Origin of the sequence: Hornefia butyriciproducens (assembly GCF_009695915.1) — a bacterium.
GTDB lineage: Bacteria > Bacillota > Clostridia > Peptostreptococcales > Anaerovoracaceae > Aminicella > Aminicella butyriciproducens.
In genome coordinates this window covers 346,029-461,371 of record NZ_VUMZ01000001.1, presented here as the reverse complement: position 1 = coordinate 461,371, position 115,343 = coordinate 346,029, and the positions used below count along the sequence as shown (strand labels likewise).

Below are 115,343 nucleotides of genomic sequence, written 5' to 3'. Positions count from 1 at the left end.
CTATATGTTCATGCCCGTCAACATGAAGCACGCCATTGAAGAGGCGATGGACCTTTACAGCAGGGGACATGATCCCCAGATGATCGATATCATCATGGACAAAGCCTGCTACAGGGACATGCTCCGTGCGGCCGAGGAGAGTGGTGAGGAATTTCTGATCGGCATTGTGAAACTGCAGATCGACCTCCTGAACCTCAAGGCGTTCGTGCGGCTCAGAGAAATCGGCAAGGCGTGGTCCTTTTTTCAGACGGTTTATTTGGACGGCGGAAATATCCAGGAACAGTTCTATATTCAGAGCTGGGAGGAACCCTATTCCCAGGTGGCGGACAAGCTGATTCCCTATGGTCTGAAGGATATGATGGCCGAGGGAGGCCGGATGATCAAAGAAGAAGGGGACTTTACTTTGTTCGAGAAAATGCTGGAAGACGCGCTGATGGAATACAACAAGAAAGCCAAATATCTTTCCTTCGGCATTGTCCCTATCGCCGGCTACTGGTTGGCAAAGGAGGTCGAGATCGACAATCTGAGGATCGTCCTGACGGGGATTCTGGTCGGTGCATCGCCGGAGGAGACAGGTGAAAGATTGAGGGAACCGTATGTATAAAATCGGAGTCATCGGCGACAGGGATTCTGTGCTTGGATTCAAAGCAGTCGGTCTGGACGTGTTTCCGACCGAAAAGGCAGAGGAGGCGAAAGCGGCTCTGCGGAAATGGGCAGAAGGCGAATACGCCATCATTTACATCACAGAAGGCCTTGCCGTACAGTTGGAAAAAGAAATTGATAAATACAAGGATTCAAGGCTGCCTGCCATCATACCGATCCCCAATAAGGACGGCCCGTCCGGTACAGGACTGAACAACGTCCGTAAATCGGTGGAACGCGCAGTCGGCGCAGACATACTATTCGGAGGTGATAGATAATGAGTCAGGGAACAATCGTTAAAGTATCGGGGCCACTGGTAGTAGCGTCTGGTATGGAAGATGCGGATATGTACGACGTGGTCCGCGTAGGTGACCTTGGACTGATCGGAGAGATCATTGAGATGAGAGGCGATATGGCCTCCATTCAGGTATATGAAGAAACGGCGGGAATCGGACCGGGAGCACCTGTGGTTTCAACAGGAGCGCAGCTTTCTGTCGAACTGGGGCCCGGACTGATCGAGAGCATTTACGACGGCATCCAGCGCCCGCTGGAGGTCATGTTCGAGCAGCAAGGGGCAAACATTCAGCGAGGCATCCAGGTTCCCGCGCTGAACCGGGAAAAGAAATGGGATTTTGTGCCTGTCGCAAAGGCCGGCGACCGCGTCGGACCGGGGGACATCATCGGAACCGTTAAGGAAACCGTTATCGTGGAACAAAAGATCATGGTTCCATGGGGAGTAAGCGGTACTGTGGAGTCTGTCGAAGGCGGAGCATTTACCGTCGATGAGACAGTCTGCAGAATTAAAAAAGATGACGGAAGCATCGAAGAACTCAGCCTGATGCAGAAGTGGCCTGTGCGCCGGGGCAGACCGTACAAAGAGAAGATGGTGCCGGACATGCCGCTGGTAACAGGGCAGCGGGTCATCGATACGCTGTTCCCCATCGCCAAGGGCGGTGTCGCCGCGGTCCCCGGACCGTTCGGCTCCGGAAAAACCGTAGTGCAGCATCAGCTGGCGAAATGGGCGGACGCGGACATCGTCGTCTATATCGGCTGCGGTGAGCGCGGAAACGAGATGACTGATGTACTGATGGAATTCCCTGAACTGAAGGACCCGAGGAGCGGCGAATCATTGATGAAGAGAACCGTGCTGATCGCGAATACGTCCGATATGCCGGTAGCCGCCCGTGAGGCATCTATTTACACGGGAATTACCATCGCGGAATATTTCCGCGACATGGGATATTCGGTGGCGCTTATGGCGGATTCCACATCCCGCTGGGCGGAGGCTCTGCGAGAAATGTCCGGTCGTCTTGAGGAAATGCCGGGTGAAGAGGGATATCCTGCTTATCTGGCGTCTCGTCTGGCGCAGTTTTATGAAAGAGCGGGACGCGTGGTCGCTCTCGGCAGCGACGGACGGATCGGAGCGCTTTCCGCGATTGGAGCGGTATCTCCTCCGGGCGGCGATATCTCGGAGCCTGTTTCCCAGGCGACACTGCGTATCGTCAAGGTGTTCTGGTCTCTGGATGCGGGGCTGGCCCACGCCAGACATTTCCCGGCGATCAACTGGCTGTCCAGTTATTCGCTTTATGTGGACCGTCTGACGCCGTGGTTTGAGGAAAATGTTGCAAAAGATTTCCCGGCTCTTCGGAACCAGGCTATCCGTCTGCTTCAGGAGGAAGCGGAACTGAACGAAATCGTGCAGCTGGTCGGAGTGGACGCGCTGTCCTTCGAGGATCGTGTCAAACTGGAGGCCTGCAAGTCCATTCGTGAGGACTACCTCCACCAGAACGCGTTCCACGATGTGGACACATATTCCTCGATGAACAAGCAGTATAAACTGCTGAAGCTGATTCTGGGATACTATGATCAGTCGGTGGACGCTGTTTCCAAAGGAGCGCCGTTTAACCAGCTGGCCGCTGTCCCGGTCAGAGAGACCATCGGCAGATTCAAGTATATTGAGGAGAAGGACATCGATTCGTCCTACGAGGAGATCTTGACCGAGATGAAGAAGGAAATCACTGATATAGTAAATAAGGGGGCGGAAGACGATGATTAAGGAATACAGAACGATATCTGAAGTTGCCGGACCTCTGATGATGGTACAGGACGTGGAAGGCGTCACCTATGACGAACTGGGAGAGATCATTCTGCCCAATGGAGAACGCCGGCTCTGCAAGGTGCTGGAAATTAACGGCGGGGACGCTACAGTTCAGTTGTTCGAAAGCTCTGCGGGAATCAACCTGAAAGAGAGTGCTGTAAAGTTCCTGGGGCACGGAACACAGCTGTCCGTTTCACCGGAGATGCTGGGCCGTGTATTCGATGGAATGGGGCGTCCCAAGGACGGCGGACCGGAGATTATCGCAGAGAAACAGATGGATATTAACGGACTTCCGATGAATCCGGCAGCCAGAGATTACCCTGCGGAGTTCATTCAGACCGGCGTATCTGCCATCGATGGCCTGAACACGCTGGTCCGGGGACAGAAACTTCCGATTTTCTCGGGAAGCGGACTTCCCCATGCGGATCTGGCTGCACAGATTGCCCGTCAGGCAAAGGTCCTCGGTGACGATGCCGGAAACTTCGCTGTAGTCTTTGCGGCGATCGGAATCACTTATGAGGAGGCGGACTTTTTCGCCTCCGACTTCCGAAGAACAGGAGCGATCGACAGAACTGTCATGTTCATGAATCTGGCCAACGACCCGGCGGTAGAGCGTATCGCCACGCCGCGTATGGCGCTGACTGCGGCCGAATACCTGGCTTTCGATCTGAACATGCATGTGCTGGTCATTCTGACGGATATCACCAATTACGCTGAGGCACTCCGTGAGGTATCTGCCGCCCGCAAGGAGGTTCCGGGCAGACGCGGCTACCCGGGCTATCTGTACACCGACCTCGCGACGATGTACGAGAGAGCCGGACGGAAAAAAGGTTATCCCGGCTCCATTACAATGATCCCGATTCTGACGATGCCGGAGGATGATATCACCCATCCGATTCCGGATTTGACCGGATATATCACAGAGGGACAGATCATTCTGTCCCGTGAGCTGGACAGGAAGGGAATCAAGCCGCCTATCGACGTTCTGCCGTCGCTGTCCCGTCTGAAGGACAAGGGAATCGGCGTCGGGAAAACCCGAGAGGATCATGCGGATACAATGAACCAGCTGTTCGCCGCCTATTCAAAGGGCAAGGAAAGTTTGGAACTGATGTCCATTCTGGGCGAAGCGGCTCTGACGGACGTCGACCTGATGTATGCGAAGTTCAGCGAGGAATTCGAGAAACGCTATGTGTCCCAGGGATACGATACAGACCGAAGCATTGAGGATACGCTGAATCTCGGATGGGAACTCCTGAGGCTTCTGCCGAAGGGCGAACTGAAACGTATCAAGGATGAACTGATCGAGAAATACCTGAAGGAGAACGAGGGAACGGAAACGAAGGAGTAAGCGATGGAACGAATGAATGTCAATCCTACAAGGATGATGCTGACTTCGTTGAAAAAGCGCCTGAAGACAGCCGTCCGCGGCCACAAGCTTCTGAAGGACAAGCGGGACGAGCTGATGAAGGAATTTCTGGATCTCGCCCGTGAAAACGGGCGTCTCCGGGAGGATGTGGAGAAGCGCCTTGGGAATGTTTACAAAAACTTCACGGTGGCGAGCTCCATCATGAGTCAGGAGGTTATGGAAGAATCTCTGATGTTCCCGAAACAGGGCGTTGAGCTTCAGGTCAGCAGCAGAAACATCATGAGTGTGGATGTGCCGGTCTTCGATTTCAGAACCACGGCGGAGGATCCTGCCGACATCTTCCCTTATGGATTCGCCAGGACCTCAGGAGAACTGGACAATGCGATTTCCGAGCTGTCGGATATTTTTCCGATGCTTCTGGACCTCGCGGCCAAGGAGAAAGAGACGGCTCTGCTTGCGGCTGAGCTGGAAAAGACGCGTCGACGCGTGAATGCGCTGGAATACGTCATGATTCCCCGACTCCAGGTCACGATTAAATATATCCAGATGAAGCTGGACGAAAACGAACGAGGCAACCAGACAAGACTGATGAAGGTCAAGGATATGATGCTGGAGGAAGCCATCGCCGAGAAAAAGGCGAAGGACGAAGCCGCCATCGAGCGCATGGTGGAATCTTGCCAGTAGCGGCCGGCAGCGGAGCTCTTCGGCAGCAGAAATACGGTCCTCAGCTACGAAGCCGTGAACCGGCGGAGCCTCACGGGCGGTTACGCCGGGGCAGGTTCACGAGCGGTGATGCCGGCGCGAAACCTTATATAAACCGCGACGCCGGGGCCAAGCCGCACATACACTGAGATACGAAATGAGGAAAACCACCTGTTGAACGGGTGGTTTTCATGCTATAATAAAAACCATGGATAAAGGACAAAAAATCAGATTGCAGATAAACGATATGACTACAGACGGAAGCGGAATCGGACACAGTGAAGACGGCCTGACCGTCTTTGTGAAAGGAGCGCTTCCGGGTGATACAGTGCAGGCGGAGATCTTCCGGGTGAAGAAACGTTATGCCCTCGCCCGGCTACTCAGTATTGACGAACCGTCGGAAGACAGGACAGAAGGCTTTTGTTCCCTGGACTCCCGCTGCGGAGGATGCCCCATGGGCAGACTTACCTATGACGCGCAGCTGAGGCTGAAGGAGCGGCACGTACGGGACGCGCTGACCCGCATCGCGGGGCTGAGGGATCCTCTGATCCGGACGGCTCTGGAGGCGGAGTCCCCCTGGCGCTACCGGAACAAAGCGTCGATGGCGGTCTCAACCGGCGGGATTATCACGCGGAAGGGCGGGATTGTTGAAAATCTCGGAGAACCGGCGGTTGGCTTTTACCGCGGAAAAAGCCGTGAGGTGACGGACTGTCCCGACTGCGCCCTGCAGACGGAACCGGTTGCCTCGGCGGCGGAAGCGCTGCGGGAGTTCATGCGGCAGGATCACATTACCGGCTACGATCCCCGCTGGGAAAAGGGCCTTATGCGGCATATGGTCGTCCGTACGGCGTTCGGCACCGGCGAGGTCATGGTGATTCTGGTGATCAACGGCAAGGGGATTCCCCACGCCGCCAAGCTTGTGGCGATGCTGGACGAGGCCGTCGAAGAGCCCTTCAGCCTTGAGAGCGTTATTCTGAACATCAATAAAGGAAAGCCCGGCGAAATTTTCGGTGACAAAACCGAGGTTCTTGCGGGTCGCCCGACTATTAATGAAGAACTCGGCGGTATGCGGTATGAAATTTCTCCGCTGTCATTCTACCAGGTAAATCCTGCACAGATGGTGAAACTTTACAATAAGGCGGCAGAGTATGCGGCTCTGACCGGCGGCGAGACGATTCTGGATCTGTACTGCGGAGCCGGGACCATCGGCCAGTGGCTTTTGAATGAGCTACGGAAGCGTGACGAGGAGGCTTTCGCGGGCACAAAGGTCATCGGTATTGAATCACAGAGAAGTGCCGTTCTGGACGCTAACCGTAATGCGGTAATCAATGGGATCGTAAATGCACGATATGTATGCGGAAAGGCGGAATCTGTGCTTCCCAGGCTGATGGGGAACAGCGGCGATACGGCTGATTTCGCAGCTTCGGCTCCGGTCGATGAGGATCTTCGCGTTACAAAGGCAGATGTCGTGATTCTGGATCCTCCCCGCGCCGGCTGCGATGAACGCCTTCTGGATGCCGTGACTGCGGCAGAGCCCTCCCGAATAGTCTACATATCCTGTGATCCGGCCACACTGGCCCGGGATGTGAAATACCTGAACGGGAAGGGCTACCGGTTCATAGAAGCGACCCCCGCAGATCTTTTCTGCTGGACCGGACACGTGGAGACGGTCTGTTTGATGTCAAAGGTTAAGTGAAAAAGGGCGTATAAGCCTTGATTTCAAGGGATTCCCGGGTTTCGGTCCGGAAGTCAATTCGGTGATAAGTTTTGTCATAGAGGTAAGTAAATCCTGCGCATTTTATGATACTGTATCAAAGCAGATGCTTGAGAGGATAGAAAAAATACCGACAATTCGGTTTTTGCGATACAGGGATATATCGCCATCGTTAAAGAAGGCGATCTCTGATATTGCTGCAGAATTCGCTTCTTTGCATGAGGATCTTAAGTCACCTAAAATGTGGATTCGGTCTCATTTGCTATCAAAAACCGGACTTGAACGGTGGGAAAGAACAGCAGAACTTGTGGGTGAATGCAGATATGTTGTTCCGGACCCAGAATGGAGAGAAAACTGGGAGAAGAAAAACGTGGCTCCACTCTGCACAAGACTTGAAGCAGAATTGATAGCAAAGGAATTCATATTCAATAATACTGGAATAGACCTAAGTGAAATAGATCCAAAGGATGGAAAGCTAAAGTACTATTGCTTTCGTTATGCAAAAAATGGATGTTTCAAGCTACGTTTCGGGGAATGGGGTGAACTGAATCATCCATATAATGATATCGGAACGGTTGTTGTTTATATGCTGACGAAAGAGGCTGAAATGATAAGCCCGGACAATGGAGATCAATAATGATAGGAGTCAAGAATCAGCTTCTGGACATTTGTACTGAAATGTTAGAGGAAATATCAAATACAGAGAGTGACCCTCATTTTGGCACACCACCAAGTGTCTTTTATATTGATTTTGCTTATGGAAACAAGCGTACAGTGGGTTTTTATATATCTGATCCGCTCGAAACATATAAATACGAAAATGGGGTTTTAGAGATAGTAAAAGTTGGGACAAAAAACAGAATTTCTCCTGTCAGCGGGATGTATTTTCCGGAAGGACGTGGGGCAGTCGGCATTTATAGTAATTATGAATATGCTTTTGTAAGCTTCCAAGTCGGACCACGTTATGGTCGGGGATTTCGTTACAGAATAATAGATGAGGGCGAAAGCAAAAGACTCGGTGAGCAGGAGTTGATATGGGTGTCGTGAATACGGGAAAAAGCTATAAAGAAGAACTGAAAAGAAACAAACGAATAGTGAATGATATCAAGGGCATTGTAGTACGTTCATCACATTATTCATTTCCAGACGGACCGGAAACACATTGTATCTATGAAATACAAATATCGGGGGAAGGAAAATACGAAGAGAGTGATGAGATGGGCAAGATACAGATGGAAAAACCCTTCAGTGTTCCAACAGAAGAAGTTGAAAAATTATGCCTGAAAATAGTAGATATTATGCATCGCTTTGATCGGGTGGATTTTTTCTATGACGATTGTTCCGGAGAAATCGAACTGCTATTTTCTGGAGGAGGGGTAATCCTTCCTCGTGGCATGGCATTCAAAAGAAGATATGTTGATGATGCCTGGACAAATAGTCAGGATGGATGACTATTATTGGTATTGTGATGGGGTCACAGACTTTATTACAGATTCGGTAGAAATAGCCGAGAAAGAAATACTTCGTGAGTTAGGAGATAAGTATATTGAGGCACCAATCGTAGATGTTTTTTATCACGTTTCTCTCGCTGATGGAAGGGAAGGAGAGATTGTTGATATTACAGCGGATGGTGATTATATAGTTCGAATCGAGGATGATGGTATAGAAGAGTGTATCTCGATTCAAGATATTAAAGAAGCGCACGATTGCGAATAGTGGTTAACAGATGGATATTAGAACGATCAGTGATGACTTTTTTACAATTGGAAATATTGCTGTCCTGCTACGGAAGACAGGAAACGATGTATATGACTTCGATTTCAGGAACAACTTTGAATGCAGATCCGTTGTTTCAGAAGTAGAGGCTCCTGTTTTATTGCATATAGGCGCGGTTGAGGATTACGCCGGAGTGGAAGCGACACTCGAGGACATGGGAATGAAGCTGCTCGTGCACGAGGGAGAACATCTGCGTTGCAGCACAATTGAAGAATGGTACCCGTCGCTGAAGGATAAAACACCGTTCACAAAGATATATGATGAGCTGCCTCAAGTGGAAGAACTCCTGATTGATTTCTCATTCCCTGTCTTTATTAAAGGCAATAGGCAGACAAATCGCCATAAAAAGTCACAGTGCATCATCGAGAACATTGATCAGTATAACGCTTTGAGAAAGGAATGGGAACGCGACAGCATACTGTCCTGGCAGAAGGTAGCTGTGCGTGAATATGTTCCACTGCAGGTGATCGATGCGGATTCGTATCCGGATATGGTTCCTATCAGTTATGAATTCCGGTTCTTCTACTTTGAAGGCAAATGTATGGCGTACGGTCCTTACTGGTATATGGGTCATCAATACTCTTTACCGGAAAGCGAACTACAGGAAGTTCTCAAATTGACTGACTGGGCTGCACAAAGACTTGCTGTGTCCTTCCCGGCTATTGATGTTGCCAAAACTGCATCCGGTGAATGGATCATTATTGAAGTTAATGATGCGCAGGAAAGCGGTTTCGTGGGTGCTAATCCACTGGTGCTCTGGAACAATACGATTGAGGCTATGCAGGAACGAACCTGGATCCCGGTGGAAGACTTCTTCGAGGAAGGAACCGTAATTATGGCAGGAGATCCACTCCCGGAAGTCTCATTAGAGGAAATGTGGGATGTGGCTAATAATCTGAAAGGCACTCAGGAATTAGTCGATGCGTTTGCCGGAGCATTCAATAAGTTCTGGTGGGTTGAAGATGATGTGTACGATTTCGAAGAAGGTACAGAGGAATATGAGAATGCCTGTGCAATCACAGACGCGTGGGCGGAATTAATGGATTCTCTGGAAGAACGGCTGATTCAAATTGCTAAAGCCGAAGGACTCATGAGTGAAGACGAGGAACACCCGCATTCAATAGTGGCTCTGTCACCAATCATGGAAAAGTACGGCTATCGTGATGGCCGCGGTTGGTGGGTCAAGGCTGACAATAGGTGAGAATATGATCATGACATATGGCTGGATGGTATATGCACAAAACCATCCTGACTTTAAGAAGGAAATTGAGGAAGCGATAGAATCAGGAGAAGAGCGCGAGTTAACTTTCAGACAAATCCACAGAATACGATTTGAACCGGAACGGCAGTCTGTTGTTGTCACACCTTTTTCTGATCACAGTGATTGGTGCGTCAAAATCATACCAAAGCGTATTACTTACAGAGCCGTTCTGCAGGCAATCAATGGAGACTGGGATTTTTCAGAAGCTGATATTTCGGATGTGGATTAATAGTAGAGGTGAGCATTATGATGAGACCACCAGAGCCACTTTGGGATGAGTCTCAAGCGTTGGCAGAAGAATACTTTTCACAGTTTTCAGAAGAAGAAATGCAACGCGAGATGAGTGAAGAAGAGGAACAGGAGTTTCACGAGGATTTTGAACACTGGATGTATGAACATGCATCCGAGGAGCTGAGGCTTTATTGGGATTATCGATCCTGGGTCGGTGACGAGGGACAGTTATGTGATGGAAAAGGGAATATCCTACTCAGGGATCCAGAGAATTCATGGAGTTGGATTCAAGACTGGGATGTGAATGAAGACGGCTATTGCATGTTCAAAGGAACGCAGGAACTGATACTTAATACAGACGGTTCTCCGATAAAGGATCCGGTTCTTGATAAGAGAGTAGAGGAAATGTATTAGAAAAAAGTCCGGATCAGGTGATTGATATGAGGATTAGCTCTTACTGGAAAGAGTATAAAAAGATAGAGGCAGAGTACCGGGCAAAGAACTGCGAGGTGCCGGCTTCAGTAAAGGCAGATTACAAAGCCCAAGAGTATCTTGACTCTCTTTGGCGGCTTCTGAATAAGTGTGCGGATGGGAATGCAGTTTCCAATGCAACATGGGAGTATTTATCCAAGATTCAATTCGAAGAGAGAGATCCTGACATATCCACAGAAATGGAAGGTCAGGTCGATGCTGCTATAGAAGAACTGGCTGTTTTATTTGCCGATTTGAGAGAAGAGAAGAACGGCTTTCTTATGGATGGAAATACTTTGACCAGGGATGGAAGAAAACGAGTTCGGGCAAGTGCGGATAGAATAGGGCGGTTAAATCAATAGGAGAAAGAATATGGGCTTATATTTTGAAGTTCAATGTACAGAATATGGTTACCATGAAACCTTAGTTGAAGGCGAATGCGGGTTTGAGCATTTAGACGCAATTAAAATGAAACAGGAATTTGAATCAGGAGAAGGTGATCCGTTCTACAGAAAAATATTTGAGCTTTTCCGTGGTACTGTTACCGAAGAGGATTCGACTGGAAACTGCTTTCTCTTTAAGGATGTAGAACCTGGCAGTGAAGAATGGGAAGAAAACAGATTGCTCTATGGAGAGCCGTATATTCGTCTGACACCAACTATTTATGAGTGCTACCATTGCAAGAAACTTTTTAACCATGACAGGGTGAGCATTATTTGTAAGCGTGGCATTTTTAGAGAGAACGATGTAGAATGTCCGACTTGCAAAACATATTATACGCGATCCATTCCGGCAGAAGATTTTTTCGAGGATGAAGAAGAGCCGAAGGACGGATACGTTTATATTTGCAAAGAAAGATGTCCAAAATATCATAGTAAAATGAAGGTTATCAATTCCGGTATTGTCGGATAATGATAACCGTCTTATTGACAAGTTCCCGATAACGAGGAAATGCTCAAAAAAGGGTATGATAAGTTTCCGATAACGGGCAAGAGTCATTTTGACATTCATGGTATCAACTCTTGCCATATGGAGTGCGTAGTATTGATGTCAAGGGTCGAAGGGAAATAGCCGCGAAAGCCCTTGATTTCAGGCATTTTTCGGCTTCAGACAGTTTCGAGTTGGTGGAACGGGTAATTGTCTGCGGTAACTTATCCAAAGGCAGATCAGCTCAAAAAGTGTGAGAGTTGAGTTGCCACGATAGATGTCACTATGTTGAGTTGCCGAGTTAGATGTTGGGGTAGTTGTGGCTGTGAGATAGATGTCAAGGCTGGAACGACTTGATATGTTCGCAAAGTTTACTGTTTCTATTATAGAACAGTAAAAGGAGGAACTTCGAAAATGGAGTATGTTGTAGTTGGAATATGCATTGTGGCAGTGCTGGCCATTGTTGCTTTGCTAACTTATAGGGGAAAAAGAGTGAGTTCGCCCGAAGGTGAGGATAAATCTGATAAGGATAACGGTACGATAATTACAAAGCAAACCAGCGAATTATCTCAGTCAGATCAAAAGCTCAATGAACTTGCTATTCAGATGGAGATGCTCCCTGCAGAAGCAATACCGGACGAGAGTAGGCTGGTAGAGATAACTGATAGTAAAGTTCTGGCACGGGTGAATAATCTTGTTCCCGGATTGGCGCAAGCTGGTGTAGCTAGGACAAATGCAGTCCAAGCTGCAAAAGCGGGAAACGAAGTTTTATATCGTGCCATAATTCCGGCTGGTGCTAAGCTTACCAATTCTCAGGCTATGGAAGGCGCGGTTCGAGGATTTTATCGCGGTGCTGATGGAATTCAAGGTCATGCAAATCTTGTGGCGGTTCAAGCTCAAAAAGGAACTGCTGTAGTAGCAAACACTGCAGCGGCAGCTATGGGAGTTGCGTCAATGGTTGTCGGGCAGTATTACATGACACGGATAAATGCGGAATTGGGTGAAATCAGCGATGATATATCTAAAATATCTGATTTCCAAGACAACGAGTTTCGAAGCCGAGTTTTTTCGCTCGTTGCTCATGTTAAGAAAATTGCTGATTTTCAAGTAGAGATCCTTGAGAATGATGAATTGAGGCTGTCAAAGATTGCACAGCTCGATAGTCTGGAAGAAGAATGCACGCAGTTGCTTGGTCAGGTCAATTTAACACTGGCTGGCTATTCAAAGAAAAACGATTTGGATTATGCAGCCTATGAAAAGGAATTAAAAGAGGCGCAAAACTGGTATACGTACCAGAAAGCATTACTTGATGTTCTGTATAAGATTTCCGACTTGAGGTATACGCTTCATATGGGGACTGTATCAAGAGAGCAGTGTGTAGCGCTATTGCCGACATACACAAAGCAGGTGGAAGACACTCAAGCATTATTGACTGGGTGGCATCAGACATCCGTAAAACGATTAGGCATTGATACCGATGAAATCAGGCGAAAAAGAGCTGGCTTCGATGGTGTTATTCATTTTCTTCCCGGATTATTTAACGACGAACTCAATTTCAGGGCGATTGACGAAAAAATAGTGGACATGATAGCAGTTCAAGCGTCAGCGAAATCTATTGAATATCCGCAGGATAACAGTGAACTGTACGCCGAGGATGTGCAACTGATTTCAAAAGACGGTAAAATCTTCTATTTGCCAACAGATAAAGCAGAATAAATAAAGAGAAAGGCTCCTCACTACTGATTAAGTTCAGTGGCGAGGAGTCTTTTTATGCTTCGATTTCGATTGTGATGTCGGACTTGAATTCCACGGTGAAGTGGTCGGAGAAGACGGTGATCTTCTCGATGAGCTTTTTGACCAACGCATCATCGAACTCTGTGATGTCGGTTTCCTGACCGGCGATGAAGTCTTGCAGTTCCTTGATCCGGTTCATGGCTTCTTCCCGGTGGTAGCTGTCGACCTCGGACTGTTCCTTCTGGTCGCGGAGCCGGAAAATCTCATCAGCGATGGCATTGTATGGCTCTGATGTGGCGGTTGATAGAGTAAATATATTTCTCTATCAGCCGATTTTTTGCTTATAAGCATTGACATATCGCGAAAGATAGATATAATAAATGTATGGATAAGATTGAAATTTTTAAAGCACTATCAAATGAAACACGGCTCAGTATTATTGAGTGGTTGAAGGAACCGGAGAAAAACTTTCCGCCGCAGGGAGGACATTTTGATGATGTGGTGGATCTGAAAGGCGGTGTGTGTGTTGGAAGCATCTGCGACAAAGCCGGGATATCACAGTCAACCGTATCTCATTACCTAGATATGCTGCAAAAAGCAGGCTTGCTTCTTTCCGAAAGGCACGGAAAGTGGACATATTACAGACGGAATGAAGAGATGTTGGCTGCACTGTCAGACTACTTCGGACACGAAATTTAAGTTGTGCATAAATTAGGCGGGATGAGAATCCCGTTTAATTTAAGGCCTTATATATCGTCAAAACGAGATATAAGGATATATAGAAACAAGGAGGAATTTTTATGCATTTTTCATGTGGAATTGTCAGACCGCCCTATGAGGCAGGTTCCTGTTTTTTACAAGTAACGTCAGGTTGCTCGCATAACAAGTGCCGCTTCTGTACCTTTTACAAGGAAGCACCGTTTTCTGTATCTCCTGAGAGTGAGATACGGGAGGATCTTCAGGAAATAAGAGATTCCGGATGGAAGGTAAAGCGGATTTTTCTGCAGGGAGCTGACCCGTTCCTGCTGAGCTACGACAGACTTAAAAGAATCATGGACTTGATCAAAGAATACCTGCCCTGGGGCGTTTCCGTTGGTGGATATGGCCGGGTTGACAGCGTAAAGAACAAGTCTGTGGAGCAGCTTAAGTCACTGAAAGAAATGGGATATGACATGATCGTATTCGGAATCGAGCCGGGTGATGATGCTGTTCTCGATAAGATGAATAAGGGTTATCATGGAAGTGATATCGTAGAGCAGCTCTCCAAGCTGGATGAAGCAGGAATGCATTATTCCGTCATCTTCTTATACGGACTGGGAGGCCATGATTATGGTATGGGGCATGCCATTAAAACGGCAGAAGTGTTGAACCATCTGTCGCCCGTCAGGGTGCTGGCTTCCGGACTCTCCATCTTCCCTGATACGCCGCTTATGGAAGAAGTGAGAAGGGGTGAGTTTGTAGAAGCTACAGAGACAGAAAAGATACAGGAACTGTATACCTTTGTGAAGACGCTTGAAATCCACACGCTGCTGGATGCAACGAATGTCTCCAATATGATGCCGGTATATGGACATCTTCCGGATGACAAAGAGAAGATATTGGCGATGCTCAAACAGGGTGCAGACGAACAGGGAGAAGAGCGATTGCGGATGCGAAGAGACAGCATGAGAAGCCTGTGACCAGGACAAAAATCAGAAAGGTGGTATTTAGATGAAGGTGTATTATATTTTTGACAGCTATTGTGGATGGTGCTATGGGTTTGAGACAATTCTTAAACCGTTTATTGAAGCACATCCGGAATTGGAAGTAACGGTGCTATCAGGTGGATTATTTATGGACGGACATTCGCTTTCGGCATTTCCGTATATGAGTGATACGAATAAAAGAATCGCAGATATGTTTGGAGTGGAATTCGGCAAGCCATATCTGAACTTGTTAGAGACGGGAAGTATGGTTCCTGACTCGAATGATGCCGCAATAGGATTTGGAGTTCTCAGGAGCTTCTTACCTAAAGGAGAACATGTTAATCTTGCGTCAAAGATGCATGAAGCATTCTATTTGGATGGCAAATCACTTTCTGATGTGGCGACGATCGAATCAATCGCCAAATCCTATGACCTTCCTGCAGACAAGATCGCAGAGGATTTCGTCCGTATTTCTGAAGAGGGCAAGTACCATCCGGACTTTTATGAGGCAAGAAAAATAGGAGTCACATCCTTCCCGACGCTGTTTCTTGAAATAAATGGGAAGCATTATGACTTAAAAGGAAGTGCAATTACCCTCAATGATTTAGAGGAAAATCTGAATATCATTAAGGAAAAGGGCGGGATCCTCAATGATGGATACAATACGCCCGTTGCCTGTAATATCGACGGTACAGGTTGTTCATAAGCTATTTGAAGGAGGGCATTATGAAACTGCCGAAAATCTTTGAACCAAGCAGTTTGATGAAGCGAACCGCCAGATATCGGAAAAGAACGCAAGGTCAGAACGGATTGAGGATTTCATCGGGAAGCTGAAAGAACAGAACGGTGTGATTGAGGAATTTGATCCGTGGCTGTGGGCCTGCATGGTGGATTTCGTCACAGTAGGCCGCCGGAAGGAGATGATTTTCACCTTTCGGGACGGTACCGAGATAGAGGTATAACTGAACATAAATCAGGTGACAGACACTCCGCTCCGGCGGGGTGTTTTTGTGTTGAGTGGCAGAGTGGAATCATTTTAATCGAAATGTTATAATGTTGAAAATTGAGGATTTCCAGGTCTATTTGTGCCTGGAAAACGAAGATCAGCAGGTGTGATAGTTTGCATACACCCAATGCACCCATCTGTATGAAACGAGGAAATACAGACCCAGTGTGCATTTTGGGTTAAGGAGTGTAAATGCCGGAAAAGTTACATTGTATCAGATATAGAATCCAGACATTCAGGTGCTTGTCTCGTGCCATATTGAGACCGTAGTATTGATGTCAAGAGTCGAAGGAAAATAGGCGCGAAAGCCTAGTAATACAGCGGTTTTCGGGGAATCGGGCAAATTTGGCATCGGGCGGGACATGCGCTTCTCGGTAACTTATCCAAGGGCAAATCAGCTCAAAAAGTGTGAGAGTTGAGTTGCCACGATAGATGTCACTATGTTGAGTTGCCGAGATAGATGTTGGGGAGTTGTGGCTGTGAGATAGATGTCAGAACTAATAATAAATTCCGGATGCACAAAAAGCGTCCGGCAATTTTTTTTGAAAAAAATTGATGTAACTATTGACATTACATCTGCTGCGTGTTATATTAATGCCATCGGATGAAACCACGGTGGTTACATCAGAAACGCAAATTACAGATTTTTAAGGAGGATACCATCATGACAAAGAAAGAAAAGGCACTGGCACTTATCGGCACATTCGCAAACGGTGATACCGCAAAGGCAAAGGAGCTTCTTGCTCCCGGCTACATTCAGCACAACCTCGCTTATGGCACAGGCGCTGACGCTTTTGTAGGCAGCGTTGCCTATCTTGCATCCGCTCCCGTTAAGACTACTGTCAATAACATTCGTGCTTTCGAGGACGGAGACAAGGTATTTCTGCAGACGATCTACAACTTCGCAGGAGCCGGAGAACAGGTCGCCTTTGACATCTTCCGTTTCGATGCTGACGGTAAGATTGCTGAGCATTGGGACAATCTCGCGGCAAAGGCAGCTCCGAATCCGTCCGGACATACACAGGTTGACGGCTACGACTCGCTGGAAGACCTCGATAAGACTGAGGAGAACCGTGAGATTATCAAGAACTTCCTTCATGATGTAATGCAGGGCAAGGCTCCTGAAAAGACACCTTCCTACTTTGACGGTGACATCTATATTCAGCACAACACAGGAATTGCTGACGGCCTTTCCGGTCTCGGCGCTGCGCTTGATGCGCTTGGTAAGCAGGGCATTCAGATGATCTATGACAATATCCATCAGGTTCTTGCACAGGGCAATTATGTACTGGCCGTTTCCGAGGGCACCTTTGGCGGAACTCCTACTTCCTACTACGATCTGTGGAGGATTGAGAACGGTAAGGTGGCAGAGCATTGGGATGTCATGGAAACCATTGCTGACAAAGAGACTTGGCAGAACACAAACGGCAAATTCTAATGTAACCGTTGAAATTACAGCATGCGTGATGTAGAATGATAGACGGAGGTGTTTTATATGCAGATATCGAGCAGATTTACGGTGGCTTTACATATCTTCACCTGTGTGGATACGTTTAAGGATGAATATAAGGTTACGAGTGATTTTCTCGCGGGAAGTATAGGAACCAATCCGGTCATCATTCGAAAAATACTCACACAGCTGCAGAGTGCAGGGCTTATCACAGTAGCAAGGGGAACTGGCGGAATCTCGCCAACAAGAGAACTGTCGGAGATATCCTTTTATGATGTATATCAGGCCATAGAGCCTGTAGAGGGCGGAGACTTATTCCGGTTTCATGAAAATCCGAGTCCGGAGTGTCCTGTAGGAAGAAACATCCATGCTCTTTTGGATGACAAGCTGAAAGACATTCAAAACGCTATGGAGGACGAGATGAAAAAGTACACCATAGCGGACTTGAGGACAGGAATGCAGGAGATTCTGACAAAAGAAACCTGACAAAACGGGACTCCGGGGCAGACAGCTTCGGGGGCTTTTTCTAAGGAGGCGTCAACCGTGACAGCAAAAGACTATCTTGACTATATAGTGAATGAAATCCATCGAACGATTGTAGCGACTGTCGATGACGAGTGCCTTCCGGTGACGGCAGCAATCGATATGATGGACAGTGATGAAAATGGGTTGTATTTCCTTACCGCAAAGGGCAAAGGCTTTTATGACAGACTGAAGAAAAGAGAGTTTCTTGCTCTTACTGCGATGAAGGGTGAGGATACCATGAGCAGTGTGGCTGTGTCTATCCGCGGAAAAGTTCGGGAGCTTGGATATGATAAGATTCCGGAGCTGTTCGAGAAAAATCCGTATATGCGAAAGATATATCCCACAGAGGAGTCTATGCATGCTCTGACGGTGTTTCAGATATATGAGGGCAGCGGTGAGTGGTTTGATCTTTCAAAGAAACCGATCGAGCGTGTCTCCTTTACCTTCGGAGGAGCAGAGAAAAAGGCAGAGGGATATTTCATTACTGATGCCTGCATCGGCTGTGGAAGCTGTGCGGCAGTCTGTCCGCAGAACTGCATCATGACAGATAGTATTCCCTATGTTATCGAGCAGGAACACTGCCTGCATTGTGGGAACTGCATGACGAAATGTCCTGTAGGTGCGGTGGAAAGAAGGTAACAGTATGAATGAGAAAATGACACAGAATCAGCGGCTGGATTATCTCGTAGAGGAATTTAGAACAGATTCTGTTCAATATAAAGATTTGGAAACGCCTAAAGGCACTGAAGGAAAACGACGCATTCTTCGGTCGCTTATGAACATCCGTATGCCGAAGGCTTTTTCAGATGATGTACTCGCTGTTCAGGATGAATATCTGACAGGTAGAGCAGAAGAAAAAGGTATCGTTTCTGCTGTATTTCTACCGGTGTATTTCGCTTTCCGAACAAACGGGCGGCGGAGATTGCGGTACAAACGGTGAACGATTGGATGAAAAAGCATCCGGGCAGTATGGAAAGGGTGATCTTTAATGTTTTTAAGGACGAGGATAAAAAATACTATGAAGAACTTATACGATGAAATGCCGAACGGTTATCAGGAGAGCATTCAAAAGGGACTCAGTGCGGTGCGTTATTTCAGCAGAAATATGACATTCGAAACAGGTTCTAAGGAGGAACGACTCTCTGGATTAAAGAAAGAGATCGAAGAGGCAGATGCTATTGTGGTCGGAGCGGGTGCCGGACTTTCTACTTCCGCCGGACTGACCTATAGCGGAGAGAGATTTGAAAGGTACTTCTTTGATTTTGCAAGAAAGTACGGCATCCGGGATATGTATTCCGGCGGTTTCTATCCCTTCCCCGATGAAGAAACACGCTGGGCGTGGTGGGCAAGGCATATCTATTTCAACCGATATATTGATGCACCGAAGCCTGTCTATAGGGAACTGCTCTCACTTGTGAAAGATAAGGATTATTTTGTTGTTACAACGAACGTAGATCACCAGTTTCAGAGAGCAGGATTCGATAAAAGGCGTCTGTTCTACACCCAAGGAGACTATGGACTTTTCCAGAGCGCCAATTCATCCATGCAGAAAACCTATGATAATGAAGAATGGGTAATGAAAGCAATGGAGGCTCAGGGGTTCATAAGGGACGAGAATGGGGTGTTTCAGGTTCCTGAAAGTGGTGAACTGAAAATGAAGATTCCGGTATCGCTCATTCCGAAATGTCCAGATGATGGTTCGGATGTTACTATGAATCTTCGTGCGGATGATTCCTTTGTCGAGGATGAAGGGTGGCACAGAGTGTCTGCGGCATATGCGGAATTCCTGCTTAAGACTAAGAATCTTCAGGTGCTTTATCTGGAGCTTGGCGTAGGAGCCAATACACCTGTCATTGTGAAGTACCCGTTCTGGCAAATGACGATGGAAAATGAAAAGGCAGTGTATGCTTGTATCAATTATGGCGAGGCATTTTGTCCGGGCGAAATTGCAAACAAAAGCATCTGCATTGATGGGGATATTGGTGATGTGTTTGCGAAGATGAAATAAAGACAGGGCTTTAAAAGAAAAATCAGGCTCCTCGCTACTGATTAGGTTCAGTGGCAAGGAGCCTTGTCTTATGCTTCGATGCCGATTGTGGTGCCGGACTTGAATTCCACGGTGAAGTGGTCGGCGAAGACGGTGATTTTCTCGATGAGCTTTTTGACCAGAGCCTCATCAAACTCTGTGATGTCGGTTTCCTGACCGACGATGAAGTCCTGCAGCTCCTTGATCCGGTTCATGGCTTCTTCCCGGTGGTGGCTGTCAAGCTCGGATTGAACATTTGTGATTTCGTCTGTCATAACATATCCACCTCCAGTATCCAGTGGAGACTCAGAGCCGGTTTGAGCGGAGGAAAATAAAAAAAGCCTGCGGGCATTCCGAAGAACACTCGCAGGCATGCAGATTGGATATTCAGTTATTTTCGGTTTTCATTTCCCCAGTCACAGAGCTTGTCGAGCACTTTTACAAGGGAATGACCGCGCTCTGTCAAGGAGTATTCGACTTTGGGAGGAATCTGCGGATAGACATTGCGGATGATGAGATCGTCGGCTTCGAGTTCCTTTAGATTCTGGCTTAAAGTCTTATCAGCGACCTTCTTCAAATATCGCTGCATTTCATTGAAGCGGACTGGCTCATATTCCATCAAACAGTAAAGAATTATGGGCTTATACTTTCCTGCTATAAGAGAAAGGGTATAACTGTACCCGGTTGTCTCAAAATCTGCATCGGCTATGTCGTTTTTCATAATAGCTTACCTCGAAGTAAGTACCTTACTTATATGTAGGTACTTGAAAATAATTTATGTACTTGTATAATATACATTGTCTTGCTGAAGAAGTCAAGAACGATGCAGGAGGTGCGCTATGGCAAAAAATATAATTATCCTTAACGGAAGCCCGCGTCCAAAAGGAAACACATCTGCACTCACAGCTGAATTTAAGAAGGGTGCAGAAGAAGTTGGGAATAAAGTTACAGAGTTTCAGTTATCCAGAATGAAAATCAACGGATGCATTGGCTGCTGGGGCGGTGGTAAAGATTCGGAGCATCCGTGTTCACAGAGAGATGACATGGAGAAGATATATCCACTATATAAGGAAGCGGATGTGGTGGTTCTTGCTTCGCCGTTATACTACTGGTTTATTTCTGGATTTTTGAAGAACGCATTTGATCGACTGTTCGCAATTGCTGAAAGTGATCCAAACTGCAGAAATCCTAAAAAGGAATCTGTCCTGATTATGGCTGCAGAGGGCGCTGGATTTGAGGAAAGCGAGCACTGGTATGATCATCTTGAAAAGCATATCGGATGGAGGAGCCTCGGAAAAATTCTCTGTGGATATGTAACCCAGCCCGGTGACACAGATGGCAAAAAAGAACTTCAAGAGGCGTATGCCCTTGGTAACTCAATTCAATAACATGAAAGGTGGACAATCATAATGAAGAAAAATCTTGGTGTAGTACAGGCAGTGTATCCGATGCCGGTTTTGATGGTAGCGGCATACGACGAGAATGGAAAAGTGAACGTCATGAACGCAGCATGGGGTATGATCTGCAATGCGGACAGAATTGCTCTGTTTATTGATGAGGAGCACAAGACCACGCAGAACCTTCTGAAGACAAAGGCTTTCACTGTAGCACTTGCCGATAAGGAGCACATGGATGTTGCTGACTTCTTTGGAATTGCTACAGGCAATAAAATGAACGATAAGTTTGAACGCACCGGTTATACAGCAGTAAAGAGCGAATTCGTTAATGCACCCATCATCGATGAATTCCCCGTTGTCATGGAATGTGAACTGGCAGAGGTGAGCGAAACCGAGAGCTTCTACTGTATCGTTGGAAAGATCATCAATACGGCTGCCGAGGAAAGAGTGTTATCTGAGAACGGAAAGGTTGATCCGTCTAAGCTACAGGCACTGATTTTTGACCAATTCCAGCACGGCTATTATGTTTCCGGAGAACAGGTCGGAAAGGCGTGGAAAGCCGGAGCAAGCTTAATGAAAAAATAAGCAAAATAAAATGTCAGGTGCGCTACCATCAGTAAAGATGTTAACGCACCCGAGAAAGAATTATGACAGCATTTCATTGACTCTTTTCTGAACGGCATTGTAATCATATCCGGCAGCGGTGGACGCATTTGTTAAAAGCGACAGGACCTATGATGAGATCATGGAGTTCCTGAAATCCAGTAAGAAAGAACTGTAGAGAGTTAATATTGCAGGAAAGCCATATTGAGTTGCCGAGTTAGATGCTGGGGAGTTGTGGCTGTAAGATAGATGTTGGAGGAAGGCTTCCATACTGCAGCCATTGAAGGAGAGAAGTCCTTATTAAAAAATATACATTGATGCATTGACAACCGTGAATGCGTGCGACATAATATGTATATCTCCTGGAGGTGAAGGTCATGGGATTGAGAGAAGATGTTAAAAAAATGAAGGCACTCACAGATGAGAACCGCCTTGCGATCCTGCTTGCGCTGCAGCATGGAGAAAAGTGCGGATGTGATCTGCTGGAAGAACTGAATATCACGCAGCCGACTCTTTCGCATCACATGAAAATTCTTGCAGACAGTGGTCTTGTTGATTACTACAAAGAGGGAAAATGGATGCATTACTCCATTTCAGCAAACGGGGTTAGAGAGTTCCGTGAAATGATCAGCGCCTACGCAAGATGTGACTGTGAAACAGACAGCAGCGTATCCTGCGGATGCAAGAAAAAGGAATAATCAATATCTTTCATTAACATAGGCAGTCCCTTGGGATTGCCTATATAAAGGTCATAAACATAGATGCATTTCAATATATAAAACTAATGGAGGCGAAGTCATGAACAATCAGAGCAAAGGGATTAATACATTTCAGCGGTATCTTTCTGTGTGGGTACTGCTTTGCATGGCTATAGGAGTGCTGCTCGGGCATTTTGCCCCGGCCATTCCTGCCACACTCGGAAAATTTCAGATTTCCGGCATTTCGATTCCTATCGCTGTTCTCATTTGGGTCATGATCTACCCTATGATGATGAAAGTGGATTTTCAGAGCGTAAAACAAATTGGGAAGAACCCGAAAGGGCTTCTGGTCACGTGGGTGACGAACTGGCTGATCAAGCCCTTCACTATGTACGGAATTGCTTATCTATTTTTATTTGTAGTATTCAAAGCTTTCATATCTTCGGAATTGGCAACAGAATACCTTGCAGGAGCAGTGCTTTTAGGTGCTGCTCCATGCACGGCGATGGTGTTTGTGTGGAGTACGCTTACAAAGGGAAATCCTGCTTATACGGTCGTACAGGTGGCTACAAATGACCTTATCATCCTTGTGGCTTTTGTTCCGATCGTAAAATTTCTTTTAGGCGTTTCTAATGTGGTTGTTCCCTACAGCACTCTGTTCGTCAGCATATTTCTGTTTGTAGTGATTCCGCTTGTCGGCGGCGTCCTGACGAGGATAACGGTCACGAAGCAAAGAGGCGCGGATTACTTTGAGAGTACTTTTATCCACAAGTTCGACAATGCCACAACGATAGGGCTGCTGTTGACGTTGGTTATTATCTTCAGTTCACAGGCAGAGGTGATTCTGTCTAATCCGCTTCATATTGTTTTGATAGCGGTGCCGTTAACCATTCAGACCTTTCTGATCTTCTTTATCGCTTACGGAGCAAGCAAGCTGCTGAAATTACCGCATGATATTGCGGCTCCTGCCGGGATGATCGGAGCATCAAATTTCTTTGAACTTGCGGTAGCTGTGGCGATTGCACTATTTGGTACGACAAGTCCTGCAGCGCTCGCCACCACTGTAGGCGTTCTAACGGAGGTACCCGTCATGCTCCTGCTTGTGCGAATAGCAAATAAAACGACAGCGAGGTTTGTGTAATGTGGACTTTTATTCAGGATCAGATCCTTGGGATGAAGTGGTTGAATGCCCTGATTGAGCAATTGCTGCTCATGTTCGGATTTAATTTAGATAGTCGGATTGGTGGCAGTATACAGTTCTTCATTTATGACACAATTAAAATCACGGCATTGCTCTGTGTGTTGATCTTTCTGATTTCTTACATTCAGAGTTTCTTTCCTCCGGAGCGGAGCAGGAAGATTATGGGAAGATTTCATGGAATAGGAGCAAATGCGGTAGGCGCGCTGCTCGGAACGGTTACACCATTCTGTTCCTGCTCCTCTATTCCGATTTTCATGGGATTTACGAGCGCAGGGCTTCCGCTTGGGGTGACATTATCATTTCTCATTTCATCGCCAATGGTGGATTTGGGGAGTCTTGTGCTTCTCATCAGTATCTTTGGTGTGAAGATTGCCGTGACCTATGTGGTGCTGGGTCTTGTCATTGCGGTTCTTGGCGGGACATTGATAGATAACCTGCGCATGGAAGATCAGATTGCTGATTTTATCCGCAATAATAATAGCAAGGTGGATATAGAGTCTCCAAATCTTACCGTAAAGGATCGGCTGCTCTATTCCAGAGATCAAGTCGTATCCACCTTTAAACTTTGAAATCAACGCTGCCGGATCCATCGTTCGCAAAGAATTGTATTAACGCGTCCTTGCTTTTGATAGCTTCGCCGTTACTCACTCAGTTTTCCGAATATTATTGTGACCTGCCGATTTTGTTGTTGACAAGAATGATAGTATCTGATAATGTATTAGTATCAGATACAAATTTAAATATGATATTAAGGAGAAAAAATGGATACAGAAGTGATCAGGAAAAGAAAAAGCATACGAACTTATAGAGAACAGGAGATTCCGGAGCAGACATTGAATAAGGTGAAGAATTTCCTTCAGGGAGACACGGGTTTGTTTGAAGTTCCGGTCACCTTCACGATCCTGAACGCAAAAAAGGAAGGTGTTACCAGCCCGGTGATCATTGGCGCAGACACTTTTATAGCGGGAAAGTGTAGAAAACAGAAAAATGCAGAAGTCTCGTTTGGATATGCATTTGAGAAGTTTGTTCTCTATGCAACGTCCTTGGGGTTAGGTACAGTATGGCTGGCTGCGACAATTGATCGTAAGGCATTCGAGAAGGCTATTCATTTAGAAGATGATGAAGTGATGCCTGCGGTTACGCCTCTCGGGTTTGCGGCCGCGAAACGCTCAATTCGTGAGAGTATGATGCGAAAGGGATTGAAATCGGACAGTCGTCTTCCGTTTGAGGAATTGTTTTTCCATGACGATTTTCAGAAGCCGCTAAGCGTGGCAACGGCAGGGATATGGGAGTTGCCATTGGAAATGGTAAGGCTTGCGCCTTCTGCCACAAATAAGCAGCCCTGGAGAGCTGTTGTGGGGAAGAACAAAGTGTATTTTTATGAAAAGAAGACGAAGGGATATGCAAAGGAATCTACCGGAGATATTCAGAAGGTGGATTTGGGGATCGCACTTTGTCATTTCGAAATAGCGGCAAAGGAAAGTGGACTCAAAGGTCGATTTATTCAGGCTGATCCCGGAATCTCAGTTGCGGGAGATACGGAATATATTGCGACATATGTGCTGGAGGTGTAACTGTGGATACGAAATTTTCGGCCGCACTCCATATGCTGATCCTGATCTCGGAATCAGAAACACCGATGAATTCCGCTCAGATTGCAGCAAGTGTCGGAACAAATGCGAGCTATATCCGAAAACTTACTACAAGGCTCAGCAAAGCAGAAATCATTGAGGGGCGTCGCGGTATCAGCGGCTTTCGGCTGATCAGGGAGCCGGAAAAAATTTCACTTTTTGATATTTACACATCCGTCATGGAGACCAGTACATTACATCTGTTTGATATCCATCAGAATCCGAATGACGCCTGCATTGTCGGGCATAATATTCGTCCTGTTCTAAACGGAATGTTTCGGGATATGGAGGAGCGTGTGGAAAAGGAACTTTCTGGGATCACGCTTGCGGATTGTATCAACAACATGCGCATATACATCAATGAACATGATGGTGGAAGGGAGAAGACGAAATGAAGGCAGCAGTACTTACGCACTATGATAAGAAGGGAACGAGCTTAGATGTTCAAAATCTTCCAATCCCTGTTCCGGAAAGTGAAGAGGTTCTCGTAAGGATTAAAGCAGCGGCTGTCAATCCTCTGGATAATATGATCATTCGGCGCGAGGTGAAGTTGATCGTCCCATATAAGATGCCGCTTATAATGGGAAATGAATTTGCCGGAGTGGTTGAAAAAACGGGAAAGACTGCTGCACATTTTAAACCTGGAGACAGGGTCTACGGCAGGATGCCGCTGAAGAAAATAGGTGCATTTGCAGAATATGCGGCAGTAAAAGAGTCTGCACTCGCTGCGATTCCGGATTATTTGTCTTATGAGGAGGCGGCGACAGTGCCGCTTACTGCACTTACGGCGATGCAGGCTTTTGAGATTATGCAGGTGAAGACAGGCGAATCTGTGTTTGTCTCGGGAGGTACCGGAAGTCTTGGCGCTATGGCAATTCCTGTCGCCAGAAGGCTTGGACTGCATGTGTATACTAACGGAAACGGAGAAAATGAAGAGCGTGTAATAAGGCTTGGCGCGGAGAAGTTCATTGACTATAGGAAGAAAAATTACGCGGACGTATTAGCGGATGTGGATCATGTCCTCGATACGCTTGGAGACAGTGAACTCCCAAATGAATTCAGGGTGCTGAAAAAAGGCGGAAGCCTGGTATCTCTGCGAGGATTGCCAAACGGAAGATTTGCAAAAAGAATCGGGATGCCGCTATTCAAGAGAGCACTTTTTCAGATTGCCGGGAGCAAATACGATAAAATGGCAGCGGTAAAAGATCAGACCTATGATTTCCTCTTTGTGCAGGAGAACGGGTATCAGTTAGAGAGGATCGGCAGATTGTTTGACAAGGATCATCCTCTGGAAACATCTATTGATTCTGTCTTCAGCCTGGACCAGATTAATGAAGCTCTTGCAAAAGTAAAGTGCGGACAATCCAAGGGTAAGACAATAATAACAATGTAAACACAATGATATGAACTGATGTAAGTGCGTAGTTGATATGGCCGAAAACTAATTCGTGTCTGCTCATTAAGTCCAACGGAGACTTAATGAGCGGACACTGATTTGTTGAATTATGCGAAGTATGCCGAGTTATGCGGAGTATCAGGAGCAGCGTATGCGTATGAGGGAAAGAAAATTCAGCGCCCACTCCGGCGCGATGACGTTTATTTTGTTAATGGGAATTGTCAGTCTGTTTTCGGACATGACTCACGAAGGAGCCAGAAGCATTCTGGGAGAGTATCTGAATTTGACCGGTGCATCGGCGGCGACCATCGGCTTTGTTTCCGGCGTCGGTGAGCTGTGTGGATATTCGCTGCGGCTGCTCTCCGGTTTCCTTGCGGACAAAAGCCGGCGTTACTGGACGCTGGTGATTTTCGGTTACACTCTGCAGGTGCTTGCGATTCCGGCTCTGGCACTGGTTCCGGAGAACGGCTGGATTCTCGCCTGCGGGCTGGTGATTCTGGAGCGCATCGGCAAGGCGGTGAAGAAACCGGCGAAAAACACATTGGTGAGTTTTGCGGCCAGCGAGGTGGGAACCGGGAAGGGGTTCGCATATCAGGAATTTCTGGATCAGCTGGGCGCATTCCTGGGCCCTGTGATTTTATTCGTTGTTACGCTAATCAAAGGGACGGGAAAACTCTTTTCCGCCTACCGCCTGTGTTTTGCCGCCCTCGGGATTCCTGCGGCTGTCACGGTCGCACTCGTTTTTTTCGCACAAAGGAAATACCCCCATCCAGAGGTCTTTGAAAAGGATGAAGAGGAACAGACGGAGTTCCGCTTCCGCCCGGCTTTTGTGCTCTACATGGTTGCGATCTGTCTGTTTGCGTTCGGCTTCGCGGACTTTACGCTGATTACTCTTCACGCCGCCCGGACGCACGCCTTCCCCACGGCGACTCTGAGTCTTCTGTATGCGGGAGCGATGGCGGTAGACGCATTCGCCGCACTGTTCTTCGGCTGGCTGTTTGACAAAATCGGTCTGCGCGCGCTGATCCTTTCGACTCTGTGCAGCGCTTTTTTTGCGTCATTTATCTTTCTGAGCGCGAATCCCTGGTCTATGGCGTTCGGGATTTTTCTCTGGGGCATCGGCATGGGTGCACAGGAAAGCATCATGAAGGCCGCCGCCAGCAAAATCATTCCCAAGTCCATGCGCTCCACCGGTTTCGGCATCTTCGAGACCGGCTTCGGCATCGCCTGGTTCCTGGGCAGCTGGCTGCTTGGCGCCCTGTACGACACTGCGCCGCTGTATCTGGCCGTAGTCTCCGCCGCCGCCCAGCTTCTGGCCGTTATGTTCTATCTCTGCATCCGCCGGAGCGCTGCCATGAAGCAATAATATCCGCCGGAGCATCACCTCGAGGCAGCAACATCCGTCCGAAGAACTGCTGCGAAGTGATATCATTCACCAATCCGCCACCGTGAAGCTGTATCATTCATCGATCTACGACCGCGAGACTATATCATTTACCAATCTGCGACTGCGACGCTGTATCACATATCAATCTGCGACCGCAAATCAATATCGTAATAAGACGATTTGGATTTAGGCACAAAGCATATTACAGAACGCCCTGCGCCGATAGCTTCGTCGAGGAACGTTTCGGTGATTTTTCGATGAGTTTCCGACGATTTTCCGAACAGGCGACCTTCTGAACAGATATACGGTAAATAAGTACCATGTAGAGGCTTCGGCACAGAAAACATCCCGTCTTGTAATTGCCAATTATTTGAAAATAACGTATAATATGAATTGCCCCTTGCTTATCGGGGTTATCGGTTGAGTGAGTTTAGAATGAAACGGAACTGCGGAAAAATTGGAGCAGGGCATATATGAGAGTTTTGGATAAAAGTGTTATGTCATTATGGGCAAAGAAAGAAGAGAAAAATGGGTTTTTTTTCTGGCTGCCTCTGATGGCTCATCTAGAAGATACTATGAATGTATCCAGGTGGCTTTTTGAACACTGGCTCAGTGATAGTCAGCGGGAGCTGTGCAGAAAAGGGCTTAAAGATATGGGAAACAGAGAAGCTGTATCTCATGATCTTGCTTGTAATCTGGCCTCATTTCTGGGCGGGATACACGATTTGGGAAAAGCAACTCCTGCTTTCCAGACAAAAAAAGGGTTCAATAACTCTCCAACACTAGATGACGAGCTGATGTGCAGACTGGAAAGAGCCGGTTTCCGGGAAATTACAAGTTTGACATTGGCTGATCCTGAGAAGTCACACCATTCAGTCGCTGGGGAGTATCTCCTGAAAAAATATGGGTTAAAGGATGATATCGGTTCGATCGTCGGAGGGCACCACGGGAAACCGGTTGATAGAATATTGGACGTGTGTGATCAGGATGCATACACAAAAAATTACTTCCAATCCGACGATTCTAATAGCGAAATTTACGGCCAATGGTCCAGAGTGCAGAAGAATATCTTTGAATGGGTCTTACATGAGAGCGGGTTTTCAAACGTGAGAGATCTCCCTGAAATATCCATGCCTGTTCAGGTTATATACGAAGGACTGGTGATCATGGCGGACTGGATAGCAAGTAACTCTGAGTATTTCCCCTTGATAAATATCTATGAGGATTGCCCAGAAGACCAAAATGATAGATTCTGGTCTGGAATGAGAAGCTGGGTCAAGGACCGACCTATCCAAATTGACTCTTGTCCTGAAAAACATCAGTTGTTCAATGACAGGTTTGGATTTGACCCTAGGGAATTCCAGGAAGTTGTTTATGGAACGGTGGATTCGATAAAGAAACCCGGAATTGTGATCCTGGAAGCTCCTATGGGACTTGGAAAAACGGAAGCAGCTCTGGCAGCAGCAGAACTGCTGATGGCAAAGACCGGAAGCAGTGGATTGTTTTTCGGCCTTCCGACTCAGGCTACATCTAACAGTATGTTCAACAGAGTGGAAAAATGGCTTGAAAGTTTAACTGAGCGTTACGATTCTCCTCAGTCGCTTAGACTTTCTCACGGAAAAGCTGCATTGAACGATGATATGAACAGACTTAGAAATCCGGCAAGTCATGTTAATGATGACGAATCGGGCGATGAAAATGTGTTTGTCAATGAGTGGTTCTCGGGAAGAAAGAAGGCCATGCTCGATGATTTCGTCGTTGGAACCGTGGATGGATTTCTGCTTACAGCATTGAAGCAAAAGCATTTGGCTTTAAGACACCTGGGATTTAGCAAAAAAGTAATCATCATAGACGAAGTCCATGCATATGATGCATATATGCAGCAATATCTGGAAGAGTCAATCAAATGGATGGGAGCTTACGGTGTTCCTGTAATTCTCGTATCAGCAACACTTCCACCTGAAAAGCGGAAATCGTTCATAGAAGCGTATCTCAGGGGAGCGGACGTAAAGGGACGGGATATGGATTTCCCGCCATCGGCGGACAACTACCCGCTTATTACTTATACCGACGGAGAAAATATCAAGGCACAAACTGATTTCTCAAAGACTGATGATAAGCAGATACAGGTAAAAAAACTTGAGGAAGATAAACTCATTGAAACGATTTCAGATCTGCTGGAGAGTGGCGGAGTCCTGGGAATAGTCGTAAACACTGTGAAAAGGGCGCAGGAACTTGGAAGAGCATGTAAAACTGAATTTGGAAATGAAACTGTGGAAATACTGCACTCATCCTTCATCGCGACAGACAGAGTTGCCAAAGAATCCAATCTGGTGAAAATGATCGGAAAAGATGGAATGCGCCCTGAAAAGAAGATCATCATAGGTACGCAGGTTATAGAACAGTCTTTGGATATTGATTTTGACGTGATGATAACTGACCTTTGCCCGATGGATCTGCTCCTTCAGCGTGTGGGTAGATTGCACAGGCATAAGATAGTGCGACCTAAAAACCTGGAAGAACCAGTACTGTATGTGATGGGAACCAACGAACAGTTTGATTTTAACCGAGGATCAGAAATGGTGTATGGCAAGTATTATCTGATCCGGACACAGTGTTGTTTGCCGGATTTTATCCGAATCCCGTCGGATGTTCCAAAATTGATACAGAAAGTGTATGGGGATTTTCAACTAGATTTGAATTCTGGACAAATGACTGTATATAGTGACAGTAAACTGAAAAAAGATACGGACATAAAAAAGAAGGCGGATAAGGCGTTGACTTATAGACTGGAGGATCCAAAGGAGGGTATCAACCCCCGTAGAAACAATTTGATCAGATGGTTGAAAAATCCGGATCATTCCGATACTGAAGAAATGGCAGTTGCGCAGGTTAGGGACATTAAAGAAACTATAGAGGTAATAGCAGTAAAAAAAATTGGAAGAGGATACTGTACATTTCGGGGTGATAAGGATATTTCAAATGATATAGCAAAGTCAGAGATCGCAAAAGAAATTTCCAGCAATACTATTCGCATTCCTGATAATGTTACACAGGAAAACGGTATCAGCAACACAATAGAATGGTTGGAAGAATACAATAAAAAGCATTTGTGGGAATGGCAGAAACAGTCATGGCTGAAAGGAGAACTAGGAATAATTTTCGATGAGAACGGAAAATTTACACTCAATGAAAAATGCCTGAAATACGACAATGAATATGGACTTCGTGAGGTAAAAGAAAATGGGAAGATATAATCTTGTGGAAGAGCCTTGGATATCAGTACTTGATTACGAAAAAAAAGAGAAAAAAGACGTATCATTGCTGGACCTTTTTGATAATGCGGAAAAATACAGGTGTTTAGCTGGTGAGATGGAGACTCAGAATTTTGCAGTGATGAGAATGCTCCTTGCCATAGTGCAGACAGTTTTCTCAAGATTTGATCTTTATGGTGATTGCCTTCCGGGGGTAAAGGTCGATGAAAGATATGTCCAGATTGAACAGGTCGATGTGACCAACAGGACAAAATACGCAGAGGCCGCAGAAGATACCTGGTTTGAAATGTACGCAGGTAATACTTTTCCTGCAATCGTAAGTGAATATTTACAATGTTGGAAAGACAGATTCTTTCTCTTCGATGATGAGTATCCATTCTATCAGGTGAACAAAGTGGAAATGGATGATATTATTTCGAAGATTCCAAAGAAAAGTCAGCCGGCGAAAATATATGGGAAAAATCTTAATAGGACAATTTCTGAAAGCGAAAATAAAAAAGCATTATTTTCACCTGTGGCAGGGACTGAACATGGAAAGAGAACGACCAAGGATCTTATGTCGTGTGCAGAACTTTCTCGATGGTTGCTGACATTTCAGGGGTATTCTGGATTAGCGGATAAGGTCAGTCTGGTGACCAAAGATCAGACTACATCTAAAGGGTGGTTGTTTGATTTAGGGGGAATTTATCTAAAGGGAAACAACCTGTATGAAACACTTATACTCAACTACATTCCAGTAATTTTCAGAGAGGGGTTAATTGGTCGTATTCAGAGACCATGTTGGGAAATGAGTGGCAGTTTGGTTGTGAATAAACTCTGTAATGGAGCACCTATAGATAATTTTTCTGAGTTATATACGAATTGGAGCAGAGCTGTTTATATCGATGCCGGTTCCGATACGAATAAACCTGTGGAAATAAATGTTGTAAAGCTTCCAGATATCGTTCATACGGAAGATTCAATCGAGCCAATGACGATCTGGAGATATAACGATTCTGGTCCAAATAAAGGGAGATACACACCTAGAAAACACAAAGCAGAACAGTCTTTGTGGCGGTCATTTGGAGCCATTGCAATGCCATCTGCTTTGCTAAGTACGGAGAAATACCTACGGCCAAGGATATTTGATCAGTATGAATTGCTAGTACAGGCGGATGGAAGCAGATGGACGGATCTGGTGGGTGTAAGCATGGCTGATGATGGAAACGCAACTTCGTGGCTTCCAGTTGATGAGGTGTGCGACAGTTTTCAGATCAATGACGGTGTCTTAGTAGACGAAACTGATGGAGGATGGGTGATACGGATAAACGATACTGTTGAAATCACAAAAGAAGCAGTTTCATCGACGTATAGGAAATTTCTCAAGGGCATCTGCGACATCAGAAACATTAAAGATAAGGCTGCAGATGGATTTATTAATGAAGGGTTGGCGGAGGTCTATGATGAAATCGACATTGACTTTAAATCATGGCTGGCGTCAATCGAACCAAACGACTCGAAAGATCAAAAGATAATGAATTGGAAGAAGCATTTAAAAGGGGTTTTATTGAACAGAGCGGAGACATTGTTTGAAAACGGTTCAGGAAGAGATATGACTGGAGTCATTAAAGACGATCGAGTTGATAACATTGTCACACAATATTTGAGGTTTGTACACTTGATAAATAAAAAACTATAGGAGGTAGAGCTTGAAAGACATGAACAGAGAACCAACTGTGTATCAGACGGTCCAAGTGATAATTAATACACTGAAGGATGCGAATGAAAAGAGAAGTACTTCAGGTAAACTAGCCGCACTGAGAAATTCTGTTGGCAAGGAGTACGAAGAGGCAACAGATGTGTGGCCATTGATTTTACCTTTCATACCAGATGAATTTATGGGAAAAGGGAAAGCAACTTTCGCCGAGGAGGCAATTTATATCGCATTGCAGTTGTATGCAATAGGACAGCAAGGTGCATCAAAAAATGTGTGTGTAGATGAACAGAGCAATGGCATGGGGGAATCATTGAAAGCATTGAGATCCGATGACTCGACAGCTATTGATAGAAGATTCAATACGCTGATTGCATCTTCTACTTTTGACGAATTCGTATACCACCTCAGACAGATATTTAAACTGGGAAAATCCAAGGGGGATTTTTCAGTAAACTATCCAAAGCTTGCAGAGGATCTGTACTGGTATCAACGAGGAAAAAATAAACAAATATGCCTTAGATGGGCAAAAGATTATTACAGAAGAAAATACAACAGTGAAACGATAGCGCAAACAGAGAGTGATTCAATTCCAGAAAGCAATTAGGAGGTATTAACATGAACGAAAATCGTCTTTATCTTGACATCCATGCAATTCAAACACTGCCACCGTCAAATGCAAACAGAGATGATACGGGAAGCCCGAAGACAGCCGTCTATGGGGGAGTAACCAGAGCCAGAGTAAGTTCTCAGTCATGGAAGAGGGCTATGAGGAAGTACTTTCTGGATGAATCTGGGGAAGATTTAGGTGTTAGAAGCTTAAATGTAGTAAAGTATGTCGCTGATATGATTATGAAAAAGGATCCTCTAGTTCCGGAAGATGTGGCATTTAAAAAAGCAGAGAAAATTTTTAATGATGCCAATGTAAAGACTGCAAAGGGAAAAACCAAGGCGTTGTTTTTTCTGGGGAAAAAACAGGCAGAGGCTCTTGCTGATGCTGCCATTCAAGGAATAAGCGATAAAAAAGAATTGAATAAAATCTTTAGTGATAATCCAGCAATCGATATTGCGCTATTTGGCAGAATGGTTGCAGATGATCCGTCGTTAAATGAGGATGCTTCAGCTCAGGTAGCACACGCCATTTCTACTCATGGTGTTCAGACGGAGTTTGATTTCTATACAGCAGTTGATGACCTTGCGCCGGAAGATAATGCTGGTGCTGGTATGTTGGGTACGGTCGAATATAACTCTTCAACACTATATCGATATGCTAATGTAGCTGTTCATGAACTTGTCAGACAGTTAGATGACAAAGATAGGGCAATAAATACAGCAAAGCTGTTTATTGAGGCCTTCGCAAATTCAATGCCAGCAGGTAAAGTAAGCACCTTTGCTAACCAGACTCTTCCGCAAATGCTTTTGGTAAATATTCGCCAGGATCGTCCAGTAAATCTCGTTACCGCATTTGAAAATCCTGTCAAGGCAAAGTGTGGAAACGTTGAACCATCAATCGAACGTTTGCTTGAAGAAGAAAAAAGTGTTGAGAAGTTCGTCAAGAAGCCTTTTAAGTCTCTTCTTGTAGTTGATGGCAATATGGAAGTACCTGACTGGGCAGAGGAAGAAGATAGTATTTCAGAATTGCTGGACGACTTTGGCAAGGCAGTAAAGGAGATTTTATAGAAGGCAGGTGATGATGTTGAAAACTGTATTATTGAAGTTTTCAGGACCACTGCAGTCGTGGGGGACGAATTCTCACTTTGAAACACGGCACACGGACGATCATCCATCGAAAAGCGGAGTGATCGGAATGATCGCCGCTGGTCTTGGCTGCAGCAGAGACGATACAGAAACGCTGGATCGGCTGGATCAATTGAGCGGATTAGGATTCGCTGTAAGAGTAGATCAGACAGGCCAAATACTCAGGGACTATCATACTGCCAAAAAATATAAACCAAACGGGGATCTGGAAAGAACTTACGTTACGAATCGATATTATCTCCAAGATGCGATTTTTTTGGTGGCATTGAGTAGCGATGATGACGAACTGGTTAAAGAAGTGAAAGAGGCAGTAGACAGGCCATATTATCAGATGTTTTTGGGGCGCAGGGCTCTTCCTCCAACAGCGGATCTTTTCCAGGGAATCATTGACGGAGATCCGATAACTGCCTTGAAGAAATATCCATGGCAGGCTGCTGAATGGTATAAGAGGAAGCCTCACAAGAAGATCCATATTTACGCTGACGCAGTCCTGCTGTCAGATGCTCCTTCTCGCATCAGAAATGATAAAGCCGTTTCTTTTTCCCAAAAAAAAGGCAGAAAATTCGATCCAAGAAGAGAAGCACACATCGTTATAGATGCTTTTTCAGAAGGGGCGAACGCTCCGGATCGCAGGGAAGAACATGATGCTTTTGGCGCTATAGGAGAGGAATGATATGTATTTATCTCGAGTCGAAATAGATATTCTGGATAGAAGGAAAATAAAGGAACTGACCCACTTGGGTGCATATCACAATTGGGTGGAGATGAGCTTCCCAGATGAGGTCGATCAGGAGATCAGGACACGTAAACTTTGGAGAATAGACAGAATCAGGGATCATCTGTATCTGCTTATAGTCAGCGAGAACAAACCGAACCTTGAAGCATTGGAGAGGTATGGTGTGTCTGGCAGTGCTAAGACAAAGGACTATGATAAATTCCTTGATTCGATAAGCGAGGGAGAGCTTTACCGATTCAGGGTGACTCTAAATCCAGTGAGAGCGGTATCCCAGGGAGAAGGGAAGAGAGGAAGGGTCATGCCTGAAATCACGGCGGAGCAGCAGCTTGCCTTTCTGGAGTCCAGAGCCGAGAGGCTAGGCTTCAAGCTGATGCCTGAGGAATATCAGATCGTGGAGAGAAGTTGGGAGCCGTTCAGGAAAAAAGGACAGAGAATGATGCGTCTGAGCAAAGCGACGTATGAAGGAATACTGAAAGTGACAGATGAGGAACTGTTTTACAATACTCTGACAAAAGGGATAGGAAAGAAAAAAGCCTACGGATTTGGTTTGATGACAGTAATTCCACTATGAATTGAGGGCGAAGACATGGCCTATGCAAAGACAAAACTCCCGCAGCTTCCAAGGGCATCCGATAGAGTGACGTTTATATACGTTGAACATGCAAAGATAAACAGAAACGATGGTGCGGTCACGGTCGCTGAAAGCAGAGGGATAGTGCGTATTCCGGCCGCTATGATAGGTATTCTTCTGCTGGGGCCGGGCATTGATATTAGCCATAGAGCAATGGAACTTCTGGGAGATACGGGAACAAGTGTTGCCTGGGTGGGTGAGCATGGTATTCGTCAATATGCTCATGGAAGAAGCCTTGCGCGTACGTCCAGATTCCTTGAAAAGCAGGCAAAACTCGTCAGTAATACTCGTACTCGGCTTCAGGTAGCAAGATCGATGTATCAGATGCGATTTCCGGAAGAAGATGTCTCTGAGCTGACGATGCAGCAGCTCAGGGCAAAAGAAGGAGCTCGTATTCGAAAATTATATCGGAAAATGTCTCAAGAGTATGGTGTGCGATGGGACGGAAGAGAATATGATCCTGAAAATTACCAGGGCGGCGATCCAGTCAACCAGGCATTATCCGCTGCAAACGTTGCTCTATACGGACTGTCTTACAGTGCTGTATCATCATTGGGAATGGCTTCAGGATTGGGATTCGTACACACAGGACATGATCTTTCTTTTGTCTATGATATTGCGGACCTTTATAAAGCTGAGATCACGATTCCCATCGCATTCCGGATTGCGTCAGAGTATGAACCAGGAGACGATGTTGGAAGGATCGCTCGCCAAAACGTCCGTGATGCTTTTTCCGACGGTAAAATTTTTGCACGAATAGTACGTGATATTCAACTCCTAATCGGCGTCCGGGAAGATGAGCAAATTGTTGTTGATCCACTGAACCTCTGGGACGATAAAGAGGGGACGATAAAATACGGGGTCAATTACAGCGAGGTCTGAAAATGCCTTTTACAGTAATTACTTTGAAAAAAGTCCCGAATTCACTCCGTGGCGATTTGACGAGATGGATGCAGGAGATCGCCACTGGAGTTTATGTGGGCAATTTTAATTCAAGAGTCCGAGAGGCTCTATGGCAAAGGATTACAGATACTGTTGGAGAAGGAGAGGCAACTATGAGTTTTGCCTTCCGAAACGAAATTGGCTATTCATTCCAGACGATCAATGCGGAAAGACAGGTAGTTGATTATGATGGAATTCCTCTGGTTCTGTTACCGTCTAAAGAGAATGAGACGCAAGGAAAAGATAAAACTGCCGGATTCAGCAATGCAAGTGAGATACATAGAGCAAGACGTGTTGTCAGACCGGAAGCAGAGCATCAGCAAACAGGGCTTGTTTTTCTGGATATTGAAACTACGGGACTTGACGTTGAAAAAGATAAGATAATTGAAATCGGGGCAATTAAGTTAATGGGAGAACAGGAGGAGGTGTTTCACGAACTTATCAAGATAAAAGAAAAAATTCCAAACACAATTGAAAAACTAACAGGTATAACTAGCTCTGAACTTTCTTCAGATGGTGTGGAACTCGAGCGATGCATTGCAGAATTCAGAGAGTTTATCGGAAAGTCAGAACTGATCGGTTATAATATAAGATTCGATATCAAATTTCTTAACAAGGCTCTTTCGGATGCTTCTCTTCCGCCAATACATAATAAGACTGCTGATTTGATGCGTGAAGCAAAAAAGCGCAACATGTTCCAGACAAATTACAAACTGGACACCACCCTGAAGGAATATGGGATAGATAAGGTGGTACGACACAGGGCACTGGAAGATGCGAAATTGATAAATCAGTTATACAATGCGATGAACGAAAAGAATTAGTCGGATCGTAATAAACTGACGCTGCGGAAAGTGAATAAAAACAGGTCGATGACTGGTGAAAAGCCGGTATTTTTAAAGGATTTTTTGCTGTGGTTCCCGCGTGAGCGGGGGTGATCCTAAACAGGTCCGTTAACCCGCATTCCGCAATTCGTGGTTCCCGCGTGAGCGGGGGTGATCCCTCGCAATCGCAGCTGCTATGGATGTGCTCTGCGTGGTTCCCGCGTGAGCGGGGGTGATCCCTAACGAGGATGCGCTGGTGGAAGGCGCGTAGGGTGGTTCCCGCGTGAGCGGGGGTGATCCTAATTGCGTCCATCTCGCCCTGAGTGAAGGTCTGTGGTTCCCGCGTGAGCGGGGGTGATCCCTGAACACGGAATCCACACTCAGGGCGATGAAAGTGGTTCCCGCGTGAGCGGGGGTGATCCTCCGTTCCATATTTTCCCATCTGCTTTCTTTTAGTGGTTCCCGCGTGAGCGGGGGTGATCCCAGGAAAGAGGCAATTAAAATGACTAAAGGCGCGTGGTTCCCGCGTGAGCGGGGGTGATCCTCGGGGCCGGGAGGTGTGGCAGGAGGCGGACGAGTGGTTCCCGCGTGAGCGGGGGTGATCCCCGCGGATCATCCGCGGCCTTGTCTACATCAGAGTGGTTCCCGCGTGAGCGGGGGTGATCCTAACTTCCGACTCCGCTTCCGGATTTTCGTCTTGTGGTTCCCGCGTGAGCGGGGGTGATCCTATCCGATTGTGGAGATTGCCAGAGCGCTGAAAGTGGTTCCCGCGTGAGCGGGGGTGATCCTGAGTTTTGAGTCTTTTAATAAGGCTAAAGAAAGTGGTTCCCGCGTGAGCGGGGGTGATCCTTGAAAGACGTTCACGTTGGTTCGCTGGTCATGGTGGTTCCCGCGTGAGCGGGGGTGATCCTTCAACAGAGGTTACAGGTTCAGCGACTCTGATGTGGTTCCCGCGTGAGCGGGGGTGATCCCAGTTTTTTTAATTTATTTTTTCTAAAATTTTAGTGGTTCCCGCGTGAGCGGGGGTGATCCCCGCGGCGTAACGGTCGACCTCGCCGCAAGTGGGTGGTTCCCGCGTGAGCGGGGGTGATCCTATACTTTACACTCCCGATAAGCAAGCCGATCAGTGGTTCCCGCGTGAGCGGGGGTGATCCTTCCGCACCTCCGGCGGCTTTTCTCAGTGCCGCGTGGTTCCCGCGTGAGCGGGGGTGATCCTTGTCACATTTTTCGCACTCACAATTACCCCAAGTGGTTCCCGCGTGAGCGGGGGTGATCCTAGAGGGAACAGCAATGAAGCGACCGAGAAGAAGTGGTTCCCGCGTGAGCGGGGGTGATCCTCTCCTGGAGGGATACGCGCCGATCGAGATCGCGTGGTTCCCGCGTGAGCGGGGGTGATCCCACGATCGTCTGATCGTTGACATACTCGATCGTGTGGTTCCCGCGTGAGCGGGGGTGATCCCGGCTTTGCGATGATTATCGATGTAACCGCGGAGTGGTTCCCGCGTGAGCGGGGGTGATCCCTGCTGGCATATCGGGAAGAATCGTCCGGAGAAGTGGTTCCCGCGTGAGCGGGGGTGATCCCGACGGAGCTCAGCGTGAGAGGCTCTTCGAGTGGTGGTTCCCGCGTGAGCGGGGGTGATCCCAAGCGCGGCCACCGTGCGCTTCGGCAGCCGCTGTGGTTCCCGCGTGAGCGGGGGTGATCCTTACGCATCGCTCAACGCATCGACAATCGTAGTGTGGTTCCCGCGTGAGCGGGGGTGATCCTATCCGTTGATGCAATTAGAGGGCGATACACTTGTGGTTCCCGCGTGAGCGGGGGTGATCCTGGGTATTTCCTGATTCGTCCGGATACGCGGTAGTGGTTCCCGCGTGAGCGGGGGTGATCCCCGCAGTCTGTAACGATGGTTAATCCGGTTTTTGTGGTTCCCGCGTGAGCGGGGGTGATCCCGATATGCAATTGGCTCGTAAATTGATAAAAGCGTGGTTCCCGCGTGAGCGGGGGTGATCCTATGATTCATCAATCTCAAGCGGCACTGAGGTTGTGGTTCCCGCGTGAGCGGGGGTGATCCTAGTACAAGTCTACAGCATATGGGAGCAAAGCGGTGGTTCCCGCGTGAGCGGGGGTGATCCCGATGGTGTTAATACAAAGAAGGTTGGTTTTACGTGGTTCCCGCGTGAGCGGGGGTGATCCCAAAATAGATGTTCCAGAATGTGGCAGATTCCGGTGGTTCCCGCGTGAGCGGGGGTGATCCCTAAAATCGCAGAAAACACGATCGATTATGTCAGTGGTTCCCGCGTGAGCGGGGGTGATCCCGCCGTGGGCGGAATCGTGAAAAGAATCAAAGGGTGGTTCCCGCGTGAGCGGGGGTGATCCTTGTTTTGTATCAAAAAAAATACATAAAATTCAGTGGTTCCCGCGTGAGCGGGGGTGATCCTCAAAGCGATTCCGCAGGTGATCAAGTCCAGTCGTGGTTCCCGCGTGAGCGGGGGTGATCCCTTGAAGTCAAAGAATCCGATAGCGACGAAGATGTGGTTCCCGCGTGAGCGGGGGTGATCCTATATCGAGATGGCATTGGAGAAACCACGGAATGTGGTTCCCGCGTGAGCGGGGGTGATCCGCATTTCCCCATCGTCCATTTTTTCCCGCACCAGTGGTTCCCGCGTGAGCGGGGGTGATCCTGGCCATCACGCGAAGAGAATGCGTCCAGATAGGTGGTTCCCGCGTGAGCGGGGGTGATCCTCAAAGCGATTGATTCTTCAGATGATCGCAGAGGTGGTTCCCGCGTGAGCGGGGGTGATCCCTGCGGAAGCCGCGCCTTTAATTCCTCCGCCGTGTGGTTCCCGCGTGAGCGGGGGTGATCCCCGTTGATAGCTCTCATGTCGTCTTTGACTCTCGTGGTTCCCGCGTGAGCGGGGGTGATCCTGGACGCCGGAGAAAGTCAGAAGCAGGCGGTCAGTGGTTCCCGCGTGAGCGGGGGTGATCCCGATCGAGAGAGCCAAGAAAGGGAAGCGCTACCGTGGTTCCCGCGTGAGCGGGGGTGATCCCTAAATTTTACAGAGGCGTGATTTTGATCAAAAAGTGGTTCCCGCGTGAGCGGGGGTGATCCCAGCATGGACGGGTCTGTCGGATCAAGCGACAGGTGGTTCCCGCGTGAGCGGGGGTGATCCTGCAAGGATCATGGGCACCTTGTGCCCATCGAGGTGGTTCCCGCGTGAGCGGGGGTGATCCCAATTGTCTGCGCATCCGGCACTTCGGAAGTCGGTGGTTCCCGCGTGAGCGGGGGTGATCCTTCCGCAGCAGACCGCAAATGTTTTCTCTCCCAGTGGTTCCCGCGTGAGCGGGGGTGATCCTAACAACAGGAATATGATCTCATGCGTCAAGTGGTGGTTCCCGCGTGAGCGGGGGTGATCCCCACTTGCGGTTACGTCCAGCCCCTCAGCGTGAGTGGTTCCCGCGTGAGCGGGGGTGATCCTCCGCCTGGGCGGTGCCAGCATCGCCTACCGGCGTGGTTCCCGCGTGAGCGGGGGTGATCCCAATCAGGGATATACGAAAAGGCTTGTGTTGATGTGGTTCCCGCGTGAGCGGGGGTGATCCCGCTGGGATTTTGAAGAATGGCATGGGCGGACGGTGGTTCCCGCGTGAGCGGGGGTGATCCTCAGCCGGGAAATGTCTGTGCAAAGCTGGAAGGGTGGTTCCCGCGTGAGCGGGGGTGATCCTTATGCATGTAATGTTCTACGTAGTCTGCAGGAGTGGTTCCCGCGTGAGCGGGGGTGATCCTCGCTCTGAGTCGGTTTCTCCGTTGGCAGTATGGTGGTTCCCGCGTGAGCGGGGGTGATCCCGTGCATCCCGGAGCCGATACGGGAGTTTGTGCGTGGTTCCCGCGTGAGCGGGGGTGATCCCGGCACCAAAACGACTTGTAGTTGGCTGGATTTGTGGTTCCCGCGTGAGCGGGGGTGATCCTGCATTTTGCTGCCCAGTTGGCCAAAGTGGTGTGTGGTTCCCGCGTGAGCGGGGGTGATCCCGGCTGGCGCAGGGCGTCAAGGAAGACGATAAAGTGGTTCCCGCGTGAGCGGGGGTGATCCTAGATCGCGCCCTCATCGGCAGAAAGCATCAGCGTGGTTCCCGCGTGAGCGGGGGTGATCCTCGGATGTTCTTCCATGAAGTCGATCCCTTTTTGTGGTTCCCGCGTGAGCGGGGGTGATCCTGAAAGAAGAAAGACTTGACAATGACGAAGAAAGTGGTTCCCGCGTGAGCGGGGGTGATCCTCAGCTAAAATTTTTATGTATTTTTTTTAGTACGTGGTTCCCGCGTGAGCGGGGGTGATCCTTACACACAGATTTGCGATTTCTGGTGGTTTTAGTGGTTCCCGCGTGAGCGGGGGTGATCCTGAGATTTTAGATGCGCTTGATGTAGATTATATGTGGTTCCCGCGTGAGCGGGGGTGATCCTATGATTCGTCAATATCCAGCGGCACGGAGGTTGTGGTTCCCGCGTGAGCGGGGGTGATCCCAGTGCGGACTGCACATCGTCACAAATCAGGGCGTGGTTCCCGCGTGAGCGGGGGTGATCCTGGCACTATCATGCCGCCGCTGGCTCTCTCGACGTGGTTCCCGCGTGAGCGGGGGTGATCCCGATTGACGCTAAAGACACAGCGATTGTATATCGTGGTTCCCGCGTGAGCGGGGGTGATCCTCCCAGCGTTCCTGTTTTTCCCTCGATATTCTGGTGGTTCCCGCGTGAGCGGGGGTGATCCTAGACAGGCCGGCATGAGTCATACGCAGATCAAGTGGTTCCCGCGTGAGCGGGGGTGATCCCAGCGACGGCGCTGAACTGGAGCTGGACGTGGCGTGGTTCCCGCGTGAGCGGGGGTGATCCCCATCGCCGGCCGGATTATCCACCGTCGGGTGAGTGGTTCCCGCGTGAGCGGGGGTGATCCCCCCCGGAGCAAAAATGGCACCCTACGGAGAAAGTGGTTCCCGCGTGAGCGGGGGTGATCCCAAACCGGTGTTTGAGATGACCGGACGGATGTCGTGGTTCCCGCGTGAGCGGGGGTGATCCCGACGCTTCCGGCGAATGCGTATGCGGCGCTGGGTGGTTCCCGCGTGAGCGGGGGTGATCCTAGAGGAGGGAGAAGATGGACAGGCAGGCACTAGTGGTTCCCGCGTGAGCGGGGGTGATCCTAAGACGATTCCGGAAATAAACGCCAAATATATGTGGTTCCCGCGTGAGCGGGGGTGATCCCCCACATGAGGTTGCCCATGTCACGATTAATGAGTGGTTCCCGCGTGAGCGGGGGTGATCCTGTTCCATCCGGAATATCCTACTTGCGGCAAGGGTGGTTCCCGCGTGAGCGGGGGTGATCCCCATACAACAAACACATCATCAGCGGAAATGGCGTGGTTCCCGCGTGAGCGGGGGTGATCCCAGACTGGGATGGCTGACCTCGAGCCTACACAGGTGGTTCCCGCGTGAGCGGGGGTGATCCCAGATCTTCCGCGACCATATTCTTCCGGAGTTCGTGGTTCCCGCGTGAGCGGGGGTGATCCCAGAGATTCGTCGAACGGCTCTCTGATATTTTCGTGGTTCCCGCGTGAGCGGGGGTGATCCCGTATGATATTATATAAGTACAGTAAAGAGAGAGTGGTTCCCGCGTGAGCGGGGGTGATCCCGGATTCATCATCATATCGTGGTCAACTCACAGGTGGTTCCCGCGTGAGCGGGGGTGATCCTGGGAGCGAATACAAGGCCGCTTCCTGCTTGCAGTGGTTCCCGCGTGAGCGGGGGTGATCCCGAGCTGGGCGAGATTTTCGACGCATTGAGTAAGTGGTTCCCGCGTGAGCGGGGGTGATCCTCGTGGGACGCAATCTGCGGCAAACGGCGATTCGTGGTTCCCGCGTGAGCGGGGGTGATCCCGTAAGCGATCTGCTGGGCGCGGATCAGCGCCGGTGGTTCCCGCGTGAGCGGGGGTGTGGAATTGTCAATATTTGTGCAGTCTTTAAACCCACAAAATTACGTAGCTTCTGCTAACGATTGTTCCAGACGTCTCCTGTAAGCTGCCGGCGGGAGACCATCCGGATTTGAAGTGTATATCCTTATCCGGTTATAGTAGATAAAGACATACCTGAAGATGATTGTTTTAACTTCTTCCATCTTCATCTTGTATGTTGGAATCCTGTAGAGGAGCTTCTTCTTGAGAGTAGCAAAGAAGCTTTCCATCCTGGCGTTATCAAAGCAATGGTTAACGCCGCTGAGGCTCTGCAGAACACCGGCATTATTGAGTTCTTCACGGAATGCTTCACTTGTATACTGGCTTCCGCGATCTGAATGGAGTATGGCTCCGTTCAAAGGAAACCTTTTGGCTGCTGCGTTGAATGTATCAATGCACAGTTCCTTGAACATATTGCCTCGCATTACCAGAGAAAGTATTTCTCCGTTGAAGCAATCCATTATTGGAGATATGTATAGTTTGCCGTCACGGCATGCTATCTGAGATATATCGGTAAGCAACTTCTGATACGGCTGATCTGACCTGAAATCCTGTTTGATCAGGTTTCCCTTCTCCTGTATTTCAGTAGTTGCCCTGGTTAAGCCTTTCGGACGGCGCTTACGTTCATGGAGCCAACCATTTTTCTTCATGATTCTGGCTGTCCTGCGCTTACCAGCCCTGTAACCGCGATTTCCAAGTGCTATCTGCATTCGATCCACACCATAGTTATCGTTATATATATTCTCATCGAGTATTTCCTGCATAACTGCCGAAAGAACAGCGTCCTTGCCGGGCTTACCGAGATTCCTTTTGAAGCTGTAATAACCGGTCTCGCTCACGTTCAGGACATTGCACATAACGCTTACAGGCCATCTGCTGCTGTATTCACGAATGAACTCAAAGCGTTTCCGAGCGCTCACTTCTTCCGGCTTTGTGCGAAAAAACCAAGGGCCTCCTTGAGTATATCGTTAGCTTGCCTAGTTTCCCGAAGCTCCGCTTCGAGTTCTTTAATGCGACGATCCTTCTCGCTGAGCGGTATCATTTTGTTACCACTGCCAACGAAAGATTCTTTGCCGTGAGCCTTGCGCTGGCGACGCCAGTCGGCAAGCGTGTAATACTTGATGCCGAGTTGCTCCGCAGCTGCCTTGACGCCGATTTCATCGGCCAGTTCAAGGGCCCGCAGTTTGAATTCCTTATCGTATTTCATGTCTCCACCTTCCCTGATGATATATTATCATCTTTTTGTGGATTTAACGACTGCATTTAAACGGTACTACTCCAGCCTGTATTCCAGGTTCACATATTGTCCGACAAGTGCATTCAGGCTTTCAAGTTTTGGCATTCCTTCGATATGAAAAGCGTTGATCTCTTCAATCAGTTCATGCTTAAACTCATCAAATTTTCTGCCATCTCCGAGTTCCTCGTACATCTTCCAGTAATCTAGTTTTGGCAGGGTTTCTCTCAAGTATGCCCGCGCCTGTTCCTCGGTGAATTCCTCATTCACCATGTTACGGACGCATACCTCAATCAATTCATCCATATCACTGTAGGTACAGGTGCCGTTTGTATAACACCAGATTGATAGCTGACCGACTAGGGTAATGTGGTCAGAATGTCGATCAGATTTAGAGTGAATGGCGGCGGGAGCCTTGTTTTTTTGCTTCGCTATCGATTGTGATGCCGGATTTGAGGTCTACGGTGATGCGGTCAGCGGGGGGCGGTGATCTTATCAATCAGGCGGCTGACCAGCGTTTGAGCTTGTCAATTGCTACCTTCAAATCCTGCTGTATTGACAGGATATTAGTAAGATCTATATAGCTCGCCCCTGCATTTCCTTGATTGACACGGATTAACATTGCATCTGGATTTGCAGCCGCAATCCTCTCAAAGGGATAACGAATGATTCCGGGGGTATTGAATCCTACACCAAGCTCCAATAGAACAGGTTTATGAGCCATTGCCTGCTCTAAGAATTCTTGGTAGGCAGTGCTTCTTTCATGCCACGTCTCATCCTCAACAAAGGTATTATCCATTCGAAGGTGCATGGACATTGGCTTTCCACAGACTGGACAACGGGGAAGCAGGTCGGAGGGGATGCGAAAGCCATGGGTAGTCTCCACCATGCGCTTTACGGCATCCTCGTTTCTGTACACTTTTTGATGGCATGGAATCGAGCATTGGAATTCACTAAGATCGCCTTGTACTTGGAATACGCGATCCTCGGGAAAACCGGAAAGCACAAACTGGTTGTCGCAGTTTGTCGAGATCACGAAATACGACTTGTCTTTTACGAGTGCCAGCAGATCGCGGTACAGAGGTGTCCCTCCCACTTTATAGCGGCTGAGCCAGATATGCCGCGCCCAGAATGCCCAGCGTTCCTCTTCAGTTGGAAAAGGATAAAACCCTCCGCTATATAAATCCTGTATGCCATACTTCTGCTGATAATCCCGGAATTGTTCGTGAAATAGGCGGCCCCCCATTTCAATACCTGAGGCTTCTGATAAGCCGGCCCCGGCACCGATAATCACATGCGTGGCATCTGCGATTGTCTTCACGGCTTTTCCAAATAAAAATTGTTCACTCATAAGTACCAGCCTTATTCAATCTCGCAGTGAAATTGGAACTCTGTCTGTTTCGGAGGAGTAACGCCAAAGTCCTGATAGTTGCCATAGCCTTCGTAGACTTGAAAGACATCAATGATCCTGCGCTTTTCCTTTTGCTCATCCGGATACAGTTTTTTCATATAGGGATTCGCATCGATCAGTTCATCCACACGGGCTTTGCCGATGTTGCGCACTCTTCCCTGTATCGTAATCATCTTTGCGTGAAAAAAGTCACCTTCCGTTTTTCCGCAAATGGAAATATAGTCGCTGCCGTTCAGCAGGTGATACAGCTTTCGACCATTGTCGGAGGTCATAAAGTAAACAGCGTCCTCCTCTGCAAACATGACATCCAGAAATGCACTGGATGGATGCCCTTCGGAGTCGATCATTCCAACAACGACAGAATGAATCTCGCTGTACAGAATTGATAAAATCTTTGAAGTGTCCATCCTTGCTGCCTCTTCTTACAGCGAATACGATACAGGCGCTTCAGTGAAAGAATAAACCGTACCCTTACCGCTTACGAATTTGAAAACGGTCATTAGGTTGTCATCCACCGTGTACATTTTGCTCAGGGAAGCAGTGTTGGCATCCATCATGGCTACGCGTGCTTCGCGCCGGGTATCTTCTTCAACCACACCGCTAACGCGGATCCAGGTACCTTTGTACATACCGCAAATTGCCACATTGGGATTGGCCTTCATCTGCTTATAGACTTCCTTCTGATTGTTGGTGACGAAATACAGTTTACCTTCAAATTCGCATACCGCGCCAAAGGGACGAACCTGTGGTTTGTCACCATCCACGGTAGCCAGATAAAATGTGCCGCAGTTCTTCAGATATTCATAGATTTCCTTCATGATAAAACCATCCTTTCAGTTTGTGTTGTATTTTGAACTTGCACGTGATATTATATCCATGTAGGAGATTTTTCACAAGTACGATATTTTATGATACTGGTATCCTCAATGATACCTATGGAGGTCATATGGAAAAAAAGCAGCTGTTTGGCCTATGTCCCTACGTCACTTCTCAAAAGGTGCTGACAGGGAAATGGTCTATGTACATTATGTATCTTTTAAAAGATGCGCCGGTGCGCTTTAACGAGCTTCAGCGCCGAATGCCGGAGAATATGACACATACCACTTTATCGCGTCAGCTCAAGGCGTTGGAAAAGGACGATTTGATCGTGCGCCGGGTATATTCTGAAATACCACCTAAAGTTGAGTACGAACTGAGTGAGATTGGCCATAAATTTGAGAAGGTGCTTGCCGAACTTGAAGTGTGGGGAAATGAATACATCGAGTATTTGAAAAAACGCGACAAGGAAAATCCTGTTTTGGATGATCGAGAAGGCTATTAAGATAACATAGGGTTGAGTTAGTGATTTGGATAACAGTGGGTCGTGATTGCGATTTAGATGTCAGGGTGACAAATTGGAGGTTAGGCATATAAATGTGCATATTCCGCAGGAGATACGGTAAAACGCCTTCTTTGAAGTTGCGCTTTGAGAGATTCGGTTTCGGGTAGATCGGGTAAATGCCCATCTCCTGCATATAGCTGCGGACGAGTTTGCGGCTTACGTCGTAGCCTTTGTCTCTGAGCTTCTTGACGATCTTGCGCTGGCTCATGTATGGATGCTTTGTATGGATCTTGTCGATCTCAGCCATGATCCGCTCTTTGAGTTCTACAGCTTCAGGATCGAGGCAGGCCGGCTTATAGTAATATGTTGATCTGCTGATTCCGAGCAGCTCGCACTGGCGTGTGATCGGAAGTTCAGCGTTTGGATTTATCTTGTGCTGGAACTGGGTACCCGTTTCGGCGAAACACCTCCTGGAGAAAATCGCGCTCCATCGTTAGCTGACCTATGGCCTTCAGCATCTGGTCTCGTTCCTGCTCCAGTTCAGCTCCATTTCTGCGGATCTCTTTCTCAGACTGACGCTCGTTGAATACGCGGTTGGCATTCTTGATGAACTCAGCCTTCCGGGTTCTGACCATGTTAGGATTCAGATTATTCTCGGCAGCTATCTCGCCGAGCTCGCGGTCGCCCTCGAGCACTGCGAGAACGATCTTGGCCTTGAATTCAGGGGTGTACTTGTTCTCTGATGGTTATCGTCCTGTCCGGAATCATGGGACTGAATGCACCGGCGATTCTGGCAGTCGGAGCTTCGTTTGCGAAGCCGCTGGGGAAACAGCATGGTATATCTCCGTACCGGATGGCCAATCTGATGGACGCTCAGTCTAATACGCTGGCATACTGTCTGCCCTGGTCTCCGGCGATGATATATACGCTGAGTTTCGCCAAGGATTCCGGAGCGCCTCTCACGGGAATTGAAGTAACGCCAATGGTCATATACTGCTTCGCGATGTTTATCGTGATGTGTATTTCCATTATGGCGAAGATCGGAAGAAGGGATCTGATGGATCAGCTGACGCCGGAAATGAGAGCGGAATATGATCATGAGGATCGCGTCGGTGAAATCGTCCAGTAATCAATCAAAACATGGGCGGGGAACTGTATTAAATCGCGTATGAATTCCAGCCCTGCGGAATATTTTGTGGAAACAAAGGAAACAGAAGTCAGAGACATCGCCTCTGGCTTCTGTTTTTTGATAAACTGCCTAACTGCACCGGGTGCGGCAGGTCTTTTTCTTTTATACGGATTTATGATTCGTAGTGCGCCGTGCGGCCGATGATGGTGTCCTGGGCTCCTTTGTCCAGTTCGGTGAAGTAGGCCATGTATCCGGCGACGCGAACCATCAGTCCTTTATGGTGCTCCGGATGAATCTGCGCGTCCCTGAGCGTTTTGTTGTCTACGACGTTGATCTGGATATGCTCACCGCCATGTTTGAAATAGGTCTTGATGACTCCTTCGATTGCGGCGAGGCCTTTTTCGCCTTCGACTCCTTTAGGATCGAAACGGAGATTGAACAAAGCACCGTCATGGAAGGCCTCCTGCCCCATAGAGGCAACGGATTTCACGGTTGCGGTCGGCCCGCTGGTGTCTCTTCCCATCATTGGAGAGGAATTGTCGCAGAACGGTTCACCGGCGAGTCGTCCGTCCGGAGTAGCGCCTGTGACCATGCCGTGTGAAACATTCACCGTCTGGGAGTGGACATTGAAGGAATACGTTCCGCCGCGGGCATCCTTCCAGGTCTGTACTTCGTCGGCGATAAAGTGCATCATCTCCCGGTAGATCCCGTCAACATGGGGTTTATCGTTTCCGTATTTTTCAGGCTTGTTGAGCAGTAGCTGGCGCATTCGCTCTTCGCCTTCGAAATTGTTGTCGAGAGCATTGATCAGCTGATCCATTGTGATGTCTTTGTCCCTGTAAACACATTCCTCGATGGCCTCGAGCGAGTCTGCCATATTTGCAGCTCCTGTGATATACAGTCCGGCCGTCGAGTATTTGGCACCTCCGTCCTGGACGGATTTCCCGCTTTCTACGCAGCCCTTTGTTACCATTCCGGCGAAGATTACGGGGAAACGAAGCATGTGCATGCTCTGCATGATGTTATAGCCGGTCTGAATTAATCTGTAGTGATGGATGATCTGCTTTTTCAGAGCGTCCTTGAACTCTTCGATATCCTTGAATTCCCGCGGGTCTCCGGTCTGGAGTCCCATGAGTTTTCCGGTGGACGGATCTACTCCGTTATGGAGAACAAATTCCAGCATTTTGCCCATGTTCACATAGCCGGCGTCCGGGGAACCATCTGTTGCTCCGCCTCCCGGACCGGGTTGGATGCAGCCGACGATAGTCCAGTCGCGTGCCTCTTCTAAAGTGCAGCCTTTGCCCAATGCCATTTTCATGGCGGCGTCATCGTTGAAGAATCCGGGGTTGGCCTGTCCGTCCTGAATCATTTCACAGCCCTTGCGGATCAGTGCTTCAGGAGACCCTTCCCAGACTCTTACCGCCATAACAGGCTGAGTGGTCTTTAACTGGTTCGCCACTTCAAGGCAGACGTAGGACAATTCGTTGGTCGCATCTCTGCCGTCAGGCGTCTGACCGCCTACGATCAGAATCTCCCACATAGGATAGCCGGCGAAAGAGGTTGCGTACCATTTGTCTCTGACCTCATATACCTCACAGGACTTCAGATACAGGCACGCCAGCATCTCGAAGGCCTCGTCCTCGGTGATGTTTTTCTCGTCGATGACATCTTTTTTGTAGAAGGGCCACATATATTGATCGAATCTGCCGTAGCCGCAGGCGGTGGTGCAGACTTCGATGTGGAAATACACATGGGCGAACCACACCATCTGAAGGGCCTGCTGGAAAGTCTGAGGCGGATTTTCCGGCACGACTCTGCAGTTTTCAGCTATGGTCAGAAGTTCCTTCTTTCGTTTCGGATCTGCACATTCGGCAGCCTGACGCTCCGCTTCATCGGCCATGCGGTGAGCGTAGGTGATCAGACCGTCGCACTGGATGATACAGGCCTTCCAGAAATCGATTTTCTCCTGATCCTCTTTGCAGGTTCCGGGAGTCTTAGCTATATTTTCGCGGCATTCCTGCATATATCCCTTCAGTCCTGCGGACAGGAGTTTTTCGTGATCACAGGTTGTTTCGCCGGATACGCCGTTGGTAAGTCCGACAGTGATGATGTCGTCTGCCATACATTCCCGGATATGCGGCGGAATAGCATCTTTGGACATATCCTCCATGGACTTTCCTTTCCAGTATGGCAGAGTTTCCAGAATGATTTTTTTGTCCTCCGGAGAGATATCGTACGGATCTTTGGATCGTGTGGAAAATTCGTCAATGTCGCTGATATACCAGGAACTGGACTGGAATTCGGGATGCAGGTTGGCGCCTCTGTATTTGTTGGTCGGGGTGCCGACGATCAGCTCGTCCTCCATGATCAGTGTCGTCATCCGCTCTGCGATATAGCGGACGACTTCCGCACGGAATTCAGGAATAGCGGTTCCTGCGAATTTTTTATAAGCTTCTGTCGCCAGAACAAGACGCTCTGACGTGATACAAGGGCGGGTGTTCCAAAGCTTGTCCCGCATTCTCTGTAATCTCGGGTTTAACATTTCTCTACTCCTTCTTTTGATATTTTACCCCAGCATCATGCCGCCGTCGGCAAGAACGTTGGAGCCGTTTACATAGCTTGCCTCATCAGAACTGAGGAAGTATACGACATTGGCGATTTCCTCAGGTTCAGCAGGTCTTCCCAGCGGTCCGAGGGTTACCTGTGAGTCGCTGAAATTCTTGTAATCCTCTACCGATTTACGGAACATGTTTGTGTTTACCCAGCCCGGGGATACTGAATTGGCCCGGATGCCGAACTGCCCGTATTCATTTGCGACATTCTTTGTCATACCGATGATTGCCCACTTGCTGGAGCCGTATCCGATTTCATAGGTATATCCGGTCATTCCTGAGACAGAGCCGAAGTTGACAATGCTGCCCTTTCCCTGTTTTTTCATGATTGGAAGAACGTGCTCCATCATCAGAAATGTGCCAAACACATTGATCTCATAAATTCTCTTGAAGTTCTCGAAAGTATAATCAATGGTCGGATTGTATTTTCCGATAATCGCGGCGGTGTTTACCAGAGCATCGATCCTTCCCCGGGCATCGAGAATTCCTTCGATGGTGTCCTTCACCTGCTGTTCGACAGAAACATCCAGAGTATGGCAGCGTACACGTGCCGGATCAAGTTTTTTCTTTTCAATAACGGTTTTTAATGCATCCTCATCGATGTCCAGCATCTCTACATCATAGCCGCTGCTGCAGAATTTCTTTACGACTGCGGAGCCAATTCCCCCGGATGCGCCGGTTACAATACATACCTTACGTTCGTCTGTCATATGAAACCTCCCCATTGCTCAGTTCTTGCTACCATTCTAAATTAACAGCAGAACTCAAACAACAATTTAGTTGCTCTAGAAATTGATTTTCTTGTTAAATGTTGGCCGGGCGTTTTACAGTGTCTATGGGCAATCATATTGTCGCGTAAGTTTGTCGCGTAAGTCGCGTACCATGTAAAGCGTGATTGTGCGCCGCGATGATGCTGACAAACAGCCGTCATCGACCATTAATCCCGAAGGAGAACTGATGAGCGGGGAATTATCACAAAGCAATATAATCAATATTAATAGCAATAAAATCATAGATAGAGGATTGACAAAATGTTATCATTTGCATAAATATTTATAAAAAAGGGGAATCATATGCGTAATGAATCAGTACAGGCGCTGGTAGGAGCAATTCAGAAATTCTCCACAGAAGACGGCCCGGGGATCCGCACGACGGTGTTTCTCAAGGGATGTCCGCTGAACTGCAGATGGTGTCATAATCCGGAGCTGATCAATGCGGAGCAGGAGCTCATCCAGCTTCCGAACAGTTGTATCGGCTGCGGCTATTGTATAAAGATTTGTCCAAGGAAGGCCGTTTCCACGGATGAGGACGGGCGGATAAGTATCGATCGTCAGAAATGCGACTGTTGCATGAAGTGCGTAGATGGTTGTTATGCCCAGGCGCTGAAACGTGTTGCGGAACCGATGGCGGCGCAGGAAATATTCCGGCAGGTTCTTCAGGACAAAGATTTCTATGATCAGACCGGAGGCGGCATGACTCTGAGTGGAGGGGAAATCTTATCGAATCCGAAAATCGTTCGGGAGCTGATTATTCTGGCGGAAGAGCACGGAGTCGGCGTCTGTCTGGACACATCGGGATTCGGCGATGGGCAGTTTCTGCTTGAGATGGCCCTGCGGAAGGGCGTGACAGATCTGCTGTTTGATATCAAGTCGATGGATCCTGCCGCGCACAAAGACCTGACGGGACAGAGCAATGATGTGATTCTTGCGAATCTGCAGATGCTGGCTGAATACCCGGAAGTTCGGGATAAAATACAGATTCGTATGCCGCTTATGGCGGGGATTAATGACGGAACTGAGGAAATCGAGGCGGTGACCGCCCTGATGAGGGGTATGGGGCTCCGGAGAGCCACCCTGCTTCCCTATCATGATCTTGGAATCTCCAAGATGAATCGTCTGGGAAGGCAGCAGGAAAGATTCCGTCCTCCATCGGAGGAGAGGCTGGAGGAGATCCGGACTTTTATGGAATCTGAAGGAATTTCGATCGATATATTAGGCAGAGTCTGATTTATCATATGTGGTTTATTGTTGCAGAAGGTATAAAAAAGGAGTGCAATTATGAGTAAAGACACTGGAAACAATAACTCCCTCCACAGAGGCCTGAAGGGCAGGCACCTGCAGATGATTGCCATCGGCGGATCGATCGGAACAGGACTGTTTCTGGCTATGGGAGGAACAATTCGCGATGCCGGACCCGGCGGAGCGATGGTTGCCTATGCGATCATGAGTGTTGTCGTGTATTTCATGATGACGGCGCTGGGAGAAATGGCGACGGAATTACCGATACCGGGTGCGTTTACTTCGTATGCGAACCGTTTCGTTGATCCGGCGTGGGGATTTACAAATGGATGGGCATACTGGTTTGGCAGTTCTATGACAGTAGCCGCAGAGCTGATTGCAGGAGCCATCATCATAAAATACTGGTTCCCGGACGTCAATTCCGCAGTATTTGTGGTTTTGTTCCTTGCAATCCTGCTGGCACTCAATCTGTTCTCTGTTAAAGGATTCGGAGAAGCGGAGTTCTGGTTTGCCGGAATCAAGGTCGTGATCACGGTAATTTTCCTGGTAGTCGGTGTGCTGATGATTATCGGAATTATGCACAGTGGTGAAGACGCCGGGTTCCACAACTGGGTACTGGATGGCGGCAAGGCCGGAAAAGCACCGTTTGTAAATGGAATCGGAGGTATGGTGGGTATCTTCATGGTTGCTGCATTCTCGTTCTCAAATACGGAGCTTGTAGGGCTTTCCGCAGCTGAATCTGAGAATCCCAAACACGATGTTCCGAAAGCGATTCACAGTGTGTTCTGGAGACTGGTGATCTTCTATCTGGGAACGATCTTTGTTGTGGCTACATTGATTCCGTTCACAGAACCGTCTCTGCTGGATGCTTCAGAAAGCAACGTGGCAGCGGCGCCTTACACAATAATTTTCCGCAACGCAGGATTTGCCGCCGCCGCATCCCTGATGAACGCTGTAATCCTGACTTCGGTTCTGTCCTGCGGAAATTCATCCATGTATGCCGCTTCCAGAACCATGCAGCATATGGCGGAGAAGGGAGACGCCCCGAAGTTCTTCGCGAAGATCAGCAAGAGGGGCGTGCCGGTGAGAGCTGTCCTGCTTACCGCTTTCATTGCAGCGTTCGCTTTTGTCGCATCTCTGCTGGGAGACGGCGTGGCGTATACTGCAGCTTACTATCTCTGCGGAATCGCAGGCGTCTACAACTGGCTGACGATCAGTTTCGCTCACTACAGATTCAGGAGAGGCTGGGTCAGGCAGGGACGTTCGCTGGATGAGCTGGACTACAAGTCGCCGCTCTATCCTGCCGGCTCGATATTTACAATCGTTGTCTGCATCATCGTATGCTTCGGTGCGAACTGGTGGGTATTTACAGATTTCAACTGGTTTGATTTCATCACCTGCTATGCCATCATTCCTTTGTCAATTGTAATGTTCTTTGTTTACAAAAAGGTAAAGCATACGAAATGGGTTGCCTATGAGGACATGGACTTTACTCCGCCGGATGGAATCAGCAGAGAGGATATTTCGGCAATTGACTGATAACAGGAAAAGTGTTTCCGGAACGGAGGAAATATGCCGCATGAGTTTAAAATAGGGCGGGACAAAACCCGACGGCTTGTTGATCCGGAACTGGTTGCGCAGATTGACAGGGACTTTGCACAGGAACTGATGTGCTCACAGATTACGTTTCGCTATGGTGCGAAAAAACTGGGATATGATGAGGACATGGCAATGCTGGCGGCAAGTGGATTCGGATGGGGAATGCAGTGCGGAGAACGCTGCGGAGCGGTAACAGGTGCACTGATGTCGCTTGGATTGAAATTTGGATATCGGGACTTCTCCGAGTTCTCGAATTACGAGGTACTGAAGGAGAAACAGGCAGAATTTGACCGCAGATTTAAGGAACAGTTCGGAAGTCTGACATGCGCCGGAATTCTCAAGGCGAATTACGCAGATCCGGATCAGCGGAAAACTATCTACGATGAGCAGAGGTACCGCGGGTGCTCCGTCCTTACAGCATATGCCTGCCGGCTTTTAGATGAACTTATGGATGACGGGGAGTGAACAAAATATTTTCCGGTGCGGCCGGTACAGCGCAATCTGTCAGATCTTCTGTATCAGCGCAGCCTGAACACCGGCACCGCGGAAGTTCATATCAACAGACAGTTCGGAACGGACCTGCTCCACATAGGCGTCCACGATCGGATTGGTGGTGTATTCCAGATGGATATCATATTTCAGGGGAAGTTTCTCCGGAAAGTGAAGTTTGCTCATAAGCCCGAACATACTGTCGAAGGTGCTGGTGGAATACCGTGTGATCAGATATTCCCCGGGGTTCAGGTCAATCGCGATATTCACGGTCAGTTCATCCTGAAAGGAATTCAGAACATCGTCTGCATGATAGATGGTGCCTGTCCCCTGACAAAGCCCCAGTATGTCGCTGTTGTAGTTCGTTGCCATAAGAATATAAGCTTCTTTATTATGCAGCCGCACGGCTGCATAATATTTATTGCGGAGAACCAGTTCCCCTTCATTTGAAACGAGAAAATTCAATCCCGTATACATCGGTTTGGGAACGCCTCCGGAGGTGAGAAGGCTGCGTCCGCCCTTCAGAAGAACATCCGGATCTCCCTGATCGCGCAGACCGAGGCTGATCGTGCTGTTCGGCTCCATAACACCATGACGGACGATATAGATCAGTCCTGCCACAGAATCAAAGCCGAAATACTTTTGTTCGCTCGGAAAGAGGCGGCTTTGGCGCTCCACTTTGATTCCCCTCTTAAGAAACCTCTGCTCCAGCTCATCGCATTGCTTCGGATCATCGTCGTCCCGGCAGATCAGAACAACCTCTGTACAGCAGAGCTGGCGCAGGTGATCGAACAGACTGTATCCGATGGATTCGAAATCGGCAGTTGTAACGGAAAATTTCAGATGGTGCCGGAAGGCTGCAATCGGTTCTGCGTCCGGAGGGATTCTGTCCGTGAGATGGATCCTTTTCGCCATGGAGAGCTGGGTATCCTGCTGTATGAGCCGTGAGCTCAATCTGCGCGCGGCATCCAGGGCTCGGGAGACCGTGAGCTGCTTCAGAACCGGTGGATTGTCCGGGCTGATCACGTTATTCTGGTTTGCTGCCCGATGTTCGCGGGGAGTGTGGCCGAACCACCGGACAAATGCATCCTCATAATATTTTGATGTGGAAAATCCCACCATGTGGGCTACGGTGTTTATCTTCTTGTCGGTTTCCAGAAGATAAATTTCTGACCACTCTGCCCGCGCGAAGGACAGAAAATCCCTGAAACTGATTCCGCAGTACTGACGGATCAGGTGAGACAGGTAATATGAACTGAGATGCTCCATTTCGGCCAGATCATCCAGTGTGATTTTCAGCTCGTGATTGGCGTATATATAGTTAATCACGTGACTGATGCGCTCCTCTATTACAGGATTGTCGCAGTTGAAATGGACAACTACATCGTCATTAAAGGCGAACAGGTTGAAATGACGGTTCAGGGTGCGGACGACTTCCATGCAGTGCTCTATACAGGTGTCCCGGTAATTGATGTTTTTCTGCAGATATGCAATGAGCAGCTGGAGCAGCGTGTGCTTCAGATGAGGCAGCCGCGGACTCGGATCGTTCGATGGATTGGTGCGGAAGCAGCCCTTAGGAAGATCCGGGAAAAACTGTGTAAAAAAGAGATTGCTGATATGGAACACTGCGGTGATGTTCTCTGTGTCTGCCTCCATAGTATGAACCTCGTGTCCGGCGTTGGTGAAAATATCTCCGGCATTGAGAGAATAGGTGCAGTAGCCGTTCCGAAGGTTTATGGAACCGTCTAGGACATAGACGATTTCGGTATCCTTGTGGTAATGAATTGGATACCTTGTGATATCTGCGACCGTAATTGCGATAGGAAAATTATCCTGATATGAGATTGCTTCTTCCAGCATATACGCCTCCTGTTAATCGCCGCGGCAGACCGGAAACCTGTATCGTATTACGGCTGCGACGGATTTGTGTCCGGTCCTACGGCGGATTCACTGACCATATTTTAACATTATGTGCCAGATTATTTCAACCGTTACGTGAGCGCTGTGAATGCTGTGCAGGATTACCGCGAGCACGCGAACCGTGCCAGACTGCGAATTTAGCAAACTGTGCCAAAGCGAAATGGAACCAGCATCGAAAAGTGAGTGTCTCCAGTGTCGCGAGTATCGGAGATGTCTGCGTCAGAGGTGTTGACATCCTGACATAACCAACTATAATGAAAGCAATTGCAACCGGCGGTTGACACATTGCAAAGGCGGTTTGGTGGTCTGCAACTGTATAAGAGACTATCCTTTTCTCATCAGGTAAACCATCAGTATAGGCGTGTAAAGCCGGGAGGATGAAGATGATACTGGCAGACAAAATCATGGAACTCAGAAAGAGAGCGGGGTGGTCCCAGGAACAGCTGGCAGAGAGACTGGGAGTGAGCCGCCAGTCGGTCTCCAAATGGGAGAGCGCTCAATCCATTCCGGACATGAGCAAAATTCTGCAGCTGTCCGGGCTGTTCGGTGTGAGTACGGACTACCTGTTAAAGGATGAAATTGAGGAAGCGGACGTGACGTCTGACGTCGGCGTGATGGAATGTGACGGGGAGGAAACATCTCTGAGGAGAGTCACTATGGAAATGGCCGGCAGTTTTCTCGAAGTTAAGGCGATGACGGCGCCGAAGATCGCCTTTGGTGTGATGCTTTGTATCTTATCCCCTGTAGCGCTGATTTTTCTCAGCGGTGCGTCAGAATACGGCATGATCCCCATAGAAGAGGATCGGGCGGCGATGACCGGACTCATTCCGACGATTTTATTCATCGCCGCGGGGGTTGCTCTTTTTGTATCCGCCGGAATGAAACTCGGGAAGTATGAATACCTGGAGAAAGAGCCTATCGATACAGTTTACGGAGTCGAAGGCATGGTACGGGACCGGATGAAAAAATGGGAAGATACGTATCGACGCATGATGGTGATCGGCATCGGTCTGTGTGTTATTGCCTGCCTCCCCATTTTTATCGCAGGAGCGATATTCCGGAGCGATGACGATATGCCTATGATCCTTGCAGTCTGTCTGCTGCTGGTTCTTGTATCGGCAGGAGTCTATCTGATCGTGCGGGCATCCGTCACCTGGAACGGTTATCGCGCACTGCTGGAGGAAGGTGAATATTCCCGTTCCCACAAAAAAATCAATCGTTCTGTTTCCGGGGCGTATTGGGGAATTACGGTTGCGATTTACCTGGGGAGCAGTTTCCTGAGCGGCAGATGGGAGATGACATGGATCATCTGGCCGGTGGCCGGCGTGCTGTATGGAGCCATCGTCGAAATACTCGAGACCAGGAGCCGGAATTCCTGACAGAATATACGAACGTGAGATGATAAAGAGAGGTGATCCTTAACAGCAGACCCCTCTGCGATCCCGCCGGCTGACCGTGCAGAAACTGTTTAACCGGAGACGGCCTGCGGCCGGTGCACCTCTCGTATTAAACGCGCCGTTAAACCTCCTGCGCGTAAAATGACGGCAGTTAAATTTTAAGGACATTAGGGAGGTATCATCGAATGAATGATGAAAAGAAACTGGCCGAACTGACCACCGAGCAGACCGAATTTAAGAGAGAAATCGGCGTGTTCGGCGGCGTCAGCATTATCGGCGGAATTATGATCGGATCCGGGATATTCTATCTGGGATCATATGTTTTACAAAGAACCGGCATGAACAGCGGTTTGGCGTTGATCTGCTGGATTGTCGCAGGAGTCATCTCGCTGTTTGCGGGACTCTGCTATGCGGAGCTTGGATGCGCGATGCCGAAGGCGGGCGGCCGTCTGGTGTATCTGAACGAGGCGTATCATCCGGTGTTCGGCTTCATGGCCGGATTCACCGACTGGCTGGTGGGCGGGCCCGGTTCCATCGCCGCTGTGTCCATCGCAATGATGACGGTGTTGAAGCCTTTTGTGGGTCTGAGCGATACAGGTGTAAAGATTGCCGCCGTCATTCTGATTGTCGGTGCGACTCTGTATAATCTGATCGGAGTGAAGGTTGCGTCGGTGATCCAGGACATCTCTCTGGTCGCCAAGCTGGTTCCTATTCTGATCATCCTTGTTGCTGCCCTTGTCGCGGGCAAGGCGAGCCCGGATCTGTCCCTCGGCTCCGCTTCGACATACGCTGCGGAAAATCATACGAGCATCATCGGCATGATGGCGATTGCGATCGTCGCTGCGCTGTGGGCGTACGAGGGCTGGAGCAACCTGAATACCGTTACGGAGGAAATCAAGAACCCGAAGCGAAATCTTCCGCTGGCGATTATCATCGGAATCGGCGGAGTAACGGTGCTGTACACTTTGTTCAACTTCGCAATCATGAAGGTTCTGCCTCATGAAACAATCGTAAATATGATTAACAACGAGGACCTGTATCTGGGTACGGCTGTCGCGAAACAGGTACTGGGCAGCGCCGGCGCGGTTGTCGTGTCCGTCGGCATGATCCTGGCAATGTTCGGCTCTATGAACGGAATGATTCTGGCTCAGCCGAGAATGTATTATGCGATGGCAGAAGAGGGACACTTCTTCAAGAGCTTTGCGAAGCTTCATCCCAAGTACAGAATCCCGACGGTGCCGATTATCGTTCAGGGTGTGCTGTCCTGTGTTCTGGTGCTTCTGCGGAATCTGGACCAGCTGACTAATCTGGTCGTTCTCTCTGTGATGCTGTTCAATGTTCTGGTTATCATCGCGGTTCCGATTCTGCGCCGGAAGTATCCCAATATTGAGCGTCCGTACAAAGTATGGTTCTATCCGGTATCCGTCGTCGTTGTTGCGGCGATCTTCGTGGGACTGTTCATTCAGGGCGCGATGGAGGATCCGGTAAACGGATTCGCAGGATTTGCCGTACCGGCTGTCGGCGCTGTGGTATATTACATATTCGACAGAAAAATCAAAAAGGAAGCGAAAGGAAATGAGTAAGACACTTTTATACAACGCGAAGGTATATGTCGAACGAGGCCATTTCGAGGAAGCTGTTCTGGTTGAGGACGGAATCATCCGGGCTGTCGGCGGGAACATGGAACTGCTGGCTGCGGCGGACGCCGAAACAGAAAAGAGGGACTGCGAGGGCAGAACACTGATTCCGGGTCTGAATGATTCTCACATGCATTTTATGCAGTTTGGTGAAACCCGTAACCAGGCGATGATCGAAGGCGTTACGTCGATTGACGAAATGATCCGTATCTGCCGTGAATTCGCGGAGACGCACCCCGGCCATGTGAAGAACGGCATGCACGCCATCGGCTGGAATCAGGATCTCTTTACTGATGGCGACCGGATGCCGGACCGTCACGACCTGGACAGAATCAGCACGGATTATCCGATCGTGCTGGAACGTGTCTGCGGCCACATCGTTTCTGTCAATACGACGTTGCTGAACATGCTGCATGTGAAGGAGAATGCGGAGTTCAAAAAAGGGGATTTCGGCGTTGATGAAAACGGAGAACCCAACGGACTCTTCTACGGAAACGGCACGAATCTTGCGAAAAGGGTTGTACCGGACTTTTCCCTCGAAGAGCGTCACAGAATCATACTAGAAACCATGGACTACTGCGTTTCCCACGGACTCACCAGCGTTCAGAGCAATGACGTGGGAACGACATTCATGGACGGCCCTGCTGCCTTTGATTTGTTCCACAAAATCTATAACAGCGGCGAGGGAAAACTGCGCTACCGCCACCAGGTCTGCTTCAATGATCTGAACGAATTCCGTGATTATCTGGAAAACGGCGAGTACGCCCATCGGAAGGAGCTTTACCCGAAGGATTCCTGGCTGACGCTCGGACCGCTGAAGCTGTTCAAGGACGGAAGTCTCGGTGCGCGGACGGCGCTGATGACGAACGGATATGTAGGAGCACCGGAGAACCACGGTCTGGAATGGATTGCTCCGGAAGACATGGATGAATACTGCAGGCTTGCGAAAGAACACAATCTGCAGGTGGTTACACACTGTATCGGTGATGAAGCGGTCAAGAGAGCTGTTGACAGCTACGAGAAAGCTTTTGTTGACGGTAAAAACGCCCTGAGGCATACTGTTATCCATTGTCAGGTGACCAGTGAGGAACTGCTCGACCGGATCGCAGACGAGGGCATTCTGGTGTTCGCGCAGCCGATCTTCCTGGATTATGATATGCGCATTGTAGAGGAACTCGTCGGGGAAAAGCTGGCGTCCACATCATACGCCTGGGGAAGCCTGACCCGCAAGGGAGCCCATGTCGCTTACGGCACGGACTGCCCGGTAGAGGACTGCAACCCGTTCCCGAACATCTACATGGCGGTTACCAGAAAAAATCTTAACGGCGAACCTGCCGGCGGATTCTATCCCGATGAATGTGTGGATGTGGAGACGGCAGTGGACGCGTACACTGTGGAGAGCGCCTACGGTGAGTTCATGGAAGACGTCAAGGGACGCATTAAAGAAGGCTATTATGCCGACATGGTGCTGCTCGACAGCGACATCTTCACGGTCGATCATGACAGTATCAAGGATATCCTTCCTGTCATGACGATGGTGGGCGGACAGATCGTCTTTGAGAAATAGACGACAAAATTAAACGGGGCTGTGATCCGGATGCCTGCTTCAGGCGGATTCCTTCAGGGACATTCTGAGGGATTTTGTCTCCGGCAGGAGAACATTTCCCACAGCTCCGTTTTGTGTTATGATAGGGACAGAAGTTCAGAGCGAGAGGTAGAGACAGAACGTATGGGAAATCGGATACTGATAAAAAACGGGAACTGTATGACAATGGAGCAGGGACGGCGCTGTGAATGGGTGCTGCTTGAAGAGGATAAAATCGTGAAACTCGGAAACGGCGACGGATACCGGCAGTATGAAACAGAGGGAATTCGTCAGATCGACGCTGCCGGAGCGACGGTGCTCCCGGGCTTTATCGACAATCATTTTCACCTGATAAACAGTGCGCTGATGGAGAGCTGGGTCAATCTGGAGGGCGCGGATACTTTCACGGAGATGGGAGAGCGGCTCCGGTGCGCCTGCGCGGAAGGGAGAAAAGTAGTTCTTGCATACAACTTGAGTGTTGAGGAACTGAAGGAGAAACGTTTCCCTTCGCGTATAGAACTCGACCGGATCTGTGACGACCGGCCGGTGTTTCTGCTTTCGAGAGACGTGCATACTATTGTTCTGAATACGTTTGCGATTTTGTATTACAAAATGCCGTTCGCAGCGAATGGCGTCGGACTGGACGACAGAAAGATGCCTACGGGTATTTTTCGCGGACAGGCGGCAGCGCTTCTGGAAACAAAGGTTAATGAAATTTTCACGCCGGAAGATTTCGACGAGGCGACGCAGGCATTTCTCCCGGCTCTCTTTTGTGAAGGAATAACGACTATTGCCGCAATGGAGGGAAGCAACCATCTTACGGGACACGGTCACGACAGCGAGTGCGACTTCCTCGTGAAAAACGCGGCGCGGTACCCGCTTTCCATCGAACTGTTTTATCAGACGACGGATGTGCGCCTGGTGGCGGACGAAGGCCTTCGTCGCATCGGTGGAGCGTTATATATTGACGGCACGTTCGGGACTCACAGTGCGTCGCTGACTACGGATTACGCAGATATGCCAGGAGTCCGGGGGTATAATTTCTTTACAGACGGATATATGCGCTCTTTTGTTGAGGAATGCTGCGAAAACGGCCTGCAGATCGGATTCGATGCGATCGGTGACGCTGCTATTGATTCTGTGCTGGATGCCCTCGAGTATGCGGCGCGGAAGCGGAATGTGCGGCCAATGCGCCACCGGATTGAGCACGCCGAACTGATTCGGATCGATCAGATGGAGAGGGCGGCCCGGCTGGGCGTGGTACTCTGTATGCAGCCCGGATATGAAGAGAGATGGGGTTATCCGGGTGGGATGTATGAGGAACGGCTGGGAGCACGCTATGGAGAGACGAACCGGTTTCGCGAAATTCTGGATCACGGGATCACGATCTGCGGGGGCTCTGACCACAGCGTATGTGAAATCAGTCCGATGGCTGCGATCTCCAGCGCGGTAAATCATCCCGTGCCAGAGAACAGCATTACGAGGCAGGAAGCCCTGGAAATGTACACGATCAACGGGGCGTATGCTTTGTTCCTGGAAGAGGAAAGGGGCAGCATTGCAGAAGGCAAGGCTGCCGATCTGATTATTCTGGATCGTAATCTGGACGAGGTGAGCAATTCAGATCTGGCGGAGGTTAAGGTGAATCTTACGATAAAAAACGGTGAGATCATCTATGAAAGGACAGACGCATGTTGACGGTTTCATTCATGGATAATCCTATACTTCGGCTGGACGGCAGGACTCTTGACGACAAAGTCAGCCAAAAGACCATTGCGCTGCTGGCGCTGCTGATGATGCGTGAGAACAAAACCATGCGCAGAACGGAGCTCATCGACATACTGTGGCCGGACAGCAGCGAGGAGGCCGGTAAATACAACCTGCGGTTCAATCTGTGGCAGCTGCGGAAGGCGCTGGGCGAACGTGACGACAAAACACTGGTTCTGAGCAGCCGCGCTGATTGCCGTATCAATCCGGATTATGAGTACGTCTGCGACATTGAAATCGCCGAACGCTGCCGGCTTGCAGAAGACCCGGACGCGACTTCAGAGAACCCCGCAGGCGCGGATCGGCCTGATGATGCGGACAGGTCTGCAAGCGACGCCCCGGAGAACCCCGCAGGCGACGTGATCGAGACGGTTCTGGACATGTTCCGCAGAGACTTCCTGTCGGACTACTATTTCCGCGGCTGCAGCGAGCTGAACGATATGATAGTGATGGAACGATACAGGCTGGAAAATCAGTATCTTCGACTGATGCATGCGTATATTCAGCGAACTTTCGAGGAAGGGAATTACCCGAAAAGTCTGGCTGCCGCAGAGAAAACTCTCGAGATTGATCCCTATGATGAAGACACTGCATATATCCAGTTCAGTATCTTGCTGAATCAGGGAAACTTCAGCGAAGCAGGGAAACAGTATCACCGTTTTCGCATGAAACTCATGGCTGATATCGGCGTGGAGCCATCCGATGCACTGCAGGAATTGTTCCATGATTTTGCTTTTCCGGATCCGGAGCATCCCGAGCCTGTGGAATTTCGGTTCACTTCCGTTTCGGTTCCTCAGTATTTCTGGCTGACGGATCTGCTGCGTGCGATGTATGAGAAGGATGATTTTCGACTGACAGATTATGCGACACAGGCACAGATTGAGGATTTCGCATATATGCAGTACCGGCTGCGGGATAGCGGTCTGCGGCACGACAGCGCTGTGCCGTCGACGACTGCAGTGGCGACAGCAGGTACGACGGCCGGAACAGCGGCAACAGGGATAGCGACTGATGCGGTGACAGCAGGCAGGGCAATCGAGTTGCCCGCACCTCCGATAGAGCGTATTTTAGATGAAATGCTCACAGTTATTGACAATATCTGCGGTACGGGCATGACGGTGAACTTCATTCTGATGCCGGGATCAGAGATTCCCGAGTCTTTGTATGGAATCACTCGAATCCTGGCCGCGAGGAATGGAGACAATTTCCGTTTTAAACGAGCAGACGCTGCGGCAGGAACAAAGGATGGGCCGAAATGAAGTGGACAGATGTAAAAGAAATTGTGAATGAGGTGACAAATCATGATTGAAATCAGACTTGAAGAATACCGCAGGCGCGCTGCCGCCTACGATGGAGAAAAACTGACGGGGGTATGTGAATACCAAAGGCATTTTGACGACTGGATTATCACACACACGGAGACAGATCCTGCTTATGGCGGACAGGGGATTGCAAGACGTTTGGTCGAGTGCGTTCTGAACAAAGCAGAATCGGAGGGCGGTTCCGTAACGACCACCTGCAGCTACGCTAGAAAAGTCATGACGGAAAGAACAAAATAAGTCATAGCTATGGAGCGCGGAGTATTCTTTTGTTGTGCTCTGAAATGACAAAACCATAACTCGGCATGGTTTCGCAGGCCGGCAAGGTTTTGCAGTCCGGCAAGATTTCACAGGCCTGGACCTGCGGGAACCGTCTGCTGAACCTGCGAGCCACGTAATCCTGTCGATTTCATAAATTTTTCAAAGTTCACAGGCCTGTTCAGGCAAATAAATCTATCTAGAGGTATAAACATGCGTCTCAACACATTCACTGTTCTGAAGAATCGCCTGTGTGTTTCCGCGATTCTGCGCTCTCCGATAGCCTGACGGCCGAGAACTCGTGATCTCTCAATTGAATCGAAAAGAAAAATATTCGAAAAGCCGCTTGACAAATGATATCAAAATGATATCATTAAGATACAAGGTGCACGTTCGGCAGATGCGTGAGGGAAACCGATGAGAACTCCGGTCGTCTCGATCGTCTCGGTTGTCTCGGTAATCGGGATGGCCAGCGTGATCGCACGCATTCCACACGCTAACGGTCAGATTTTGGGAGGAAACTGAAATGAAAGAAACTATTTTGACAACGAAAAAACGGGGGATGACGGTTCTGGTTATGGTAATTGTGCTTTATTTTGCGGCAGTGATACTATTCTTGCGCACGATGGAATTCGGAGGAAGTATTCTGGTTGGCGCATTGTGCGTGGCATGGTTCTTCCTCGGCTGGATACTGCTGCTTGGACTGAAGATACTGAAGCCGCAGGAGGCGCTGGTTCTGACGCTGTTCGGCAAATATGTCGGAACGATTCGCGGTGAGGGATTTTATTTTGTGAATCCTTTCTGCACAGGCATGAACCCGGCGGCGAGAACCAGACTCAGTCAGAGCGGCGATGCCGGCGAGGGAGGAAAGTCTGCTTTTTTCAAGGGGAACAAAGAAAAACCGGATGCGGCTGAACTGGTCAGCAAGAAGATTTCGCTGAAAGTCATGACGCTGAACAACAATGTACAGAAAATCAACGACTGCCTGGGGAATCCGGTGGAGATCGGAATCGCAGTGATGTGGAGAGTAACGGATACGGCGAAAGCGGTTTTCAATGTGGATAATTACAAGGAATATCTGTCACTTCAGTGTGACAGCGCGTTGAGGAACATTGTCCGGAATTATCCGTATGATGTTGCGCCCGGAGTCGATACGACCGGAGACGGTGTTGCGGATGAAGGAAGTCTCCGGGGGTCCAGCGAGATCGTCGCGGCCAGGATCCGGGATGAAATTCAGGAAAAGGTGAATGAGGCCGGCCTGGAGATTATTGACGCAAGGATTACTTATCTCGCTTACGCGACAGAGATTGCGGCGGCTATGCTGCAGAGACAGCAGGCTGCGGCGATCGTGGATGCTCGCACTATGATCGTGGAAGGTGCAGTCGGCATGGTGGAAATGGCTCTGGATCGGTTGAATGAAAAAGAAATAGTTGAACTCGATGAGGAGCGTAAAGCAGCAATGGTCTCCAATCTTATGGTTGTTCTCTGCGGCAATCATGAGGCACAGCCGATTGTAAATACAGGAAGCCTGTATTAAGAGCAGTCATCGTACACAGGAGTAGACACGTTGGGGGATGGTCATCGTGCAGGCGCAGGAGCTGACATGCCGGGGGATGGCAGTGACCTGCGCGTCGGCATATTGCCGGGAGTAACCGGACAAAAGCAGGCATGAAAGATTGCGGTTTGCCGCATCTGGAACGTACATGGCCGGTCCGTGGCTCATAGGGAGAAGAAACGACAGAAGACAGAAGGCGAAGCAGGATGAAGAAGAAACAGGTGCCGTTACGGCTCTCGGAAAAACTGTATAATGATATTGCGTCCTGGGCGGAGGACGATTTCCGGTCGGTGAACGGACAGATTGAGTACCTGCTGACAGAGTGTGTGAAGCAGCGCAAAAAGGACGGAAAATATGTGGGAGAGGAGATTGATGTTCCGCCGGAGCTGGATCTGAGATGAGTCTGAGGGACGCTCGCCTCGGCACAGGCCCGTATAATTCCGCCTGAGCTGAACCTGAGGTAAACCTGAGAAGTCTCCTGTCAGGAAGTTTAGCCTGACGGGGGATTTTTTTATCCTGTTCTGGCCCAAATCTGGGACAGGGCTTGAATGTCCGCCGCAATCCTGTAAACTGGTAACAGAGGATCCGGAGATGACGGTTGGACCGGGTTTTGTACGATGGTGTGAAAAGAAGTGAAAAGCAATGAAAAGTAATTACGGGATTGACCGCGTGATAGAGCCGGTCGGGATGGTGCCGGTCAGCGCATGGAAAATCGACAACAGCCCTGAACTCAGGCCCGGGGAGGCCAGAGTGCGTCTGCGGAGGGTGCACATCGACTGGGCCAGTTTCCGGCAGATATGTTCCAGCTGCGCCTGTGATCAATCCCAGTGTGATTCCCGGAATCGCAGGGATCTTCAGTGCAATCGCTCCGATGACAACGATTGGCGGAATCAGAAGCAGCGGATTAATGTTGAAGGTATCCTTCAGCCCGTTTGCCAGGAGTTCAGCCTGTGAGGTGTCCACATTTCCGCCGGATGCATGCGTGAAGCCGTATACGCCGAAGAAAATGAGGGCGATAGAGTAGGCTACGATAGTTGATTTCATCATGTATTTGACGTGAGTGAATACATCGGTGCCTGCCATGGCCGGGGCCAGATTGGTCGTGTCTGACAGCGGCGAAAGCTTGTCGCCGAAATAGGCGCCGGACAGAATCGCTCCGGCGGTCGGCCCCGGGGGCATACCCAGTCCATGGGCGATGCCCATCAGCGCTAATCCCATGGTTCCTGCGGTTCCCCAGGATGTTCCGGTGGCCAGGGATGTGATCGAGCAGATCAGCAGAGCGGCGATCAGGAAGATCGACGGGGACAGAAGCTTGAGCCCGTAGTAAATCATGGTCGGAATCGTTCCGCTCAGTGGCCAGACGCCGATCATCATTCCGACAATACACAGGATGAGAATCGCCTGCATCGCCTTGGAGATTCCGGAGATCATCATCTCCTCAATCTGACTCCATTTGTACCCGAGGGACAGCGAAACCAGCGCCGCCACGATCACGCCGATAAACATCGGAACATGAGGGTCTACATGGAAGTAGGCTATGCCGACAGACATTACTGCTACCAGAGCTCCGAAGGAGATCAGCGACTGCCATACAGTCGGAGCCTTCGGCGTCTTCATTGTTGTTTCTTTTTCCATTTTGAAAAATCCTCCTCATTGATGAATAAAAAAAATATAACGCTAATATTAATAAGCACGGTCCATGCCAATTGTAAAGGTATTTGTGCAAATCATTATGAATCATTGAAATCGACTGAAAAATCAACAAATCCTCATTGTCCGTAAGTATCCTGCCCGGAGAAAAGCGTCGGAGAAAGCAGACTGTCTGCACCAAATCAGAGTCAGGACAGGCCGGTTTGTCCCAACTATGAGACAAAATGGAGCAAACCGAAAAAGGAGATGGCGGCGCGGGAACGTCGGAATCATCGGGGGAGGGCTCCCTCGAAACTCGCGCGGACAGTACGCAGATTTCCCATGGACAGTCTGTGGCCTTCAGGCGGATAGCCCTTTATCCGCGGGCAGACCTGTGGTATAGTATAAGTCAGAAAAATGTGTACACAGCAATGAGGAGGAATTATGCTGACTGATGAAATCAGGGAGGAACTGTTCCGTCTGCAGGATCCAGATTACCGGGATTTTCAGAGCCGCCTGATCCCGACAATGTCGACGGATCGTATGATCGGAGTGAGGACGCCGGAACTTCGGAAATTCGCGAAGGAGCTTGGGAAACGGCCGGATAAGGATGAATTTCTCGAAAATCTCCCGCACCGATACTATGATGAGGATCAGCTGCACGCTTTTCTTTTGTCAGAGATGAAGGATTACGGAGAATGCCTTGCGGCGGTGGAAAGGTTTCTTCCTTTTGTCAATAACTGGGCGACTTGCGACCAGATGTCGCCGCGGGTATTCAGGAAGCATCGGACAGAACTGCTGACGCCGATACGGGACTGGCTGACATCTGAACAGCCTTACACGGTGAGATTCGGCGTCGGTATGCTGATGGAGCATTATCTGGACGGAGATTTCGATCTCGCGTATCCGGAGATGGTGGCGCGGCTCCGATCGGATGAATATTATGTGAATATGATGATCGCCTGGTATTTTGCCACGGCTCTTGCCAAACAGTATGATGCGGTTCTGCCGTTTCTGGAGGAGCAAAGGCTTGATGACTGGACGCATAACAAAGCGATTCAGAAAGCGATCGAAAGCAGGAGAATCACGCCGGAGCAGAAAGCGTATCTGCGCGGACTGAAGATAAAACGGCAGAAGTAAGCTGCGATGCCGTCCGCAGGGAGCATCGGTCTGCACACGATGCCGCGGGCAGGAACGGAAAAAGCAAGAACTCAGGGGAAAAGTGTAAAGAAAGAAAAAAACCGCAGAGGGAATCGTAGAGAAAGACGAAAAAAGAAAAACGAGAAAAGAAAGAAAGGAATTGCGATGTCTGGCGATAGTGGAGAGAAGAACAAAGTGAAAGCCCGTCTGCTGATTTTGACGAGGATGTTTTATATACAGACGGATGAGAATAACGCTATGACTACACGGGAAATTATCGATTACCTTGCGAGGCACGGTGCACCCGCCAATGAAAAAACACTTCGGGGTGATATCGCTCTCCTGCAGGAACTGGGCGTTGATATAGTGAAGGTTGTGAGTCGTCCGAACAGGTATTTTTGGGGAGACCGCCGGTTTGAACTGCCGGAGTTGAAACTGCTCATTGACGCGGTGGCTTCTTCCCGTTTCATTACGGCGAAAAAGAGCAAAGAACTGGGAACCAAACTTTGTTCTCTGGCGAGTGAGAACCAGCAGCGGGAGCTGAAACGGCACATCTATGCCACCAACCGTGTCAAATCCGATAATGAAACGATCTATTACATGGTTGACACGATAAATCACGCCATCAACGAGGGCAGAAGGATCCGGTTTCAGTATATCGAGTATACGCCCGAGCTGAAGCCTGTCCTGAGAAACGACGGAGAGGTTTACGAGTTGAGTCCCTACGCGCTCTTCTGGAATGAAGACTACTATTACGCGGTGGGCTGGTCTGACAAGCACGGGAACGTTTCCGCGTTCCGGGTCGACCGGATGCAGGCGCCCGAAATGACAGAGGTGCCGGCGGAGACGCCGCCGAAAAACTTCAGCCTGGATGATTATTCCAGACGCATCTTTGAGATGTATGACGGCGAGCCGGTGAAGGTGAGGCTGGAGTGCCGGGACAGCCTGGCGAAATACATCGTTGACCGCTTCGGAACCGAGCTGAAGACAAGGGTTCTGCCGGGAAATCGTTTCGTCGTGGACGTGGAGGTCTCCCTCAGCCCGACATTCTATGCGTGGGTGTTCCGCTTCGGCGGAGAGATTCGGATTTTGACGCCGCAGAAGGCGGTAACGCATCTGGCGGAGATGGCGCAGCGCATGGTTGAGATGTCTCGCAGGGAACAGGACTGCGACAAAGAATAAACTGGTCATTATTCTGAACAAAGGAGAATTTGGAGTTGTTTGACATATGACGGAGGAAGGCAGAAACATCAGCGAGTTCAATACATCCGGTGCGGAACTTGAAGAAGGGCTCCGCACGGCGTTTGTCGACGGCATGCATCAGTCGAATCTCGCATACAGACCACAGTTCGTTTCAAATGATTATCAGTCAGGAAGAAAGGTCCTCACAACGATTGAGGACGCACTGTTAGACTGCGAGGAATTCAGCTTCAGCGTCGCTTTTGTTACGATGGGCGGAATTGAGCCATTGCTGCAGACCTTCAGAGAACTGGAGCAGAGAGGCGTTCGGGGCCGGATTCTGACCACGGATTACCTCAATTTCAGTGAGCCCGGGGCACTGGATAAGCTTGCCGGATTTTCCAATATTGAAGTCAGAATGTTTCAGTCGGACGGAACTGCACAGGGGTTCCATACGAAAGGGTATGTGTTTCGGAACAGAGAACTGTACCGGATTTTAGTCGGAAGCTCCAATATGACCCTTTCCGCTCTCACGAAGAACAAAGAGTGGAACACGAAACTGGTGTCAACTGACCGGGGAGAATTTACACAGGATATCCTTTCTGAATTTGAGCGTCTGTGGAACGACCGGGACAGAACCAGAGAATACCGGGAATTTATCGGACATTACAGAATCCGATATGAGGAAGCCCGCAGGCAGCGAAAAATCGCGCTCCAGTCGAATCCGATCGATTTCGAACAGGCGACACTGACGCCGAACAAAATGCAGGTCGGAGTGATTGAGAATGTGCGTGAGCTCATCAGACAGCACAAACGACGGGCGCTGCTGATTTCCGCGACGGGGACCGGAAAAACCTATGCATCGGCATTTGCCTTGAGGGATCAGAATCCCTCGAGGGTGCTCTTTGTGGTCCACCGGGAACAGATTGCCAAACAGTCCTTGCAGAGCTACAGGAGAGTCTTCGGCAACAAAGTAAACATGGGCTTGCTTTCCGGAAGCAGCAGAGACTACGACGCGGATTTTTTGTTCTCGACGATGCAGATGATGGCAAAGCCGGAGATTATGGAGCGATTCCCGCCGGATCACTTCGAGTGTCTTGTAATTGACGAAGCCCATAAATCCGGCGCGGAAAGCTATCAGAAAATTATCGATTACTATAAACCTAAATTCTGCCTGGGAATGACGGCAAGTCCGGAGCGAACGGACGGATATGATGTCTATCGTCTGTTTGACAATAACATCGCGTATGAAATCCGCCTCCGTCAGGCGATGGAAGAGGATCTGCTCTGTCCGTTCCATTATTTTGGTATTACGGATTTGGAAATAAACGGGGAAGAGATTGATGACAAAAGCAGATTCAATCTCATCACATGCGATGACCGAGTGGATTATGTTTTGAGCCAGGTGCAGTTCTACGGTTATAGCGGAGAGCGTGTAAAGGGGCTGGTGTTCTGCAGCCGGAAGGATGTTGCACAGGAACTTTCGAGGAAATTCAATGAGCGCTGCTTTGAAGGGCGTCGACTGAAAACCGCGTTCCTGTCGGGAGAAGATACGCAGGAACAAAGAGAAGATTGTATCAGGCGTCTGTCGGGATCCTCCGGGGAAGATCAGCTGGATTATATCTTCACGGTCGATATTTTCAATGAAGGAATTGATATCCCTGAAGTGAATCAGATTATCATGCTGCGTCCGACGGAAAGTCCTGTTATCTTTGTTCAGCAGCTGGGACGCGGGCTGAGAAAGGCGGAGAACAAAGAATATGTTGTGGTGCTCGACTTCATCGCGAATTATTCCCGAAATTACTTGATTCCGATGGCGCTGTCGGGAGACCGGACATATAGTAAAGATGCGGTTCGGAAGTATGTTCTGGAGGGAACAAATGTTATTCCGGGAGCGTCAACGATTCATTTTGATGAAATCGCCAGACGAAAAATCTTTGAATCGATCGACAGCTTCACTGCAGGGAAAAGGCTGATTGCCGCGAAATACCGCGCATTCCGGCAGAAACTGGGACGCGTTCCGACAATACTGGATTTCTACCATTACGGGGAAATCGATCCGATGCTGATTCTGAGCAATTACGGAACATATGACCGCCTGATAAGTGTGATGGAGAAAAAGGATTTCGGATTCACAAACGCGGAGCAGGAGAGTCTGCAGTTCGTTTCGGACTTTCTCGTAAACGGAAAGCGCCCGCATGAATTGCTGATTCTGGAGGCGCTGTGTGAGGACGGTTCGGTGAGTGAACGCATTATCCGGGACTGGCTGTGGACTCGTCGGGAGCCCTTCCGAGAGCAGGATTATGATTCGGCGTTGAACGTGATGAGCATGGATTTTACGAACGCACAGTTATACAGAAAGAAATATGGCGAGGTGGAATTCTTTGATGCGGAGGAGATGGCGAAGGGAAGCCTGATACGGTCGCAGACATTCAGGAAGGCGTTGAACAAGCCGGAATACCGGGAGCAGATGCAGGACCTTGTTTCCTTTGGACTGGAGCGCTACCGGGACAAATATGCGGTCCATGACGAGGACAATTTTGTTCTGTATGAAAAATATTCCAGAAAGGATGTATGCAGGCTGCTGAACTGGGAGCATGAAACCAGTGCGACGGTGTTCGGATATACGATCCGTGAAAACTCGTGTCCTATCTTTGTGACATATAACAAAGCGGCAGATATTTCCTCCGGGATCAATTATGATGACGGCTTTCAGGATGAGGAGAATTTCAGCTGGATGACGCGGCATAATGTCAGGCTGGACAGCAAAGAGGCGCAGGATATTATAAATTGTGAGAACAACGGGCTGCGAATCTATCTCTTTGTTAAAAAGAGTGATGACGAGGGAACCGACTTCTATTATATGGGAAGGATGAAACCGACGCACTGGCGCGAAACGGTGCAGAAGGTGGACGAGAACGGCAAAACGGAACCGATTGTCAATTTTCGTTTTGCGATGGAGCATCGCGTCAGAAATGACATTTATCGATATTTCAGGGAAGATCGCTGAAAACTGTGCGGCAATAGACAGGAAGATATAAGAAGATACAAGAATATACAAGGAGACAGCATGAAATCAATTGAGGTTGTGGCGGCAATCATTCGCAGGAATGACAGAATCCTGGCGACACAGAGAGGCTATGGAGAGTTTAAGGACGGATGGGAATTCCCCGGCGGAAAAACAGAACGCGGAGAAACTCCGCAACAGGCTCTTGTCCGGGAGATAAAGGAAGAACTGAAATCAGAGATTCGGGTTGGTGAGAAGCTGTGCACAGTTGAATATGACTATCCGAAATTTCATCTGACGATGCACTGCTTCTGGTGTGACTTACTTGATGGCGAACCGGTTTTGCTGGAGCATGAGGCTGCCAGATGGCTGACAACGGATGAGTTGAATTCTGTCGACTGGCTGCCGGCGGATGTTCAGGTGGTCGAGGCGATTCTGGCGGACAGCGCGAGCATATCCTGATACTGCTTCAGGGAATGCCGAATTCGGCTCTATTGGGAGATAAAACTGCAGAATGTGATTCCTATCATATTTCTTATAAGATTTAGTGTGGCTGTGAGTTATGATGATTGGAACAAGATTTCCCGCTTCGGCAAAAATGAGAAATATAAGACAGGGACAGTTGATATTTTTGCCGATAATGTGGTATGCTATACAGCAGATAAGTGTAGTTTTTTTGATTTGATTTATGACGGAGGATAGCAGATGCGATATCTTTCGGTTGCAGAGACAGCAAAGAAATGGGATGTGTCGGAGCGTAGTGTTAGAAACTATTGTGCCCAGGGACGTGTGAATGGAGCGTTTCTTACCGGCAAGGCCTGGAATATTCCCGAAAATGCAGAAAAACCAGAGCGCATCAACAAGAGAAAAGAAGAACCGATTACTCTCTTGAGTATTCTGAAAGAGCAGAAGGCGAGCAAATACTCCGGCGGAATTTACCATAAGACACAGATTGATTTGACATACAATTCCAACCATATCGAAGGCAGCTGTCTGACTCACGATCAGACCAGGTATATTTTTGAAACCAACACGATCAGCATAGAAAATGAGGTTCTCAATGTTGACGATGTGATTGAAACAGCAAATCATTTCCGTTGCATTGATATGATCATTGATAATGCGAAAGCCGCTTTGACAGAGAAGTTTATCAAAGAGCTTCATCTGATTTTAAAGAACGGAACCAGCGATTCCAGAAAAGACTGGTTCGCTGTTGGCAGCTACAAAAAACTTCCAAACGAGGTCGGTGGTATGGATACCGCCCTTCCGGAAGAAGTTGCCGATAAGATGAAAGCGTTACTTACAGAATATAATGCCAAGGAAGAAAAGACTTTTGAAGATATTCTGGACTTTCATGTAAAGTTTGAGCGAATCCATCCGTTCCAAGACGGTAACGGTCGTGTGGGCAGATTGATTATGTTCAAGGAATGCCTGAAATACAATATTGTTCCTTTCATTATTGAGGATAATCTGAAGATGTTCTATTACCGGGGATTGAAAGAGTGGAATAATGAAAAGGGCTACCTGACAGACACTTGTCTGACCGCACAGGATAAATATAAAACATATTTGGACTATTTCAGGATTGCTTATTAATGCGTGCTCAGCTATCGAATATGCTTGAAATATCAATAATACAAAGAGCATATTCGATAGCCTGCCGCAAGGTTTTCAAGCGTTTCACCCGAAAACCTTGCGGCAGTGGGATTCGGAAACGGCCGAATCCCTGAGCACAAGCATCAATTAGTGTCTGCCGGCGCACCCTTCCGTTGGATGGTGCGCCGTGGCGCTGCTGACAAACTGCCGTCAGCGCCCATTAAGTCCGACGGGGACTTAATGAGCAGACACTTATTAAGAAGGAAGATTTCCGAAGAGTCAAAGGCTCATTCCGAAGAGTCAATTTGACATTATGGGAAATGAGATATTTTTGTGCGCTCGCCGGACGCACAAAAAACGGAGGCCTGCCGCGGGAAACGTTTCGCCAATGTTTCTCGCGGCAGCCTCCATTTTGATTTCATGAAGTACGCCGTTTACGGCAACTCATATTTACAGAAGTCCGCCGTTCAGGACGCGTGCTTCTCTTCCTGCTCGGCTCTTTTCTTGCTGGCGTGGAAATAGAAGCTGATGCTGAAGATGAAGCCTCCCCACAGGAGTCCGCATCCGATAATCATCATGGTAATTGCTGCGCTACTCATACAGTGCCACCTCCTTTGTGGTCAGCGGATCAAGGGTCGCATAACCCTCGCGGCTCTTCGCGTTATTCAGTACGATGGCGCCGATGACGACGATCAGCAGAGAGCCCCATCCGAAAATATTGACATCCAGCTGGCTGTACTCACCGTAGCCGTTGAGTACGAAGCCGCGTGTGTTCAGGAAGGTCATGATGCCCAGCATGATCACCGTGACGAACTTCAGGCAGCCGATGAACCAGACCTTGGAAGCCGGGAAGTTGGAGTAGCGGTTTGCCATCTGGCGGATCTGCTCCAGCTTGAAGAACCAGCCGACCAGGATCAGCTCAAGGAATCCGGAAACGGCGAGTCCGATATTGTTGATGAAGGCGTCCAGGATATCCAGGATGTTCAGCCCGGCACCCGTGACGAAGAAGATGCTCAGGAGGAACGCCGGAACCAGTGTGAAGGTGACGGCCCTGTTGTGGGAAATTTCGAATTTGTCTTTCACTGCGGTGACGATTACCTGAGAAATCGATACCAGCGAGGTGATACCGGCCACGAACAGTGCACCGAAGAAGCATACGCCGGTCAGTGCCTGCATGGTAGGCAGGGAACTGATGGCGGTTGGGAATGTCATGAAGGCCAGTCCGACGCCGGCGCCTGCAACCTGCTCGACAGGCACGCCCTGGGAATACGCCATGAAGCCGATAATGCTGAAGACGCCGATGCCGGCGAACAGCTCAAATCCGTGGTTTGCAGTTGCAGTGATAAATGCGCTGTTGACCACGTCTGTTTCCATCGGCAGGTAGCTGGAATAGGAAATCATGATGCCGAATGCGATGGACAGACTGTAGAAGATCTGACCGTATGCCGCGATCCAGACACTTGGTTTCGCCAGCGATGACCAGTCGGGATTGAACATGTACTGAAGACCGTCTGCTGCATGGGGAAGCGTGATCCCGCGGATGACCAGGACACAGGTCAGAACCATCAGAATCGGCAGACCGATTTTGCAGGCCAGTTCTACGCCCTTGGAAATTCCTCTGTACATAATGACTGCCGCCAGAACCCATACGACGATGAACGGGATCAGCAGGTTGGTCTGGATGCCGCCCAGAGTATGTGCGTTTGCGGTTACGCCCAGGAATTTGACAAAGAACTTTGACGGATCAGCGCCCCAGGCCTGTGTGAAAGAAAATCCGACATAGGACAATGTCCATACAACAATTGCCAAGTAATAGATCAGGATCATGAAGGAAATCATGACCTGTACCCAGCCCAGCCATTCAAAACGTCGGTTCAGTCGGGCCAGTGCGGCAGGAGCGCCGCCTCGGTAGGACTTGCCGATGGTATACTCCATGATTAAAATCGGGATTCCCGCCGTGATGATGGCGATCAGGTAAGGCAGAAGGAACGCTCCGCCTCCGTTGTTCGCCGCCACATACGGAAATCGCCAGAGATTGCCAAGGCCAACGGCGGAGCCGATTGCCGAGACAATAAAACCAACTTTAGAATTCCATTGTTCTCTCATTTACACTCTCCTCATTTCGAACTCAAAAACTCCGGTTTCATAATAATTGCATTATTCGCGTATATATAGATACAAACGCAAAGACAATTATATAAAAGCGGCAGGAAAATGTCAATATCAATAATTTATTCGGCGGAAATTTGTTCACAAAAACAAAATACGGTCGCTGCACCAGAAGGTTTTCGTCCCGACCCACGAATTTAAGAGTCTATTCACAGGGACGCTCGCAGCCCTCTCGCGGCCTTTCGTCGATTTCCGGCGACTTCGGAGAACCGCAGCCTGCGGACTCCTCGAGAAACCTTTAAGTGCCCCGGCGCGGATTTTTTTTGTTGCAGGAGACGCTATGAACCGATTGATTTTCACACCCATCTCTGCTAAACTTGCAGTATGAATACTGCAGGCGCGGAACGGGGCGACAGGCAGCTGCCGGACAGGAACGGCTCAGAACACGAATGCTCCGGCACGGACACCGGAGGTCTGAGGTATGCGGAAGAGAATATCTGGAAGGAGAATATCTAATGAACGATAAAATTACAGATTCCATCGTCTATGTCGGTGTGAATGATTACGATATCGATCTGTTTGAGGGACATTATGTCGTTCCGGAGGGAATGGCGTACAATTCCTACGTGATTCTGGATCAGAAGGTCGCGGTCATGGATACCGTCGACCAGAGGAAGACGTCAGAATGGCTTCAGAATGTCTACTGTGTTCTTCAGGGGCGCCGGCCGGATTATCTCGTGGTACAGCATATGGAACCGGATCATTCCGCATCGATTCAGGCGTTTCTGAATACATATCCGGAGACGACGGTGGTCGGCAACAGCAAGATCTTTCAGATGATTCATCAGTTCTTCCCGGAGCTCACGCTGAAAAACAAGCTGGAGGTCGGAGACGGGGATTCGCTGCGGCTGGGAACTCATGAACTGACCTTTGTGTTTGCACCTATGGTTCACTGGCCCGAGGTGATGGTCACCTATGATTCGGCGGACCGCGTTCTATTTTCTGCGGACGGATTCGGGAAATTCGGGTCCCGGGACGCGGGCGGAGACTGGGCCTGTGAGGCGAGACGCTACTATTTCGGGATCGTCGGCAAATACGGGGAGCAGGTGCAGAATCTGCTGAAGAAAGCCGCCGGTCTGGATATCGCGACGATCTGCCCGCTGCACGGTCCGGTGCTGACGGAGAACCTCGGCTATTATCTCGGACTGTATGACACCTGGTCCAGTTACCAGCCGGAGGATGACGGCGTATGCATCTGCTATACTTCTGTTTACGGGCATACAAAGAAAGCCGCGGAGATGCTCTGCACAGAACTTCAGGACAAGGGTGTTCCGGAGGTGGTGCTCCACGATCTGGCTAGAAGCGATATTTCTGAGTGCGTTGAGGACGCATTCCGCCTGGATAAACTGGTACTGGCCACCACGACCTTTAACTCAGAGATCTTCCCGTTTATGAGGGAGTTCATCGATCATCTGGTGGAACGCAACTATCAGAAGCGGACTGTCGCGCTGATCGAAAACGGTTCCTGGGCGCCGAACGCCATTAATGTCATGAAGGCGGCGTTCAGGGATTCCAAGGATATTTTGTTTACGGAGAATAATGTAACGATTCTGTCCGCGCTGAATCAGGAAAGCACAGAGAAGCTTCATGCGCTGGCGGATGAGCTGGCCATGGACTACGCCGGTGCGCAGATCAGCCGCAGACAGACCATCGATCCGACGGCGCAGTTCCGTATCGGCTACGGACTCTATGTGGTGACCTGTAACGACGGAAAAAAACACAACGGGCAAATCGTGAACACGGTTTCACAGGTGGCTTCTAATCCGGACCGGTTCGCCGTGAATCTGAACAAATCTAATTACACTGCGGAGGTGATTTACCGGACCGGCGTGCTGAATGTCTGCGTGCTGAACCAGCAGGCGCCCTTCCGGATCTTCGAGCACTTCGGCTTTCAGTCCGGCCGTGATGTGGATAAGTTCGCGGATTACCGGCACTACGGGATTTCCTCCAACGGGCTGGCGTATCTGAGCAGGTATGCCAATGCCTATCTGTCCATGAAGGTGACCGGAATCGTGGATATGGGCTCTCACTGGATGTTCGTCTGTGAGCTGACGGAATCCGCGGTGCTGAATTCCGTGGAAACGATGACCTACTCCTGGTATCAGCAGAACGTCAAACCGAAGCCTGAGGCGAAGGGCAAGGGCTGGGTATGCAGTGTCTGCGGGTATGTATATGAGGGAGAGGAACTTCCTGAGGACTTTATCTGTCCGCTGTGCAAGCATCCGGCAAGCGACTTCCGCAAACTGTAACGGCCGGCGGCGTCGGGGGATTCCGACGCATTGCGGTTCACGCCGTTCGGCGGAGTCCATCCGGGCGTACAGCCCGTCGGTGTTCGTCGGAGCGCACTGGAGTATATCATGCTTGCACTGTTCGCTGGCACACAAATTGCAATTCATATGGCCAAAGTAAATCTGCTGCCCGCGGGAACTGATACGGGCGAAATGACGGAGGCCCGATGGTATGACAGGGATGAAGCCCTGCCCGGAGAGGGCGGGGCTTCTGTATTTTCGGCCCGGGACGGCAGGATTTCTGCAACACTGTTGCATATGGACAACAAAGGAACAACTCGAAGTAAGAATACCGGAGGTGGGTCAATGAAATTTGCATTTGTGGGAACCGGAATGATCGGTTCCGGTCTGGCGGTGAACGCTGCGCTGAGAGGTCAGGATGTGGTGCTGTACGACGTTGCGGAGCCGGAGACAGTGAAGGGAACTGTCGGAAAGGTTCTGGATATTCTCGTGGAGGCGGGAGCTGTCGACAGAGAAAGAGCGGACGAGACTTTGTCGAAGATGTCTTTCACAAAGGATCTGGCGGAAGCCGTGACCGGAGCTGATTTTGTACAGGAATGCGTGCCTGAGAAGCTTGAACTCAAGCATTCGACGTATCGTCAGATACAGGAAATCTGCGGTGACAGCACAGTCATTGCCAGCTCGACAAGCGGTATGTTCCCGTCTGCTCTGGCGGAGGGAGCGCTCTATCCGGAGCGGATTATTGTAGGTCATCCGTACAATCCGTCGTATCTGTTGCCGCTGATCGAAATCTGCGGGCCTCACGCACCGCAGGAAACCATTGACCGTGCGCTGGAGGCTTACCGGGCGATGGGCAAAGAGCCTGTGGTCTGCCGCAAAGAGGTAACGGGCTTTATTGTCAACAGTCTTTCCTGGGGAGTAATGGACGGCGCGATTGACAAGGTTCTGGACGGCGTCTGCGATGTCGAGGATGTGGATAAGGCTATCATGTACGGACCGGGACTGCGGATGGCGGTGACCGGACAGCTTCTGACCATGTCCATGGGCGTGCAGGGCGGATTCCGGGAGATGGCAGAGAAATACGGAAAGACTGCGGCCCGCCGACCGGACCAGATTGAGCACTACGGTCAGATTGCGGACGGAGTGGATGAGGAAATAGCAGACCGATCCGGTGCACAGGGCAGAACCGTGGAGGAAATCACGAAATTCCGCGACAAAGCGTTTGTCGGGCTTCTGAAGCTGCAGGGGAAACTGTAATCAGTGTCTGCTCAGGGGGTCGGCTGGTTCCGAATCCCGCTGACGCAGATTAGGATATCGAAAAAAAGAAATGCTGCAACGAGAAAATCACCAGAAAACGTCGCTCGCTGCGGCGTTTTTTTTCGTGCACAGTACAAAAATGTGTGATATATTTGTGTAAATAGGATAAACCGGCAATCGAGTTTGGATAAGTTTGAGTATTTCCGTTATTGTAAAAATTCTTTTTCATGATAGAATAAGAGTATATTTATTCGTGCATCTGATAATTTCCTCTCGCGGAAGGTCAGGGAGTGCTCTGCGGAAGGATGTCATCGGGTGTGTGCATCAATGTTATTTCTTAATCACAAATTTTGACCGAGGAGAAAGGAGGTCCAAGATGGGAGAGAATGTTCAGGAAAATACTCAGAAGAAGAGAAAATTCGCAGTTCCTCACGTCTACATTTTGTTATTGGCCATTATTGCAATCTTTGCGATACTGAGTTACATTATGCCGGCAAGCGTCTATGACACCAAGACGATTGACGGAAGAGAGATTATTCAGGCAAGCACCTGGCACACCGTCGCGAAAACGCCGGTCAGCCTGATGCAGTTCCTGACCGCGGTTCCGAGAGGAATGCAGGAATCCGCACAGATTATATTCTTTATATTCATCGTCGGCGGCTCCTTTACTGTCGTTCAGGAGACGAGAGCGATCGAGGCAGGCATGGGTAAACTTGTGCAGGCTCTGAAAGGAAAAACGATTGTGATTCTTCCGATCGTTATGGTTCTGTTCTCCCTCGGCGGTTCTGTATTCGGAATGGCAGAGGAAACAATTCCGTTCATCCCTATCTTCGTCGCGCTCTGTCTGGCGATGGGGTATGACTCCATGACCGGTGCGGCCATCGTACTCTGCGGTGCCGGTGCAGGATTCGCCGGAGCCTTCATCAATCCGTTCACCATTCAGGTGGCGCAGGGAATTGCTGAACTTCCGCTGCTGTCGGGAATGACGTTTCGTATTGTTATGTATCTGTGCATGGTGACGCTTGCAACGGTGTTTGTCTGCAGATATGCGCTGAAAATCAAAAAAGATCCGCAGAAGTCCCTGATGTATGAATTTGACCAGACCCGTGAGGACACGGTGCAGATGGAGGAACTGAAAGAATTCACCGGAAAGGACGCGGCGATTCTGATCGTGTTCCTGGCGGCGATTATTCTTCTGATCTTCGGCGTTATTCACTACAAATGGTATATGGATGAAATCGCAGCACTGTTCTTCGGAATGTCCATGATCATCGCGGCGATTGACCGGATGGGTTTCAACAAATATGCGGAGACATTTGGAGCTGGAATGGCGGGAATCGCTTCCGGCGCTCTGGTTGTAGGATTCGCCAGAGGAATTCTGGTCGTTCTGAACGACGCCAACAATCTGCACACGATTCTGCACGCATCCGCGGCGGGACTGTCGCAGCTTCCTTCCATGGCGTCTGCCGTTGGAATGTACATTTTCCAGTGCCTGCTGAACTATCTGGTTCCTTCCGGCTCCGGACAGGCTATGGTTTCCATGCCGATCATGGCGCCTCTGGGCGATCTGGTCGGAGTAAACCGTCAGGTCGCATGTATCGCGTTCCAGCTTGGCGACGGAATTTCCAACATCTTTACGCCGACCTCCGGATACTTTATGGCGGGACTGGCGCTGGCCAAGATTCCATGGGCCAAGTGGGCGAAGTGGATTCTGCCGCTGATCGGGCTGGAATACCTGCTTGGACTGGTCTTTGTCATTGTTGCGCAGGCGATCAACCTGGGACCGTTCTAAATCCGGAAACAGCGATGAACTGACCGGCAAAAGCCGGCCGGAATCCGATTAACCTATTGTCAAAGAGAGCAGAGGCTGCTGTGCCGCTGACCGATACAGCAGGCACTCCGTGGAAGACACAGCGGCCCTGCCTTTTTTATAAGGAAGAAATGTTTTATATTTTGATATTACTTGCGTGCTCCGTCGCCGCGATGGTGATTTTCTTCGTCACGCTGGTGCGGAATTTTAATAAGCACGTATTGCTGATGGCGGCGGCTGTCACTATGCTGATCAATATGTTTGCCATGCATTATGTCACCTGGCTGGGACTGTGCCTTACGGTATCCCTGCCTCTTTCTGTTGTTTACGTACTTGGCGTTACCTTTCCGGGATTCGCCGCCGGCAGAGAGAACATAAGAGGTGAAGGAACAGGAGAGCACGGGATGAACGCCGGGCGCGGAAAGAACGACGGTCGCGGCAGTCAGCCTGACAGGCGCGGAGAAAGAGACAAAGAGGACGGAAAATGACGATATTCGGCGGACTGATGATTTTTATCGGGATACAGCTGTTTCTCCTTGGGTCACAGATTCAGCGGGGAAATACCAGACTGCTGACGGCTTCTGTCCGGGAGAACATTCCGGAGAAGGAGATGGTGATGTTCTGCAGGCTCTTCGGGAACAAAATTCTGACTTTGTGTTTTGTTACCCTCGGCGTGGGCGTCGTCTGTTTGTTCCTGAAACAGAGTACCATGCTGCCGCCTGTTTTCATCATCGTTATGGCGCTTTATACGGTAGCGCGCGAAGCGCTCCTGTACAGGCAGTACAGGAAAAAACAGAACTGAGGTAAGGAGACTGAAATGCTTGATATTTTACTGGTGAACGGCCGCTATCCGGATTTCCGCGCAGGAGAAATGAAAAGCGGCAATATCGGAATCAGGGACGGAAAAATTGACATTATTACGGAGGGAGAGCCGAAGGCGGCGCAGGTGATTGACGTCTCCGGACGAGTGGTTTCTCCGGGTTTCATTGATATTCACATGCATGAGGAGGATTTTGCCGGTGAAGGACTGAACTACTGTATCGCAGATATGATGCTCCGGATGGGCGTCACAACGGCAGTGGGAGGAAACTGCGGTATTCAGCACCAGACACTGAAGGAATTCAAATCCGGAATTCAGAAACTCGGCGGTTCTCCGGTCAATTACCAGATGCTGGCCGGATATAACCAGTGCCGCTACCGGCTGGGTACGGAACGTTATGCAGCAGCTACGCAGGAAGAGAGGAAGCGGATCAGGGAAATGCTGGCGTCGGAGCTGGAGGAAGGCGCGATCGGAATTTCCTTCGGCATTGAATACGACCCCGGCATGACGACGGATGAGATTCTGTACGCCGCAAAGGTGACAGAAAATCCGGGGCATCTTATCGCAGCTCATTACAGATCGGATAATGATAAGGCCCTGGATGCCATCGGAGAGATGATTCAGGTTACAGATGCGATCTGCAGTAAATTCCAGATTTCCCATCTTTCCAGCTGTGCGGCCATGGGGCAGATGACTGATGCGCTGAATCTCATTCACGAGGCGATGGATCGCAATCCGCGGCTGAACTATGATACCTATCCTTATGACGCTTTTTCGACGCATATGGGCTCGTCAGTCTTCGAGGACGGATGTCTGGAGGCCTGGCACAGGAGCTACGACAGCATCCTTCTGACAGAGGAACCGTACCTGTATCAGTGGTGTACAAAGGAAATGTTCGAGGACGCCCGGGAAAATTATCCGGACATGCTCGCGGTTGCCTTTGTGATGAATGAGGAGGAAATCAGGCAGGCGGTGGCGGATCCTTACGGAATGATCGCCAGCGACGCCATTATCAATCAGGGAGCGGGACATCCGCGGGCCGCAGGGACATTCCCCCGGGTTCTGGGGAAATACGTCCGTCAGGAGCACGCCCTGTCACTGATCGACGCACTGCGCAAGATCAGTTTCACGCCGGCGGAGCGTCTTGGACTCAGGAACAAAGGCCGGGTCGAAGAGGGTGCTGACGCGGATCTGACTGTGTTTGATCCGGAAACAATTATCGACAAGGCGACTTTTACCGACGGCGGCCTCCCGCCCGCGGGAATCGATTATGTCTTTGTGAACGGCGGAATCGCTGCCAGAGGCACCGAAATCGTCGACGGCCGGAGGGGCGGCTTTATTCCGTATCATGATTAATGTAACAGTACTTGCTGAGAATTATGTGAAGGATTTTCGGTGCAGAGGAGAGTTCGGACTTGCGATGTATATCGAGACGGAGGATCATAAAATCCTGTTCGATACCGGTGCGTCCGAGCTTATGTTCGCGAATGCAAGGCAGAAGGGAGTGGATCTGTCGGAGGCGGATATCTGCGTTATCAGTCACGGACATTTCGACCATACAGGCGGAATGCCTGAATTCTGCAGACAGAACCGGAAGGCGGATATCTATCTTCACAGGGACGCGTTCGGCGTGACCTTCGGGGAAACAAAGGGAAAAATCGACGATTATGAGTGCGGAATTCTCTGGGATCCCGAAGTGCTTGAGGTTTGCGGCGACAGGGTGATTCGGACGGACGGCCCGGAATGGATCGGCAGAGATGTCGTGGTTTCCGGAACAATTCCGGAACTGCCGGAGTTTCAGCCTCCGGAGCGTTTCTACCGGCTGCGGACCGGAGCGGATCCGGGACTTGCCGGGGAACTGACGCCGGAATCTGCAGGAGAAATGTCGGCGGGTTCTGCCGGGAAATCCCGGACTGGCAGGGATCTGATTCCGGACACTATGTCTCATGAGCAGTTCCTGGCGATTCGGGAACCGGGGAAGGGCATCGTTCTTTTCTCCGGATGCAGTCACAAAGGTATCATCGCCGCAATATGCCGCGCGAAGGCTTTGTTCCCCGGAGAGCCGCTGTATGCGGTGGTCGCCGGGATGCATTTAATCGGAGCCTCCTGTGGGATGCGTCAGAAGATTATCGACCGCCTGATAGAGGAGGAGCCGCAGATTGTCGTGCCTCTGCACTGTACAGGTCTGGAGGCGATTTGTATGATGAAGGCGCAGTTGGGCGACCGGTGTCGCCTGACAGGTACCGGCGGCCGGCTGAGATTTTAGAAATGAAGTAGAGGCCGGGTCTGATGTTTTGAAGAGCAGGAGCCGGATACAGGGTGTATCGCAGCAGAAACCTGCAGGGAAGGAAGTTATATGGATTACGAAGTATTGAAAGAAAGAATCATACAGACAGTGGAAGCAGGGCGGGAGGAACTGTCCGCGCTGAATGACGATATCGCAGATCATCCGGAACTTTCCGGTGAAGAATTTCAGACCTCGCGGAAAATCGTCGAACTGCTGCGGGGAAAGGGATATGAGGTGGAATATCCCTTCGATGAACTTGATACCGCGTTTCGGGGAGTAGCAGGAAACAACGGCCATAGATATAAGGTTGCGATTATGGCGGAGTACGACGCTTTGCCGGAGGTGGGACATGCCTGCGGGCATTGCCTCAGCGGAGCTATCAGCTGTCTTGCAGCGATTGCGACAAAGGATATTCAGGACGAGCTGGACACGGATATCCATATCATCGGAACGCCGGCGGAGGAGACTGACGGCGCCAAGTGCAAGATGGTGAAGGACGGCGTGTTTGATGGTTATGATATGGCGATCATGGTGCATCTGTATGATCAGAATCTGGTAACGCCCAGACTGCTGGCGCTTCGCAGCGATATGTACACCTTCCACGGGAAGGCGGCGCATGCGTCGGCGTCTCCCTGGGAGGGAATCAACGCCTTCAATGCGGCTCAGCTGATGTTCCACGGAATTGATATGCTGAGGCAGCACGTTACGCCGGATGTCCGGATTCACGGAATCATCCGCGACGGCGGAGAAGCTCCGAACATCGTTCCGGAGAAGGTTACGGCAGAGCTGTATGTCCGGGCGCTGGACTATCGTTATATGGAGGAAGTGAATGACAAGGTCGTCAACTGTGTCAAGGCCGGTTGCCTTGCGACAGGCGCGACCTGGGATACGTACTCCACGGCGGCGACCTATCAGGATCTGAAGCCGAATCCCACGGGACTGGATGCGCTGAGGGAGATCTTCGATGAACTGGATATTCCGGATAACGGAGATTATGACGCTGTTTTCGGCTCCGCCGATGCCGGAAACGTCAGTTACGTCTGCCCTACCTTCCATCCGTGCCTGCAGCTTGCACCCAGAGGTGTGGCGATCCATACCAGAGAGTTCGCCGAGCTCGTTAAGACGGATGCGGCTCATGAATGCCTGGTGAAGGGCGCCGAACTCATCGCTCTGCAGATCGCGAAAATCTTCAGTGACGAAGGCAGAATCGCGGCGATGAAGAGGGATTTCGAGACGGCGTGATGATCGTGCGGGACTGTTGAAATTAAAGCACAGAAAAGGGGCGGTTCAGATTGAACTGCTCCTTTTCTGTGCTTCTGGCGGTGCACGTTTCTAACCGGTGTCTGTCCATTATGTCGCTGTAGGACCTGATGGTGCTGACTGCGCATCGTCCGGGACTTCAGAACCGGACGAGCTTGCCGAGGCTGTCAGCCCAGGCGCCCCAGCCTTCTGTCAGCAGCTTGCGCCCGGCGTACATAGACGCGAGCGAATCATCCAGAGGAGGCGCGATTTCTACGATGTCGAATCCGATGATGTTCAGTCCGGCAAACAGCCTCTGCAGCAGAGTCATCGCCATGCGCGAGGTCAGCCCTCCGAACTGAGGAGTTCCGGTGCCCGCTGCATACGCCGGGTCCAGCGCATCGATGTCGAAGGTCAGATAAACCTTGCTGAAATTCCGCATCTTCGTGATGCAGTCGTCAGCGACCGCCTCGATTCCCTCTTTGTAGCAGTCCCAAGAGGTCTTGATCTGAAGATTTCTGCCGATGTGAAATTCAAATTCATCGGGTTCAATTGAACGGATTCCGATGAAGTACAGGTTCTCTTCAGACGTGATATTGGACATTTCCAGTGCGCGCTGCTCGGTAGAACCGTGGGAAAGAGGATCTCCCTCCAGTTCGTAACTGAGATCCATATGCGCATCGATATGGATAATGCCAAAGGGCTCATCAAGCGCTGCATTGATTCCGCGTTCAACCGGAATTGTGACGGAATGGTCGCCCCCGATCATTGTGAATCTCACGTCGTTGCGTACAAGGGTTTCAACATATTCCTGTACTTCCGCGAAAATTTCATCCCGATCGGTTCCATCGAAGTTGCCTGCATCCAGAACTCTGAAATCCCGGTAGAAACCGAGCCGTTCCGTACAGGGTGTAGCATGATCAGTGTTGGCCCTCAGCAGATCCGGCGCCTGGGCGGCTCCGCCTCTGTAGCTGACGCCGCCGTCATAGGGAATTCCGAAAATAACGGCGTCAACGTCTGCGATTTCCGCACCCGGCGTGTTCAGTCCAAACCATGTGGCGGATTTTTTTGCGTGTTCATTTTGTTTCAGCATGATGTCCTCCTGTCTGGTGTGTGAAATAAGTTTTGACTTTCTGGTATAGAGTGGGTTGACTTAATGTGTGGCGGCGCACCTTGCGAATAGATTGTACACAAAGGTGCTGCCGAAAAATACCGTTAGTCCCCGTTAAACCCAACGGGGACTTAATGAACATATATCAAGCATACATCGATTATAGCATAAATGTGGTCAGGGCGGAAGAAATTGAGAGACAGAAAAGCAATCACAATTGTGCGGATGATTTTTTGTCGGCTATGTGTTACAATAACTGAAACGGAGGTATTCAACGCCAATGCAGTATAAAAACACGGTGGAAGGAAAATTCATAGACCGGCCGAACCGTTTCGTGGCTCACGTGGAAATCGACGGAACGCCGCAGACCGTGCATGTGAAGAATACCGGGCGATGCCGGGAACTTCTGCTGCCGGGGGCACCTGTGATTCTGGCGAAGGCGGAAAATCCGAACCGGAAAACGGCATGGGATCTGATTGCGGTGTACAAAGAAGGGCTGGGACTTGTGAATATCGACAGCCAGGCGCCGAACAGGGTCGTGCAGGAATGGCTGAGTCGAGCGGGCTTCAGTGCGATCCGCCCGGAGTATTCCTATGGGAATTCCCGCATGGATTTTTACATGGAGCGGGAGGGCGTGCCGTATCTGATGGAAGTCAAGGGCTGCACGCTGGAGGTAGACGGAATCGGGTATTTCCCGGATGCACCGACGCAGCGGGGAGTGAAGCATCTGCATGAACTGATGAAGGCGGTTGGTGAGGGATACCGCGCCGTACTGGCCTTTGTGATACAGATGGAGGGAATTATCGAGGTAAGACCCAACATGACGACGCACCCTGCGTTTGGTGAGACCCTGAGGAAAGCCGTCAGAGCCGGCGTGGAAGTTCTGTATCTGCCCTGTCGGGTGAAGCGGGACACGCTGGAGATTATAGACGATTCGATTGTTTGTCGGAGATGATGTGACAAGGAGGTAAATGATGAAGAAGGTTGTCATTGTAAATGTGAGCCCGAGGAAGGGCGGAAATTCAGATGTTATTGCGGCCAGACTGGCAGAGAAGGCGAAGGACGCGGAGATCCGGACGGTGGTTTTCCGGGAAACGCCTGTATCCCCATGTCTTGCCTGCAATGTATGTAAGGGAAAGGAGACTCCGTTCTGCGTGCAGAAGGACGTGATGGGAGAATTGGTTCCTGAACTGGACGAGTGTGACGCGCTTGTTCTCGTTTCGCCGATTTACTTCGGACGGCTCAGCGGACCGGCCATGCTCTTTATCGACCGTCTGTACAGCTTTTTCGCTCCCGACAGAGAGAATGCCTCTAATGCGACAAAGACAGGGAAGAAACTGGCGCTCGTCAGCCCCTGCGGAGCAGGTCCCGCGGACGTTTATACAAAATATCTGGAAGAGACCGCGGCGACGTTCGGAGTGGCGGGATTTACCGATCCCAAAGTGCTGGTCTGCGGCGGCGTGAACGCTCCGGGCGAGGTCGGAGAACACGCGGAGGATATGGAAAAGATCGACGAGATAGCGGCATGGATTTAAGGTGGCAGGTTTAGTCAATGAGTAAAAAAATCAGCATATTTGCAAGGGAAGACAGGGAAATTACAGTAGGGCTGCCGAGAGCCCTGCTGTATCACCGGTATGAGATTCTGTGGAAGTCTTTTTTCAGCGAACTGGGCGTCCAGTGCGTCACCAGCCCCAGAACCAACAAGGCGATCATCGACAGAGGAATTGAACGCTCTATCGATGAAACCTGCCTGTCCACAAAGATTTATATGGGACATGTGGATGCGCTGATAGGAAAATGTGATTATATTCTGATTCCGAGGATCAGTAATTTCGGAATCCGTCGTTTCATGTGTACCAAGTTCGAGGCCCTCTATGATATGACCGGCAACGTGTTCCGCGGCAGCGGACAGAAATTTCTGGCGTATGACATCGATGTGGTCAAAAAGACGGGCGAGGAAAAGGCCATGATTGCCATGGCGGAAGCGATGGGCTTCAGCAGAAAAGAAGGGAAAAACGCATACAAAGCGGCGAAACGGTTTGAAAACGACGACTGGAAACGTAAGGTTCGGGAGGAGGAGCGAAAACTGCGAACGGATCAGATTAAAATCATGGTTGCCGGGCACAGCTATATCACCGAGGATGAATATGTCGGGAAACCGGTAATCCGGATGCTGGAAGAGATGGGAGTCACTCCGATTATCGCGGACCGAATTGACCGGAAGGAGGCGATCCGCCAGAGCGCCAGAATCTCCCCGACGATAAAATGGGAGATGAGCCGCGAGCTGATGGGAAGCATTCAGATCCGGCGGAACAAAATCGATGGAGTCATACTCCTCAGCGCCTATCCCTGTGGGCCGGATTCCATGGTCAATGAGATGATCATACGGAAATTCCGGGGTCTGCCGATTCAGACCATCGTGCTGGATACTCAGGAGGGGATGGCCGGACTGGAAACGAGACTCGAGAGCTTTACGGACGTACTGAAGCTGCAAAGGGGGGAACTGTAAATGGATGCAGGCAAGCGGAACATCGCTTTTCCAATCATCGCGAACTACAACTGCATTGTGAAATTCTTCATAGAGAAAGGAATGGATCTCAACTACATTGAGCAGCCGAAGATGACCCGACGCACGCTGGATGTGGGAACGAAATACAGCCCGGACTATGTCTGCGCGCCGTTTAAGAGTACTCTCGGGAGCATGATCGACGCACTGGAGGCCGGGGCGGATACACTTATTATGACGATGGGACTGTGCCGCCTGGGCTATTACGGAGAACTGCAGGAACAGATTCTGCGGGATCTGGGATATGAGTTTGAAATGATCAATCTGGCCAGTTATACGACGGGAAACGTGAAGGACTACTATAAAGCGATCCGCCGTCTGAACCCGAAGATCAGCCTTTCCCGCTTCACCAAGGCGGCGCTTATCGGACTGAAGATGCTGGAATACATTGATGAGATAGAGGCGCTGTATTACAGAAACTGCGGATTTGAGGTCAATAAGGGAGAATACAGGAAGGCATATGAAGATTTTCTGATGGCGATGGATATGGTTAACGGACGAAAGGATATTGAACGTCAGTACCGCAAGACCAGAAACGCGTTCCGTGAAATCCGTCTGGACAAACCGGATCATCCCATCCGGGTCGGCGTCATCGGCGAATATTTTACGGTTATGGATGATTTCTCCAATCTGGGTCTTGAGCAGATGCTGGCCGATATGGGCGTAGAGGTTCATCGCTGGATGAATCCTACGAACCGGAATCTCCACTATAAAGGCCAGAAGAACCTGGGCGTGCAGATTTCTGAATACAGCCGATTCGAGATGGGACCCACCTCGACGGCGAATATCTGGTGCGCCAAGAATTACGCGGAAAACGGATTCGACGGGCTTATTCATGTGAAAAGCGCGGGATGCACTCCGGAGATCGATATCATGCCGGTTCTGGAGAATATCAGCAGGGATTACAAAATACCGATTCTGTATCTGACCTACGATTCCCAGACCAGCGACACCGGTCTGCAGACAAGAGTAGAGGCGTTTAACGACATGTTAAGAATGAGGAGGGCAGCAATATAATGAAGAAGGCATATCTGGGAATCGACATCGGCTCGATCTCAACCAAGGGAGTGGTGCTGGACGACGACAGCAACATCCTGGCGAAGGAGTATCTCTGGACGGAGGGGAATCCCATGGGAGCGGTCAAGAAGCTGCTCGCGGAGCTGGAGAAACAGTTTGATAAAGACGAGTATGAAATCGTATCGACGGGAACCACCGGAAGCGCCCGAAAACTGATCGGCGTCATGGTGGGTGCAACGATCGTAAAGAATGAAATTACAGCCCATGCTGTCGGAACGCTGAATTTCTACCCGGACGTCCGGACGATTCTGGAAATCGGAGGACAGGATTCCAAAATCATTCTGGTGGATAACGGCGTTGTGGTCGATTACGCCATGAATACTCTGTGCGCAGCCGGAACCGGCGCATTCCTGTCCAGCCAGGCGAAGCGTCTGGGCGTGGAGGTTGAAGAGTTCGGTAAAATCGCACTGCAGTCCAAGTCTCCTACACAGCTTGCGGCAAGATGTACAGTGTTCGCGGAATCAGATCTCGTTCATAAGATCCAGATGGGTCACACGCGTCAGGACATTATCGCGGGGCTTTGCCGCGCCGTCGTCAATAATTATCTGAACAACGTGGGAAAAGGTAAGAAAATCGTCTCACCGGTGGTATTTCAGGGCGGCGTGAGCCGCAACGAGGGCGTGGTGCATTTCTTTGAACAGCAGCTTGGAACAAAGGTTATTGTGGATGAGAACGGACCTCTGATGGGCGCAATCGGCATTGCAATTCTGGGACGCAGAGCACGCGCACGGAAAAAATTCGATTTCGCTGTTGAGGATATGGAGTTCCGCACCCGTGAGGTGAGCTGCGGACGCTGCCCCAACAACTGCGAAATCATCTGTGTCTATCGGGACGATGTGCTGATAGATTCCTGGGGAAACCGCTGCGACAAAGGTGCGCTCAGAGCCGGAACCCGCGGAGAAAGTGTGAAGTAAAGAGGAAAACGAATGAAAAAGAAGAATGTGGATAAGTACTGGTATACTGATATCCGTGAAATTACCACTCTCAAGGATATGCTTGCAGGAAGCGTAGGACTCTACGGAAAGAATCCGGCATTCTGGATCAAGGAGAAGAAGGGTGCGCCCTATGAGCCTGTGGATTACGAGCTGCTGCAGCATGACATCAATGCTTTGGGCACTGCGCTGGTGAAGATGGGAATGTCCGGAAAGAAGATCGCTGTCATGGGACAGGGCTGCTACGAATGGATCGTCACTTATCTGGCGGTGGTCAACGGAACGGGGATTATCGTTCCGGTGGACAAAGAACTGTCCGGGCCGGAGATCCGGAATCTTCTGCTCGCGGCGGACTGCGACACGATTTTCTGCACTGCGAAGGAATGTGCGAAACTGCGCGGCATCGCGGAGATCCGCAATCTTATCGTCATGGAATTTTACGGGGATCGGACTTCGCCTGATACGCCGCCGGTTACCGGTATCCGGGACGCTGCAGAATACCGGGCCCTTGTACCGGACGCTGCAGTATACACATGGCGTGATCTGGTCGCAGGAGGCGAGGACCTTCTGAACAACGGCGATATCGGATTCCTGGAAAAGGAGGTTGACCCCGACGCGCTGGCCGTTATTCTGTTTACGTCAGGTACGACGGGAAATCCCAAGGGAGTTATGCTTTGTCACAGGAATATCACCACGAATATTATGGATGTCTGTCGCATCGCGCAGATCCCGGAGACAGACAAGACACTGTCCATCCTGCCGATTCACCACACCTATGAGTGCACGCTGGGAATGCTCCTGGTTCTGTACCGCGGCGCCAGCACCGCGTTCTGCGAAGGTTTTAAGTATATCACAAAAAATATGAAAGAGGCGCAGAATACGGTCATCATCGTGGTCCCCAGGGTACTGGAAATGATTTACGGACGGATTGAAAAGGCGGTTCGCGACGGAGGCAAAGAGAAGGCTTTCCACAATCTGATGAAGGTCAATCGGGGACTGAGGTCTGTGGGAATCAACGTCAGCCGCAGGATTTTCCGGCAGGTGATCGATCAGATGGGCGGTAAGCTCCGTCTGGTGATTACCGGAGCTGCGGCGCTGTCGCCGAATATTTACCGCGCCTTCGAGGACTTCGGCATCACGGTGCTCCAGGGCTACGGCATGACGGAGTGTACGCCGCTGGTTTCAGGAACGCCTATGAGCGCGCCTGCGGAGCGGTACAGAAAGGCGGGTTCCGTTGGAGTAACGGTCAGCAGAGGGGAGACTCGCGTGATCAATCAGGATGAGGACGGGATCGGCGAGATTCTGTTCCGCGGACCCAATGTTATGATGGGTTATTATAACATGCCTGAGGAAACAGCAGAGTCCATCGATGCGGACGGCTGGCTGCACACCGGCGATCTGGGCTTCATCGACGGGGACGGATGGATTTATCTCACCGGCAGAAGCAAGAACATTATCGTCACAAAGACGGGAGAAAACGTCTATCCTGAGGAGATCGAGGAATATATCAACAAAAGCCCCTATATCGCGGATTCCATGGTATTTCCGTACCAGAATGAAGGAGAGGAAAGCGTGGGAGTTCAGATTCTGCCGGATATGGATGCGGTGACAGAGGCGCTGGGTCATGAGCCGGACAGGGAGGAAATGCAGTCGTTTATGAAAAAACTGATCCGGGAACTGAACCAGGGACTGGCCGTGTACAAAAGGATTCGTGATGTGTTTGTGCGTGAAGAGGATTTCGTGCGTACGACGACACAGAAGATTCGCAGACAGGATAATCAGCTGAAGGAAGAATGAGATGACAACAAATGAAGTTATAGACATCCTGACGGAATCCGTTCTGTTTCGGGGATGCGATGCGGAGGAAATCCGGGAGCTTGTGAGAAACAGCGGTACGCTTCGGAAGTACGAGCAGGGCGAATTTATCTTTGCGGAGGAGGATGCGCCGGATCGGATCCGGATGCTGATCAGCGGCGCGCTGCTGGTCGCCAAGGATACAGTAAGCGGGAAGAGAATGATCCTTACGAAAATCGATGAGCCGGGAGATCTCTTCGGAGAAATATATCCGTTTATCGGCCTGACCCATTATGATATGTATGTAGAGGCGCTGAAGGACAGCAGAGTTCTGTCAATCAGTCTGGAACCTTTTCGTATGACCGGGAACGCGGCGCATGACCGGATGGCGCAGAGACTGCAGGGGAATCTCCTCAGTGTGGTGGCCAGGAAGGCATATCAGATGAACAGACGGCTCCGCGTGGTGGGATCTCCAGGAATCCGCGGTAAAATTGCGCGGCTTCTGGTTGACCTTCAGAAGGCGGGGAACCGGATTCGCGTCATGCCGCGGGAGGAGATGGCGGATTACCTTACAGTCAGCCGGCCGGCACTTTCCCGTGAACTTGGAAACATGGTCAGAGAGGGGATCTTGAAAATCGACGGACGGGATCTGGTGATCCTGGATCAGGAAGCTCTGGAGGAATATCTCTGATAAACTGCTGATGGGCTGCCGACGGACTGCTTCGGCTTTTCGGCAGATGCTGCAGATTCGGAAATAATTTTTCAAATAGTAGTGCTATTTTCCGAAAAATGGTATATGATAGATAATGTCTGCTTTTTGTTGGAGGATATATTCATGACAATGTTAGAGTTTTTTTCGCTTCTCGGCGGCGTCGGACTGTTTCTGTTCGGCATGACGATCATGTCGTCGGGTCTGCGAAACGCATGTGGGGATAATCTCCAGAGTATTCTGGAGAAGGCAACCGCAAACAAGTATATTGCTGTTTTTATCGGTCTCGGTATGACCATGCTGATCCAGAGTTCTTCGGCGACTGATGTGATGGTCATAGGCTTTGTAAATGCGGGAATGATGAATCTGGCGCAGGCTATCGGCGTCATCATGGGGGCGAATATCGGTACGACTGTCACGGCACAGATCACCGCTTTCAATATCGGCGCCTACGCACCGCTTCTCGTCTTTTTCGGAGCGGTGATGTATCTGTTCATCAAGAAAAGTCTGGTGAAACACATCGGTGAGATCACCATGGGATTCGGAATGCTGTTCCTCGGCATTTCCATCATGAAAGAGGCGATCGCGCCTCTCGCGGAAAGTCCGCAGTTTATTAAATTCATCGCGAACATGAGTAATCCTGTGATAGCGCTGATTTTCGGAATCGGGTTTACCGCGCTGCTGCAGAGCTCATCCTCATCAACCGTTATCTTTCAGACCTTCGCGGTTCAGGGCCTTCTGTATTACGATACTGCAGTCTATCTGATCATCGGAGCGGCGATCGGCTCCGTCACGCCGAACATTCTGGCGTCGCTGACTACCAATCGCAACGGAAAACGCACGGCGCTGCTGAATCTCACATTTAACGTCATCCGCGCGGTCATTCTGATTACATTGATCAACCTGTTTCCGGGGATTCTGGATTTCATCCGCAGTCTGTCACCGGGAGATATCGGACGGCAGATTGCCAACACGCATACGGCGTTCGCGATTATCGCGGTTCTGATTGAACTGCCGTTCACCGGTCAGATCATCAAACTGGTGGAGAAAATTATCCGGATCCTGCCGGAGGAGAGCGAGCAGCTTGAGGAACGGCGACTGCAATATATGACGAATATCAAGTCTGTGCCTCAGAGCATGGCCGTAGATCAGGCGCACCGGGAGGTCACCCGTATGGGTAGAATCGCGGCGAAGAATCTGCGCAATTCTCTGACGTGTTTCTTCAACTATACGACGGAGATGGCGGAGTCTGTCCGCGCCAGGGAAGAGAGCGTCAATATCCTGAACAAGACCATTGCGGATGCGATCGCGGAGCTTCGGGCCTTCGATCTGGATAAGGAGAATATGCATCGTGTATCGATGCTGACCATCGCAGTTACGGATATCGAAAGACTGTCTGACCATGCGGAGAATGTCGTCGAATACGCGGAGTCAATGCTGGGGCGGCATTCCTGTATGTCTCAGGCGGCGATCGATGAACTTCGGGAGATGGCGGATGATACGCTGAGGGAAGTGGATCTGTCTTTGGACGCCTTTGAATCAGAGGATTACAGCGGGTTGGATGAAATCGAAAGACTTGAAAGCAAAGTGGACGAGAAGGAGACAACGCTGGTCAATAATCACGTTCAGCGTCTGATGACTTCCTCCTGCGATCCGATGGCCGGGGTTGTGTTCTGCGATCTTGTTACAGATCTGGAACGCTGTGCGGATCATGCGATCAATCTGGCTTATGCGCTGAAGGAGAGATCGACGGATTCCCTGCCGCATCATTCCGGAGCTGCGGAGCTTCCGGAGGCCTGAGGTGTTTCCGTCCTGAGAAACCTGTGACAAAATCCGGATTCGGGATGCCTGCGGTGCAGGCCGACCGAAAAGCGTGATCTATCAGAAAATTATTAATCGGGCAATATCAAAAAAAGGACGCGGTTCTTCAAGACAGAAGGGCGTCCTTTTGCTATAATAGAGGCGGAGGTATCGATGGGAGAAAGCGAGCTGGAACGGCAACTGCGGCGCGCAGCCGCCGCAGGATGCCGATATTGGAGAGATTTTAAAGTAAAGTGCCGGAGGGCATGGACAGTGTGCTGCACATTCCTCACGGAACACCGGCAGTGGGCGGAGCGGTATCTTCTTCGGGAACTGCTCTGTATGGTGGCTGTCAGCTGCGTTATGGCTGCGGGAGTTTCAGAGGTTGGAGCGAAGCAGGCGGAACAGCCTGCGGAGATTTTTCGTGCCGTTGGCGATTACAAAGCTGCAGCAGTCATGGAAAAGGAGGCTCCGGTCTATGACAAAGCGTCATCGGATACTCAGAACTGCAGGCAGCTGGGAACTTTAAAATACGGCGGGCATGCGAAGGTTGGAGCGGCGTCGGAGCACTGGTACGAGATCCGGTATAAAGGGGAAAAAGCGTACATCCGCCAAAATGGAACGGTGCTCTATAATTACAGGAAAAAGCATATCGCATTGACTTTTGACGACGGCCCGAGCCGGATGACGACGCCGAAGGTGCTGGAAGCGTTGGAGAAGAATGAATGCAGAGCGACATTCTTTGTCCTGGGAAACCGCATAAACAAAAGCACGGCAGAACTTCTGCGAAGCGAGCGGGCACTCGGCTGCGAGATCGGAAACCACAGTTATGATCATGCGTTTCTGGTGGGAAAGAGCAGGAGAAAAATTTACAGGGAGTTTCACCGTACCGACCGACAGGTGTACAGAATTACCGGACAGACGCCGGCTCTGTGCAGGGCTCCCTACGGTGCGTTCAACAAGAAGATCCTGCAGATCATGGGGCGCCCCAACCTCTTCTGGACACTTGATACACAGGATTGGAAATATCGCAGCCGGCGGCATCTTATGAAGTATGTGAAGAAAAACAAGCGGGACGGAGCGATCGTACTGATGCATGACATCCAGCCGAGCACGGCGAAATCCATTGACGGGCTGTGCCGCTATCTGAAACAGAATGATTATGAGATGGTGACGGTTTCAGAACTTGCGGCCATCAAAAACGTCAGGCTGAAGCCCGGTCACGTTTACAGTTACATAAAGTAGAGAAGGGCAGGAAACGCAAATGTACAGTCTTATTTCAAAACTGATTATTTACCGCAATATCGGAAGCGACAGCATTCTCTTCCGGCTGGCGGATATCTGCCGCCGGTTTAAGGCAGGGGAATACGCCAGAGAGGAGCTGACTTCAGAAATTCTGGAGCAGATCAACCGGCTCCTCGAGGTCTCCACACGTTACGGCTTCAACAAAAATCTGTGGCACAATTATCTGGCCTATCTTCTGGCGATGACGGTCACACCGTTTACTCTTGTGTCGGAAAAGGTGGGAGCCAACGACGGTTCTGTCAATGAGTTCGCCAAGAACGACTTCGCTGTTTTCAAGCAGCTGTTCGATTACGACTTCTCCGCGATGGAGAAGGAACTGGGAATTCGGTGCTTTTCCATCATTGAGAATTATCGGGCGGTGGTGAAGAGTTCTCAGATTTTCAACAGAAATGTCAGCGAAAAGGTGCAGGAACTCAGCGAATCCATCGAGCGGACAGCCGATCCGGAGGAATTGTATCGCGTCGTTACTGACTTTTACCGGCGCTACGGAGTCGGAAAATTCGGTCTGAACAAGGCGTTCCGCGTGAACGAGGATCCGGAGGGAGAACTGCTGCTTCCGATTACCAATACCAGCGACGTCCGGCTGAAGGATCTGGTGGGGTACGAAATCCAGAAACAGAGACTTGTGGAGAATACAGAGGCCTTCCTGAAGGGAAGAGCGGCGAATAATGTTTTGTTGTACGGAGACGCTGGAACAGGAAAATCCACCAGCATCAAAGCCATCCTGAACCGTTACTATGCCGACGGCCTGCGGATGATCGAGGTATACAAGCATCAGTTCAAGGATCTGTCGCGCATCGTCACGGAGATACGCAACCGGAATTACCGGTTCATCATATATATGGACGATCTGTCCTTTGAGGAGTTTGAGACGGAGTACAAATATCTGAAGGCGGTCATTGAGGGCGGAGTGGAGCCCTATCCGGAAAATGTGCTGATCTATGCCACATCCAACAGGCGGCATCTGATCCGCGAGACATGGAAGGACCGCTACGATGAATCGAAGGAAGATATGCACCGTAACGATACTGTTCAGGAAAAACTGTCTCTGGCGAACCGGTTCGGCTGCCAGATCGGATATTTCGCACCGACGCCGAAGGAATATGAGATTATCGTGAAGGAACTGGCGCGCCGCTATCCCCAGATTCAGATTGATGAAGAGGAACTGCTGATACAGGCAAAAGCCTGGGAGATCCGTCACGGCGGATTTTCCGGCCGCACCGCGCAGCAGTTTATCAATTATCTGGCAGGAACGCTCTGCGCAGAGTGAGGATGGAGTTATGACGGAACAAAGACATATTCTGTTGGTCAATGATCTGCCCGGCGTGGGAAAGGTCGCCACGGCGGCGATGGAGCCGGTGCTGTCCCATATGGGCTTCAGCGTCGCGTTGCTGCCTACGGCGCTCGTTTCAAATACGCTGGATTTTGGAACCTTTGAGATTCTGGATACCTGCGAATACATGAAGAAAACGGCGGATGTATGGAAAAAACTGGATTTTCGTTTCGACGCCATCTGCATCGGATTTATCAATTCCCCTGAGCAGATCGGAATTATCCGGGAATTAATTGAAAATCAGAGAGAAACGCTGCGCTTTGTCATCGCTGATACGATCATGGCGGACGAAGGAAAGCTGTACAATGGAATGACCGGAAAAAATGTGGAAAGCATGAGGGAAATGATTCGGTATGCGGATGTGATTACGCCGAATCTGACAGAGGCGTTGCTTTTGGCTGGAGAGGACCCGGAGCAGTATGATTCCCTGAGCCACAGAGAAATCGGGTGTGTGATGCGAAAACTGAGAGAGTTCGGTGCAAGATCCGTCATTCTGACCAGTTGTCATGTGCCTTCGGAGGACCGGTACTTTGTTTACGGTTATGACGCCGGCAGCAGGAGTGTGTTCCGCGTACCCTATGAACTGAAGGGAACGCGCTGCCCCGGAACCGGGGATATCTTCTCTGCGGTTCTGACCGGCGGATTGATGAACGGGAAAACGCTGGAGGACAGCACCCGTGAAGCGGTGCGGTTCATGTCCGGAATGTTCGAGTACCTGGGCGACCGGGAGCCGGGGTACATGGGCTTTCCCATCGAAGCGTACCTGGCGGAGCTGCGGTAACCGCTGCGCTGAGCCTCAAACTGAGTCTCGGACGGATTGCCGCAAACCGTTCGGATGCGGTCGGAAGGAACAGAAGAGAACAGCGGAAGCACTTCGGAACCTGCTTTTCGGATAAATTGAGAAAACAAAATGAAAAAGAACCCTGCAACCTGATGAATTCATCGGTTACGGGGTTCTTTCGACTGGTGACCCATACTGGACTTGAACCAGTGACCTTCTGGTTGTCACCCAGACGCTCTCCCAGCTGAGCTAATGGATCATGCGACTTGATTAGTATAACACAGATGAAAAAGTTTGTCACGCATTTTTTCAGAACCTGTGCAATGTTTTTCAGATATTTTTTGAGGAGACTTTCGGGTCTGTTATGCGGAAAGGCGTCTCTTGCAGAATATCTTTTCATTGCGCCCCGGATTATCCTGCCATATAATAAGAATAACGATTGTCTGCTCATCAGAGGTTTCCGCCGGACTTTCGTTTCGGACAGGCATGACGACAGGGCATGGCTGCCGGGGCGGGGCTGTTCCGGAAGGACTGTGAGCGCCCGGAAACAGGCGGCGAAGCGCCCGGTGAACGGCCGGTGAGAAAGCGGGGGATGGGCGGACTGACGCGGGAGGAAGGACTAAATGAAGGAAAAGTTTGAATTTCTGTCAACGGATGGAAAGACTGTACTGCGGGGATATAAATGGATTCCGGACGGCGGCGCGGTGAAAGCGGTGGTTCAGATTACTCACGGTATGCAGGAGTTTATCGACCGCTATGACGGGTTCGCTGCGTATCTGGCGGAGCATGGCTATCTCACAGCGGGTTACGACCAGCTGGGACACGGCGCTTCAGCGGAAACTCCGGAGGATTGGGGATATATAGGAAAAGATCCCTGCAGTCTCCTGCTTGGCGATATGCACCGGGCCAGAGAACTGCTTCGCGGAGAATATCCGGAAATTCCGTATTTCATGCTGGGGCACAGCATGGGATCCTACGAACTCCGGTGCTACATTGCGGAGCACGGAGACGGACTGGCCGGAGCGGCGATCGTCGGCACAGGTTTTGTACCGGGGAAGGATACAAAGAAAGCCAGACGGGTCGTGAAAGCCATGGCCGCGGTACGGGGCTGGCGATTCCGAAGCCGGATGCTGCAGAAAATGACCTTTGCGGGACCGTACCGTCAGTTCGACCTGACCGGAGAAAATCCGGAGAACAGCTGGCTGACCGGGGATCCGGAAATCGTGCGTCATTATTACAGCGATCCCAGATGCACTTTTCTGTTTACGCTGAACGGATATCTGGGACTTTTTGATGCAGTGAGCGGTTCCTGTAATCTGGAAAGCGTGCAGAGGGTTTCCGCTGAACTTCCGGTGCTCATCGCCTCCGGGGAGGATGATCCTGTAGGTGATATGGGTGACGGCGTGCTTCAGGTTTACCGCATGTTCCGGGATCACGGCATGAAGGACCTGACCTGCCACATCTACGATGGAGATCGCCATGAGATTCTGAACGAAACAGACAGAGATAAAGTATGGACTGATTTTCTGCGCTGGTTCGACCGGCACTGCTGAGGAAGGAACCGATATGAAACTGATTCATTTATCCGATCTTCATCTTGGGAAACAGGTAAACGGTTTTTCCATGATAGACGATCAGAAGTACATTCTGAAGGAAATACTGCGTGTGATCGACGAGGAAGCGCCCGACGCTGTCCTGATCGCCGGAGACATATATGACAAGCCGCTGCCGGCTGTCGAGGCGGTGAAACTCCTCGACAGTTTTCTTTCTGCGCTGATGAATCGCCGGCTTCCGGTTTTCCTGATAAGCGGGAATCACGATTCAGCGGAACGTCTGGCGTTTGGCTCGGATATCATGAAAAACGAAGGACTGTACATCGCACCGACCTATGACGGAACAGTGAAACCCGTCACCCTTCAGGACGAGTGGGGTGATGTGCGGATTTACATGCTCCCGTTCATCAAGCCGGTTCATATGAGAGCGGTGCTTCGGAGCATGGACCGGGAGCAGAAGGAGATTGATGCGGTTGTCTCTTATACAGATGCGGTTCGGGCGGCGATTCGGGAGATGCATATTGATCCCCGCAAGCGGAATGTGCTTATTACGCATCAGTTCATCACAGGTGCAGAGACGTCTGACTCAGAGGAGCGGTCCGTGGGCGGCGCGGACAATGTGGACGCGTCGGTTTTCCGGGATTTCGACTACGTGGCGCTGGGGCATATTCACCGGCCGCAATATGTGGAGCGCGAAACGATTCGATATTGCGGAACGCCTTTGAAATACTCTTTCTCAGAGGCCGGACACGAGAAGTCTGTCACGGTCGCTGAATTGGGAGACAAAGGAGAATTCTCCTGGCGTGCGGTGCCGCTTGCCCCGCTTCGCGACATGCGCGAAATACGCGGAACCTATGATGAACTGACTCTGAAGCAGAACTATGAGAATACAGAGACTGATGATTATGTTCACATTACCCTGACGAATGAGGAGGAAATACTGGAGGCCGTGGCCAGGATGAGGATCATATATCCGAACCTGATGCGTCTGGACTATGATAATCAGAGAACCCGTGCATCTGATGAACTGCAGGCAGCGGAAGAGACGGAGCAGAAGACTCCGCTGGAACTCTTCGGTGATCTGTTTGAGATGCAGAACGGAAAACCGATGACAACGAGACAGAAACAGTACGCCGGAAGAATAATAGAAGAAGTCTGGGAGGAAGAACAATGAGACCACTGAAACTCACCATGTCTGCCTTCGGTCCTTATGCGGGGAAAACGGAACTTGACCTTGCGGCGCTGGGAACGGGCGGCCTTTATCTGATTACCGGAGAAACAGGCGCCGGAAAGACCACGATTTTCGACGCAATTTCCTATGCTTTGTACGATGCTCCCAGCGGCGGGGACAGAAGCCGTGAAATGCTCCGGTCCAAATATGCCCGTGAGGACACGAAGACCTATGTGGAACTGGAATTCCTTTGTAAAGGAAAACACTATGCTATTCGCAGGAGTCCGGCCTATCTGCGGAAAAAGGTCCGGGGTGAGGGGATGACCAGGCAGGATGCGGCTGTCGAACTGATTCTGCCGGATGGACGTGCACCGATGACGAAAAATCGGGAAGTAGAAGAGGAAATCAGGAAAATCATCGGCGTGGACCGCGGACAGTTTGCCCGAATCGCCATGATTGCACAGGGAGACTTTCGTCAGGTGCTGATGGCGTCAACGGATGAACGCAGAGCGATTTTCCGCGATCTGTTCGGTACAGCTCCCTATGAGAAAGTGCAGAAGAGGCTCAGCGCAGATGCTAATGATCTTCGGCGCAGTCTGCATGACGAACTCAGAGGAGCAGAACAGTACTACAGTGAAATCTACTGTGCGGCAGAGAGTGTCCATTCCGCGGAAACAGAACGGGCCAGGGAAGGAAAATTGACATCGGAGGAGGTTGATGATCTGCTGGATCGTCTTTTGTCAGAGGATGCGCAAGAAGACGGGAAGCTGGGCGAAGAGCGGCGGAAGGCTGAGGAGAAACTTCGGGCGGTGGAAAGTGCGCTGAAGACGGCGTCGGAACTGCGGGAGAAGAAACAGAATCTGATCCGGAAGGAGGCGGAGTACGCGAAGGCGTCTGTGAGCGCGGAACAGGCGGAGGCGATGTGTATAAAAGCAGCTGAGGAGGAACGGCGGGGGCGCCGTCTGGGAGAGCGCGCAGCTCTTATCCGGAATGGAATCGGCCGCTACGAGGAACTCGACCGTCTGCAGGAGGAACTGGAGAACGTGTCTTCGGAGACGAGAGAAAAGGAACAGGTACTGATCAGAAAAAAATTTTCCCGGGCAGAGGCTGCGAAAACACTGGAGTCCCTGAAGGTGGAAAACGCCGCACTGAAGGACGCGGGTATCAACCTGGAGCAGAAGCTGAACGGGCAGAAGGAACTGCAGAGAGAGATGGAAGAACTGCAGCAGCTGTTGAAGCAGTTTCGGGAGCATGATGATCTCGCTGCGAAATATCGCGACGCACAGAACGAGTATAGAGCCTGCAGGAAGAAAAATCTGAATGCAGAGGATGCGTACCAGAAAGCGAACCGAGCGTATCTGGACGAGCAGGCCGGGATTCTCGCGGAAACGCTGAGGGAGGGGATTCCCTGCCCGGTGTGTGGTGCTGTGGAGCATCCGAAACCGGCGCGGAAAGCTGCCGGTGCTCCGGATAAGGAGCTGCTGGAGCATCTGCGCCGGGAACTGATGAGGTCGCAGGAGGAACTTGAGGCCGCCAGCGGCAGGGCAGGTGAAATCGGCGGTACGCTTTCTGAAATGAAGAAGAAACTGATGGACAGGTTCAGAAGCTATTTCGGTTCACCGGATTTAAGAGAAAATCGTCCGGAACCGGAGCAGATGAGCTTCTGGTATTCGGAGACAGAGGGTACAGTGCAGGAGCAAATGCGCATCGGGGAACCGGAGAATCTCGAGTCCCGGGATTCAGAACAGCTGAAGGATCGGGTGGATTCCCGCCTGGGGCAGACGATGAAAAAACTTTCACGGTTGGAGGAGGAGATTGAGAAGGAGAAGAACCGAAGCTGCCGGAAGACGGAGGTTGAGCGCCGTATTCCGGTAATTGAGACGGAAATTGCGGATCGGGATCGGGAGATTGAGGATGAGTCCTCGCAGCTTGCGTCTGCGTCTGCACAGAAAGAGGCCCTCGGCAGCCGCATCGATTTGCTGCGGAGACAGCTTGAATTTCCGGGAAAGAAGGATGCGGAACAGGAAATCGGCAGACTGGAGAAGGAAGGAACACGCCTGGAAAAGGCGAAGCAAGACGCGGATGCGGTCAGAGAGCAGGCGCAGGGGTATCTTAGAAGACTGGAAGGTGAAATCGGAACGCTGAAGGAACAGATCCGTGAAACGCCGGTTCCTGACGAGGAACTGCTGTATACAGAAAAAGCTGAACTTCAGACAGCACTGAGTTCCATAAATGAAGCACAGAAGGAGATTCATGCACGTGTGTCCGGCAACCGGAGAGTCCGGGAAAGACTTTGTGAGAACAAAGAAACTCTGAAACAGACGGAGGAAGAACTTGAGGTGGTGGGAGCTTTGGCGGACACGGCTTCCGGGACGCTGTCCGGCAGACCTAAACTCATGCTGGAAACTTACGTGCAGTCGGCGTATTTCGACCGCATTATCGGTCGGGCCAACGTCCGGTTCCTGCGCATGACGCGGGGGCAGTATGAACTGCGGAGGCGGACGGAGGCAGACCAGAACCGCAGTCAGTCCGGTCTGGAACTTGATGTGCTGGATCATTACAATAACAGTCTGAGAGATGTCCGAACCCTGTCCGGCGGGGAATCCTTCATGGCATCGCTGTCACTGGCGCTGGGCCTCTCCGACGAAATCCAGGCCAGCGCCGGCGGAATTCGCCTGGATAGTATGTATGTGGACGAGGGATTCGGTACGCTGGATGATGAAGCGCTGACACAGGCGCTTGACGCACTGGCGTCCCTGGCAGAAAGCGATCGTCTGGTGGGAATCATATCTCATGTGGAGGGACTCGCAGAAAGAATCGACCGTCAGATTGTGATTCACAAGAGCAGGCAGGACGGAAGCAGTGCAGAACTGGTGGTGTGAACCGCCGGCAAAACGTGCTATTTCGCTTTCACGATAAAATTTTTCAGAATACCCCTGCGTCCGTAGTCGATTCTCAGTGTCGGTGCGAATTCCCTGACCTGCAGGGCAATGATAAAATGAACGTCCTCCACATCGGTGAGTTCGTCGCTGCCCCGGAGTTTATCGGGGTATATGTCAAAGGTGTAACTGCAACAGCCTGATTTCGTGAGAATCAGTCGGGGATATAGTCCCTGACGCTCTAGTTCACGGATCTTTTCACGGGCGTTTTCCGTCAGTGTAATGTCAGTTTTGCGCATAAGAACCTCCTGTTCATTCCCGGCGCCATTCTGCTGCCCGGCGCTGTCATGCAGCGAACTCCGGCGGCAGAACAGACGAAACATCGCCGCAGATGGATTCGGAAACAGCAGAATCCCGGGAGCATGGATCTGCCCTGATTATATCACAGAAATATCGTATAAAAAAGAGACCGTCGCATCAGGCGATGGTCTCGCTTAATACAACGGTTCTGTGATTTTTCTTTGTTGCCGTTTAGCGGGCAGCGACTTTGTTGACTGCATAGCTGAATGCTCCAGATACAACCAGTGCTCCGATAACTCCTGCTACCATTTCCATTACCTCCCGATTCAATACTCGACTTTGTTAAATCCTTTATTTGCCTTGATTATAGTGTCGTTTGCCCATTCTGTAAAACGGTAAAGAGGAATGACTGCCATAAGGCACTGTAATATACAGAATTGAATAAAATGATTTTCTTATTGCCGGTAATATAGAGCGAAGGAATCTGCAGATGAAATGGGATTGAAATTGAGGGAGTTGTTCTTGAATATTTGAAATCACTGCTCTATAATATTTTAGAAATGATTTAGGCAATGATTCGAAGCAGGGAAATGATGTGAGTCAGGCGATGATTTAAGCTGAGCATGCATTAATTCAGAGAAGAGTGCGAATCAGATACCAGTGTAAATCAGATAATGAAAGAAACAGGAGGGAATTATGACCTGGGGACCGAGTTTTATGTATTACCACTGTCCGGAATGCGGAATCAAATTTAAATATGCGATTGATATGATTCCGGAGTTCGGAGATGATTACGGGAAATGTCCGCGGTGCGGCGCGATGGGCGTCTATGAAAAGGACGGAGCCAGAACGCCGGACGATGCAGATTATGAAGAGGTTGAATGAGACGCGGATCAGCGAGTGAACCTTCGCTTGCCGGTGAATATATCTGAAGGATACGGCAACCCCGTTTAAGGAGGATGAACAAATGGACGATCATAGAATACTTGAAATCCTCAGAGATTATTACGAGGAGTCGATTTTCATTACCGACGACAAAGGAATCGTGGTTTTTGCCAATAAAGTCGCTGAACGGCGCCTGGATGCCAAAATTGAAGATATGCTGGGGAAGAATGTCAGGGAACTTGTCAGGAACGGGATGTATGAATATTCCACTACAGAGGCGGCGATTCAGACCGGTAAAACGGCAGTGGGGCGCATCGACGACAATGTTTTTTCCAACAGCGTCCCTGTATTTGACAGCGATGGGAAACTGGAGTATGTAGTCACGAATAACATGAATCTCAAACACAATCAGGAATGGGCGAGCATTATCGAGAGCAACAAGGCTGAGAACAGCAGACTCCGCCGCGAGCTGGACTATATGCGGCTGAAGGATCAGCGTGTTGTGATTGCCAACAGCCCCATCATGAAGAATGTGCTGAAAATGGTTGAGGCGGTAGCTCCCACAGACAGCAGCGTCGTCATCCTTGGGCAGAGCGGAACGGGGAAAGACGTGATCTCTCAGCTGATTCATGAAAAATCCCATCGTTCGAATAAGTCCTACCTCAGTGTCAATTGTGCAGCCATGCCGGAGGCACTGCTGGAGAGCGAACTGTTCGGCTATGAATCAGGAGCCTTTACGGGAGCGAAATCCGGAGGCAAAATCGGTCTGTTCGAGGCGACTGACGGCGGTACTATTTTTCTGGATGAAATCGGAGAGATGTCCCTGCCGCTTCAGGCGAAACTGCTTCGCGTGCTGGAAAGCCATGATATCCGCCGTATCGGCGGGATTGAGAACATCCATGTGGATGTCCGGGTCATCTGTGCGACCAACCGCGATCTGGAGAAGATGGTTGCGGAGGGAACCTTCCGCGAGGATCTGTATTACCGACTCAGTGTCTTTACGATTCAGCTTCCGCCTCTGGCGGAGAGAAAGGAGGACATCCTTCCGATCGCTCAGATGTTTCTGGATCAGATGAACCATAAATACGGAACTGATAAGGTTCTGGCAGACGTTACAAAGGAAACGATGCTGAACTATTACTGGCCCGGAAATATCCGGGAACTGAGAAATGTTGTGGAGCGCATCTATGTGATCAGTCAGGACAACAAGTTGTTTTTCACTCCGGTTCCGACGGCTGAATACGGCGAAAAACCTACAGACAAACCGAAAGGCGCAGCGGAGAAGCGTGAACCGGAACGTGAATTCGGAAGTCTGAAGGAATATGTGGAATTTGCGGAACGGCGGTACATCGACCGGGTTATGGCCGACTGCGGCGGATCCGTGGGCAGGACAGCGGAACGGCTGGGAATTCACAGGAGCGTTTTGTACCGGAAGCTTCACAAAAAATGATCCGGGCGGTTATACAAAAGATAATCCGAAGATGTTCAGGCAAAATTCAAAGGAGTTCCCGGCATCGGCGAATGTCGCAAATCGGCAACATTTTTGTTGCTAATTTGCGACATGTCGCTTTTTTGCATCGTCAAAAAATGCCCGATATGTGATGAAACCTTGAAATTTAAATGAAGGCTTTGTTGGCACGATTCATGCTATATACAAATATCGAAATCAATTCCCGGTGCGGAGCGGACACCGCGGGGACGACAGCAGACCGGGAGAGGACGGAAAAATAACACATGGGAACAGAAAGGAAGTTAACATGAGTTCTATCAAAAATGTACTGGTATGCGGCGGAGGCCTGATGGGCAAGAACATTGCTTTTGTCGCATCATCTGTTAAGGAGCATAATATTACGATTTATGATGTCAGACCGGTGGATGTGGAAGGCGGAATTCGCGAGACCATGAAGCAGCTGGTGGAGGCGGAAGTCATCACGGAAGCAGAGCTGGACGAGCGTCTTTCTAGGATTCACTTCACCGAAGATCTGGACAGCGACGCAGTAAAGAATGCGGATCTGGTAATCGAGGCGGTTTTCGAGGACATGACGCTGAAGCAGGAAACCTTCGCCAAACTGGAGGAGCGCTGCAGACCCGACTGCATCTTCTGCACCAACAGTTCTGTGATGAGTCCTTCTGAAATCAGCAAGAACCTGAAGCACAGGGAACGCTTCGTCGGCACTCATTTCTGGAATCCGGGGCACTTGATTCCTCTTGTCGAGGTAGTAAGAACTGATGCGACCAGTGATGAAACAGCAGATACTGTAATGAAATTCATGAAGGATATCGGCAAGGAGCCCTGCCTCTGCAACAAGGATGTACCGGGATTTATCGCGAACCGCCTGCAGCACGCCCTCTGGAGAGAAGCTATCTCCATCGTAGAGCACGGTATCGCGGATGCGCCGACTGTGGACAAAGCCATCAAGAACAGCTTCGGACTGCGGCTGCCTCAGCTTGCGCCTCTGGAGAATTCCGACATGGTAGGAACCGACCTGACGTACAACATCCATAATTACGTGCTGAAGAGCATTGAGGACAGTCACGAGCCGTCACCGCTTCTTACAAAGATGAAGGATGAAGGCAAGATGGGCTTCAAGAGCGGCGAAGGGTTCTACAAGTGGACGCCGGAGCAGATTAAGAAATGCAACGAGGATCTGAACGCATATCTGATTAAAATGCTCTATAAATAATGTATGACTATAAAATCCGGTCGGCTTCAGCAGGCGCTGACGATATTTTCTGCAGTGCCGCAGAGCATCGAACCTGATTTTGTAACTGTATTAAAGAATATATAGATAAGAATTTGACGGGAGGCAAATAAAATGGATAAGAGTTTAAAGAACAAACGCATCATCACAGCAGCAGTGACCGGAGCATGGCCGAAGAAGGAAAACAATCCGAATGTTCCAATGACACCGGAGGAAATCTGTGAAGATGTATACGACTGCTGGCAGGCCGGCGCCGCTATCGCCCATCTCCATATGAGAGATGACGAAGGAAACGGAACCATGGATCACAACAAGTTCAAGAAGACTGTTGATCTGATTCATGAGAAGCATCCTGACTGCGACATCATTCTGAATCTGACCACATCCGGCGACATCTATGCGACTGACGAGACCCGTATGGAGCACGTCAAGGAACTGAAGCCGGAAATGGCGTCCTATGACTGCGGATCCATGAACTGGCTGAACAGCGGCCTGTTCCTGAACAGCCCGACTTTCCTGGAGAACCTCGGAAAACTGTTCCAGGAGACTAACACCAAGCCGGAAATCGAAGCATTTGACCCCGGAATGATTGCCAACGCTGCATACTATGTCAAGAAGGGCATTCTGAAGACACCGCTGCACTTCCAGTTCTGCATGGGCTGTGCGAATGGAATCCCCGGAACAGTCAAGAACCTGGTATTCATGAAGGAAACCATGGATCAGCTGTGCCCGGGCTCTACATGGAGCACCTTCGGCGTAGGTCACAGCGCGATGGAAATCATGTACGCTGCCATCGCTCTGGGCGGAAACATCCGTGTAGGCATGGAAGACAACGTTATGTATGCAAAGGGACAGCTGGCGGACAGCAACAGACAGTTTGTTGAAAGAGCTGTCAGAGTCATTGAGGAGTACGGCCTCGAGGTTGCCACTCCGGATGAAGCCCGCCAGATCCTTGGCCTGAAATAGTACCGGTGCCCTGTCGGCACGATGGCAGAAGCTGATCAATCCATCAGGTCCCCCGGGATCTGATGGATGATATAAACGTTATCATTATCAATTATCAATAGAATTATGGAGGAAAAAACCTATGCCTACTGCTGAAACATTAAAACAAGACAGGGGAAATATCTTCTGGAGAATATCAAAGAAGTTCCAGTTCGCGGCAGAAAAGATCATTCCGGACGCATTCGTATTCTGTATCGTTCTGGCTATCCTGACCTTTCTGCTCGGCTGGATATTCACCAAATCCACATTCCTGAACATGGTTCAGTACTGGTATGACGGATTCTGGACACAGTCCGCATTTGCCTTCCAGATGACGATTATGGTCGTTGTCTGCGCGACATTTGCGAAGGCGCCGTCTGTCAGAAGAGGACTTGACAAACTTGCGGGAATTGCGAAAACTCCGAAGGGCTGCATGGCAGTCATGATGATTTTCGGATATGTTGCGTCCTTCATCAACTGGGCGTTCTGCACAGTCTGCACCCCGATTCTGGCCATGCGTATGGCAAAGAATATGAAGGGCCTGCATTTCCCGATGATGGTTGCGGCCGGATATACGACCATGATCCTCGGACAGTGCATGGGACCGTCGGCTACAGTATATGCGATGGTAGCCGGAAAAGGTCATCAGTTTGAAAACATCATCGGCGTTCTGCCCCAGAATCTGACGACATACAACCCGATGAACGTGATCCTGTGGTTCGTTCTGGCAGTCGTTGTTATGATCGTGTCAATCATGACCGTTCCGCCGAAAAATGAAATCGTTGAGTTCCACGGAAATATCGCTGATGCGGATATCCAGCTGGAGGAGCCGGAAGAGATGACGCCGGCTGAGAGAATGAACAGCTCCCGCATCATCATGTACATTGTCGGCGTGATCGGCATCGTGTACGCTGTCATGAGTTTTGCGACAAAGGGTTTCCTGGGTTCTCTGGACCTGAACTTCATGATCTTCCTGTTCATCACGCTGAACTGCTTTGCGTATAATACGCCGAGAAAATTCATCGCGGCGCTGAAGGATTCCATGTCCCTCTCCACCGACGTTATGATTCAGTTCCCGTTCTACGGTGCGATCATGGGTATGATGACCATGTCCGGTTTCGGCCAGATCGTCATCGACGGGATGTCACACATTGCGACACAGGCGACGATGCCTCTCGTTACATACATTTCCGCATGTATCCTGAACCTGTTCATTCCTTCCCAGGGTGGTCAGATCATCGTACAGGGACCGATCATCCTGCCTCTCGGAAAGAGTCTGGGATGCTACATGCCTGATATCCTGAATGCCTTCGTCTACGGCGATGAAGCCACGAACCTGCTGCAGCCGCTGTACCTGATACCGGCTCTGGCAGTTGTCAATGTACCTCTGAAGAAGGTATGGGGATATTGCGCATACATCTTCGTGATCATGTTTGTCCTGACCTGCATCGGTCTGAGAGTTCTTCCGGGACTTGTATAAGCGGGCAAAGAGAAATAGGATGTGATCTCGAATGAACGAACCGACAAAGAATAAAACGGATGCTGAATTAAAGGAGAACAATGAAATGAATGAAAAGGACAGCAAGAGAAAATCCCGCACCGAGCTGATGGAAGGACTGGTGATCCTGTATTTCGTAGTCTGCCTCTTCATCGTGGCAATGGCGCAGCAATATAAGTTCATGACTTATGGGCAGCTGTCGATCTTGTTCCTGCCGCTTCTGGTCGGATTCATCTTCTTCGAGATCCGTCAGTATAAGAATCCTCAGGCGAAAAGACGCCCGTCGCTGACGAGAACTGTGATTTCCTGCGGACTGGTAAGCTTCATGATTGTGCTGACGGTACTGTATAATGTCGGGAATCTGTTCAGTTAGCGAGGGAAAGGATCAATTCCTTCTTCGCCTGATATTCAAGCTCTGAAAGGATACCCGCTCTGTAAAGGGAATCCAGATTGGAGAGGAGCGCTGTTACAGCGGATTTCGTAAAATGCGGCGCTGCGTCCTCAGTGGAATATTCTGTTGGACGCGGCGCTGTTTTGCTGTGAAGCGTCCGCAGCCAGGCACATGCATCAGAAACTGCGGTAAAGCTTTTTTCTGCGTGCACCTGCCAGATTCCACTTCCGTGCTCGTCCCGTTCTATACTTGGATATTCCATTTCCATCACTGCCGTGATGCGGCCGTAATGAAGGCGGAGAACAGGCCGCAGAAGTTCGGCACCGTGGAAATTGAAATCATGCTCCGGATTCTCCCGGAAATACCGGCTGAAATACATTTTGCTGCTGGTTCCGAGATAATGGATATGAATGTTTCCGTCGGGAATGCTGAACTCGGTTTCGATAATCGGGCTGGTCATTCCAATCTTGCCATAGGCGTTAGTACCTGCGGTGGCAGCCTTTGTATAATCATTGACTTTTATCTTTGCCTCGACGACGACGGAGTCGGCAGAAAAATCTTTTGTATCCGCGTGATCCCGGAAGAGATCTCCGGCCCAGTCTGTCAGGGCGGAGGAATCCGTGTCCGGAGACAAAGGGAGGACAATGAAAGGATCTTTGTTCAGAAGTCTTCCGGCGGGTGCGGCGAGATCCGCTGCCAGAACGAGACTGCGGTCGCGGTCATCTGTCTCTCTGCCGCCGTGCTGAATCAGACAGTCCGGGCACCAGGACAGCGCGCGGATATTCCGGCGCGGAACAGTTTTCCTGCGGTTTACGATGAGCGCATGCTCGGTCAGCTCGATCTGGTTTCTTTTCATGTTTGTCACCTCCGATTATCAAATGTATTGTAACCATTATGTGGCGGGGGGTCAAGTTTTGTGGTAAGATAATTCACTGAAGGGAGAAGTGCTATGAGGATTTTTTTGTTTGAGCTGATTACAAACAGGGTGTTCCTGGCGGCTGTCTTTTCCTGGGCGGCGGCACAGGGGAGCAAGATTCTCTTTGAAAGCATCAGATACGGGTTTTCAAAGGAGCGGCTGACAGGCGGCGGAGGGATGCCAAGCAGTCATACGGCGACGGTAACCGGACTGACTGTTTCGGCGGCAGCAGTGTACGGACCGGGAGGCTTTGAGTTCCCCATGGCGATGTTCTTCGCTATCGTCGTGGTTTATGACGCGATGAATGTGCGTTACGAGACGGGGCGGCAGGCCAAGGTACTGAACGAACAGAGGAGGCAGAGAATTGAAGCCGGAGAGGATCCGCTGTACGACCGTCCCTTTGTTGAGAAAATAGGGCATACGCTTCCGGAGGTTGTTGTCGGCGCGGCCATCGGAATCGTTGTCGGACTGATTGTCGGGCTGGTATAAGCGGCTCGGTACAGGAGGAGGGCAATTGACAAAACAGGAATTTGAAGGATATCTGAAGGAAACTCTGGGCTTTGCGGCGCTTCAGCCGGAGCGTTTTAATGCGGCGCTGGGCGTCCGGTATATGGACTGCGGCGTGGAGCCGGCGCCGTTTGCGGATTTTCTGTATCAGGCGAAGGAGGAACATCGCAATCCTTACGGAGGGATCCACGGCGGGATTATTTCATCGCTGGTGGATTACTGTACAGGGACGGGGGCTGTGGCAGTCACCCGGCATTTCGTGACTACGGTGGATCTGAGCGTCAGTTATCTGCGCGCGCTGAACGGTGAGAATTTCCGGATCCGTGTGGAATATACCCATGTGGGCGGCAGGATGATCAGTGCACTGGCGCGGGTCAGCGATTTTGACAGCGGCGAGCTCTGTGCTACGGCACAGCTGAATTTTATGCAGCTTGCGGAGAAACCCAGGGGACTTGCGGTGTAAACATTGACTTTGTACGGGGAAAAGACTACTATAGTGGTTAACGAACAGGAAAGGAATTGATTTATTATGCCTATTACACAATATCTGGAGCGTAACGCAAAGGAGTGGCCGGACGATGTGGCGCTGGTGGAGCTGAATCCGTCCGTCTCTCTGCCGAAGCTGACGACATGGAGGGAATACGAGCTGATCGAGCCCGCGCGCACCGATAAGTACCGGGAGGAAATCACCTGGAAGGTCTTTGATGAAAAAGCGAACCGGGTGGCGAATTATCTGATCACCCGGG

Annotated in this window: 110 protein-coding genes, 1 tRNA gene, 1 pseudogene and 1 CRISPR repeat array (2 of these 113 cut by a window edge); of the genes and pseudogenes, 90 read left to right on the top strand and 22 right to left on the bottom strand. The window is 50.0% G+C overall.

What is annotated here, in order from left to right; genetic code table 11:
• The 16 genes from FYJ64_RS02115 to FYJ64_RS02040 all read left to right on the top strand — a co-directional run.
• Nucleotides 1–604: the 3' portion of a V-type ATPase subunit gene (locus FYJ64_RS02115; protein ID WP_154573588.1), read on the top strand. It extends 404 nt beyond the left edge of the window; the window shows 604 of its 1,008 coding nt (coding positions 405–1,008); its start codon lies beyond the left edge, outside the window; the stop codon is at nucleotides 602–604.
• Entirely contained in the window at nucleotides 597–920 is a 324-nt protein-coding gene (locus FYJ64_RS02110; RefSeq protein ID WP_154573587.1) for a V-type ATP synthase subunit F, read from the top strand. Before FYJ64_RS02115 ends, FYJ64_RS02110 begins: the two co-directional genes overlap by 8 nt.
• The gene (locus tag FYJ64_RS02105; RefSeq protein WP_154573586.1) at nucleotides 920–2,698 is read left to right on the top strand and encodes a V-type ATP synthase subunit A; all 1,779 of its coding nucleotides are present in this window, start codon (nucleotides 920–922) and stop codon (nucleotides 2,696–2,698) included. Before FYJ64_RS02110 ends, FYJ64_RS02105 begins: the two co-directional genes overlap by 1 nt.
• A complete protein-coding gene (locus tag FYJ64_RS02100; RefSeq protein WP_154573585.1) occupies nucleotides 2,691–4,088 on the top strand; it encodes a V-type ATP synthase subunit B in 1,398 nt (465 codons plus the stop codon). The genes FYJ64_RS02105 and FYJ64_RS02100 overlap by 8 nt, the downstream gene beginning before the upstream one ends.
• A 3-nt stretch (nucleotides 4,089–4,091) precedes the next feature.
• On the top strand, nucleotides 4,092–4,790 hold the full coding sequence (locus FYJ64_RS02095) for a V-type ATP synthase subunit D (RefSeq protein ID WP_154573584.1): 699 nt from the start codon (nucleotides 4,092–4,094) through the stop codon (nucleotides 4,788–4,790).
• Between the two features lie 226 nt (nucleotides 4,791–5,016).
• The gene (gene rlmD, locus FYJ64_RS02090) at nucleotides 5,017–6,504 is read left to right on the top strand and encodes a 23S rRNA (uracil(1939)-C(5))-methyltransferase RlmD (RefSeq protein ID WP_154573583.1); all 1,488 of its coding nucleotides are present in this window, start codon (nucleotides 5,017–5,019) and stop codon (nucleotides 6,502–6,504) included.
• Between the two features lie 61 nt (nucleotides 6,505–6,565).
• Nucleotides 6,566–7,159, top strand: coding sequence for a hypothetical protein (locus FYJ64_RS02085; protein WP_154573582.1), 594 nt, complete (start codon nucleotides 6,566–6,568; stop codon nucleotides 7,157–7,159).
• Complete coding sequence (locus FYJ64_RS02080) at nucleotides 7,159–7,569, top strand: hypothetical protein (RefSeq protein WP_154573581.1); 411 nt, start codon at nucleotides 7,159–7,161, stop codon at nucleotides 7,567–7,569. Before FYJ64_RS02085 ends, FYJ64_RS02080 begins: the two co-directional genes overlap by 1 nt.
• Nucleotides 7,557–7,973 carry a hypothetical protein gene (locus FYJ64_RS02075; protein WP_154573580.1) on the top strand — a complete coding sequence of 139 codons (417 nt, stop codon included), beginning with the start codon at nucleotides 7,557–7,559 and terminating at the stop codon, nucleotides 7,971–7,973. Before FYJ64_RS02080 ends, FYJ64_RS02075 begins: the two co-directional genes overlap by 13 nt.
• A complete protein-coding gene (locus tag FYJ64_RS02070; RefSeq protein WP_154573579.1) occupies nucleotides 7,966–8,238 on the top strand; it encodes a hypothetical protein in 273 nt (90 codons plus the stop codon). The genes FYJ64_RS02075 and FYJ64_RS02070 overlap by 8 nt, the downstream gene beginning before the upstream one ends.
• Before the next feature lie 10 nt (nucleotides 8,239–8,248).
• Complete coding sequence (locus FYJ64_RS02065) at nucleotides 8,249–9,499, top strand: ATP-grasp domain-containing protein (RefSeq protein ID WP_154573578.1); 1,251 nt, start codon at nucleotides 8,249–8,251, stop codon at nucleotides 9,497–9,499.
• Between the two features lie 4 nt (nucleotides 9,500–9,503).
• Nucleotides 9,504–9,788, top strand: coding sequence for a hypothetical protein (locus FYJ64_RS02060; protein WP_154573577.1), 285 nt, complete (start codon nucleotides 9,504–9,506; stop codon nucleotides 9,786–9,788).
• Between the two features lie 17 nt (nucleotides 9,789–9,805).
• A complete protein-coding gene (locus FYJ64_RS02055) occupies nucleotides 9,806–10,204 on the top strand; it encodes a hypothetical protein (RefSeq protein ID WP_154573576.1) in 399 nt (132 codons plus the stop codon).
• A gap of 17 nt (nucleotides 10,205–10,221) precedes the next feature.
• On the top strand, nucleotides 10,222–10,623 hold the full coding sequence (locus FYJ64_RS02050; protein ID WP_206045503.1) for a hypothetical protein: 402 nt from the start codon (nucleotides 10,222–10,224) through the stop codon (nucleotides 10,621–10,623).
• A 10-nt stretch (nucleotides 10,624–10,633) separates the two neighbouring features.
• Nucleotides 10,634–11,173, top strand: a complete 540-nt coding sequence (locus FYJ64_RS02045) for a hypothetical protein (RefSeq protein ID WP_154573574.1) — start codon at nucleotides 10,634–10,636, stop codon at nucleotides 11,171–11,173.
• A 429-nt stretch (nucleotides 11,174–11,602) separates the two neighbouring features.
• A complete protein-coding gene (locus FYJ64_RS02040; protein WP_154573573.1) occupies nucleotides 11,603–12,904 on the top strand; it encodes a hypothetical protein in 1,302 nt (433 codons plus the stop codon).
• Between the two features lie 52 nt (nucleotides 12,905–12,956).
• On the opposite strand, the gene FYJ64_RS02035 is transcribed toward FYJ64_RS02040, so the two are convergent.
• Complete coding sequence (locus tag FYJ64_RS02035; protein WP_154573572.1) at nucleotides 12,957–13,121, bottom strand: integrase; 165 nt, start codon at nucleotides 13,119–13,121, stop codon at nucleotides 12,957–12,959.
• Between the two features lie 185 nt (nucleotides 13,122–13,306).
• Between FYJ64_RS02035 and FYJ64_RS02030 the strand changes: the two genes are divergently transcribed.
• The 8 genes from FYJ64_RS02030 (at nucleotide 13,307) to FYJ64_RS01995 (ending at nucleotide 19,596) form a co-directional block, all read left to right on the top strand.
• Nucleotides 13,307–13,621 (top strand): ArsR/SmtB family transcription factor, encoded by a 315-nt coding sequence (locus FYJ64_RS02030; RefSeq protein WP_154573571.1) that lies wholly within the window; start codon nucleotides 13,307–13,309, stop codon nucleotides 13,619–13,621.
• A gap of 101 nt (nucleotides 13,622–13,722) precedes the next feature.
• The gene (locus tag FYJ64_RS02025) at nucleotides 13,723–14,601 is read left to right on the top strand and encodes a radical SAM protein (protein ID WP_154573570.1); all 879 of its coding nucleotides are present in this window, start codon (nucleotides 13,723–13,725) and stop codon (nucleotides 14,599–14,601) included.
• 31 nt (nucleotides 14,602–14,632) lie between these two features.
• On the top strand, nucleotides 14,633–15,313 hold the full coding sequence (locus tag FYJ64_RS02020) for a DsbA family protein (protein WP_154573569.1): 681 nt from the start codon (nucleotides 14,633–14,635) through the stop codon (nucleotides 15,311–15,313).
• Nucleotides 15,314–16,277: 964 nt separating this feature from the next.
• Complete coding sequence (locus FYJ64_RS02015; protein WP_154573568.1) at nucleotides 16,278–17,051, top strand: nuclear transport factor 2 family protein; 774 nt, start codon at nucleotides 16,278–16,280, stop codon at nucleotides 17,049–17,051.
• Between the two features lie 57 nt (nucleotides 17,052–17,108).
• On the top strand, nucleotides 17,109–17,549 hold the full coding sequence (locus FYJ64_RS02010; RefSeq protein ID WP_154573567.1) for an Rrf2 family transcriptional regulator: 441 nt from the start codon (nucleotides 17,109–17,111) through the stop codon (nucleotides 17,547–17,549).
• 57 nt (nucleotides 17,550–17,606) lie between these two features.
• Nucleotides 17,607–18,227, top strand: a complete 621-nt coding sequence (locus FYJ64_RS02005) for a 4Fe-4S binding protein (protein ID WP_328596975.1) — start codon at nucleotides 17,607–17,609, stop codon at nucleotides 18,225–18,227.
• A gap of 4 nt (nucleotides 18,228–18,231) precedes the next feature.
• Nucleotides 18,232–18,528, top strand: coding sequence for a macro domain-containing protein (locus FYJ64_RS02000; RefSeq protein WP_407928754.1), 297 nt, complete (start codon nucleotides 18,232–18,234; stop codon nucleotides 18,526–18,528).
• Between the two features lie 48 nt (nucleotides 18,529–18,576).
• Nucleotides 18,577–19,596, top strand: a complete 1,020-nt coding sequence (locus tag FYJ64_RS01995; RefSeq protein WP_465250599.1) for an SIR2 family NAD-dependent protein deacylase — start codon at nucleotides 18,577–18,579, stop codon at nucleotides 19,594–19,596.
• A gap of 68 nt (nucleotides 19,597–19,664) precedes the next feature.
• Here FYJ64_RS01995 and FYJ64_RS01990 read toward each other — a convergent pair whose 3' ends face one another.
• Both FYJ64_RS01990 and FYJ64_RS01985 read right to left on the bottom strand, forming a co-directional pair.
• On the bottom strand, nucleotides 19,665–19,889 hold the full coding sequence (locus tag FYJ64_RS01990; RefSeq protein WP_235897080.1) for an integrase: 225 nt from the start codon (nucleotides 19,887–19,889) through the stop codon (nucleotides 19,665–19,667).
• A gap of 116 nt (nucleotides 19,890–20,005) precedes the next feature.
• Nucleotides 20,006–20,335, bottom strand: a complete 330-nt coding sequence (locus FYJ64_RS01985; protein WP_154573566.1) for a winged helix-turn-helix transcriptional regulator — start codon at nucleotides 20,333–20,335, stop codon at nucleotides 20,006–20,008.
• 118 nt (nucleotides 20,336–20,453) lie between these two features.
• On the opposite strand from FYJ64_RS01985, the gene FYJ64_RS01980 reads away from it, so the two are divergent.
• Entirely contained in the window at nucleotides 20,454–21,002 is a 549-nt protein-coding gene (locus FYJ64_RS01980; protein ID WP_154573565.1) for a flavodoxin family protein, read from the top strand.
• Between the two features lie 21 nt (nucleotides 21,003–21,023).
• A complete protein-coding gene (locus FYJ64_RS01975) occupies nucleotides 21,024–21,596 on the top strand; it encodes a flavin reductase family protein (protein ID WP_154573564.1) in 573 nt (190 codons plus the stop codon).
• A 60-nt stretch (nucleotides 21,597–21,656) separates the two neighbouring features.
• Here FYJ64_RS01975 and FYJ64_RS11760 read toward each other — a convergent pair whose 3' ends face one another.
• Entirely contained in the window at nucleotides 21,657–21,740 is an 84-nt protein-coding gene (locus FYJ64_RS11760) for a hypothetical protein (protein WP_154573646.1), read from the bottom strand.
• Nucleotides 21,741–21,991: 251 nt separating this feature from the next.
• On the opposite strand from FYJ64_RS11760, the gene FYJ64_RS01965 reads away from it, so the two are divergent.
• From FYJ64_RS01965 to cas2e, 15 genes are all read left to right on the top strand, one after another.
• The gene (locus tag FYJ64_RS01965; RefSeq protein ID WP_154573563.1) at nucleotides 21,992–22,312 is read left to right on the top strand and encodes an ArsR/SmtB family transcription factor; all 321 of its coding nucleotides are present in this window, start codon (nucleotides 21,992–21,994) and stop codon (nucleotides 22,310–22,312) included.
• A gap of 100 nt (nucleotides 22,313–22,412) precedes the next feature.
• Entirely contained in the window at nucleotides 22,413–23,453 is a 1,041-nt protein-coding gene (arsB, locus tag FYJ64_RS01960; protein ID WP_154573562.1) for an ACR3 family arsenite efflux transporter, read from the top strand.
• Complete coding sequence (locus FYJ64_RS01955; protein WP_154573561.1) at nucleotides 23,453–24,082, top strand: permease; 630 nt, start codon at nucleotides 23,453–23,455, stop codon at nucleotides 24,080–24,082. The genes arsB and FYJ64_RS01955 overlap by 1 nt, the downstream gene beginning before the upstream one ends.
• 192 nt (nucleotides 24,083–24,274) lie before the next feature.
• Complete coding sequence (locus tag FYJ64_RS01950) at nucleotides 24,275–25,087, top strand: nitroreductase family protein (RefSeq protein ID WP_154573560.1); 813 nt, start codon at nucleotides 24,275–24,277, stop codon at nucleotides 25,085–25,087.
• A 2-nt stretch (nucleotides 25,088–25,089) separates the two neighbouring features.
• Nucleotides 25,090–25,539: an Rrf2 family transcriptional regulator gene (locus FYJ64_RS01945; RefSeq protein ID WP_328596974.1), complete on the top strand. Its 450-nt coding sequence runs from the start codon at nucleotides 25,090–25,092 to the stop codon at nucleotides 25,537–25,539.
• Nucleotides 25,536–26,537, top strand: a complete 1,002-nt coding sequence (locus FYJ64_RS01940; RefSeq protein ID WP_154573559.1) for an NADP-dependent oxidoreductase — start codon at nucleotides 25,536–25,538, stop codon at nucleotides 26,535–26,537. The genes FYJ64_RS01945 and FYJ64_RS01940 overlap by 4 nt, the downstream gene beginning before the upstream one ends.
• Nucleotides 26,538–26,658: 121 nt before the next feature.
• On the top strand, nucleotides 26,659–27,906 hold the full coding sequence (locus FYJ64_RS01935) for an MFS transporter (RefSeq protein ID WP_235897079.1): 1,248 nt from the start codon (nucleotides 26,659–26,661) through the stop codon (nucleotides 27,904–27,906).
• A 494-nt stretch (nucleotides 27,907–28,400) separates the two neighbouring features.
• On the top strand, nucleotides 28,401–31,184 hold the full coding sequence (gene cas3 / locus FYJ64_RS01930) for a CRISPR-associated helicase Cas3' (RefSeq protein WP_154573557.1): 2,784 nt from the start codon (nucleotides 28,401–28,403) through the stop codon (nucleotides 31,182–31,184).
• Nucleotides 31,171–32,880: a type I-E CRISPR-associated protein Cse1/CasA gene (locus FYJ64_RS01925; RefSeq protein ID WP_154573556.1), complete on the top strand. Its 1,710-nt coding sequence runs from the start codon at nucleotides 31,171–31,173 to the stop codon at nucleotides 32,878–32,880. The genes cas3 and FYJ64_RS01925 overlap by 14 nt, the downstream gene beginning before the upstream one ends.
• A gap of 19 nt (nucleotides 32,881–32,899) precedes the next feature.
• Nucleotides 32,900–33,502, top strand: a complete 603-nt coding sequence (gene casB / locus FYJ64_RS01920) for a type I-E CRISPR-associated protein Cse2/CasB (protein ID WP_154573644.1) — start codon at nucleotides 32,900–32,902, stop codon at nucleotides 33,500–33,502.
• Between the two features lie 11 nt (nucleotides 33,503–33,513).
• Nucleotides 33,514–34,575, top strand: a complete 1,062-nt coding sequence (gene cas7e / locus FYJ64_RS01915) for a type I-E CRISPR-associated protein Cas7/Cse4/CasC (protein WP_154573555.1) — start codon at nucleotides 33,514–33,516, stop codon at nucleotides 34,573–34,575.
• A 10-nt stretch (nucleotides 34,576–34,585) separates the two neighbouring features.
• Complete coding sequence (gene cas5e / locus FYJ64_RS01910) at nucleotides 34,586–35,326, top strand: type I-E CRISPR-associated protein Cas5/CasD (protein WP_235897078.1); 741 nt, start codon at nucleotides 34,586–34,588, stop codon at nucleotides 35,324–35,326.
• Nucleotide 35,327: 1 nt separating this feature from the next.
• Entirely contained in the window at nucleotides 35,328–35,960 is a 633-nt protein-coding gene (gene cas6e, locus FYJ64_RS01905; protein WP_154573554.1) for a type I-E CRISPR-associated protein Cas6/Cse3/CasE, read from the top strand.
• Nucleotides 35,961–35,975: 15 nt separating this feature from the next.
• Nucleotides 35,976–36,902 (top strand): type I-E CRISPR-associated endonuclease Cas1e, encoded by a 927-nt coding sequence (gene cas1e / locus FYJ64_RS01900; RefSeq protein WP_154573553.1) that lies wholly within the window; start codon nucleotides 35,976–35,978, stop codon nucleotides 36,900–36,902.
• A 23-nt stretch (nucleotides 36,903–36,925) separates the two neighbouring features.
• Nucleotides 36,926–37,786, top strand: a complete 861-nt coding sequence (gene cas2e, locus FYJ64_RS01895) for a type I-E CRISPR-associated endoribonuclease Cas2e (RefSeq protein WP_235897077.1) — start codon at nucleotides 36,926–36,928, stop codon at nucleotides 37,784–37,786.
• 89 nt (nucleotides 37,787–37,875) lie between these two features.
• Nucleotides 37,876–43,760: direct repeats of the CRISPR family, unit length 28 nt; unit sequence GTGGTTCCCGCGTGAGCGGGGGTGATCC.
• 36 nt (nucleotides 43,761–43,796) lie between these two features.
• On the opposite strand, the gene FYJ64_RS01890 is transcribed toward cas2e, so the two are convergent.
• The 6 genes from FYJ64_RS01890 to FYJ64_RS01865 all read right to left on the bottom strand — a co-directional run bounded on the left by FYJ64_RS01890 (nucleotide 43,797) and on the right by FYJ64_RS01865 (nucleotide 47,236).
• Complete coding sequence (locus FYJ64_RS01890; protein WP_206045501.1) at nucleotides 43,797–44,693, bottom strand: IS3 family transposase; 897 nt, start codon at nucleotides 44,691–44,693, stop codon at nucleotides 43,797–43,799.
• Entirely contained in the window at nucleotides 44,690–44,980 is a 291-nt protein-coding gene (locus tag FYJ64_RS01885) for a transposase (RefSeq protein WP_154573551.1), read from the bottom strand. Before FYJ64_RS01885 ends, FYJ64_RS01890 begins: the two co-directional genes overlap by 4 nt.
• Before the next feature lie 66 nt (nucleotides 44,981–45,046).
• Nucleotides 45,047–45,352 (bottom strand): zinc ribbon domain-containing protein, encoded by a 306-nt coding sequence (locus FYJ64_RS01880; RefSeq protein WP_328596977.1) that lies wholly within the window; start codon nucleotides 45,350–45,352, stop codon nucleotides 45,047–45,049.
• 154 nt (nucleotides 45,353–45,506) lie between these two features.
• Complete coding sequence (locus FYJ64_RS01875) at nucleotides 45,507–46,358, bottom strand: SIR2 family NAD-dependent protein deacylase (RefSeq protein WP_154573549.1); 852 nt, start codon at nucleotides 46,356–46,358, stop codon at nucleotides 45,507–45,509.
• Between the two features lie 11 nt (nucleotides 46,359–46,369).
• Nucleotides 46,370–46,825, bottom strand: coding sequence for a hypothetical protein (locus FYJ64_RS01870; RefSeq protein WP_154573548.1), 456 nt, complete (start codon nucleotides 46,823–46,825; stop codon nucleotides 46,370–46,372).
• Between the two features lie 15 nt (nucleotides 46,826–46,840).
• Entirely contained in the window at nucleotides 46,841–47,236 is a 396-nt protein-coding gene (locus tag FYJ64_RS01865) for a pyridoxamine 5'-phosphate oxidase family protein (RefSeq protein WP_154573547.1), read from the bottom strand.
• A gap of 128 nt (nucleotides 47,237–47,364) precedes the next feature.
• Between FYJ64_RS01865 and FYJ64_RS01860 the strand changes: the two genes are divergently transcribed.
• Nucleotides 47,365–47,739: a winged helix-turn-helix transcriptional regulator gene (locus tag FYJ64_RS01860; protein ID WP_154573546.1), complete on the top strand. Its 375-nt coding sequence runs from the start codon at nucleotides 47,365–47,367 to the stop codon at nucleotides 47,737–47,739.
• Between the two features lie 166 nt (nucleotides 47,740–47,905).
• On the opposite strand, the pseudogene FYJ64_RS11755 reads toward FYJ64_RS01860, so the two are convergent.
• Nucleotides 47,906–48,118 (bottom strand): annotated as a pseudogene (locus FYJ64_RS11755) (IS3 family transposase); the annotation flags it as partial.
• A 34-nt stretch (nucleotides 48,119–48,152) separates the two neighbouring features.
• On the bottom strand, nucleotides 48,153–48,434 hold the full coding sequence (locus tag FYJ64_RS01850) for a hypothetical protein (RefSeq protein WP_206045500.1): 282 nt from the start codon (nucleotides 48,432–48,434) through the stop codon (nucleotides 48,153–48,155).
• Nucleotides 48,435–48,481: 47 nt separating this feature from the next.
• Between FYJ64_RS01850 and FYJ64_RS01845 the strand changes: the two genes are divergently transcribed.
• The gene (locus tag FYJ64_RS01845; RefSeq protein WP_206045499.1) at nucleotides 48,482–48,868 is read left to right on the top strand and encodes a Na+/H+ antiporter NhaC family protein; all 387 of its coding nucleotides are present in this window, start codon (nucleotides 48,482–48,484) and stop codon (nucleotides 48,866–48,868) included.
• 172 nt (nucleotides 48,869–49,040) lie between these two features.
• Here the strand turns inward: FYJ64_RS01845 and FYJ64_RS01840 are convergent, their stop codons facing one another.
• A complete protein-coding gene (locus FYJ64_RS01840) occupies nucleotides 49,041–51,410 on the bottom strand; it encodes a glycyl radical protein (RefSeq protein WP_154573544.1) in 2,370 nt (789 codons plus the stop codon).
• Nucleotides 51,411–51,434: 24 nt separating this feature from the next.
• On the bottom strand, nucleotides 51,435–52,190 hold the full coding sequence (locus tag FYJ64_RS01835) for an SDR family NAD(P)-dependent oxidoreductase (RefSeq protein ID WP_154573543.1): 756 nt from the start codon (nucleotides 52,188–52,190) through the stop codon (nucleotides 51,435–51,437).
• 363 nt (nucleotides 52,191–52,553) lie between these two features.
• On the opposite strand from FYJ64_RS01835, the gene FYJ64_RS01830 reads away from it, so the two are divergent.
• From FYJ64_RS01830 to FYJ64_RS01820, 3 genes are read left to right on the top strand one after another with little or no spacing between them, the layout of a single operon-like run.
• Nucleotides 52,554–53,486, top strand: coding sequence for a glycyl-radical enzyme activating protein (locus tag FYJ64_RS01830; protein ID WP_154573542.1), 933 nt, complete (start codon nucleotides 52,554–52,556; stop codon nucleotides 53,484–53,486).
• Nucleotides 53,487–53,537: 51 nt separating this feature from the next.
• Nucleotides 53,538–55,037 carry an amino acid permease gene (locus tag FYJ64_RS01825; protein ID WP_154573540.1) on the top strand — a complete coding sequence of 500 codons (1,500 nt, stop codon included), beginning with the start codon at nucleotides 53,538–53,540 and terminating at the stop codon, nucleotides 55,035–55,037.
• Between the two features lie 33 nt (nucleotides 55,038–55,070).
• The gene (locus tag FYJ64_RS01820) at nucleotides 55,071–55,562 is read left to right on the top strand and encodes a C-GCAxxG-C-C family protein (RefSeq protein WP_154573538.1); all 492 of its coding nucleotides are present in this window, start codon (nucleotides 55,071–55,073) and stop codon (nucleotides 55,560–55,562) included.
• A 39-nt stretch (nucleotides 55,563–55,601) separates the two neighbouring features.
• On the opposite strand, the gene FYJ64_RS01815 is transcribed toward FYJ64_RS01820, so the two are convergent.
• Nucleotides 55,602–57,446 carry an AraC family transcriptional regulator gene (locus FYJ64_RS01815; protein ID WP_154573536.1) on the bottom strand — a complete coding sequence of 615 codons (1,845 nt, stop codon included), beginning with the start codon at nucleotides 57,444–57,446 and terminating at the stop codon, nucleotides 55,602–55,604.
• Between the two features lie 443 nt (nucleotides 57,447–57,889).
• On the opposite strand from FYJ64_RS01815, the gene FYJ64_RS01810 reads away from it, so the two are divergent.
• The 7 genes from FYJ64_RS01810 (at nucleotide 57,890) to FYJ64_RS01780 (ending at nucleotide 67,003) form a co-directional block, all read left to right on the top strand.
• The gene (locus FYJ64_RS01810; RefSeq protein WP_154573535.1) at nucleotides 57,890–58,885 is read left to right on the top strand and encodes a helix-turn-helix domain-containing protein; all 996 of its coding nucleotides are present in this window, start codon (nucleotides 57,890–57,892) and stop codon (nucleotides 58,883–58,885) included.
• A 203-nt stretch (nucleotides 58,886–59,088) separates the two neighbouring features.
• Nucleotides 59,089–60,486, top strand: coding sequence for an APC family permease (locus FYJ64_RS01805; protein WP_154573534.1), 1,398 nt, complete (start codon nucleotides 59,089–59,091; stop codon nucleotides 60,484–60,486).
• Nucleotides 60,479–62,107 carry an amidohydrolase gene (locus FYJ64_RS01800; protein WP_154573532.1) on the top strand — a complete coding sequence of 543 codons (1,629 nt, stop codon included), beginning with the start codon at nucleotides 60,479–60,481 and terminating at the stop codon, nucleotides 62,105–62,107. The genes FYJ64_RS01805 and FYJ64_RS01800 overlap by 8 nt, the downstream gene beginning before the upstream one ends.
• Before the next feature lie 162 nt (nucleotides 62,108–62,269).
• Nucleotides 62,270–63,820, top strand: a complete 1,551-nt coding sequence (locus FYJ64_RS01795) for an amidohydrolase (RefSeq protein WP_206045498.1) — start codon at nucleotides 62,270–62,272, stop codon at nucleotides 63,818–63,820.
• An 11-nt stretch (nucleotides 63,821–63,831) separates the two neighbouring features.
• Entirely contained in the window at nucleotides 63,832–65,148 is a 1,317-nt protein-coding gene (locus FYJ64_RS01790; RefSeq protein WP_206045497.1) for an AfsR/SARP family transcriptional regulator, read from the top strand.
• 42 nt (nucleotides 65,149–65,190) lie between these two features.
• Complete coding sequence (locus FYJ64_RS01785) at nucleotides 65,191–65,448, top strand: GNAT family N-acetyltransferase (RefSeq protein WP_154573527.1); 258 nt, start codon at nucleotides 65,191–65,193, stop codon at nucleotides 65,446–65,448.
• Between the two features lie 544 nt (nucleotides 65,449–65,992).
• A complete protein-coding gene (locus FYJ64_RS01780; protein ID WP_154573525.1) occupies nucleotides 65,993–67,003 on the top strand; it encodes an SPFH domain-containing protein in 1,011 nt (336 codons plus the stop codon).
• Nucleotides 67,004–67,009: 6 nt separating this feature from the next.
• Here FYJ64_RS01780 and FYJ64_RS11865 read toward each other — a convergent pair whose 3' ends face one another.
• Entirely contained in the window at nucleotides 67,010–68,656 is a 1,647-nt protein-coding gene (locus FYJ64_RS11865) for a Na+/H+ antiporter NhaC family protein (RefSeq protein ID WP_465250597.1), read from the bottom strand.
• Between the two features lie 438 nt (nucleotides 68,657–69,094).
• Here FYJ64_RS11865 and FYJ64_RS01765 point away from each other — a divergent pair, with 438 nt between their 5' ends.
• From FYJ64_RS01765 to FYJ64_RS01745, 5 genes are all read left to right on the top strand, one after another.
• Entirely contained in the window at nucleotides 69,095–69,790 is a 696-nt protein-coding gene (locus FYJ64_RS01765; RefSeq protein WP_154573523.1) for a DNA alkylation repair protein, read from the top strand.
• Between the two features lie 165 nt (nucleotides 69,791–69,955).
• A complete protein-coding gene (locus FYJ64_RS01760) occupies nucleotides 69,956–70,972 on the top strand; it encodes a helix-turn-helix transcriptional regulator (RefSeq protein WP_206045496.1) in 1,017 nt (338 codons plus the stop codon).
• A gap of 46 nt (nucleotides 70,973–71,018) precedes the next feature.
• Nucleotides 71,019–73,979 (top strand): DEAD/DEAH box helicase, encoded by a 2,961-nt coding sequence (locus FYJ64_RS01755; protein WP_154573520.1) that lies wholly within the window; start codon nucleotides 71,019–71,021, stop codon nucleotides 73,977–73,979.
• 60 nt (nucleotides 73,980–74,039) lie between these two features.
• The gene (locus tag FYJ64_RS01750; RefSeq protein WP_154573518.1) at nucleotides 74,040–74,438 is read left to right on the top strand and encodes a (deoxy)nucleoside triphosphate pyrophosphohydrolase; all 399 of its coding nucleotides are present in this window, start codon (nucleotides 74,040–74,042) and stop codon (nucleotides 74,436–74,438) included.
• A 243-nt stretch (nucleotides 74,439–74,681) separates the two neighbouring features.
• Nucleotides 74,682–75,572, top strand: coding sequence for a Fic family protein (locus FYJ64_RS01745; RefSeq protein ID WP_154573516.1), 891 nt, complete (start codon nucleotides 74,682–74,684; stop codon nucleotides 75,570–75,572).
• Nucleotides 75,573–76,039: 467 nt separating this feature from the next.
• Here FYJ64_RS01745 and FYJ64_RS01740 read toward each other — a convergent pair whose 3' ends face one another.
• Both FYJ64_RS01740 and FYJ64_RS01735 read right to left on the bottom strand, forming a co-directional pair.
• Nucleotides 76,040–76,171, bottom strand: a complete 132-nt coding sequence (locus FYJ64_RS01740) for a MetS family NSS transporter small subunit (RefSeq protein ID WP_154573515.1) — start codon at nucleotides 76,169–76,171, stop codon at nucleotides 76,040–76,042.
• Nucleotides 76,164–77,678, bottom strand: a complete 1,515-nt coding sequence (locus tag FYJ64_RS01735; protein ID WP_154573514.1) for a sodium-dependent transporter — start codon at nucleotides 77,676–77,678, stop codon at nucleotides 76,164–76,166. Before FYJ64_RS01735 ends, FYJ64_RS01740 begins: the two co-directional genes overlap by 8 nt.
• Nucleotides 77,679–78,065: 387 nt before the next feature.
• Between FYJ64_RS01735 and FYJ64_RS11610 the strand changes: the two genes are divergently transcribed.
• From FYJ64_RS11610 to FYJ64_RS01695, 9 genes are all read left to right on the top strand, one after another.
• Nucleotides 78,066–78,197 (top strand): hypothetical protein, encoded by a 132-nt coding sequence (locus FYJ64_RS11610; RefSeq protein WP_268891375.1) that lies wholly within the window; start codon nucleotides 78,066–78,068, stop codon nucleotides 78,195–78,197.
• On the top strand, nucleotides 78,197–79,990 hold the full coding sequence (locus FYJ64_RS01730; RefSeq protein WP_154573513.1) for a flavin reductase: 1,794 nt from the start codon (nucleotides 78,197–78,199) through the stop codon (nucleotides 79,988–79,990). Before FYJ64_RS11610 ends, FYJ64_RS01730 begins: the two co-directional genes overlap by 1 nt.
• Before the next feature lie 345 nt (nucleotides 79,991–80,335).
• The gene (locus tag FYJ64_RS01725) at nucleotides 80,336–81,247 is read left to right on the top strand and encodes a 3-hydroxyacyl-CoA dehydrogenase NAD-binding domain-containing protein (protein WP_235897075.1); all 912 of its coding nucleotides are present in this window, start codon (nucleotides 80,336–80,338) and stop codon (nucleotides 81,245–81,247) included.
• A gap of 376 nt (nucleotides 81,248–81,623) precedes the next feature.
• Complete coding sequence (locus FYJ64_RS01720; RefSeq protein WP_154573512.1) at nucleotides 81,624–83,039, top strand: YfcC family protein; 1,416 nt, start codon at nucleotides 81,624–81,626, stop codon at nucleotides 83,037–83,039.
• A 149-nt stretch (nucleotides 83,040–83,188) separates the two neighbouring features.
• The gene (locus FYJ64_RS01715) at nucleotides 83,189–83,545 is read left to right on the top strand and encodes a hypothetical protein (protein ID WP_206045495.1); all 357 of its coding nucleotides are present in this window, start codon (nucleotides 83,189–83,191) and stop codon (nucleotides 83,543–83,545) included.
• Nucleotides 83,542–83,859 (top strand): hypothetical protein, encoded by a 318-nt coding sequence (locus FYJ64_RS01710; RefSeq protein ID WP_154573510.1) that lies wholly within the window; start codon nucleotides 83,542–83,544, stop codon nucleotides 83,857–83,859. The genes FYJ64_RS01715 and FYJ64_RS01710 overlap by 4 nt, the downstream gene beginning before the upstream one ends.
• Nucleotides 83,860–83,874: 15 nt before the next feature.
• The gene (locus FYJ64_RS01705) at nucleotides 83,875–85,233 is read left to right on the top strand and encodes an amidohydrolase family protein (RefSeq protein WP_154573509.1); all 1,359 of its coding nucleotides are present in this window, start codon (nucleotides 83,875–83,877) and stop codon (nucleotides 85,231–85,233) included.
• Entirely contained in the window at nucleotides 85,226–86,143 is a 918-nt protein-coding gene (locus FYJ64_RS01700) for an MBL fold metallo-hydrolase (RefSeq protein WP_154573508.1), read from the top strand. Before FYJ64_RS01705 ends, FYJ64_RS01700 begins: the two co-directional genes overlap by 8 nt.
• A 90-nt stretch (nucleotides 86,144–86,233) precedes the next feature.
• Nucleotides 86,234–87,406, top strand: a complete 1,173-nt coding sequence (locus FYJ64_RS01695; protein ID WP_154573507.1) for a M20 family metallopeptidase — start codon at nucleotides 86,234–86,236, stop codon at nucleotides 87,404–87,406.
• A gap of 157 nt (nucleotides 87,407–87,563) precedes the next feature.
• On the opposite strand, the gene speB is transcribed toward FYJ64_RS01695, so the two are convergent.
• Entirely contained in the window at nucleotides 87,564–88,496 is a 933-nt protein-coding gene (gene speB, locus FYJ64_RS01690; RefSeq protein ID WP_154573506.1) for an agmatinase, read from the bottom strand.
• A gap of 298 nt (nucleotides 88,497–88,794) precedes the next feature.
• Between speB and sfsA the strand changes: the two genes are divergently transcribed.
• The 11 genes from sfsA to FYJ64_RS01635 all read left to right on the top strand — a co-directional run bounded on the left by sfsA (nucleotide 88,795) and on the right by FYJ64_RS01635 (nucleotide 100,811).
• A complete protein-coding gene (sfsA, locus tag FYJ64_RS01685; protein WP_154573505.1) occupies nucleotides 88,795–89,469 on the top strand; it encodes a DNA/RNA nuclease SfsA in 675 nt (224 codons plus the stop codon).
• A 16-nt stretch (nucleotides 89,470–89,485) separates the two neighbouring features.
• Nucleotides 89,486–90,049 (top strand): flavodoxin family protein, encoded by a 564-nt coding sequence (locus tag FYJ64_RS01680; protein WP_154573504.1) that lies wholly within the window; start codon nucleotides 89,486–89,488, stop codon nucleotides 90,047–90,049.
• A 17-nt stretch (nucleotides 90,050–90,066) separates the two neighbouring features.
• Nucleotides 90,067–91,023, top strand: a complete 957-nt coding sequence (locus FYJ64_RS01675; RefSeq protein WP_154573503.1) for an acyl-CoA dehydratase activase-related protein — start codon at nucleotides 90,067–90,069, stop codon at nucleotides 91,021–91,023.
• Nucleotides 91,024–92,097, top strand: coding sequence for a 2-hydroxyacyl-CoA dehydratase (locus FYJ64_RS01670; protein WP_154573502.1), 1,074 nt, complete (start codon nucleotides 91,024–91,026; stop codon nucleotides 92,095–92,097).
• Complete coding sequence (locus FYJ64_RS01665) at nucleotides 92,097–93,071, top strand: acyl-CoA dehydratase activase (RefSeq protein WP_154573501.1); 975 nt, start codon at nucleotides 92,097–92,099, stop codon at nucleotides 93,069–93,071. Before FYJ64_RS01670 ends, FYJ64_RS01665 begins: the two co-directional genes overlap by 1 nt.
• Before the next feature lie 12 nt (nucleotides 93,072–93,083).
• A complete protein-coding gene (locus FYJ64_RS01660) occupies nucleotides 93,084–94,886 on the top strand; it encodes an AMP-dependent synthetase/ligase (RefSeq protein ID WP_154573500.1) in 1,803 nt (600 codons plus the stop codon).
• Between the two features lies 1 nt (nucleotide 94,887).
• Complete coding sequence (locus FYJ64_RS01655; protein WP_154573499.1) at nucleotides 94,888–95,574, top strand: Crp/Fnr family transcriptional regulator; 687 nt, start codon at nucleotides 94,888–94,890, stop codon at nucleotides 95,572–95,574.
• Between the two features lie 144 nt (nucleotides 95,575–95,718).
• Nucleotides 95,719–97,392, top strand: a complete 1,674-nt coding sequence (locus FYJ64_RS01650) for a Na/Pi cotransporter family protein (RefSeq protein ID WP_154573498.1) — start codon at nucleotides 95,719–95,721, stop codon at nucleotides 97,390–97,392.
• A gap of 174 nt (nucleotides 97,393–97,566) precedes the next feature.
• Nucleotides 97,567–98,637: a polysaccharide deacetylase family protein gene (locus FYJ64_RS01645; RefSeq protein WP_154573497.1), complete on the top strand. Its 1,071-nt coding sequence runs from the start codon at nucleotides 97,567–97,569 to the stop codon at nucleotides 98,635–98,637.
• A gap of 19 nt (nucleotides 98,638–98,656) precedes the next feature.
• The gene (locus tag FYJ64_RS01640) at nucleotides 98,657–99,967 is read left to right on the top strand and encodes an ATP-binding protein (RefSeq protein ID WP_154573496.1); all 1,311 of its coding nucleotides are present in this window, start codon (nucleotides 98,657–98,659) and stop codon (nucleotides 99,965–99,967) included.
• A 10-nt stretch (nucleotides 99,968–99,977) separates the two neighbouring features.
• Complete coding sequence (locus FYJ64_RS01635; protein WP_154573495.1) at nucleotides 99,978–100,811, top strand: PfkB family carbohydrate kinase; 834 nt, start codon at nucleotides 99,978–99,980, stop codon at nucleotides 100,809–100,811.
• 183 nt (nucleotides 100,812–100,994) lie between these two features.
• Here FYJ64_RS01635 and FYJ64_RS01630 read toward each other — a convergent pair.
• Nucleotides 100,995–101,070, bottom strand: a tRNA-Val gene (locus FYJ64_RS01630).
• A 364-nt stretch (nucleotides 101,071–101,434) separates the two neighbouring features.
• Here FYJ64_RS01630 and FYJ64_RS01620 point away from each other — a divergent pair.
• Genes FYJ64_RS01620 through FYJ64_RS01610 form a run of 3 tightly spaced genes read left to right on the top strand, consistent with a single transcriptional unit; the run spans nucleotide 101,435 to nucleotide 106,417 of the window.
• The gene (locus FYJ64_RS01620) at nucleotides 101,435–102,364 is read left to right on the top strand and encodes an alpha/beta fold hydrolase (RefSeq protein ID WP_154573493.1); all 930 of its coding nucleotides are present in this window, start codon (nucleotides 101,435–101,437) and stop codon (nucleotides 102,362–102,364) included.
• Nucleotides 102,365–102,377: 13 nt separating this feature from the next.
• A complete protein-coding gene (locus tag FYJ64_RS01615) occupies nucleotides 102,378–103,538 on the top strand; it encodes an exonuclease SbcCD subunit D (protein ID WP_154573492.1) in 1,161 nt (386 codons plus the stop codon).
• Nucleotides 103,535–106,417: an AAA family ATPase gene (locus FYJ64_RS01610; RefSeq protein ID WP_154573491.1), complete on the top strand. Its 2,883-nt coding sequence runs from the start codon at nucleotides 103,535–103,537 to the stop codon at nucleotides 106,415–106,417. The genes FYJ64_RS01615 and FYJ64_RS01610 overlap by 4 nt, the downstream gene beginning before the upstream one ends.
• A gap of 17 nt (nucleotides 106,418–106,434) precedes the next feature.
• Here FYJ64_RS01610 and FYJ64_RS01605 read toward each other — a convergent pair whose 3' ends face one another.
• Complete coding sequence (locus tag FYJ64_RS01605; protein WP_154573490.1) at nucleotides 106,435–106,713, bottom strand: hypothetical protein; 279 nt, start codon at nucleotides 106,711–106,713, stop codon at nucleotides 106,435–106,437.
• A 697-nt stretch (nucleotides 106,714–107,410) separates the two neighbouring features.
• On the opposite strand from FYJ64_RS01605, the gene FYJ64_RS01600 reads away from it, so the two are divergent.
• The 6 genes from FYJ64_RS01600 to FYJ64_RS01575 all read left to right on the top strand — a co-directional run bounded on the left by FYJ64_RS01600 (nucleotide 107,411) and on the right by FYJ64_RS01575 (nucleotide 113,156).
• A complete protein-coding gene (locus FYJ64_RS01600; protein ID WP_075714565.1) occupies nucleotides 107,411–107,599 on the top strand; it encodes an excinuclease ATPase subunit in 189 nt (62 codons plus the stop codon).
• An 82-nt stretch (nucleotides 107,600–107,681) separates the two neighbouring features.
• Nucleotides 107,682–109,049: a sigma-54 interaction domain-containing protein gene (locus FYJ64_RS01595; protein WP_154573489.1), complete on the top strand. Its 1,368-nt coding sequence runs from the start codon at nucleotides 107,682–107,684 to the stop codon at nucleotides 109,047–109,049.
• A 307-nt stretch (nucleotides 109,050–109,356) separates the two neighbouring features.
• The gene (locus FYJ64_RS01590) at nucleotides 109,357–110,283 is read left to right on the top strand and encodes a 3-hydroxyacyl-CoA dehydrogenase family protein (RefSeq protein ID WP_154573488.1); all 927 of its coding nucleotides are present in this window, start codon (nucleotides 109,357–109,359) and stop codon (nucleotides 110,281–110,283) included.
• Nucleotides 110,284–110,415: 132 nt separating this feature from the next.
• Nucleotides 110,416–111,267, top strand: coding sequence for a beta-keto acid cleavage family enzyme (locus tag FYJ64_RS01585; RefSeq protein WP_154573487.1), 852 nt, complete (start codon nucleotides 110,416–110,418; stop codon nucleotides 111,265–111,267).
• Between the two features lie 121 nt (nucleotides 111,268–111,388).
• Nucleotides 111,389–112,765 (top strand): short-chain fatty acid transporter, encoded by a 1,377-nt coding sequence (locus FYJ64_RS01580; protein WP_154573486.1) that lies wholly within the window; start codon nucleotides 111,389–111,391, stop codon nucleotides 112,763–112,765.
• A 31-nt stretch (nucleotides 112,766–112,796) separates the two neighbouring features.
• Nucleotides 112,797–113,156 (top strand): hypothetical protein, encoded by a 360-nt coding sequence (locus FYJ64_RS01575; protein ID WP_154573485.1) that lies wholly within the window; start codon nucleotides 112,797–112,799, stop codon nucleotides 113,154–113,156.
• Here the strand turns inward: FYJ64_RS01575 and FYJ64_RS01570 are convergent.
• Entirely contained in the window at nucleotides 113,149–114,030 is an 882-nt protein-coding gene (locus tag FYJ64_RS01570; protein WP_154573484.1) for an SHOCT domain-containing protein, read from the bottom strand. The two genes, FYJ64_RS01575 and FYJ64_RS01570, sit on opposite strands and share 8 nt — an antisense overlap.
• Nucleotides 114,031–114,123: 93 nt before the next feature.
• On the opposite strand from FYJ64_RS01570, the gene FYJ64_RS01565 reads away from it, so the two are divergent.
• The 3 genes from FYJ64_RS01565 to FYJ64_RS01555 form a co-directional block, all read left to right on the top strand.
• Complete coding sequence (locus FYJ64_RS01565; RefSeq protein WP_154573483.1) at nucleotides 114,124–114,579, top strand: divergent PAP2 family protein; 456 nt, start codon at nucleotides 114,124–114,126, stop codon at nucleotides 114,577–114,579.
• Nucleotides 114,580–114,604: 25 nt separating this feature from the next.
• Nucleotides 114,605–115,060 carry a PaaI family thioesterase gene (locus tag FYJ64_RS01560; RefSeq protein WP_154573482.1) on the top strand — a complete coding sequence of 152 codons (456 nt, stop codon included), beginning with the start codon at nucleotides 114,605–114,607 and terminating at the stop codon, nucleotides 115,058–115,060.
• A gap of 66 nt (nucleotides 115,061–115,126) precedes the next feature.
• Nucleotides 115,127–115,343: the start of a class I adenylate-forming enzyme family protein gene (locus FYJ64_RS01555; protein WP_154573481.1), read on the top strand. It continues 1,427 nt past the right edge of the window; the window shows 217 of its 1,644 coding nt (coding positions 1–217); the start codon lies at nucleotides 115,127–115,129; its stop codon lies beyond the right edge, outside the window.

Bases quoted from the DNA above. Each gene is read 5' to 3' on its own strand.
- FYJ64_RS02075 (WP_154573580.1), top strand. From the start codon at position 7,557: ATGGGTGTCGTGAATACGGGAAAAAGCTATAAAGAAGAACTGAAAAGA.
- FYJ64_RS01815 (WP_154573536.1), bottom strand. From the start codon at position 57,446: ATGCTGGAAGAAGCAATCTCATATCAGGATAATTTTCCTATCGCAATT.
- FYJ64_RS01575 (WP_154573485.1), top strand. From the start codon at position 112,797: ATGAACGAACCGACAAAGAATAAAACGGATGCTGAATTAAAGGAGAAC.
- FYJ64_RS01870 (WP_154573548.1), bottom strand. From the start codon at position 46,825: ATGGACACTTCAAAGATTTTATCAATTCTGTACAGCGAGATTCATTCT.
- FYJ64_RS01845 (WP_206045499.1), top strand. From the start codon at position 48,482: ATGGTTATCGTCCTGTCCGGAATCATGGGACTGAATGCACCGGCGATT.
- FYJ64_RS02000 (WP_407928754.1), top strand. From the start codon at position 18,232: ATGAATGAGAAAATGACACAGAATCAGCGGCTGGATTATCTCGTAGAG.
- FYJ64_RS01800 (WP_154573532.1), top strand. From the start codon at position 60,479: ATGAGTAAGACACTTTTATACAACGCGAAGGTATATGTCGAACGAGGC.
- FYJ64_RS01720 (WP_154573512.1), top strand. From the start codon at position 81,624: ATGGGAGAGAATGTTCAGGAAAATACTCAGAAGAAGAGAAAATTCGCA.
- rlmD (WP_154573583.1), top strand. From the start codon at position 5,017: ATGGATAAAGGACAAAAAATCAGATTGCAGATAAACGATATGACTACA.
- FYJ64_RS01985 (WP_154573566.1), bottom strand. From the start codon at position 20,335: ATGAAAAACGACATAGCCGATGCAGATTTTGAGACAACCGGGTACAGT.
- FYJ64_RS02070 (WP_154573579.1), top strand. From the start codon at position 7,966: ATGGATGACTATTATTGGTATTGTGATGGGGTCACAGACTTTATTACA.
- FYJ64_RS01680 (WP_154573504.1), top strand. From the start codon at position 89,486: ATGATGAAGAAGGTTGTCATTGTAAATGTGAGCCCGAGGAAGGGCGGA.
- FYJ64_RS01675 (WP_154573503.1), top strand. From the start codon at position 90,067: ATGAGTAAAAAAATCAGCATATTTGCAAGGGAAGACAGGGAAATTACA.
- FYJ64_RS02035 (WP_154573572.1), bottom strand. From the start codon at position 13,121: ATGAACCGGATCAAGGAACTGCAAGACTTCATCGCCGGTCAGGAAACC.
- FYJ64_RS01635 (WP_154573495.1), top strand. From the start codon at position 99,978: ATGACGGAACAAAGACATATTCTGTTGGTCAATGATCTGCCCGGCGTG.
- FYJ64_RS02025 (WP_154573570.1), top strand. From the start codon at position 13,723: ATGCATTTTTCATGTGGAATTGTCAGACCGCCCTATGAGGCAGGTTCC.
- FYJ64_RS01570 (WP_154573484.1), bottom strand. From the start codon at position 114,030: ATGAAAAGAAACCAGATCGAGCTGACCGAGCATGCGCTCATCGTAAAC.
- FYJ64_RS01980 (WP_154573565.1), top strand. From the start codon at position 20,454: ATGGCAAAAAATATAATTATCCTTAACGGAAGCCCGCGTCCAAAAGGA.
- FYJ64_RS01765 (WP_154573523.1), top strand. From the start codon at position 69,095: ATGCTGACTGATGAAATCAGGGAGGAACTGTTCCGTCTGCAGGATCCA.
- FYJ64_RS01925 (WP_154573556.1), top strand. From the start codon at position 31,171: ATGGGAAGATATAATCTTGTGGAAGAGCCTTGGATATCAGTACTTGAT.
- FYJ64_RS01660 (WP_154573500.1), top strand. From the start codon at position 93,084: ATGAAAAAGAAGAATGTGGATAAGTACTGGTATACTGATATCCGTGAA.
- FYJ64_RS01640 (WP_154573496.1), top strand. From the start codon at position 98,657: ATGTACAGTCTTATTTCAAAACTGATTATTTACCGCAATATCGGAAGC.
- FYJ64_RS01645 (WP_154573497.1), top strand. From the start codon at position 97,567: ATGGGAGAAAGCGAGCTGGAACGGCAACTGCGGCGCGCAGCCGCCGCA.
- FYJ64_RS02095 (WP_154573584.1), top strand. From the start codon at position 4,092: ATGGAACGAATGAATGTCAATCCTACAAGGATGATGCTGACTTCGTTG.
- FYJ64_RS01615 (WP_154573492.1), top strand. From the start codon at position 102,378: ATGAAACTGATTCATTTATCCGATCTTCATCTTGGGAAACAGGTAAAC.
- FYJ64_RS01820 (WP_154573538.1), top strand. From the start codon at position 55,071: ATGCCGCATGAGTTTAAAATAGGGCGGGACAAAACCCGACGGCTTGTT.
- FYJ64_RS11865 (WP_465250597.1), bottom strand. From the start codon at position 68,656: ATGGAAAAAGAAACAACAATGAAGACGCCGAAGGCTCCGACTGTATGG.
- FYJ64_RS02100 (WP_154573585.1), top strand. From the start codon at position 2,691: ATGATTAAGGAATACAGAACGATATCTGAAGTTGCCGGACCTCTGATG.
- FYJ64_RS02015 (WP_154573568.1), top strand. From the start codon at position 16,278: ATGACAAAGAAAGAAAAGGCACTGGCACTTATCGGCACATTCGCAAAC.
- FYJ64_RS01865 (WP_154573547.1), bottom strand. From the start codon at position 47,236: ATGAAGGAAATCTATGAATATCTGAAGAACTGCGGCACATTTTATCTG.
- FYJ64_RS01710 (WP_154573510.1), top strand. From the start codon at position 83,542: ATGACGATATTCGGCGGACTGATGATTTTTATCGGGATACAGCTGTTT.
- FYJ64_RS01745 (WP_154573516.1), top strand. From the start codon at position 74,682: ATGCGATATCTTTCGGTTGCAGAGACAGCAAAGAAATGGGATGTGTCG.
- FYJ64_RS02030 (WP_154573571.1), top strand. From the start codon at position 13,307: ATGGATAAGATTGAAATTTTTAAAGCACTATCAAATGAAACACGGCTC.
- FYJ64_RS02055 (WP_154573576.1), top strand. From the start codon at position 9,806: ATGATGAGACCACCAGAGCCACTTTGGGATGAGTCTCAAGCGTTGGCA.
- FYJ64_RS02020 (WP_154573569.1), top strand. From the start codon at position 14,633: ATGAAGGTGTATTATATTTTTGACAGCTATTGTGGATGGTGCTATGGG.
- FYJ64_RS01825 (WP_154573540.1), top strand. From the start codon at position 53,538: ATGAGTAAAGACACTGGAAACAATAACTCCCTCCACAGAGGCCTGAAG.
- FYJ64_RS02045 (WP_154573574.1), top strand. From the start codon at position 10,634: ATGGGCTTATATTTTGAAGTTCAATGTACAGAATATGGTTACCATGAA.
- FYJ64_RS01805 (WP_154573534.1), top strand. From the start codon at position 59,089: ATGAATGATGAAAAGAAACTGGCCGAACTGACCACCGAGCAGACCGAA.
- FYJ64_RS11610 (WP_268891375.1), top strand. From the start codon at position 78,066: ATGAATACTGCAGGCGCGGAACGGGGCGACAGGCAGCTGCCGGACAGG.
- FYJ64_RS01725 (WP_235897075.1), top strand. From the start codon at position 80,336: ATGAAATTTGCATTTGTGGGAACCGGAATGATCGGTTCCGGTCTGGCG.
- FYJ64_RS01950 (WP_154573560.1), top strand. From the start codon at position 24,275: ATGGATACAGAAGTGATCAGGAAAAGAAAAAGCATACGAACTTATAGA.
- FYJ64_RS01580 (WP_154573486.1), top strand. From the start codon at position 111,389: ATGCCTACTGCTGAAACATTAAAACAAGACAGGGGAAATATCTTCTGG.
- FYJ64_RS01975 (WP_154573564.1), top strand. From the start codon at position 21,024: ATGAAGAAAAATCTTGGTGTAGTACAGGCAGTGTATCCGATGCCGGTT.
- FYJ64_RS01585 (WP_154573487.1), top strand. From the start codon at position 110,416: ATGGATAAGAGTTTAAAGAACAAACGCATCATCACAGCAGCAGTGACC.
- FYJ64_RS01740 (WP_154573515.1), bottom strand. From the start codon at position 76,171: ATGAGTAGCGCAGCAATTACCATGATGATTATCGGATGCGGACTCCTG.
- casB (WP_154573644.1), top strand. From the start codon at position 32,900: ATGAACAGAGAACCAACTGTGTATCAGACGGTCCAAGTGATAATTAAT.
- FYJ64_RS01610 (WP_154573491.1), top strand. From the start codon at position 103,535: ATGAGACCACTGAAACTCACCATGTCTGCCTTCGGTCCTTATGCGGGG.
- FYJ64_RS01730 (WP_154573513.1), top strand. From the start codon at position 78,197: ATGAACGATAAAATTACAGATTCCATCGTCTATGTCGGTGTGAATGAT.
- cas6e (WP_154573554.1), top strand. From the start codon at position 35,328: ATGTATTTATCTCGAGTCGAAATAGATATTCTGGATAGAAGGAAAATA.
- FYJ64_RS02080 (WP_154573581.1), top strand. From the start codon at position 7,159: ATGATAGGAGTCAAGAATCAGCTTCTGGACATTTGTACTGAAATGTTA.
- FYJ64_RS01655 (WP_154573499.1), top strand. From the start codon at position 94,888: ATGACAACAAATGAAGTTATAGACATCCTGACGGAATCCGTTCTGTTT.
- FYJ64_RS01590 (WP_154573488.1), top strand. From the start codon at position 109,357: ATGAGTTCTATCAAAAATGTACTGGTATGCGGCGGAGGCCTGATGGGC.
- FYJ64_RS01595 (WP_154573489.1), top strand. From the start codon at position 107,682: ATGGACGATCATAGAATACTTGAAATCCTCAGAGATTATTACGAGGAG.
- FYJ64_RS01755 (WP_154573520.1), top strand. From the start codon at position 71,019: ATGACGGAGGAAGGCAGAAACATCAGCGAGTTCAATACATCCGGTGCG.
- cas5e (WP_235897078.1), top strand. From the start codon at position 34,586: ATGATGTTGAAAACTGTATTATTGAAGTTTTCAGGACCACTGCAGTCG.
- FYJ64_RS01810 (WP_154573535.1), top strand. From the start codon at position 57,890: ATGATACTGGCAGACAAAATCATGGAACTCAGAAAGAGAGCGGGGTGG.
- FYJ64_RS01715 (WP_206045495.1), top strand. From the start codon at position 83,189: ATGTTTTATATTTTGATATTACTTGCGTGCTCCGTCGCCGCGATGGTG.
- FYJ64_RS01835 (WP_154573543.1), bottom strand. From the start codon at position 52,190: ATGACAGACGAACGTAAGGTATGTATTGTAACCGGCGCATCCGGGGGA.
- FYJ64_RS02110 (WP_154573587.1), top strand. From the start codon at position 597: ATGTATAAAATCGGAGTCATCGGCGACAGGGATTCTGTGCTTGGATTC.
- FYJ64_RS01990 (WP_235897080.1), bottom strand. From the start codon at position 19,889: ATGACAGACGAAATCACAAATGTTCAATCCGAGCTTGACAGCCACCAC.
- FYJ64_RS01695 (WP_154573507.1), top strand. From the start codon at position 86,234: ATGGATTACGAAGTATTGAAAGAAAGAATCATACAGACAGTGGAAGCA.
- sfsA (WP_154573505.1), top strand. From the start codon at position 88,795: ATGCAGTATAAAAACACGGTGGAAGGAAAATTCATAGACCGGCCGAAC.
- FYJ64_RS01885 (WP_154573551.1), bottom strand. From the start codon at position 44,980: ATGAAATACGATAAGGAATTCAAACTGCGGGCCCTTGAACTGGCCGAT.
- FYJ64_RS01860 (WP_154573546.1), top strand. From the start codon at position 47,365: ATGGAAAAAAAGCAGCTGTTTGGCCTATGTCCCTACGTCACTTCTCAA.
- arsB (WP_154573562.1), top strand. From the start codon at position 22,413: ATGAACAATCAGAGCAAAGGGATTAATACATTTCAGCGGTATCTTTCT.
- FYJ64_RS02065 (WP_154573578.1), top strand. From the start codon at position 8,249: ATGGATATTAGAACGATCAGTGATGACTTTTTTACAATTGGAAATATT.
- FYJ64_RS01605 (WP_154573490.1), bottom strand. From the start codon at position 106,713: ATGCGCAAAACTGACATTACACTGACGGAAAACGCCCGTGAAAAGATC.
- FYJ64_RS01785 (WP_154573527.1), top strand. From the start codon at position 65,191: ATGATTGAAATCAGACTTGAAGAATACCGCAGGCGCGCTGCCGCCTAC.
- FYJ64_RS01565 (WP_154573483.1), top strand. From the start codon at position 114,124: ATGAGGATTTTTTTGTTTGAGCTGATTACAAACAGGGTGTTCCTGGCG.
- FYJ64_RS01670 (WP_154573502.1), top strand. From the start codon at position 91,024: ATGGATGCAGGCAAGCGGAACATCGCTTTTCCAATCATCGCGAACTAC.
- FYJ64_RS01935 (WP_235897079.1), top strand. From the start codon at position 26,659: ATGCCGAGTTATGCGGAGTATCAGGAGCAGCGTATGCGTATGAGGGAA.
- cas1e (WP_154573553.1), top strand. From the start codon at position 35,976: ATGGCCTATGCAAAGACAAAACTCCCGCAGCTTCCAAGGGCATCCGAT.
- FYJ64_RS01875 (WP_154573549.1), bottom strand. From the start codon at position 46,358: ATGAGTGAACAATTTTTATTTGGAAAAGCCGTGAAGACAATCGCAGAT.
- FYJ64_RS01780 (WP_154573525.1), top strand. From the start codon at position 65,993: ATGAAAGAAACTATTTTGACAACGAAAAAACGGGGGATGACGGTTCTG.
- FYJ64_RS01750 (WP_154573518.1), top strand. From the start codon at position 74,040: ATGAAATCAATTGAGGTTGTGGCGGCAATCATTCGCAGGAATGACAGA.
- FYJ64_RS01790 (WP_206045497.1), top strand. From the start codon at position 63,832: ATGGATAATCCTATACTTCGGCTGGACGGCAGGACTCTTGACGACAAA.
- FYJ64_RS02105 (WP_154573586.1), top strand. From the start codon at position 920: ATGAGTCAGGGAACAATCGTTAAAGTATCGGGGCCACTGGTAGTAGCG.
- FYJ64_RS01940 (WP_154573559.1), top strand. From the start codon at position 25,536: ATGAAGGCAGCAGTACTTACGCACTATGATAAGAAGGGAACGAGCTTA.
- FYJ64_RS02040 (WP_154573573.1), top strand. From the start codon at position 11,603: ATGGAGTATGTTGTAGTTGGAATATGCATTGTGGCAGTGCTGGCCATT.
- FYJ64_RS01795 (WP_206045498.1), top strand. From the start codon at position 62,270: ATGGGAAATCGGATACTGATAAAAAACGGGAACTGTATGACAATGGAG.
- FYJ64_RS02010 (WP_154573567.1), top strand. From the start codon at position 17,109: ATGCAGATATCGAGCAGATTTACGGTGGCTTTACATATCTTCACCTGT.
- FYJ64_RS01665 (WP_154573501.1), top strand. From the start codon at position 92,097: ATGAAGAAGGCATATCTGGGAATCGACATCGGCTCGATCTCAACCAAG.
- cas7e (WP_154573555.1), top strand. From the start codon at position 33,514: ATGAACGAAAATCGTCTTTATCTTGACATCCATGCAATTCAAACACTG.
- cas3 (WP_154573557.1), top strand. From the start codon at position 28,401: ATGAGAGTTTTGGATAAAAGTGTTATGTCATTATGGGCAAAGAAAGAA.
- speB (WP_154573506.1), bottom strand. From the start codon at position 88,496: ATGCTGAAACAAAATGAACACGCAAAAAAATCCGCCACATGGTTTGGA.
- FYJ64_RS01995 (WP_465250599.1), top strand. From the start codon at position 18,577: ATGTTTTTAAGGACGAGGATAAAAAATACTATGAAGAACTTATACGAT.
- FYJ64_RS01700 (WP_154573508.1), top strand. From the start codon at position 85,226: ATGATTAATGTAACAGTACTTGCTGAGAATTATGTGAAGGATTTTCGG.
- FYJ64_RS01840 (WP_154573544.1), bottom strand. From the start codon at position 51,410: ATGTTAAACCCGAGATTACAGAGAATGCGGGACAAGCTTTGGAACACC.
- FYJ64_RS01650 (WP_154573498.1), top strand. From the start codon at position 95,719: ATGACAATGTTAGAGTTTTTTTCGCTTCTCGGCGGCGTCGGACTGTTT.
- FYJ64_RS01830 (WP_154573542.1), top strand. From the start codon at position 52,554: ATGCGTAATGAATCAGTACAGGCGCTGGTAGGAGCAATTCAGAAATTC.
- FYJ64_RS02060 (WP_154573577.1), top strand. From the start codon at position 9,504: ATGATCATGACATATGGCTGGATGGTATATGCACAAAACCATCCTGAC.
- FYJ64_RS01705 (WP_154573509.1), top strand. From the start codon at position 83,875: ATGCTTGATATTTTACTGGTGAACGGCCGCTATCCGGATTTCCGCGCA.
- FYJ64_RS01600 (WP_075714565.1), top strand. From the start codon at position 107,411: ATGACCTGGGGACCGAGTTTTATGTATTACCACTGTCCGGAATGCGGA.
- FYJ64_RS01965 (WP_154573563.1), top strand. From the start codon at position 21,992: ATGGGATTGAGAGAAGATGTTAAAAAAATGAAGGCACTCACAGATGAG.
- FYJ64_RS01760 (WP_206045496.1), top strand. From the start codon at position 69,956: ATGTCTGGCGATAGTGGAGAGAAGAACAAAGTGAAAGCCCGTCTGCTG.
- FYJ64_RS01955 (WP_154573561.1), top strand. From the start codon at position 23,453: ATGTGGACTTTTATTCAGGATCAGATCCTTGGGATGAAGTGGTTGAAT.
- FYJ64_RS01735 (WP_154573514.1), bottom strand. From the start codon at position 77,678: ATGAGAGAACAATGGAATTCTAAAGTTGGTTTTATTGTCTCGGCAATC.
- FYJ64_RS01620 (WP_154573493.1), top strand. From the start codon at position 101,435: ATGAAGGAAAAGTTTGAATTTCTGTCAACGGATGGAAAGACTGTACTG.